This window comes from Actinomadura gamaensis, assembly GCF_042652125.1.
Lineage (GTDB): Bacteria > Actinomycetota > Actinomycetes > Streptosporangiales > Streptosporangiaceae > Spirillospora > Spirillospora gamaensis.
Genome location: NZ_JBHSIT010000004.1, coordinates 114,763 through 226,557 on the forward strand (window position 1 = coordinate 114,763; position 111,795 = coordinate 226,557).

The following is a 111,795-nucleotide window of genomic DNA, read 5'->3' on the forward strand; positions in this document are numbered from 1 at the left end:
TGCTCGCGCGAGCCCAGTTCTAGGGACGGCGGATAAGCGCCCTGTCCGTCCACCGCGCGGCCATCGAGCCGTCCGGACGGCCCATGCTCGTCGGGTCGGCCGTAGGGCGCACCTTCCTCGGGACGTCCGTAGGGCGCGCCTTCCTCGGAGCGGCCGTAAGGCGCGCGCTCGTCGGGACGGCCGTAAGGCGCGCGCTCGTCGGGACGGCCGTAAGGCGCGCGCTCGTCGGCGTGGACGTACGGCGCACGCTCGTCGACGTGGACGTACGGCGCACGTTCGTCGGCGTGGCCGTATGGCGTGCGGTCGTCGGCGTGGCCGTACGGCGCGCGGTCGTCGGGGCGGCCGAGGGGCGGGTGGGCGTTCGGGTGTCCGGCGGGATTGGCCCGCCGCCGCCCGCGCGCGCTGGCGGAGTCCCGCCGACGACCTGCCCTGTCGTCGGTGGGACCGTGCGCGTCGGCGGGCGACGGCGGGGGTTCGGGGGGCTCCATGGGTCACGCCGCCGTCTTCGGACGGCGGGTCTGGCCCGGAGGTGTCACCTTGCCTCGACCGGGATGCGTGCGCGTGGGCGACGTGGTGGGCGTCGCCGTCGTGCTCGGCGTGCTGGACGAGGAGGGCTTCGACGAGGAGGGCGACGAGGTGTTGCTGCCGCTGGGCCTCGGGCTCTGGCCCCCGCCCGTCCGGCCGGACGTTCCGGACGGTCCGGTCACAGGCGTGCGCTCGCCCGGCCGGATCTGGCCACGCGGAACCTGCTTGGGACGCGGAGCCGGGGGCTTCGCCTTCTTGTGATGGTGCTGCGTGCCCGGAACCGCCTTCCACGGCGTCCCCGGGACGCTCGCGCCGGTCGCCACACCGATGCCCATCGCGACCAGGAAGGCCGCGAGAAGAGCCCCGCAAGCGATCCCGATGCGCCGGCCGAGGCGCCGCCGCCGTCCGGAAAGATCAACGAAGACGGGCGCGGACTCGACCGGAGCGTCAGGCGCGCCGCTGCCCGACGTGGCTGGGACGCCCGGGGCGGTCGGCGTGAGAGGCGCGGGGAGCACGTGCGTTGCCGTTCCGGAGGGCGCGTGCATGGTCGCGGTGCCAGGGTCAGTGAACGCGGGCGCCGCCGCGCTCTCCGCGGGGACGTGCAACAGCGTGTCGCCGGGAATCGGGCCGTCACCTGCGAACGTCCCCCGGTCGCCGGGCGCGGATACCGCTGCGCGCGCGGGCAGCGTCGCGGACGCGGGCATCGCCGCCGACGCGGGCAGCGTCGCGGGCGCGGCGGACGAGCCGACCGGCGCGGTCGGCAGGCCCGCCGGGTCTTCGCGGTAGATCGTGTTGCTGTCCATGGGCTCCGTCACGAGGGATGTGGCGGGGTCACCGGCCGGGGAACCGGTGACCCCGCGCGGGACCGCGTCCGGCGTGACGGGGGCGCCGCCGGGGGCGTTCGCGGTCTCAAGGGGTTCAGCGCCGATCGGTTCGCATGTGTCACACCACCGCCCAACTGATTGCAGAATGGCGGGCGTGAACGAAGCGGCGGAGACCGACGACGGCCCGCTCGATCGCGCCGTGGCGGCGGCCAGATCGGGTGACGAGGCCGCGTTTCGCCTGCTCTACCGGGATGTGCAGCCCCGGCTGCTGCGCTACGTCCGGGTCCTCGCGGGCGAGGACGCCGACGACGTCACCTCCGAGGCGTGGCTCCAGATCGCTCGTGATCTGCACGGTTTCGAGGGCGGTATCGACGGGTTCCGCGGGTGGGCCGCCACCGTCGCCCGGCACCGGGCCCTCGACCATCTGCGCGCCCGGTCCCGGCGTCCGGTGGCCGATCTCCCGGTGGACGACCTGGTCACGATGCCGGCCGACGCCGACACCGCCGCCCAGGCGATGGACGGCCTCGCCACCGACCGGGCGCTCGCCATGATCGCCGGCCTTCCGGCCGACCAGGGCGAGGCGGTGATGCTCCGGGTCGTCCTCGGGTTGTCCGCGCCCGCGGCCGCGCGGGTGCTGGGCAAGAAACCCGGCGCCGTCCGTACGGCCGCCTACCGGGGCCTGCGCCGGCTGGCCGACCAGCTCGCGCGCCCGCGCGAGACCGCCGCGTCCGTGCGCGCGGACGGCCGGACCCCTGCCGCTCCGGGTGACGCCACCGCCCCGCGCGGCGCTGAAGAAGATAGTTGACCCCGTCCCGACCAGCACGGACGAGGATCCGCGACCCGCTCACCGGAAGGAGGTGTTCAGGCTGAAGAACCCGACACGCAGGCCCGCCGAACCGCGCCCCTCCGCCTACTGCGCCCCGCTGAACGCTCGGCCGGGCCGCAAACTGATGCGCTGCGCCCATCAGGACGCGCTTTCCGCCCGTCCGTCAGCGCCCGGCACTCGCCCAACCGAATCTCCCGCGCCTCCGAGCGCGTATCCGAGCGCGCTTCGGTTCGACGCGAAACGCGTTTATCAGCCGACACTTCCGGACGTTGATACAACACTTCCGCCAGGCGTGAACGGAAACACGATTTCGGCATCCGATCTCCCCGGAAGTGTTCTGCGCCCTCGCCCCTACGGCATTTCCGGATCTCGGGGAGGATTTGCGGCGCCACCAAGGAATCCAGCTGTACCGCACGTCCGCGGGCGTCGCACGACGGTGATCGTCGGGTACAACAGAAGCATGAGCATGGAGGTCGCGTTCCGTCCCGGACCGGACGCCGATTCCGCCATGCCCGAGGAGAGCCGATGAACGACCGGCACCCCGACGAGGAACTCACACCGGAGGCCGCCGAACGCCTCCTCGACGCCCTCTCCGCCGCAGCCGCGTCCGCCGAACCGGCGTCGAGTCCGTCCGACGCGGGCGGCACTTTCGGCCCGACCGGAACGGATACCAGCGCGGGCACGGGCACGGCCTTCGGTGCAGCTGGGAGCGGCTCAACGCCCGAGCTCACGCAGAACGCGGCGGATCCGCTGACCGCGCTGCTGTTTGCCGCCGCCGCATCCGGGCGCCCGAACGAGCTGTCCGGCGAAGACGCCGCAGTCGCCGCCTTCCGCTCGGCTTCCGCAGCCGCCGCAGCGGACTCCGCCGCGGCGACCGCGCCCGTTCCGGTGACCGAACCCGAACCGCCGATCGCTGCGACGCAGATCCTGCCCCCGGCGCAAGGCCTGCCTCCGACTCAGGACCTGCCTGCGGCGCACGGACGGCATCGCGTCGGCGGCCCCAGCCCCGGTCGCAACCCCGGCCCGGGACGCGGACGTGGGCTGAAGCGGCTGCTCACGGTCAAGGCGGCGGTCGTCGCACTGGCCGCCGCCTCGCTGGGCGGTGTGGCCCTGGCGGCGAGCACCGGACACCTGCCGGGCCAAGGCCCCGACCGTCCGCACCCTTCGCCGAGCCCGTCGCTGAGCCGGAGCCACGGCGGGACGGAAGAGTCGTCCGGAACCACCCCCGTCAACCCGTCCGGCAGTCACGGCCCGAACACCCCCGGTTCCCTTTCGCCGACCACCGGAAAGCCTTCCGGCAAGGACAAGGTGCCCCAAGGAAACGGCAACGGACATGAGGGCAACCCGCATGGCCAGCCGCCCAAGGGCCAGAAGTCCACGCCTCCCGGAAGCGGGAATGGAAACGGCAACGGAAACGGCAAGGGCAACGGCGGCGGCGGCAACGGCAAGGGGAACGGGAAAGGCAGAAGCGGAGGCGGAGGCGGAGACGGCTCCGGAAAGGGCCCGGGCTCCGGAACCGGCGGCGATAACGCGCCCGACAACAAGCACTAACCGCTGACAAAGCCAGAGGGCCCGCCGTCCCGAAAGACGGCAGGCCCCCTGACCCAGCGCTCGCGCCGCGAAACCGGCGGCCCAGCCGAAACGCCTCAACGACGTTCAGCCGGACCCGCAGCCGGACCAGCGCCCGGGCCCGCAGCCGGGCCTGCTCCCAGCGGTCAGTCGAGCAGGCCGGTGACGGTCCCCGCCCCGACCGTGCGGCCGCCCTCGCGGATCGCGAAGCCGAGCCCCTCGGCCATCGCGACCGGACGGCCCAGGTCCACGGTCATCTCGACCGAGTCGCCGGGCAGGGCCATCGCGCCCTCGCCGCCGAGGTCCACGCCGCCGACCACGTCGGTGGTGCGGAAGTGGAACTGCGGCCGGTAGCCGTGGAAGAACGGTCCGCTCCGTCCGCCCTCGGCCGCCGCCAGCACCCGGACCCGCGCCCGGAACCGGCCGTGCGGACGGATCGAGCCGGGCGCCGCGATCACCTGGCCGCGCCGGATCTGGTCCCGGCGGACGCCGCGCAGCAGCACCGCCGCGTTGTCCCCGGCCTCGGCGCGGTCCATGGTGCGGCCGAAGGTCTCCAGGCCGGTCGCGACCGTCCCGAAGGTGTCGCCGAAACCGACGACCTCCACCGCGTCGCCGACCCTCAGCGCGCCCTGCGCGACGACGCCGGTGACGACGGTCCCGCGCCCGGTGATCGTCAGTACGTTCTCCACCGGCAGCAGGAACGGCCGGTCGAGCACTCTCTCCGGCACGGGCACGTAGTCGTCGATCGCGTCGAGCAGGTCGCCGATCCGGGCCGTCCAGTAGGGGTCGCCCTCCAGCGCGCGCAGCCCCGACACCCGGACGACCGGGACCTCCTCGCCGGGGAACCCGTACTCCGTCAGCAGGTCGCGGATCTCCAGCTCGACCAGGTCGAGCAGCTCGGTGTCCTCGACCGCGTCCGCCTTGTTCAGGGCGACCACGACATACCGGACGCCGACCTGCCGGGCCAGCACGATGTGCTCGCGCGTCTGCGGCATCGCGCCGTCCAGCGCCGACACCACCAGCACGGCCCCGTCGATCTGCGCCGCGCCGGTGATCATGTTCTTCACGTAGTCGGCGTGGCCCGGCATGTCCACGTGCGCGTAGTGCCGGGTCGCGGTCTCGTACTGGACGTGCGCGATGTTGATGGTGATCCCGCGGTCGCGCTCCTCCGGGGCCCGGTCGATGCCCTCGAACGGGACGGCGGAGGCGAGCCCGCGCTGGGCGAGCACCCGGGTGATCGCCGCGGTGAGGGTGGTCTTCCCGTGGTCGACGTGCCCCATCGTGCCGATGTTGAGGTGCGGCTTGGCCCGCTCGTACAGCTCCTTGGCCATGGTCTTCTTCCGTTCTCACTCGTCCGTACCGGTGAGAACCGCGCGCGTGCGCGTCATCGCGCACGCACGCCGTGGGGGGCCACCCCTCTCCGCTGGTTCTCCGGGGTGGCACGGAGAGGGGTCAGCTTCGGACGCCGCCGTCGAGGGGGAGGACGGCCGACACCGAGCTCAGCGAACCGCAGTTCGCGAGCTTCGAGGTGCCGGCCGCCAGGATCATGTGCACGAGCGTACGGAGCCGTCCGCCGAATCTCGACTGGTTTTCCGCGGCCACCGGACCAGCCGCACCGGCCGGACCGGCGCGACCAGCCGCACCGGCCGGACCGGCGCGACCAGCCGCACCGGCCGGACCGGCGGGACCAGCCGGACCAGCCACACCGGCCGCCGCCAACCGCCGCGAACCGCCGCCGACCGGGCCGAGCACGGCCCCGCCGGACCGGGGCGGTGAGAACGGATCATGCGCGCATAGACTGCGAAAGGTGACGCAGACGACGAACGGACACCGGGTCACCAGCGAGGTCGGACGGCTGCGGACCGTCCTGCTGCATCGCCCGGGGGCCGAGCTCAAGCGGCTGACGCCGCGCAACAGCGCCAAGCTGCTGTTCGACGCGATCCCCTGGGTGGGCCGGGCGCAGGAGGAGCACGACGCGTTCGCCCAGGCGCTCCGCGACCGCGACGTGGAGGTCCTGTACGTCTCCGAGCTCCTCCAGGACGCCCTGGAGTTCGAGGCCGCGCGGGACGAGGCGATCGCGCAGGTGATCGACGACCATCGCTGGGGCGACCAGCTCCGCCGCGTCGTCGAGGGCCATCTGCGCGACCTGCACCCCGAGGACCTCGCCCACACGCTCGTGGCGGGCCTCGCGCACGAGGAGCTGAAGTCCGCGCACGGGCTGGTCTACCGGCTCATGGACGAGCTGGACTTCATCATCGACCCGCTGCCCGGGCTGCTGTTCACGCGCGACTCCAGCGCGTGGGTCGGCGACCGCGTCGCGCTGACGAGCTTCGCGATGCCCGCCCGCCGCAACGAGTCCGCGCTCACCGGCCTGATCTACCGGCACCATCCGCGCTTCGCGGGCGTCGAGCCGGTGTACGACCCGTCCATGGAACACGTCGAGGGCGGCGACATCATGCTGCTCAGCCCCGGCGTCGTCGCCGTCGGCACCGGCGAGCGGACGACCCCGGCGGGCGTCGAGCGGCTGGCCCGGCAGCTTTTCGCCGCGGGGCTGGCCCACACCGTCCTGGCCGTCCCGATCGCGCAGGAACGCGCGACCATGCACCTCGACACCGTCTGCACGATGGTGGACGTCGACACCGTCGTCATGTACCCGCCGGTCGCCTACTCGCTGGAGGCGTTCACCGTCACGGCGTCGAACGGCGACCTGCGCGTCTCCGGCCCGCGCCTCTTCCTGGACGCCGCCGCCGAGGCCATGGGCCTGGACCGCCTCAAGGTCATCGACACCGGCCTCGACCCGGTGACGGCCGAACGCGAGCAGTGGGACGACGGCAACAACACGCTCGCCGTGGCGCCACGCGTCTGTGTCGCCTACGAGCGGAACGTGGAGACGAACTCCCAGCTCGAGGCCGCCGGGATCGAAGTGATCCGCATCACGGGCAGCGAGCTGGGCACCGGCCGAGGCGGCCCCCGCTGCATGTCCTGTCCCATCCTCCGCGACGCCCCAGCCGCCTGACCTTCCGCGAGGCGCTGGTGCCGCGGACTCGGGAGGAGGCCACCCGAGCCAATCCGCCAACGCCCGCGCTAAGGCCGCAGCGTGAGCTGGGCGGAACAGCACGCCCTTTCGCTCGCCGCTCCACAGACACGCTCCGTCGTCAACGTACCGCTCGCTGAGCTGGCAAAACTCGCCACCTGACGGGCCGTAGAAGCAAAGAAAAACGGCCCCTGGGAGGACCAGGGGCCGGACGTGGATAGCTCGGGCGGTGTCGACGGGGGCACGACAGCGCCCGAGCTTGAAGAGGACCATACAAGGTGAAGCTGCTGTCCGACTAGCCGGGGTATGCCCGACTTGCCGATGTTTCGTGGTGGACGGCTCCGGGGGCGTCCGGATCGGGTCCGCCGAAGGGCTCGGGCAGGTCCGCGAACTCCCTGAAATCGGGCACGGCGCTCGCGGCCATGCGCGACTCGGGACTGAACCGCGGCGCGTAGAGCCGGGCCCACACCGTGGTGGCCCCGTCCTCGCGCCGGACGCCCCAGCCTTCGGCGAGCGTCTCGACGATCCCGAGCCCGCGCCCGCCGAGCGAGGACAGCGTGCCCGGTCCGCGCCGGGGCTCGGTCGTGGCGCCGCCGTCGCTCACCGAGATCTCGATGAGGTCGCCGCGCCGGGTCCAGGTGACCCGGACCTGTCCGGAGGGCAGCGGGCGCGCGTGCCGCAGGGCGTTGCTGATCAGCTCGCTCACGATGACACTGGCGTCGTCGACGACCGACTCGCCGACTCCCGAGGCGGTCAGCTCCGAGCCGAGGCGCCTGCGCGCGACCGCGACGCTGGACGGTGCGTGAGGTAGCAGTACCACGCTCGACGCCCTCACCTCCCCCTGAATCCCCGTGCTCGGATGACCCCCGTCATTCCGTTACGACCGAAATGCCCATTACGACGTCCCCCGAAACCGGGGCGAACCGCCTGTGCGCGTCCCCTGACCGGCTTCACGCACCCTCACCCCCGCTCATGGACGGCCATCATGGATCTATCCAGCCCCCGAAGGCTTTACTCCTCACGCGCACGTTTCGTCCGTCACACCACGCGGACACCACACTTTTCCGCCCCACCCCCGGCTCCCACCAGTCAAGACCATGGCCCGATCCGGCCACAACCCCCAACATCACCACCAACCCGACATCCCCACCCAAGCGGGACGACGAACGTGGACGGCACACCGTTACCCTCCGTGAGTTCCGGACCCGGGCTTCACCTTGAAGCCGTCAGAGCCAGTTCCCCACCGAGCAGACGCGAACGCAGTCGCCGGCTCGGCACCTCGCGGCAGAAGCCAACCCGAGAAGCGAGCCAAGAACCCGACCCCGAAAGCCGCCCCACCAAAGGGGCGGGACGAGGCGGACAGCGGGGCGGGACAAGGCGGACAGCGAGGGCAGGGGCAGGGGGCGGTCAGGGAGTTCGGCGCAGGGTGAGGCGCATGCAGGTGCCGGGGCCTTGGGCGGCGGGGAGGGCCGTGATGGTGCCGGACTGGGCCTCGGTCAGGCGTTTGACGATGTAGAGGCCCAGGCCGATGCCGCCGAAGCGGCGGCGGTCGCCCGCCTCGCCCTGGACGAAGCGTTCGAAGATGCGCTCGTGATCGCCCGGGGCGATGCCGATGCCCTCGTCGGTGACGGTCACGATCAGGTCGGGGCCCTCGCAGTAGGCGCGGACGCGGACGACGCCGCCGTCCGGGGAGTACTTGAAGGCGTTCTCCAGGAGCTGGCCGAGGACGATGTCGGTGGCGAGCGCGTCGCCCTGGCAGGACGGCAGGTCGGGCTCGATCTCCAGTTCCACGCGGTGCAGCGGGGACAGGGAGCGGAACCCGGCGACGACACCGGTGATCACGTGGGCGAGGTCGAACGCGTCGATGGTGACGGCGAGTTCGTCCGCGCCCGCGCGGGAACCGAGCAGCAGGTGCTCGACCAGCCGGGACAGCGACTCCGCCCGGTCGGCGATGGTCGCGACGGCGCTGCGGCGGTCGGCGTCCGGCAGCTCGTCCCAGCGGTTGACGAGCGTGCTGGCGAAGCCGCGGACGACCGTGATCGGCGTGCGCAGCTCGTGGCTGGTGGTGGCGAGGAACAGGTCCTTCGCCTCCTCCAGCGCCTTCGCCTCGGACACGTCGCGGAAGTCGACGACCAGCTCGTCGGTCTCGGCGACCTCGGCGGCCAGCACCTCCAGCCACACCCCGGACGGCAGGCGCAGCGTGCGGATGCTCCCGGGCGCGGGCGCGTCGAACGGCAGCGGGCCGCCGAGCACCTGCTCGGTCGGGACGCCGGTGAGCCGGGTCGCGGCCGGGTTCCACTGGCAGACCAGGCCGTCCCGGTCGAGCACGGCGATCCCGTCGGCGCTCGCGTCGATCACCGCCCGCTCGTGCGCGCGCTGCCGGACGGCCTCGGCGAACGCGACCGCGTTGCCGACCGCGACCCCCGCGTGCCCGGCGAGCAGTTCGAGCAGCTCCAGCTCGGTGTGCCCGGGCCGGCGCTTGGAGAACAGCGCGTACAGGGCACCGTACGGCCGGTTCTGCAGGAACGACAGGCCGAGCGTGATCGTGTGCAGGCCGGGCAGTTCCGACCAGATCAGATCGCCGAGCCGCCGCTCGCCTCCGGCCAGCTTGACCGTCTTGCCCGTCCGGAGCAGGTCGCCGACCAGGCTGGACCGCAGGTCGGCGGTCGCGCCGCGCACCCGTTCGGGCAGCCCGGCCATGCTCACCAGCCGCAGCCGCTCGCCCTCGATCCGGACGAACCCGGCGGCGTCCGCCCCGGTCAGCTCGATCAGCGCCGCGGTGATCCGGTCGAGCACCACGGCGAGGTCGAGCTCGGCGTTCAGGTCGGCGACGATGTCGTTCAGCCGCCGGACGAGCCGGGCCCGCTCGGCCATGTGGTGCTGGACGACCTCGTCCTCCTCGACGGGGTGGTAGACGCCGACCCAGCCGAGCGGCACGCCCTCCGCGTCCCTGAGCAGGCTGGTGTCGATCCGGACGTCGATCAGCTTGCCGCTCCGGCAGAACCGCCGGGTGGCGATCGAGATCCGGCCGCTGTCGCCCTCGCCGGCCCGGCGCGTGAGCAGCCGCTCCTGCACCGCGTTGTGCTCGGCCTTGAGCTCGTCCGGGACGATCGGCGGCACCCGACCCATCATCTCGGCCGCCGTCCAACCGAACATCCGCTCGGCCGCCGGGTTCCACACCGTCACCCGGTGCTCGTGGTCCACGGCCACGATCGCATCGGCGGCGCTCTCGATGACGGCGCGCGCGATCGGGTCGTGAACGTGGAGTCGCACGCCCTCATGCTGCCATCGCATCACCTCCTCCTGCCGGGCAACCGTCCCTGAAAGGTCTCACCGCACCACCCCGTCCCACCGGAAACTCTTCGCCTCTCCGATCCCGGACACCACCCGCGCCACCCGCGCACCACCCAGTCTGCGCCGCGCGTCTTCACCAGCCAACTCGCGAGCCGATCTGTGGATAACTCCAAGAACCCGCAGCTCAACGCACTGATCTTTCAGACCCTCATTTGCGACCGCGCCCGCTCCGGGCCAACATCCACTCACCGAGAGTCCGGCGCGTCCCGCCGCGAACATCGACCGTCAACGCGCTCGCCGCCTCGCATCGCCCGCAGCAAGTGACAACGCCCTGCCCCCGGCGCGAGCATCGGCGGCGGCGCGGGGTCAGTCGGTGGGGCGGGTCAGTCGGTGGGGCGGGGTCAGTCGGTGGGGCGGGGTCAGTCGGTGGGGCGGGGTCAGTCGGTGGGGCGGGGTCAGTCGGTGGGGCGGGGTCAGTCGGTGGCGCGGGAGCGGGAGAGAGGAGTGAGGAGAAGGGTGGCCGCCGCGGCGGCAAGGAAGGAGAAGAGGGACGCGCTCATCCAGGACGCCGGGGTGAAGTGGAGGGTCTTCTGGACGTGCTGCCAGAGGTCGGTCCAGTGGGCGACGGTGCCGGGGTTGATCAGCTGGTAGACGGCGATGCCGAGGAGCCAGGCGACGATCATGTTCCAGCGGGCCGGGGCGGTGCGGGAGGTGTTCCAGCCGCGGCGGCCGCTGCCCAGGAAGAAGTCGGCGGCGAGGACGCCGAGCATGGGCACGAAGACCGACCCGATCAGTGAGAGGAAGTCGGCATAGTCGTTGATGTCCAGGGCGAGGGCCAGGACGGTGATCAGGACGCCCAGGGCGACCGACAGCACGCGGCGGTCGGCGCGCGGGACGAGGTTCTGGATCGACACGGCCGTGGAGTAGACGTTCGCGAACGACTGGTCGGCCTCCCGGACGACGAAGATCGCGAAGATGAGGGCGCCCAGGGTGACGTGCAGGAACGGGTCGTAGATCCGGGACGCGTCGCCCGCCACGAGGGCCAGCGCGAACAGGCCCAGCACGTAGGCGACGATCTGCGTGATCGAGTAGCCGACCGCGGCGGCGCCGAAGGCGGCCCGCCGGGTCCGGGAGTGGCGGGTGTAGTCGGCGGCGACCGGGACCCACGAGATGGACACCGCCAGCGCCGCGTCCGCGCCGAGCCAGAAGCCGTTCCAGGAGCCCTTGTTCAGGTCGGGCAGCGGCTCGCGCAGGAGCTGGACGTAGAAGTAGACCAGCGCGACGCAGACCGCGATCGTCACGTAGCGGCGGAGCAGCCGGACGGAGCCGAGCGGCCAGATCGTCAGGACGGTCGTGATCACTCCGGCGGCGATCACGTAGGCCCACCGCGGGACGCCGTCCCAGAGGGCGCGGGCCGCGCCGGCGATGGTGATCAGTTCGAAGGTGCCCCAGCCGATCAGCTGCGCGATGTTCAGCACGGTCGGCAGGTAGGACGGGCGGGCCCCGAACAGGCCGCGGAGCAGCACCATCGCGGGCTGGCCGGTGCGCGCGCCGGGGACGGCGGCCAGGCCCAGCATCAGGCCGCCGATCACCGTTCCGACGATCATCGCGGTGATGCCCGCCATGATCGAGATCGTCGGCGTGCCGTCCTCGGTGGGGGCGAGGACGGTGTACGCGCCGGAGAACGCGAGGAGGCTGACGCCGAGGTTGGCCCAGAAGGCCGACTGGTCCCAGAAGCCCAGCACCCTGGGCGCGGGCTGGTCGAGGGTGTACGGGGCCTCGTCGCGCGGCGCGCCGACGGACTCCTGCTGCACAGCGGACACTGCACGCTCCCTACGCCGGCATTATCCGGACAGGTTCATGCGGTCGGCGGCGCCGCTGGTATGCCGCCCTCTCAGCCCGGTCGGCCCGAGCTCCCGCGGTGTTCCGTTAAGACGGGCAAATCGTACATCGAACGTTCCAGGGTGCGGAACGCCCACGGGCCCGCGCTCTCAGGCGACGTGCGGCGGCGCGTCGGTGTGCCCGTCCAGCGGACGTCCCGCCTCCGCCCAGCGCTTCATCCCGCCGTCCACGTTCCTGGCGGACCACCCCGCCTGGTTGAGCGCCACCGTGACCTGCGCCGACCGCATCCCGGACCGGCACACGACCAGGATCTCCCTGTCCCGGGGGATCTCGGCGGCGCGGTCGCTCAGCTCGCCCATCGGGATGTGCACCGCTTCCGGCGCGTGCCCGGCGTCCCATTCGTACTGCTCGCGGACGTCCAGCAGGTACGCGCCGTCCGGCACCTCCGCGGCGTCCACGGCAGGGACGTCGTCCCCGAAGTACATCCGAACCTCCTTGGAAGCCCCCGCCGCCCGGACGGGAACCTTCGAAACCACAGATCGGAGCGCGAATCACGCGCGCTCCGGGCCGTCCTCGGCACGCCGATCAGCCCACGACAGCAGTCTCACACACGCGAACTCCCCGTCACCGCCCGGGCGGCGGCTCCCTCCGCGAGAAGACCGAACGCCACAGCTCATCTGGGATGAGTGGAACCGTCCGGACTCCTCCCACGTCGAATCCTCTATGCGGTATCGGATGCTCCTTTTCACCCCGGCCGCCCTGGCCCTGGTGTTCTCGGCCGCCGCCTGCGGCTCCGAGCACGCCGGGTCGGGGTCGTCGGCGCCCCCGCCGAAGGACACGGTCGCGCCCAGCGCGTCCTCCGCGAACCACCTGACCGTCAGCTACCGCGCCTCGGCTCAGGCCCCCGCGAAGACCTGGACGCTGACCTGCGATCCGACCGGCGGCGACCATCCCAAGGCGGCCCAGGCCTGCGCGTCCCTGGCCAAGACCCCGGACGCGTTCAAGCCCGTCCCGCCCGACATGATGTGCACCAAGATCTACGGCGGCCCGGAGATCGCCACGGTCAAGGGCACCTGGCACGGCCGGCCCGTCGACACCGAGTTCACCCGGGTGGACGGCTGCCAGCTGGCCCGCTGGCACAAGGTCGCGCCGCTCTTCGGCGACGTCCCGCCCGTCCGCTGACGCGACGACCGGAAAGCTCCGCACACCCACCGGCCCGGGCGCGCCTCACCCCGCCGCCGCGCCCCGCCCAGCCCTGCGCCCCGCCCAGCCCTGCGACACGTCCGCCCCTGCGACGCGTCCGCCAAGCCCGGCGTTCAAGCGCAACGCACGCCGGCGGCACATACCCCCGGCGGGTTATTTGAGCAGGCGGGAGAGGCGGCGGTCGGCTAGCGGTTTGCCGTTGGTCTGGCAGGTGGGGCAGTACTGGAGGGAGGAGTCGGCGAAGGAGACTTCGCGGACGGTGTCGCCGCAGACCGGGCATTTCTGCCCGGTGCGGCCGTGGACGCGCAGGCCGGTCTTCTTCTCGGCCTTGAGGTCCTGCGCGGCGAGGCCCTCGGAGCGGGCCACGGCGTCGCGCAGGGTGGTGATCATCGCGTCGTAGAGGGTCTGGACCTCCTCGTCGGTCAGGGTGTTCGCGATCTTGAACGGGGACATCTTCGCCGCGTGCAGCACCTCGTCGGAGTAGGCGTTGCCGATGCCCGCGACGATCTTCTGGTCGCGCAGCAGCCCCTTGATCTGGGTGCGCTTGCCGCGCACGATGCCCGCGAGCGTCTCCACCGTGAAGGACGGGTCGAGCGGGTCGGGGCCGAGCGTGGCGACGCCCTCGACGTCCGCCGGGTCGTGGACGACGTAGACGGCCAGGCCCTTCTTGGTGCCGGCCTCGGTGAGGTCGAAGCCGGAGCCGTCGTCGAGGTGGACGCGCATGGCCAGCGGGTTCTTGCCGCCGGGCCGGACGGGCTTGACCGGCAGCTCGTCGCGCCAGCGCAGCCAGCCCGCGCGGGCCAGGTGGACGACCAGGTGCAGGCCGTCCACGTCGATGTCGAGGAACTTGCCGTGCCGCGCGACGCCGGTGACCGTCAGCCCGCCGAGCGACGTGATCGGCGGGTCGTAGGTCTTCAGCGCGGAGATGGCGAGAACATCGACGCGGGCGACGGCGTGGCCGACCGCTCGCTCGCGCAGGAACGCGGCGAGCGACTCCACCTCGGGAAGCTCGGGCATGCTTCACATTATCCGAGGCCCCACCACTTTCCACAGCGCTGTGGAAGCCTGTGGAAAACCCTGTGCACAGCACGACCGGAGGCCGCGCATCGCATCGTCGAGCCGGATATACCTTGGCAAATACCCCCATCCGACCGGCCCGTCCGTCCGGACGCCGGTTCGGCACATGTGGATAACCGTCCCGCCACGGACCGCCCAAGCTTCGGTCATCCGTGCTAGCCGGGCGCCGCGTCCCTCCACCGCATTCCGGGCGATGTGACCTGAATCTCGCAATAACCCCTAGGGGGTAGGGGTTGCAGCGTACGAGACGCTGTGGCAACATGAGGTCCACGAGATACCCCCCAGGGGTACCGAGGGACCGAACGAGACACCGAGGAGCCAGGGACATGAGCACCGCCACCTACACCGTCACCGGAATGACCTGCGGCCACTGCGTCAGCTCGGTCAAGCAGGAGGTCGGCTCGATCGACGGCGTCACCGGCGTCGACGTCGAGCTGGCCAGCGGCAAGGTGACCGTCACCAGCGACTCCCCGCTGGACGACGCCGCCTTCCGCGCCGCGATCGACGAGGCCGGATACGAGGTCGCCTGACCCGGTGCCGCGGTGCCGCGGCGGGACCCGCCCCAGCGCGGGGACGCCGCGGCGCCCGAGCCGCCGGGCCGGACCGGAAGGACGGATGGCGATGAGGACCACGACGAGAGTCGGCGCGTACGTACTGGGACTGGCGGCCGTGTTCGGCGGCGCGCTGGGAATCGGGACGGTGACCGGATCGGTGGGCGCGAAGGCCGACAGCGGGCACCACATGGCCGGTGAGAACGGCTCGGACGGAGGGCACGACATGAACGGCGGACACGGCGGCGGCGCGCACGGCGGCGCGCACGCGGGACACGGCGGCGGCACCGGTACTCCCGGAGGGCTCCAGGTCTCCGCGGACGGCTACACCCTCGCCCCGCAGACCACGACGATCACCCCCGGCGTCAAGACGGACTTCAGGTTCACCGTGACCGGCCCGGACGGCAAGCCCGTCACCCGGTACACGCCGCAGCACGGCAAGGAGGTGCACCTGATCCTGGCGCGCCGCGACCTGTCGGGCTTCCAGCACCTGCACCCGACCGCGGTCGGCGGCGGCGTCTGGTCCGTCCCGATCACGGTGACGGAGGCGGGGACCTACCGTTTCTTCACCGACATCAAGCCCGAGGGCGCGGCGAGCGGGCTCACGCTCGGCACGGACGTGTTCGCCCCCGGGAACTTCCAGCCCAAGGCCGTCCCGCAGCCCGAGCAGACCGCCGAGGTCGACGGCTACGAGGTGACGCTGAAGGGCGAGCTGACGCCCGGCAAGCCGAGCCCGCTGACGCTGACCGTCAGCAAGGGCGGCCTGCCGGTCACCGACCTGGACCCGTACCTCGAGGCCTACGGCCACCTGGTCGCGCTCCGCAGCGGAGACCTCACCTACCTGCACGTCCACCCGGAGGGCGAGCCCGGCGACGGCAAGACCAGGCCAGGCCCCGACATCACCTTCGACGCGGACGTCCCGAGCGCGGGCACCTACCGCCTCTACCTCGACTTCCAGCACGCGGGGACCGTCCACACGGCCGAGTTCACCGCCGTCGCGAAGTAGCGACACCCGAGCGAGCCACAGACCGACCGAGCAGACCTCGAAGACGCGTGACAGCGAGAACGCGGACGCGCCGGAACCGCGAAAGGAGCAGCGATGGCCGCGCAAGCACCTCCCACAGGCCACATCGAGCTGGCGATCGGCGGGATGACCTGCGCTTCCTGCGCCGCCCGCATCGAGAAGAAGCTCAACCGCATGGAGGGCGTCACCGCCACGGTCAACTACGCGACCGAGAAGGCGACGGTCGAGTTCCCCGAGGGGGTGACCCCCGATGACCTGATCGCCACCGTCGTCAAGACCGGTTACACCGCCGAGCTGCCCGCCCCGCCGAAGAGCGCCGGGGACGGCGCGGAGCCGGAGCCGCAGGACGAGCTGAAGCCGCTGCGGCAGCGGCTGGTCACGGCGCTGGTGCTGGCCGTCCCGGTGATCGCGCTGGCGATGGTCCCCGCGTTCCAGTTCCGCAACTGGCAGTGGATGTCGCTGGTGCTGGCCGCGCCCGTGGTCGTCTACGCGGGCTGGCCGTTCCACCGGGCCGCCTGGACGAACCTGCGGCACGGCGCGGCGACCATGGACACGCTGGTCAGCCTGGGCACGCTCGCCGCGTTCGGCTGGTCGCTGTGGGCGCTGTTCCTGGGCGACGCGGGCGAGCCGGGCATGAAGCACGGCTTCGAGTTCTCCATGACCAGGTCGGACGGGTCGTCCAACATCTACCTGGAGGCGGCGGCCGGCGTCATCGCCTTCATCCTCGCCGGACGGTACTTCGAGGCGCGTTCCAAGCGGCGCGCCGGTGCCGCCCTGCGCACCCTGCTCGAACTGGGCGCGAAGGACGTCGCGGTCATCCGGAACGGCGCCGAGCAGCGCGTCCCGATCGACCAGCTGAACGTCGGTGACGTGTTCGTCGTCCGGCCCGGCGAGAAGATCGCCACCGACGGGGTCGTCGAGGAGGGCACGTCCGCCGTGGACGCGTCCCTGCTCACCGGCGAGTCCGTGCCGGTGGAGGTCGCGCCCGGGGACGCCGTGGTCGGCGCGACGGTCAACGCGGGCGGACGGCTGCTCGTCCGCGCCACCAGGGTCGGCTCCGACACGCAGCTCGCGCAGATGGCGAAGCTGGTCGAGGACGCGCAGACCGGCAAGGCCCAGGTGCAGCGCCTCGCGGACCGGATCTCCGGGGTGTTCGTGCCGATCGTGATCGCGCTCGCCGTGGCGACGCTCGGCTTCTGGCTCGGCACCGGGGACGGCGTGGCCGCCGCGTTCACCGCCGCGGTCGCCGTGCTGATCATCGCCTGCCCGTGCGCGCTCGGCCTCGCGACCCCGACCGCGCTGCTTGTCGGGACGGGCCGGGGCGCCCAGCTGGGCATCCTGATCAAGGGTCCGGAGGTGCTGGAGTCCACCCGCCGCGTCGACACGGTCGTGCTGGACAAGACCGGCACCGTGACCAGCGGCCGGATGGCGCTGGTGAAGGTCGTCGCGGACGGCGCGGACGAGGACGAGGTGCTGCGGCTGGCCGGGGCGCTGGAGCACGCCTCCGAGCACCCGATCGCCCAGGCCATCGCGAAGGGCGCGGCCGACCGGGTCGGCGAGCTGCCGCAGGTGAACGACTTCGGCAACATCGAGGGGCTGGGCGTCCAGGGCGTGGTGGACGGGCACGGCGTCCTCGTCGGCCGGCCGAAGCTGCTCGCCGAGTGGGAGCAGCACCTCACGCCGAGGCTGGAGGAGGCGATGGCCGAGGCGGCCGCGCGCGGCGAGACCGCGGTCGCGGTCGGCTGGGACGGCAGGGCGCGCGCCGTGCTGACCGTCGCGGACCAGATCAAGCCGACCTCGGCGGAGGCGATCGGGCAGCTGCGCGCCCTGGGCCTGCGTCCGGTGCTGCTGACCGGAGACAACGAGGCGGTGGCCCGGACGGTCGCGGACCAGGTCGGCATCGACGAGGTGATCGCCGAAGTGCTGCCCGCCGACAAGGTGGACGTGGTGAAGCGGCTCCAGGCCGAGGGCCGAACGGTCGCGATGGTCGGGGACGGCGTGAACGACGCGGCGGCGCTCGCGCAGGCCGACCTGGGCCTCGCGATGGGCACCGGCACGGACGCGGCGATCGAGGCGTCCGACCTGACGCTCGTCCGCGGCGACCTGCGGTCGGCGGCCGACGCGATCCGGCTCTCCCGCCGGACGCTCGCGACGATCAAGGGGAACCTGTTCTGGGCCTTCGCCTACAACGTGGCGGCGCTGCCGCTCGCGGCGACCGGCCTGCTCAACCCGATGATCGCGGGCGGCGCGATGGCCTTCTCGTCGGTCTTCGTGGTGAGCAACAGCCTCCGGCTCCGCCGGTTCCGCCCGCTCACCGCGAACGCCGCCTGACGCGGACCGCCGAGCGCGCAGACGGCGAGCGCCGAGCGCGCGGGCGAGGAGTACGCGGGAGGAGGTCCGGCCCTTCGGGGCCGGACCTTCTTTCTGTCGTTTAGAGCAATTCCGGATAGTCACTCGATCGGCCGCCAGGTCGCCCTTTTTAGGCAGTGGTCACTATCTGTGGCCGCTTGTGGTCATACCCGTGGAGAACGAAAGATCGCTGGTCATGCTGGGGTCGTTCAGCGGGGACGAGACGCCGGTTCCGAGTGGGGAACCGGACGCGCCGGGGGTGGCTTTGAACGATCCGAGCAGCGGTGTGGCCGAGTGCCGGTTGTGCGGCGCGAAGGATCTCCTGAGCGTCGTCGACCTCGGCGCCACGCCGCCGTGCGAGCTCTTCCTGACGGCCGACCGGCTGGACGCGCCGGAGCTGACCTATCCGCTGCACCTGCGGGTCTGCCGGGAGTGCCGGCTGGCGCAGCTCCCGCCGCTGATCACGCCGGAGGAGACGTTCACCGAGTACGCCTACTTCTCGTCCTACTCAGACTCGTGGGTGCGGCACGCGAAGGCGTACGTGGACGCGGCGGTCGGACGGGTCGCGCCCGGATTCGTCGTGGAGGTCGCCAGCAACGACGGCTACCTGCTCCAGCATGTGCGGGAAAAGGGCATCCGTTGCCTGGGAATCGAACCGTCCGCGAATGTCGGGGAAGCGGCGCGCGAGAAGGGCGTCCCGACGCTGACGGAGTTCCTGACCGAGGAGACCGGGAAACGGGTCAGGGCCGAGCACGGACCCGCCGATCTCGTCGCGGCGAACAACGTTTACGCCCACATCCCGGACATAGTCGGCTTCACCCGGGGACTGCGCGCGCTCGTCGCCGACGACGGCTGGGTCTCGATCGAGGTCCAGTACCTCGCGACGCTCATGGAGCTCGGCCAGTACGACACGATCTACCACGAGCACTTCCAGTACTACACGGTCGCGTCCGCGCAGCGCGCGCTGGCGAGCGGCGGCCTCATCCTCGTGGACGTCGAGCTCCTGCCCACGCACGGCGGCTCGATCCGGCTGTGGGCCCGTCCGCAGGGAGAACCCAACGCGCGCGTGCACGAGCTGCTGCGTAAGGAGCGCGAACAGGGGCTGCACAGCGACGAGGGCTACACGGCGTTCGCGCAGCGCGTCGCCAAGGTCCGGCGCGACCTGCTGAAGTTCCTGATAGGCGCGGCCGAAGAAGGCAAGACGGTCGTCGGATACGGAGCGCCCGGCAAGGGCAACACCTTGCTGAACCACTGCGGCATCCGTTCGGACCTGCTCGCCTACACGGTCGACCGGAACCCCTACAAGCACGGCCGTTTCACTCCGGGGACGCGCATCCCGATCCTCCCGCCCGAGCGGATCGCCGAGGACCGTCCCGACTACGTGCTCGTCCTGCCCTGGAACCTGCGGGACGAGCTGTCCGAGCAGCTCGCCTACGTGCACGACTGGGGCGGACGGCTCGTCTTCCCGATCCCCGAACTGGACATCGTGGACGCCGCGCGCCTGGAGGGCCGGTCATGAAGGTGGTGCTTTTCTGCGGCGGGCTCGGGATGCGGATGCGCACCGGCACGCCCGGCGACGTGCCGAAACCGATGCAGCTGGTCGGGCCGCGGCCGCTGCTGTGGCACGTGATGCGCTACTACGCGCATTTCGGCCACACCGAGTTCATCCTGTGCCTCGGCCACGCGCCGCACCACATCACGGACTTCTTCCTCCACTACACCGAGACGCACTCCAACGACTTCCGGCTGCGCGGCGGGCGGGTCGAGCTGCTGTCCAACGACATCTCCGACTGGGAGATCACGTTCGTGGACACCGGCGCCGACTCGCCGATCGGGGAGCGGCTGCGGCGCGTCCGGCCGTACCTGGACGGCGACGAGACGTTCCTCGCGAACTACGCCGACGTGCTCACCGACGCGCCGCTGCCGGACATGATCGACCGGTTCGCCGCGTCGGACGCGTCCGCCTCGATGATGGTGGTGCCGCCGACCGACTCGTTCCACTGCATCGAGCTCGGCCCGGACGGCCGCGCGTCCGGGATCACCCCGGTCACCGACATGCCGGTGTGGATCAACGGCGGCTACTTCGTCCTGCGCCAGGAGATCTTCGACCACCTGCCCGAGGGCGGCGACCTGGTCGCCGACGCCTGCGTGGCGCTCGCGAAGACCGGCGGCCTGCTCACCTACCCGTACCGGGGCTACTGGCGCCCCACCGACACCGTGAAGGAGCGCCTCGCCCTGGACGAGGCGTACCTGCGCGGCGACCGCCCGTGGGCGGTCTGGGAACGGTGACCGATCCCGCCTTTTCCGGAGCGGCGGGGAGACGGCCCCGTGACTCCGGAGAGACGACGAGCGACGGGCGGCTCCGCGATCTCGCCGGGCCGTGGAAGGGCGGGACGGCTCCGCGCCTCGGGCGACGCGCGGGCCGAGGCGGTGCCGGCCGGCCCCGGGGCGGGGCGCTGCCGGAGGGAGGCGGCCGGGCCCGGGGCGGGGCGCGGCCGGAGAGAGGCGGCCGCGGCCGGGGCGCGGCGGTGACCGGGACGAGGAGAAGATGATCAGTCTGACGCCGGGGCACTGCGAGGAGGTCCTGCTGCTCGGGGCGCACTGCGACGACGTGCCCATCGGGGCGGGCGGGACGCTGCTCCAGCTGTGCCGGGCCAACCCGGGGCTGCGCGTGCGGGCGCTGATCCTGTCGGGCGCCGGGACGGTCCGGGAGGCGGAGGAGCGGGAGGCGCTGGACGCGTTCTGCCCGAAGGCGCGGCTGGAGGTGGCCGTCCTCGACATGCCGGACGGCCGGCTGCCCGCCTACTGGGAGCGCACGAAGGAGGCGCTGGAGGAGGTGCGGCGCGGCTGCGAGCCGGACCTCATCCTCGCGCCGACCGCGACGGACGCGCACCAGGACCACCGGGGCCTGGCCAAGCTCGTCCCCACCGTCTTCCGCGACCACATGACGCTCGGCTACGAGATCCTCAAGTGGGAGTCGGACCTCCGGCAGCCGGAGGTCTTCGTGCCCCTGGACGAGGCCGTGGTCGCCGAGAAGATCGACCTGCTGCACCGCTGCTACCCCTCCCAGCTCGACCGTTCCTGGTTCGACGACGAGACGTTCCGCGGCCTCGCGCGCGTGCGCGGGGTGCAGGCGGGCGACCGCTACGCCGAGGGTTTCCACACCAGCAAGCTCACCATCCGATTCTGAGGAGCTGCCGTGCGCGTCCTGCTCACCGGCCATCAGGGATATCTCGGCACGGTCATGGCGCCCGTGCTGACGGCGGCCGGTCACGAGGTCACCGGCCTCGACTCCGGGCTGTTCGCCGACTGCGTGCTCGGGCCGTCCCCGGACGACCCGCCCGCGCTGGGGGCCGACATCCGGGACGTCGAGGCCGGCGCGCTCGCCGGCTTCGACGCGGTGGTGCACCTCGCGGCGCTGTCGAACGACCCGCTGGGGTCGCTGCGCCCCGAGATCACCTACGACATCAACCACCACGCCGCGTCCCGGCTGGCCCGGCTCGCCCGGGACGCCGGCGTGCGGCGCTTCCTCTACGCCTCGACCTGCTCGGTGTACGGCGCGAGCGGCGACTCGCTGGTGGACGAGGACGCCCCGCTCCGTCCCGTCACCCCGTACGCCGAGTCCAAGGTACGGGTCGAGGACGACATTTTCGGGCTGGCGGACGCCGGCTTCTCCCCCGTCTCGCTCCGCAACGCGACGGCCTTCGGGTTCTCGCCCCGGCTCCGCGCGGACATCGTGCTGAACAACCTCGTCGGGCACGCGCTGCTGTCCGGGGTGGTGAAGGTGCTGTCGGACGGCACTCCGTGGCGTCCGCTCGTGCACGCGCGCGACATCGCGTCCGCGTTCGCGGCCGTGCTGGACGCCCCGCGCGAAGCCGTCCACGCCAAGGCGTTCAACGTGGGCACCGAACGCAACAACCTTCAGGTCAAGCAGATCGCGGAGCACGTGCATGAGGCCGTGCCCGAAGCGGAGTTGCTCATCACGGGGGAGACGGGCGGAGACCCCCGTTCCTACCGCGTCGACTTCTCCCGCATCCGGAAGGCGCTTCCGGGCTTCGACTGCGAATGGTCCGTTGCGGACGGCGCGACGGAACTCGCCGACGCCTACCGCAACTACGGCCTGACGCAGGAGGCGTTCGACCGCCGCTTCACGCGCCTGGCCCGCCTCGCCGACCGCCGCGAGGCGGGCACGCTCGACGAGAACTTCCGGCCATGACACCGGACGAGATGCAGGCTCTGGTGGAGCGGCTGTATCCGCTCTGCCGGAGCATCACGGGGGACGGCGTCCGCAAGACGCTCGCCATCGTGGGGGAGTACCTTCCGTCCCTGCGCGCGCACGAGGTCCCGACCGGAACGCACGTGCTCGACTGGGAAGTCCCCCGCGAGTGGAACATTCGCGACGCGCACATCACGGACATCGCGACGGGGGAGCGCATCGTCGATTTCCGGGAGCTGAACCTGCACGTCGTCGGTTACAGCACCCCCGTGCACGCGACGATGATGATGGAGGACCTCGCTCCGCATCTCCATACGCTGCCCGACCAGCCGTCCCTGGTTCCCTACAGGACGAGCTACTACGCCGAGACGTGGGGCTTCTGCCTGAGCGAGGAGACTCGCGCGTCCATGGGGGACGGCCCGTTCGAGGTTGTCATCGACTCCACCTTGGAAGACGGGCATCTCACCTACGGCGAGGCCGTCATTCCGGGGGCCAGCGATAGGGAAGTGCTCGTTTCCTGCCACGTCTGCCATCCGTCCTTGGCGAATGACAATCTGGCGGGCATCGCCGTAGCCGTCGCATTGGCGCAGCGCCTCCGCGAGCCTCACCACACGTTCCGCTTCATCTTCGCTCCCGGAACCATCGGGGCCATTACCTGGCTGGCCCGCAACCGGGAACGCGTGGACTCCATCGCCCACGGGCTGACCATCGCGTGCGCAGGAGACGAAGGCCAGATTCATTACAAGCGGAGCCGCCGAGGCGACGCTCCTATAGACCGGGCCTTCGAGTACGTGCTCCAGGGACGTCCGCACACGATTCTCGACTTCTCCCCCTACGGCTACGACGAACGCCAGTACTGCTCCCCCGGATTCAACCTTCCTGTGGGATCGCTGACGCGGACGCCCTACGCCGGATATCCCGAGTACCACACGTCCGGTGACAATCCGTCGTTCGTCTCCCCTGCGGGCATGAGCGACACGCTCGAAACGCTGTGGGAGACCGTCCAGGTACTGGAGCGCGACCGGACGTACCTGAACCTGAGTCCCTACGGCGAACCCCAACTGGGACGCCGTGGCCTGTACGCGTCCCTGGGCGGACGCAGCGACACCGAACAGGCCCAGATGGCGATGCTGTGGGTGCTGAACCTGTCCGACGGCGAGCACGGCCTCCTCGACATCGCCCGCCGATCCGACCTGCCGTTCGCCACCGTCGCCGCCGCGGCCGACGCCCTGCGCGACGCCGGACTCCTCAAGGAGCTGCAACCATGACCGAGCTGAAAGCGGGCGACGTCGTCGAGGTGAGGGGCGCCGAGGAGATCCTCGCGACCCTGGACGAGCGGGGCGAGCTGGAGGGCCTCCCGTTCATGCCGGAGATGCTCGCCTACTGCGGCCGGCGGATGACCGTCCACAAGGTCGCGCACAAGCTCTGCGACACCATCAGCCGCTCCGGTATGCGGCGGATGGAGAACGCCGTCCACCTGACCGAGGCGCGCTGCGACGGGTCGTCCCACGGCGGCTGCCAGACGGCGTGCTCGCTGTACTGGAAGGACGCCTGGCTCAAGCGCGTCGGCTCAGGACCCGCTAACGCGCAGCCTCCGGCAGGCAGGCAGTCTGCGGCGGAGGGCGCGCAGCCTGCGGCGGGGAGCGCGCAGTTGGCGGCGGAGGACGACGCGGGCGTCCGCAAGCTGCTCCCCTTGCTCGAGGTCAATACGCGCAAGGAACCCGACGCGGACGGCGAGATCCGCTACTCGTGCCAGGCGACCGAGCTGCTGCGCGCCGCGCCGGAGCGTGTCGGTGTGAAGAACATCAGCCAGTTCGTGGAAGACGTCCGCACGGGGAACAACACGATCGGCGAGTCCGTGAAGGCGTTCCTGATCGGCGGCTACAACCGCTATCAGGACCTCACTCGCGAGCGCCTGCCCAAGCAGTTCCTCATCAACAAGGGGCTGCGGTGGGCTCTGTTCGAGGGAGCCCTCGACGGTCGCACGCCCGTAGAGAACCTGGACCTCAAGCCAGGCGAGCTCGTCCGGATCAAGTCTCGTGCCGAAATCATCAAGACGCTGAACAAGGACCTGCTCAACCGTGGCATGGGCTTCGAGAACGAGATGGCCCGCCACTGCGGGAAGACGGCTCGCGTGCGCGCGCGGGTGGAGAAGGTCCTCGACGAGCGCACCGGACGCCTCCTCACCATGAAGACGCCCTGCATCATCTTGGAGGGCCTCGTCTGTGAGGGCGCCTACAACTTCAACTGCCCGCGCGAGTTCGTCCCGTTCTGGCGGGAGATCTGGCTAGAGCGCGTACAGGACGCCCCTTGACCGACGACACCGGCCACGTGGCCGACAGCACGGGCCATGCGGCCGGCGACACTGGCCGTGGGGCCGACAGCAACGGCCAGGCCGCCGTAAGCGCAGAGGCAGGCGGGGGCGAAGCGGAACGGTCACTAGGGGCGAAGGCCAAGCGAGGGCTCAGCTGGAGCCTGCTGGGAACGGTCGGTACCAAGGCCGGGTCGTTCGCGCTCAACCTCGTGCTCGCGCGCTTGCTCGCGCCGAGGGACTTCGGTGTTTTCGCCATCGCGCTAGCGGCGTGGGCGTTCCTCATCCACATCAACGACGCGGGCATCATCGCGGCCGTCGTGCAGTGGCGCGGGAAGCTCGAGGAGATGGCCCCTACGGCGGCCGTCCTCGCGTTCGTCTCCAGTGCGCTCGTCTACGCCGCGTGCTGGTTCGCGGCTCCGTACTACGCGCATCTGGCCAACAGCGACGCTGCTACAGGACCGATCCGGTTGCTGTGCCTCGTCGTCGTCGTGGACGGCATCACGGCCGTCCGCAGCGGTTCCCTCATGCGCACGTTCAGGCAGGACACCATCGTCAAGGCGAACCTCGTCGGCCTCGTGTGCCAGGCGCCGGTCGCCGTGGCCTTGGCGCTCGCGCGTTTCGGCCCGTACAGCTTCGTGTGGGGACAGGTCGTCGCGTCCGTCGTGGCGGGCGCGCTCATCATGAAGTGGGCGGACGTCCCGGCCCGATTCGGGTTCGACCGGACCGTCGCGCGCCGGCTGCTGCGCTTCGGGCTGCCGCTCGCCGCGTCCCTTGGCATCGAGTCGGTGCTGCTCAACGCGGACTACGTGATCGTCGGGCACGTCCTCGGGACGGTCGCGATCGGCTACTACATGATCGCGTTCAACGTGTCGAGCTGGGTGCCGACGCTGGTCGGGCAGGCGATCCGGTACGTGTCCACGGCCGCGTTCTCGCGCCTGGCCGAACGGGACGACCCGGACTCGCTCTCCGACGGCGTCCGCCGCAGCCTGCCGCTGCTGCTCGCGTTCGTGTTCCCGGCGGCGGTGCTGCTCGCGACGCTCGCCGAGCCGCTGCTGACCCTGCTCTACGGCGCGCGGTGGACGCCCGGCGCGGTCGTGCTCGGGTTCCTCGCGGTCCTGATGGCCGTCCGGATGATCACCTCGCTGACGTTCGACGTGCTCACCGCCGCCGGACGCACCCGCGCGACGATGTGGCTGAACCTCGCGTGGGTCGTCGTGCTCGTCCCGGCGCTGCTCGCGGGCGTGCGGCTGGACGGCATCCGCGGCGTCGGCATGGCGCACGCGCTGGTCGGCGTGGCCGTCGCGCTGCCGCTCGCGCTGCTCGCGCTGCACCGCGCGGGCGTCCGGCTGGCCCCGGCGCTGCCCGCGCTCGTCCGTCCCGCGGTCGCCGCGGCGCTCACGGCCGCCGTCGTGCTCGGCGCCGACCGCGCCGTCACCGCGGCGGCCGGGCCGGTCGCGGCGGCGCGGCTGGTCGTCGCGGGCGGCCTCGGCGTCCTGGTCTACCTGCTGCTCGTCGTCCCGAGGGACGCGTTCGCGCGCGTCGCGCACCGCCTCCCGATCCCCGCCACGTCCAAGGAGGGCTGATCCGCCATGCCGCTGGTGACCATCGCGCTGCCCGTGCGCAACGCCGGGGAGCGCGTCGACCGGGTCGCCCGGTCGGTGCTCGGCCAGGACCATCCGGACCTGGAGTTCCTGATCTGCGACAACGCGTCCGACGACGACACCGCCGACCGGTGCCGCGCCCTCGCCGACCGCGACTACCGCGTCACCTACCACCGGCACCCGGAGAACATCGGCATCCTGCCGAACTTCATGAGCGCGAGCCGCCTGGCGTCGGGAGAGTACTTCCGGTGGGTCAGCGACGACGACGTGCTCGAACCGACGCTGGTGTCCCGGTCGCTGGAGGTCTTCGGGAAGGACGAGCGGCTCGTCCTCGTCACGTCCCAGACGTCCTACACGAGCGATGAGGGCGTCGTGAGCACGTCCCCCTACACCGACGAGGGTCTCGGCTCGGACGACCCGCTCACGCGCTTCAAGGCGATGCTGCGGCTGCTGAACTCCAGCCATCTCCTCATCGACCCGCTTTATGGCCTTATCCGGCGGGACGTACTGGTCTCCCTGCCGCGCCGGAACATGCTGCGCGAGGACGAGGTGATGGCCACGAAACTCGCTCTCGCCGGCCCCTGGGGACACGTCGGCGAAGTGCTCGCGCACCGGCACTGGAAAACCGAGAAACCGGGCGTTCTCGCGCGCCGCCTGGGCGTCCCCTCATGGACGGCGCACTTCGCCACGACGCTCGAATGCCTGGAGATATACCGATGGGTATCCGACCCCCGGAACACTCCGGAACTCTCCGACGAGCAGCGCCGCCGCGCCTGCGCCGCCGTCCGCGCCACCTGGGCCCGCCGGGAACGGCGGGTGGCCGAGCACCGGGCCCGGAAACTCGCCCGCCTCGCGACCGGCCGCGACACCCGATGATCTGCAGTTTTCCACCGGCCGATAGTGGCCATGGCGGCACCTGGACCGATGAAAAAGGCACTACCGGGATGCACGATGACAGCGGCATGAATTGACCGGACGCGGCGGCGCGACGACGCCGGTCCGCGGAGTCGAACCGCCCTCGTCCGCGCGAGGGCCCACCGGGGGCACACATGGGTTTCTGGAAGACGATCCTGGGCATCGCCCGGAACCGGCTCATCGGGCCGCCCGTCGTCGTGCTCGCGCTCGGCGTCGCGGCGCTCGTGTTCGTGCTGACGCCGGTGACGTACGTCTCGTCCAGCCTGCTCGTGCTCACCACGCCGTCCGCCGGCGGCCTGGAGGACCCGAACCGCCCCGGCTGGACGACCAACCCGCTGCTCCAGTTCAACGACGGCCTGAAGACGACCGCCGCGATCCTCATCCAGGCCGCCGGCACCCGGGACGCGCTGACCAAGATGGGCGCGGGCCCCGGCAGCCCGGCCAAGGTCGTGATCAACGACGGGACCAGCAACGGCAAGGTCATGACCGCGAGCCAGACCGGGCCGTTCATCTTCGTGCAGGTCACGAGCACGCGCGAGGACTCGGTCACCGGGATCGTCCGCAACGCCGAGCAGTACCTGCGGACCGACCTCATCAACCGGCAACGCACCCTCGGCGCGCCGAAGCAGACCTACCTGATGCTCACCGACGTCGTCCCGGCGTCCCCGCCGCAGGCGAAGATGACGCAGAAGTGGGAGTTCGCCGGCGCGGCCTTCGGCGCGATCGTCTGCATGGGCTTCGGCATCGCCTACCTCGTCATCCGCCGCCGCTCCCTGCGCGCGGCCGCCGCCGAAACCCCGTACGACTTCTACTACGGCTCGGTGAAGGACGCTGCTCCGCTCCGTCCCGCCGCGCTCCTCTCGGCGGGATCCTCCGATTCCTCTCGGCGCGTCCGTCGGTACGACCCGTCCGCGTGGGAGGACGAGGATGACGACTCCCCGTCCAAGCACATCCCTCCGCTGCCGCTTTCCCGGAACGGCACGCGTCCGGCCGAACAGAACGGGCACCCGCCGTCCGACATCACCGACTACGGCCTTCCCCTGGACGCCGACCCCGCCGAAACCGTCCACGACCACCCCCGCAAGCGTCCGCACCCGAACACCTCCGGCCACGACGTCACCCGCGACCGCGAATCCGGACACGCAGGCGGACATGACCGAAATGGTGGGGACGACCAGGAGCACGAGCGGGAGAGGGAAAGCGGCGCACGGCAGGGGACCTCGGCGTTCGGGATCCTCGATGACGAGGCGGCGGCGCGCGAGCGGGAGGCGGGCGACGAGCCCCGGGACGCCCCGGCTCCCAGGGTGAGGTGAGCGCGGCACGATGGACTTCTGGAGCACGCTGCTGGTGCTGTTCCGGCGCTGGTACCTCACCGTCCCCGCGTTCCTGCTGTCGCTGGTGATGGCGGGCGCGGTGTTCGCGATGACGCCGTCGCACTGGGTCTCGACGTCGGTGCTCGTGCTGTCCAGCCCCAAGAACGGCGGCGACGTCACCGTCGACCAGCGCAAGCAGCCCGACCGGAACCCGCTGCTCATCTACGACCGGGGGCTGAGCGAGACCGCCGCGATCCTGATCCAGATCATGGGCTCACCCGAGATCGCGCAGCGCATCGGCGCACCCCCGGGCGGGGCCACGCAGGTGCAGGTCGGCAACGGGAGCACCAACCCCGAACTGCTCGACAACGGCCGTCCGTTCATCTACATCCAGGTGGACAGCACGTCCCCCGACATCGCCTTCAACACCAACACCAAGCTCGTCGAGGAGGCCAAGCGCGTCCTGGACGAGCGCCAGCACCGCCTCGGCGCTCCCCCGGCGACGTTCATCACGCTCAGCAGCGCCGTCCCGCCGACCACCCCGGTCGTCCAGCGCAAGGGCAAGAAACGCGCGGCCGTGGCCTTCATGGCCTTCTCCGTCATCGTCAGCCTCACCCTGGCCTACGGCGGCGAGAGCTACGCCCAGCACCGGCGCCGCCGCCGCGAATCCGCCGAGGCGGACAACCCGCCGCCCCGCCCACGCGCTCCCGAACCCGAGCCCGCTGGAGGGCACTGACCGTGCCCACCAACCCGTCCCCCGCCCCGGACCCCAACGCGCAAAACCAGCACCACGACGACGTCCAGCGCCGACGCGAGGCCGCCGAGAAGCGACACGACGACACTCAAGCCCAACGCAAGGACGCAGACGGCCCGAGAAAAGACGCAGAAGGCCGGCCCAAGGACGCCGAAGAGCCGAGCAACAACGCTGAAGACCAGCGCCACAACGCCACAAAGCGCCGCAAGGACAACGGAAGAGGGCAGCGCAGGAGCACAGGCGCGGCGAAGGAGCACGCGGCAGCGCAGCACGCGAGCGCGGGCACGGCGAGGAAGGACGCGGCAGCGCAGCACGGGAGCGCGGGAACGGCGAAGGAGCACGCGGCAGCGCAGCGCGCGAGCACGGGAACGGCAAAAGAGGACGCGGCAGCGCCGCGCGCGAGCGCGGGCGCGACGAGGGAGGACGCGGCAGCGCAGCACGGGAACGCGGGCACGGCGAAGGAGGACGCGGCAGCGCCGCGCGCGAGCGCGGGCGCGGCGAAGGAGGACGCGGCAGCGCCGCGCGCGAGCGCGGGCGTGACGGGGAAGGACGCGGCGGCACCGCGTCGGGGCGCCGGCACGGCGAAGGAGGACGGGGCAGGGCAGCGCGGGAGCGCCGGCACGGCGAAGGAGGACGCGGCAGGGCGGCGCGCGGACGTTGTGAGGCGGCTTGAGGGGGCTGGGGGGCGGCTGGGGAGCGTGAGAGGGCGGGGGGAGTTCGCGGGACTCGCGCGGAAACGCGGAGGGTTCCGTGGACGCGTCGGGAAGGGCGGGGCGGCGGTTCGGGCGGGGACGTGGCAGCGCGGGCCGCAGGACGCCGTTTCCGGTGGCTCCGGAGGGCGCTCAGCGCCCGTGGCCGGCCCGGACGGCGCCGGGCGCTCAGGGCACGTGGCGGGGGCGGACGGGGCGACGCTCGGGGTGATATTCGCCCTGGCGACGCTGATCGTTCCCGCGCGGCTCGTGGTCAAGGGGACGGGGATCTCGCTCACGCCCGCCGACCTGGTGGCGCTGGCCATGGGGCTGACGTGGCTGGCGGCGCAGTTCGTCCGGGACTCGGGCGCGGCGAAGGGGCGGACGGCCGCCCGGACGGTGGTCTCGTTCTACGTCGCGGCGATGTTCGCCTGCTACGGCGCGGCGAACAGCGGGTACCTGCCCGCGGACGAGCGGAACCTGCTCGACCACTCGCTGGTGCTGTCGATCGCCTACGCCGGGGCCGCGCTCGCGGTCTGCGACGGCGTGCGGACGCTCGACCGCCTGGACGTCCTGCTCAAGTGGGTCGTGGCCGCCGGGACGGGGGCCGCGTTCGTCGGCGCGTTGCAGTATCTGTTCATGTTCGACCTGACCAAGTACATGGTCATCCCGCTGCTCCGGTACACCAGCGGCGACAACCCGACGATCGTCCCGCGCGGCGGGCAGTTGCGGGTGGCGGCGACCACGGGGCACCCGATCGAGTTCGGGATCGTCTGCACGATGGTGCTGCCGCTCGCGATCCACTACGCGTTGCGCGCGCGACGCGCGGGCGGACGCGCCTGGCCCTGGTGGGCGTCGGCCGTGCTGCTCCTCTCCGGGATGCTGTTCTCGGTGTCGCGGTCGGGCGTGCTGACGCTGCTCGCGATCGGCTTCGTCCTGCTCGCGGGATGGCCGCCGAGGATGCGGACGCGCGCGCTCGTCGTGGTCGCGGCCTGCTCGCTCGGCGTCCTGATGATCGCGGGCGGGCTGGTCCGCGCGATCTACAACCTCTTCGCGAACGCGCAGGCCGACACGAGCATCACCGCGCGGCAGCACCGGTACGGCCAGGCCGCGATGGAGATCTCCAAGCACCCGATCTTCGGCCGCGGCGACGGGACCTGGCACTTCCCCGTCTACAACGCGTTCGACAACCAGTACATCATGTCGATGGTCGAGACCGGCGTGCTCGGCACGACCGCGCTCGTGCTGCTGTTCCTGGGCGGCATCTACTCCTCGCTGCGCGCCCGCGGCAAGGCGTTCACCGACCCGGACACCCGCGACCTGGCCCTCTCGGTGACCGCCTCCCTGGCGGCTCCCCTGGTCGGCGCGGTCACCTTCGACCTGCTGGCGTTCGCCACCATCACCGGCCTCACCTTCCTCATGGTCGGCGCCTCGGGCGCGCTGCTCCGCATCACCCGCGAGCAAGCACTTCAGGCCACGGGCCCCGGGCGGGTCCGGGCCACCGGTCCACGTTCCGACCGAGCCACCCGCCCCCGCTCCGTCGGGGCCACCGCCCCACGCTCCGTCGGGGCCACCGATCCCCGCTCCGCGGTCCCCCTCCGCCCGAGACCCGCTTCCCGCCCCGGATCCACCCCGCCCCGCGCTCGCTGATCCCGCTGAGCCCCACGCGTCCAACAGGCGCGAGGTCGGGTCTCGGGGGACGCACCCCACGCGCTCAACATCCGCGGAGGCACCTCTGTCTGGACGCGACGCACACACACAACGCGCGCGGAGGCGGTTTTCCCGTGAGTCTGAAGCGGTCTCGGATGGGTCTTTGGAGGCGGGATCTCGTAGGTCTGAAGTGGGGCTTCGGCTCGGGCTGCGGGTTCCGGGCTTCGGGCTTCGGGCTTCGGGCACGGCTTCTTCGGCTCGTGCGCCGTCATTCGGTGCAGGGCAGAGGTCGGACGGTGGAGGTGATCTTGTAGTTGGGGTCGATGGTGACGACGGTGTTGCCGGTCCACGACTGGATGGCGTGGCACCAGGACTCGACGGGGGCGTACGACCAGGTCCGGTCGACCATGCGGTTGTCGCGGACGACGACGTGGCCGGCGACGTGTTTCAGCTGGATGCTGTAGGTGCCGCCCGCGACGAGGTTGCTGTCGACCGTGACGTCGCTGATCGTGCCGCCGGCGCTGTCGGCGAGGAAGAGCGGGGCGGTGAAGTCGGAGACGCCGCGCTGGTCGAAGGTGCTGTGCCGGACGAGCAGGTGGCGCGCGTCGCGGACACCCCAGACCTGGATGCCGTCGGCGTGGTCGGCGCCGTTGGAGCAGTTCTTGACGTAGCTGTCGGTGATCTCGACGTCGCCGCCCCTCGCCGCGTCGCCGGAGACCTTGAAGCCATGGCTGAAGCCGCGGACCAGGACGCCGGACGCGCGGTACCGGGCGGTGCCGATGCCGTCCTCGCTGACGCAGCGGTCGGGCCTGCCGACGGTCGAGTCGGTGATGGTGAACGGGTGGTTCTGGTCCTTGTAGTCGTTGGTCACGCGGCCGTCGATCACGCTGTTGCGGATCGTCACGCGGTCGGCGGCGATCACGAGGTTGCCCGGGACGTGCACGCCGTCCAGGACCGTGCCGGGCTTGTCGACCAGCAGGGCGTCGTTGTCCACGTTCAGCCTGACCGCGCGCATCGCGGTGAGGGTGTGCGGCGCTCCGGTGCAGGCCGGGGTCGGGTAGGCGGGGCAGCGGTGGTTCCCGGCGGGCGCGGCCGTGGCGGTCGAGTCCGCGGTCGGGACGTTCGAGGGCAGCGGTGTCGCGCCGGGAGGCGTGGTTGCGGTGGGCGAGCCGGGCCCGGGGCTGGACGGCGCGCCGGTGTGCTGGGGCGCTGCGCGGTCCTTGCCCTGGCAGGCGGCGAGGCCGAGGGCGAGGAGCCCCGCCGTCGCGACCGTCAGGGCCCGGCTCCTGCCGAACGACTCGGTCATAGGTCGCATTGTGAGCACAGCCGGACGCCGGGCGGGGAGCTTCGCCGGGGGACGGCTGATTGTGGCCAGGGCGTGGTTCCGGGTCTCCGGCGCGCCTGGTTACGTTGGTGGGCATGGCGTCTCGGGGGTTGGACGGCCGGGCCGGTGTGGTGCCCGTGGCCGTCGCGGTCGCGTGCGGCGCGCTGCTCGTCGCGGTGTACACGCTCGCGGTCTGGACGGTGCCGGGGCAGCGGTTCGAGGACGCGGTGCTGCGGGCGGCCTGGCCGGACCGCGCGTCCCCGGTGGTGACGGCACTGGACACGATCTCGGTCTGGACGCTGGCGCTGGCGGCGGGCCTGGTCGGCTGGATCGGCCACCGCGCGGGCGGGCGTGCGATCGCCGTCGCGACCGTCCTGATGATCCTCACGACGGTGACGGCGACCGAACTGCTCCAGGCCGTGCTGCCCCGGCCGATCCTGCTCGCCCACGGCTTCCGCCGCGAGGACCGGTCGTTCCCGAGCGGGCACACGGCGGTGGCGACGGCCGTGCTGTGCGGGCTGCTGCTGGCCGTGCCGGTGCGCCGGCGGTCGTGGACGGCGCTGCCCGTGCTGGCCGGGTCGGCGGGCATCGGCGCGGCGACCGTGACGGCGAGCTGGCACCGGCCGAGCGACACCGTCGGCAGTGCTCTCATCGTCATGATCGGCGTCTGTCTCACCATCGCCGTCCTCCGTCGTCGTGGCTTCCTCGTCCCACTAACCCAAACGAACGACGGGGGGCGGATCGTTGGGGGCATTCTCGCAATTGTTGTGACGACTTCGATCGGCGTGGCCATCGTCGCAGGTCACAGGGCTACGACGGCCCTCGGTCTGACCGATGATCCCGATCTTGCGCCGCACGGCGCCGTCGTCGCCGGCCGTGCCCTCGCCATTGCGGCCGCGGGCGCGGCCACGCTCACGACGTTCCTGCTCCTACGCGGCCTCGCCCCCGCGAGAGACGCGCGCGCACGAGAGCACGCCACAACAGCCGACCCTGACCTGACACACGCAGCACGCAGCTGACGCGTGCCCGTTCCCGGTCAGTTGGAGAGGCGGGCTCGTAGGGCGGCCCAGGAGCCTGCGGCGAGGTCGCGGTCGCTGATGGCGGCGACCGGGAGGGGCCAGGCGATTTTCAAGTCCGGATCGTCGTAGCGGACGGACAGGTCCTCGGACGGGTCGTGCTCGCGGTCGATGCGGTAGCAGACGTCCGACAGGGCCGTGAGCGACTGGAAGCCGTGCAGCATCCCGGGCGGGACGTACAGGGTCGTGAAGGTCTCGTCGTCCAGGCGGACGGTCACGTGCTGGCCGAAGGTGGACGAGCCGGGACGCGCGTCCACGACGACGTCGAGCACCGCTCCCCGCGCGCAGCGCACGAGCTTGGCCTCTCCGCGGCCCGACCGTCCGTGCATTCCCCGGACGGTCCCGTAGCGTGACCTGGACTGACTGTCCTGGATGAAGGCGGCGGGGTCCAGCCCGTGCGCGGCCGCGACGGCGGCGTCGAACGTCCGGGTGAACAGGCCGCGGTCGTCGTGGTGCGGCTCGGGGACGAACAGCAGCATCCCGTCGAGCCTGGTTCGCTCTACTCTCATCTGTCGTGGACCTCACCGAAGGGCCGGTCGTCAGCGTCGTCATCCCCGCGCACGACGAGGAGGCGGGACTCGCCGCCCTGCTCGTCCGGCTCCTGGACGGGGCCGCTCCCGGGGAGTTCGACGTCGTGGTGGTCGCGAACGCGTGCACCGACCGCACCGCCGGGGTGGCGCGGGACGCGGGCGTCCGGGTCGTGGAGACGGCGACGCCGGGCAAGGCCAACGCGCTGCGGCTCGGCGACGCGGCCGCGCGGGTCTTCCCCCGGGTCTATGCCGACGCCGACGTCCTGCTCTCGGCCGCCGGCGTCCGCGCGCTCGCCGAGGCCGCGCGGCGGCCCGGAGTGCTCGCCTGCGCGCCCCGGCCGGTGCTGGACCTGTCCGGCACGGGGCCGGTCGCGCGGCGCGTCCACCGCGTCCACGAGGCCCTCGTCGCCCCCTCGCGGGGACTGGCCGGGACGGGCGTCTACGTGCTGACCGAGGACGGGCACGCGCGCGTGTTCCCGATGCCGGACGGGCTGGTCGCCGACGACGGCTGGGTGCACGCCTGCTTCGCCCCGGACGAGCGCGTGGTCGTCGCCGAGGCGACCTCGGTGGTGCGCCCGGCCCGGACGGTCCGGGCGCACCTGCGGCGGCGGGTCCGGGTCCGGCTCGGCAACCGGCAGCTCGCCGAGCTGGGACGTCCGGTGACCGCGACCCCGCTGCGGCTCTCGGACCTGCGGGTCCTCGTGCGCGCGCGGAGGGTCGGGGCCGTCGAGGCCGCCTGCTACCTTGCGGTGCTGGCGCTGGACAAAGCCCTGGCCAGGGTGCGGCGAGGCCGTCCCGTCAGCTGGGGTACCGACGCCAGCAGTCGCCATGCCTAGCCTCGTTTCACCGCGATCAGGGACTTGACGAGGCCCGCGAACCGCTCGCCGAGGATGGCCGACTCGGGGAACAGGTAGCTCATCTCCGTCCGTCCGAGCAGCTCGACGCCGAGCGCGTCCGCGATCGCGGCCTCGCGTCCCTCCGGCTTCACCTTCACGAGCGGCCAGCGTTCGGCGAGGCGCGCCCGCGCGTTCAGCGGAAGGAACTGGAAGCCAGGACACACCCAATGCGGCTCGATCGGGAAGTACCTGTACGGCGTCTGCACCCAGTGCCTGGGCGCGAGGTCCCGTACCGCGCGCGCGAAACGTTCGCGCCGAGCGATTCCGCCGACGTGTTCGATGACCGAGTTCGACACGACCAAATCGAAGTCGCAGCCGACCAGGTCCGGACGCGGGTCGCAGGCGTCGCCGGTCTCCGCGGTCACGTTGTCGGGCAGATCGTCCGGCTGCTTCTCCAGCAGGTTCACGATGTGGAGCCGCGCCGGACGGACCGGTGCGCGTTGCCAGAACTCGTAGGTGCCGCCCAGGTCGATGACCGACAGAGCGTCCAGATCCGGGAACGCCTGGCGGAACATGTCCCACCGGCGCCGCCGCGCCTTCGCGCCTAGCGAGTCGGGCCCTTCGACAAAGCGGCTCCGTAGGGTCTGCTTCACGACCCCTCCTTGTCCGTGCGGCGTCCTAGGCGCCGGATCAGGGAGGCGCGGCGCATCCTTTCCGGGGCGCACGCCGCATCGTAGGCCGCTAGCAGCGCCGTGCGGGAGTGATCCCACGAGAGTTGTCCGGCGACGCGTTCGCGCCCTATCTCTCCCATGCGCGCGCGTTCTTCGGGATCGTCCAGAAGCTGGGCGATGAGCTTGGCGAACGCGGATTCGTCGTCGCAGGGGGCGAACAGTGCGGCGTCCCCAGCGGACACGCGGGATTCATGCAGATCGAAGGAGACCGTAGGACGCGACATGGCCATGTACTCCATGACCTTGTTCATCGTGGAGCGGTCGTTGAGGGGGCTATAGGGATCGGGCGCGAGACACACGTCGGCCGTGGAGAGGTAGGGCAGCAGCCTGTCGTCCAGCACGCGTCCCGGGAACTCGACCCGGTCCTCCAGGCCAAGCTCCGCGACCATCCTGACGAGCGAGTCGAACATGTCGCCGTCGCCCAGGAACGCGGCGTGCCAGTCGTGCCTGCCCATCTCGTCGCGCAGCTTGGCCAGGGAGCGCAGCGCGTAGTCCACGCCGTCCTGCGGACCCATGACGCCGAGGTACACGAGCAGGTGCTGCTTGCCGCGCTTCAGCTCGGGCTGCTCCGGGACGGGCCGGAACCGGTCGGTCGCCGGAGCGCTGCGCACCACGAACACGTCCTCCGGGTTCTTCGCACCGCGGCTGAGGGCGATGTCCCGGTAGCTCTCGTTAGTGACGATGACGACGTCCGCGGTGTCGTAGGTCGCGCGCTCTACCCGGCGGACGCAGCGGTAGAGGAGGTCCTCGCCGCGCCCGAACCGGGACAGGTACAGCTCCGGGACCAGGTCGTGCTGGTCGAAGACGAACCGCGTGCCGTGCCTCCGCAGCATCCGCGCCACGAGGAACAGCAGGTCGGGCGGGTTGCAGGCGTGCACGACGTGGAACGGCCCGTGCTCCCGGACGAGCCGCCGCGCGATCCGGGCGGTGTGCCACAGCGCCGACCCGTACTCGGCGAGGTAGCCGCGCGGCCCGCCGCTCGCCGCGTTCAGCGGATAGCGGTGGATAGCGACACCGTCGATGAACGCCTCCGCTTCGGTGTCGTTCTTCTCGCCCTGCGGGCAGATGACGTGCACCTCCCAGCCCGCGTCGCGCAGGACGGTGCTCTCCTGCCAGACCCGCCGGTCGAACGGGACGGACAGGTTCTCAACGAGGATGAGGGCGCGTCGCCGGACGGGGGTCCGCCGGGCCGCGCGCCCGCCGCTCTTGTCGCCGTGAACAGCCAAAGCTCACGCATCCAGGGGTGAGCCGGCGCCCCCTGGCGCCGGGCGGGGAAGGGACGGAGAGTGCGGGGTGATCAGCAGGCGGGGTCATCGGAGGCCGTCCTCGGACTGACGGGCGGTCTCCAGCGCGCGGCGGGCCCGGCGGAGCGCAGGAGCGAACCGGGTGTCGCGCAACGTGTTCCGGGCCGTTCCCACGGCGCTGTTCCGGACGCGCCGGACGGCCCGCGCGACCGGGCCGCGCAGCACCGCCCCCTGGGCCACGAACGTCTCGCCGGTCTTGGCGCGGCGCTTGTACTCGTCCTCGCCGCGTCCCAGGTCGATGCGCGTGACGCCGAGCTCCGGCGCGGCGGCGACGAGCTCGCGCAGCAGGATCCAGCCGGGCGCGAGGGCCGAGTGCGCCGGGTCGTACACCGGAAACCACCAGTGCAGAACGCCCCCGGCGCGCAGGCCGAAATGCGCGGCGAGCAGATGCGGTCCGGCCCGCACCACCGACAGCACGCCGCCGAAATCGGCCGAGCGCGTGTTCAAGAGAAGATGCAGCAGGTCGCGGCGGGTCGGCTCGGCGAAGTAGTCGCGCGCGTTCGTGGCCGCGTACTGGCCCCGCTTCAACGCGATCAGCTCGTCCAGCGCGGCGGAGTCGAGGGCGTCCGCCTCGAAGGTGACGGGGCCGAGCGTCCGTTCGGCCTTGCGGACACGGCGGCGGGCCTGCGACATGTTCTCCCGGCCGCTGCGCGAGGCGCGGCCGAGGTAGCCGTCCAGACCGCCGGTGACGTCGAGGAACGGCGACGGCCGCCGCGACTCGGTCCACGCCTCGAAGCCGGGCGTGCCGTCCAGCAGGTGGTCGAACTCCAGCGCGCGGACGCTCGCCCCGGCGACCAGCGCCCGGACCGGAAAGGGGATTCCGGCGGCCGTGATCGGCCCCTGGAAGTCGGCGCCGGGCCAGCCGACCGGACGCGCGACCGCACCGTCACGATGCAGGGCGAAAATGCCCGTGACCTGCTTGCCCTCACTCGCCACGGCGACCGTGACGGGCCGCCCGGACGCCTGCACGGCCGCCGCGAAACCGGGATGGAAGTACGGACTGTCGTAGCGCGCGTCCGCCGCTCGCAACCGGTGCCACGCGTCCAGTTCGTCCGCGCGGAGGGCGTCGAAACCGACGAGCCGCAACCTCGCACCGACCGAGCGCAGCGACTTCTCCGAGGAGCCCGGGACGTCCGGGGAGGTCATGCCTTCAGCTCCCGGATCCGGTGGGACGGCAGCAGCAGCGCGGCCAGCGCGGCGCGCGAGGTGCGGCGTCCGGCCAGGGTGCGCAGGACCTCGCCGAGCGTGATGCCCAGGAAGAACGGAACCGTGGCGACCGTCCCGCGCCGCCTGCGGAACAGGCGGACCCGGTTGACGGTGAGCAGCGAGTACAGCATCGGGCTGGTGTCGGACTCGCCGCCCAGATGCACCACCCCAGCGGAGGGCTCGTACCAGGTGCTCAGCCCAGCGTCAGCGGCGCGCAGCGCGTATTCGGTCTCTTCGCTATAGAGCAGGAACGATTCGTCCCACGGCCCTACGCGGCGGATCGTCTCCACCGAGAGAAGCTGTGCGGCACCCGTCGCCCAGGCCACCTCGTGCGCGCGCGCGTACGCGTCCGGATCGGTGATCTTCTCGCTCAGCCGGGTCAGGCTGCCGGACAGGCGTCCGCCCAGCAGCGCGTCCACCCACACGTGCGCCACGCTCGGCCTGCGGAACAGCGACGCCTGGAGCGTCCCGTCCGGGTGCGAGAGGCGCGGAACCGCGATGCCCCGGCGAGGGTCCGCGGCAAGCGCCCCGGCCAGCGCGGCGAGCGCGCCGTCGAGGAACCGGCAGTCCGGGTTCATGACGAACACCGCGTCCAGTTCGTCGAGGTCGAGCGCCGCCGTCCCGGCGTTGATCGCCGCCGAGTAGCCGCCGTTCCGGCCCGTCTCGATCACCCGGAGCGGCAGCCGCGCCGCGGCCTCCTCGGCGATGCGCACCGAATCGTCCCGCGAGGCGTTGTCGACGACGACCACGGACGTCAACCGCGTCCCGGCCGCGCCGGTCGCGATCGAGTCCAGGCATCCGCGCAGCACGGCCGCGCTGTTGTACGTCACCACCACGACCGCGACCCGCGCGCCCGCCCGCTGGGAGGACGGGGACGAGGACAAGGACGAGGCGGCGACGAGGCCGGCCGTCGGCTCTACCGGTGGCCCGGCCGTGGATTCAGCCACAGGCCTGGCCACGGGCCCGGCCACGGGCTCGGCCACGGGCCCGGCCACAGGACCGGCCGCGGGCCTGGCCGCGTGCTCGGCCAGGGGCTCTGCTGTGGGCTCGGCCGTGGGCTCGGCCGCAGGCTTTGCCGTGGACCCGGCCGCGGGGTCGGAGATGGGCATCGGTCACCTTCCGCGAGTGCGCTTGACGAGGCGTGCTGCGGTGCGGCGCAGGCGTAGGGCGGGAGCGGACGGGGCGAGGACGCGGGCGATCCACGCGTCGTCGAGGTCGTGGCGCAGGCTGGTGCGCGGTTGGAGCCAGGCGTCCGGACGGGCCGGGCCGCCGTCGCTCGTGTAGACGCGGGCGACCGCGGCGCGCCGGAGGCGGCGCAGGACGTGCCGGTCATAGGAGCCGAAAGGGACGGCGACGCGCGTGACCGGTTCGCCGGTGATGTCCTCCAGGACGCGGTGCGCGTGCACGTGTTCCTCGGTGACCTGCGCGGCGGTGAGCCGGCGCCAGTCGCGGTGCGCCCAGCCGTGGGAACCGATGGTCATACCGCTTTTCGCCAGTTCCCGGACGCCGTCGGCGGTGAGCCGGCCGGGTTCGCCGAGGCGTCCGGCGAGCACGTGGAACTCGGCGGTCAGGCCGCGTTCGAGCAGCCGCGGCAGGGCGGTGTCGAGGTCGGAGGCGTTGCCGTCGTCGAAGGTGAGCCGGACGTCCGGGCGGCCCGCGACCGCGTCCAGGACCTGCTCGAACCGCTCGACGTCGACCCAGGTCGCGCCCTCGTCCGGCTCCAGCGTCCGGCCGGTTCGCGAGCCGATGCCGTGCACCGTGAGATTGATGACCGCGCGCACCCCGATACCCCTCCTGCCACCCCGACGCGACAGACAATAGCGACGTCGTTCACAATTTCCTGCAATTTCGCACTGACCACATACGGCCACTGGATCCCGCTTTGCCGCGCGCCGACGGCGGGTTATCAATGGCCCAGTCAGCTCTGCCACGACACTCGGAAACCGTGCAACGCGCACACATCCGACGGAATGGCTTTTCAGGGCAAAAGACGTTGTTTTCGGGGGCACCACAAGTGACCGTTATTGACGGCGTTAACTCGGGTACTGGCAACCGGCTGGCGACTCGTGCGTCCTGGTTCGCCCGGTACGTACAGGTCCTCGTCGTGCTGGACCTGGCCTGTGCGGCCACCGCCGGCGTCGCCGGTTTCGCGCTCCGGTTCACCGGCTGGGACGAGAGCGGACGCTGGCCCGACATCCTGCTCGCGATCGGCCTGCCGCTGCTCTGGGTGCCCTGGCTGTCGTTCGCGGGCGGATACGATCATCGATTTCTGGGCAGCGGAGCGGCCGAATATCGGAAGGTACTGAATGCGGGTATCTCGCTGACGGCAGCGGTGGCGATCCTCTCCTACGCGACCAAGGCGGAAGTCGCGCGCGGTTATGTGATCCTCGCATTGCCGCTGCTCGTGGCCCTCGACGTGCTGGCGCGCTACACCGCGCGAGGCCGCCTGCACCGGGCCCGCGACCGCGGCGACTGCATGCGCCGCGTGGTCGCGGTCGGGCACAGCGACGGCGTCGCCGACCTGGTCCGCGAGCTGTCCCTGAGACCCCATCACGGCATGCAGGTGGTCGGCGTCTGCGCGCCCGAGCCGCCCGGCGAGTCGGTCGAGGGGATCATGGTCCTCGGCGGGTTCGAGGACGTGCCCGAGGTGGTCGAGCGCTGCCACGCGGACGCGGTCGCGGTGCTGCCCTGCGTCGAGCTGGGCGGGGTCCGGCTCCGCCGGCTCGCCTGGCGGCTGGAGAAGTTTCGGACCGACCTTTTCGTCTCTCCGGCCCTCCTGGACGTGGCCGGCCCGCGGCTGACGATCCGTCCGGTGGCCGGGTTCTCCCTGCTGCACATCGACCACCCCGAGCTGACCGGTCCGGCCCGCGCCGCGAAGGCCGTCTTCGACCGGGTGACGGCCGCGCTGCTGCTGATCGCGCTGTCGCCGCTGCTGATCGTGGTCGCGCTGACCGTCCGGACCACCGACCCCGGCCCGGCGTTCTTCCTCCAGACCAGGATCGGACGCGCCGGACGCCGCTTCCGGATGGTCAAGTTCCGGACGATGGTCACCGACGCCGAGCACCGCCGCATCGAGCTGACCACGCGGGTGGAGAACGGCTCGGTGCTGTTCAAGCTCAAACGCGATCCCCGGGTGACGCGCATCGGCCGCGTCCTGCGCCGCTACTCGATCGACGAGCTGCCGCAGCTGTTCAACGTGCTGCGCGGCGAGATGTCCCTGGTCGGGCCGCGTCCGCCGCTGCCCGAGGAGGTCGAGCAGTACGGCCAGGACGTGTACCGGCGGCTGGCCGTCAAGCCCGGCCTGACCGGTCTGTGGCAGGTCAGCGGCCGTTCCGATCTGACCTGGGACGAGGCCGTCCGGCTCGACCTCCAGTACGTCGAGAACTGGTCGCTGCTGCTCGACCTGCAGATTTTGTGGCGGACGGCCCGAGCCGTCGTCAGCGGCAACGGCGCCTACTGACCCACCCGCGCCAGCACCGCACCCCGCCCAGCCTTACCATCTCGCCCCACCCGTCGCCTCGGCCTGCCCGATCGTTGACGGCGCGGCTCGTCCGATTCCGGCCTCCACCAGGGGCGCTGTCCGATGACGGTCACGATGGGCGCGGCGCGTTCGCCCGGTCGGCGCGAACGTCGAGGACCAGGTCGTCCACCGAACTGAACCCCATCAGTTTCCGCAGGTAGGGCGTGCGTTCCGTGCGGTCCCAACGGAATCCGAAACGTTCGTAAAGGGCGCGCGCCCTCGGGTTGGTGTCGACGACCTCCAGCCGGACGCGCCGCAGCCCGCGCCGCCGCGCCTCGTCCACCGTGGCCTGGAGCAGCTTCGTGCCGACTCCCTTGCCGCGCGCGGCGGACGACACGGCGAGCGAGTCCAGGAGCAGCTCGCCCGGCCGCGCCTTCGCGTCGAGCATCGTGCTCAGGACCGTCCGCCACAGCCCGCGCAGCGGACCGAAATCGCGGCGCAGCCTCCGCGCGTCCCATTCCAGGACGGGCCCGGACCGGTCTCGAACGGCCGCGATGCCCAGCAGCTCCCCGCCGTCCCACGCCCCGATGACGCGGTCGAGGTGCAGGCCGTCCGCGATCGTGTCGACGGCGTGCGGACCACCGACGACCGGCGTGAGCTCGCGCTCGAACGCCTCCCAGTACAGCTCGGCGGCGGCCCGGCGCGCCTCCTCCGGCAGCCCCAGCGCGATCTCCATGGCGATCACGCTACGTGCTCGATCGACGCGGATCCGCGACCACCCCCTACAGAGGGACGTCCCAGAAGGCCAGTTCGTGCCGCATGCCTTCGAGGAAGAGGGTCTCGGCGCGTCCGGGGTCGGGGGCGGCCTCGTCGATCATCTGGGCGATGCGGCGCGTCAGCTCGGCGAATCCGGGATCGGCGTAGGTGTCCACCCAGCGCCGGTACCGGGGCTCGGACGGCGGGTCCACGGCAAGCCGCGCACCGAGGGTCGAATACCCCCACATACACGGATAGAGGGCGGCGAGCCCCTCGCCATAACCAGCCGCGGAGTCCAACAGGAATTCGGTGTAGGCGGCGCACGGCGCGCCCTTCCGCGCCCCGTCCAGGTCGGCGCCGAACTCCGAGGAGAGACCCCGGTGCAGGCTCAGCTCCTCGTGGAACGTCGCGTGCGCGAGGTCGACGAGATCACCGAGGTGCGCGGACGGCGCCTGCCACGCGAGCCGCGAGAAGACGCGCACGTAGTCGAGCAGGAAGAGGTAGTCCTGCTCCAGCCATGACCGGAACACCGCATCGTCGAGATCACCGCGGGCGATCCCCGCCACGGTCGGATGCCGGAGCTGCCGCTCGACCCACGGCAGACCGAGCTCTTCCAGCTGCGAAGCGAGACCCATGGCGCCGAGTCTCCCAGGCCCGGACGAACGAAACCCCGCCGGGACCGTGATCCCGGCGGGGTTCCGCCAATTCTGACCGATGCGCGGGTCGCCTCTCGGCGAGATGCTCAACACGGCTCCAGCCGAACGGTATTCCGTGAAGGCGATAGATGAGGCCCGGGGACACCAGGCACATCGGCCACGTCAGATGTAACGGCCACCCCCCACCGGACATTCCCCACCGCCGAAATTTCTCCGGCCGGCGGCCGGATCACCGGCAGGGCGGCCGGACGGCCCGGACCAGCGTGTCCACGGCGTCCCGCTCCTCGCCGTCCACCTCCACGGCCCGCCGCACCCGCTCGGCCCGCTGGACGGTCAGCCCCGGCAGCGCCGCCGCGACCCCGCTCGGCGTGTGCAGCACCGCCGGGTCCTGCGGCCCGCCCACGCCCTCGCTCAGGTTCGTCCGATCATGCCCGACGAACACCAGCACCCCGCCGGGCGCCAGCGCCTCCGCCGCCCGCCGCAGCACGTCCCCCATCTCCGGCAGATGCAGGTACGCGATCACGACGAGATCGAAAGCGCCCTTCGGCGGCGTCCACGCGGTCACGTCCTCGACCAGCAGCTCCGCCGTCACCCCCCGCCGCTCCGCCAGCTCCCGGGCCCGCCCGACCGCCACCTCCGAGAAGTCCACCGCCGTGACCGTCCACCCGAGCCCGGCCAGCCAGAGCGCGTTCCGTCCCTCCCCGCAGGCCAGATCGAGCGCCCGTCCGGGCACCAGGTCCGCGCACTCCTCGGCCACGAACCGATTGGGCCCGGCCGACCACAGCAGCTCCCGCCCCGCGTACCGCTCATCCCAACCCCGCGCATCCACCCGGCCAGCGTAGGACCGCGCCTCCGCCCCCACCAGCCCCGCCCGCCCGCGCCCGCGCCCCCGCCGATCAGATGTCGGACTTCATAGACTTACAACCCCTCATCCAACATCGCGGGGGTTGGTCATGATCAGCACCGACTTCTTCCGAGTGGATCCGACTCCCCTCGCCTCCTGGCGGATGGCCGTCCTGATGGGCGCGAACTCGCGCACCTACAAGTTCGCGCTCGGGGATGCCCTGCTCCGCGCGGCGGGAGAAGACCGCACCGAGATCCCGCTGGCGGAGCTCGCCCTCGCTTACTCGTCCGGCCTGCTCGACCACATCGCCCAGGCCCCACAGGCATCCCCGAAGGCGCCGCAGGGCGAGAACGACTTCCTCGCACTGGCCGCGGCCGAGGCCGAGGAGAGCCGCGGGATCGGCCGTCCCACCGAGAAGCTCGTGGACGCGGCGATGGTCAACATGCCCCGCATGGTCATGCAGAAGTTCCACAACGTCGCGGGCGGCGAGATCCCGCACCGCTTCTACGAGCTGAGGGGATCGCGGCGGGACCGCGTCGTCCTGCTGACGCCGGAGCTGCGGGCCGTCGCGCGGTCGGAGCAGGCCGCCCTGCTGGGCGACGAGCTGTCCGCCCGGTGGAGCATCGTCGAGACCTCGTTCTCCACGGGGATCGGGGCCTCGCTCATGGCCGACGGACTGGTGGTCGACCATGCCGAGCAGCGGCTCTACGACAAGCGCCGCCGCCGTCCGGTCGCCGGCGTCAGGGCTGCCCTGAGCGGCTTCCGCCACGGCCGGTGCCTGCTCTGCGACCAGGTCCTCACGCCGGGGGACGAGGACGACGTCGAGCACCTGTTCCCGTTCTTCCTGATGAACCGCTACGGGAAGGCCGGACGGTGGACGGGCCCCGACCTGGACTCGGTCTGGAACCTCGCCCCGTCGCACCGCGCCTGCAACCTCGGCAAAGGAACCCGGCTGCCGACCGGGGACCAGATGGCGCGGCTGGCGATGCGGAACGAGGAGATCATGAAATCCCCGCATCCGCTGAAGCGGACCCTGGCGCTGACCCTCGCCAGGAACAACCACGATCCGGGCGTTCCGGGCGTCTGGACGACGTTCATCAAGCGGGTCTACGCGGACATCGTGAGCTGACGGCGCGGCGCCTTCGTAGGATCGCGGCATGGCCACCGACCAGGCGGGCGAGAAGCTCGTGCGCGACCGCATTCCCGAGATCATCCGGAGCGGCGGCCGGGTCCCGGACGTCCGCACCGCGTCCGCCGAGGAGTACGCGGGCCTGCTCCGGGCGAAGCTGCGCGAGGAGGTGGACGAGTACCTCGCGGACGGTGATCCGGCCGAGCTCGCCGACGTCCTGGAGGTCCTGCACGCGCTGGCCGCCTGGCACGGCATGGCGCCCGCCGAGCTCGAGGCCGCCCGCGCAGCGAAGGCCGGGGAGCGCGGCGGGTTCGGGGGGCGGGTCGTCCTGCGGGGCCAGGGCGGCGGTCTGTCGGGGAGTTTCGCGGCGGGACCCGGCGGGGCGGGGAGTGGGGGATGATCTTTGGGTTGGTCGAGATTCTCCCCGGAGGCGGGCATGGATTCGTTGTTGCCGGAGAACGAGCGGACGCGGCATCGGAGGTTGCGGGCGCAGGGGAGGCGGGAGCGGGGGGAGCTCGACGCGATCCTGGCGGCGGGGTTCGTCTGCCATGTGGGGGTCGTGGTGGACGGGGCGCCGATGGTGGTGCCGACCGTGTACGGGTGTGACGGGGAGACGCTGTACTTCCACGGGTCGGTGGCCAGCCGGAGCCTGCTCGCGGGGCCGCTCGGGGAGGTGTGCGTGACGGTGACGCACGTGGACGGGCTGGTGCTCGCGCGGTCGCTGTTCGAGCACGGGGTCAACTACCGGAGCGCGATGATCTACGGGACGCCGCGGGTGCTGCTCGATCCGGCGGAGAAGCTGGAGGGGCTGCGGGTCCTCAGCGAGCACTCGGCGCCGGGGCAGTGGGACTACGCGCGGCGGCCGAACAAGAAGGAGATGGCGGCGACGGCGCTGCTGGCGCTGTCGCTGGAGGAGGCGTCGGTCAAGATCCGGGTCGGGCCGCCGGACGACGGGGACGGGCCGGACGCGGCGCTCGGGCTGTGGGCCGGGGTGCTGCCGCTGCGGACGTCGTGGGGCGAGCTGGAGGCCGATCCGGCGCTGCCAGCCGGGATCGAGCCGCCGGAGCACCTGCGGAAGCTCGAAGGGCGCTGACGGTCAGTTCTTGCGGCGGCCGAGCAGGCCCCGGCGGCCCTGGAGGGAGCGGATCTTGGCTTCGATCGCCTCCAGGGTCCTGCGGGCGCGGTCGGTGAGGTCGAGGTCCTCCTGGTCCGCCGTCAGGGACGTCGCCTCGGCGAGGTTCAGGTGGAGGCCGAGCTCGCTGAGCAGGCGGGCGTCCACGGCGTCGCGGAGCTCGTAGCCGAGGCTCGGGGACGCGTCGTGCGCGGTCTTGATGAGGCGGCGCGCCGCCTCGTCCGCCTGGCCGAGGGTGTCGTCGAAGCGGTGGACGGCGAACATGCGCGCTTCGAGGACGGCGGCCAGGAGGGCGGGGCCGGTGAGCGGCCAGGCCGAGCCGTCCAGGTGGCGCAGCAGGGTCATCGGGGCGATGCCGCGCGCGGTGGCCTCGGCGATGAGGCGGCCCACGCCGTGCAGGGACGAGTCGTACGGGACGGCGCACAGGACCGTCCGGTACTCGTCGGCCGCGACGCCCGGGAAGCGGGCGGCGGCGTCCGGCCACCAGCGGCGGTAGACGGGCCAGTCGACCATGTCGGGATTGGCCGCCCGGCCGCGCAGGACGGCCTCGACCATGGCCGCGCGGTTCTGGCCCTCGACCTCGCAGAGCGCCTCGGTGAGCGCGATGACCATGCCGACCTGGTCGGGGTCGCGGGCCCATTTCTGGTCTTTCAGGTGTTCGACCAGCGCGTACTGGACGTGGCCGCCGAAGCGGTGCAGCGACTCGTCGGTGACGAGCTGCCGGAAGGTGGCCGTGTAGGCGTGGCGGTCGGGGGTCTCCAGGTGGACGGGCGCCCGGCCCGCGCTCATCCGCAGGACGTCGAGGACGGCGGCGTCCGCGCCCTGGACGGGCCGGACGTCGTGCAGCCGGTCGAGCCAGTCGGCGCGCTCGGACGCGGGGAGCCCGGTCACCCAGCGGATCAGGACAGCGGCGAGACGGTCGAGGCGTCCGCGCCGGGCCGCCGAGGCGACCAGCAGCGCCACGCAGTCCGCGCCGTGCCGCGCGAACGCGGCGATCTCGCCGAGCGTGACGGTCATGTCGGGAACGCGCAGCGCGTGGAAGGGGTGCAGGAGGCTGTCGGGGGCGACGCCCGCCAGCAGGTCGAGCCAGGCGTCCTCGCGCTGGACGCCGCCCCTGTCGAGGTCGCCTACGAGCGCGCATATGAGGGCGGACTGGCCGCGGAGGGCGCGGAGGGTCGCCGGACGATCGGCCGAGAAGGGGTCCGTCCAGCGTTCGATGAGGTTTGCCGTGGCTTGAATCGGTGCCAAGCCGAGCCTCGGGTCGCGGGAGGTTCCGACCAGTTCCGCTAGGAGTTGGTCGGTGTGGCCAAGGGCTTCCGCTAGGCGCAGGTAGGGAGTGGCGTCTTCCGGAGGAGCGTTCCGGACGCGTCGCAGAACCTGGTCAACGATCGCGCGCCACGGTTCGCTGGGAACGCCCACGCCGAGCTCGCGCCAGACGTTTTCGACGGAGTGCAGTCCCCCGCCTAGGCGAATCAGTGCCGCGAGAAGCAATTCGTGGTCGCTCTTACGCGGAAGCTCCTTGTAGCGTCCGCTTTCCAGCAGCGCCGCGACTTCGGAGGCGTCGGCCTCGTTGCGCCGTACGCGGTCCAGGACGAGAGCCGGACGGTCCAGATCCACCAGCATTTCGTAGGCGCGGCTCGGATCCACGTTCACCATGGAGTCGCCACGGGTGGACAGGTACGCGACCACCTCCAGCAGGCTGCGATGGGCGACCGAGCGGCGCAGCTCGTGCGCGTACGCGACGGCCAGACGCGCGTCGGCGGGCGGCTGCGGCTCCGCGACGCGCCAGTCGAGTTCGAAATCCCCCGGACGCGGCTGGTAGGCGAACGTGAGGCGGATCGTGGAATTCCCTCCGCGCAGCCAGGTCGCGGCGGTGAAGCCGGGACGCCAGCCGAAGGGGAGCAGCGCGGCGACGGCGTCCAGGAAACGGAGCCGGACGGTGTGGTCCAGGTCGTCCGCGCCGGTGATCGTGACGGGGCCTTCCAGGAGCAGCGCCGCGACGGTCGCGGCCCGTCCGAGCCAGTTGCCGTCCTCGATGTCGCGCACGATGTCCTCGGGCGCGTAGGCCGGGACGTCGAGAGCGTTGGGCGCGAAACCGTCCGAGCCGAGGCCGGATACCGCGCGCACGAGGCTCGCATAAGAAACCGGGGTCCGGACGAACTGGTCGTACGGAAAACAGCCGTACCGGGTCCGGACGATAGGACGGCCCGCCGCGTCGGTGTCGTCCGTCCAGTCGTGTATGGCGACGCCAAGGTAACTGCCGCGGTCGTCCACAACCTCGGTGAGGCTGATCCAGGGGAGCGCCTCGGGGCCGCTCCGCTCCGGCGGCGGGTTGCCGAGCGTGTAGCGGTCGAGGATCGCGGTGTAGTCGTCCGGGCCGAAACCGCCACCGCTGCCGAGGATCCCGTAGTCGTCGTAGCTGCCGGGGGTCTTGCCGCGCACGGCCCATCCGGCGGAGAGACCGATCATCCCCCGCTCCCGCTGCCGCGTCCGAAGCCCGGTCCGCCGAGCCCGGGCGCGCCGGACGCGCCGAGCCCGGACGCGCCGGACGACGGCTCGCGGGTGAGGCGGTCCACCAGCCACATGATCGGCTCCATCACGTTGATCGGGCGGACCTTGCCGCGCAGGTGCATCGAGGTCGAGCCGTCCGGATGGGTGCGGCGCACGAGGTTGCTGTAGTTCTCGTCGTCGAACTTGCCGGTTCGCGGATCGATGTAGAAGCCCACGGCGGACGTCACGAAGTAGCGGGTGCGGTCGGGGGAGAAGTGCTGCCTGATCTCGCGGCGGATCGCGTCGATGTTACCGATGCCGTCCGCGCGGCACAGCTCCTCGAAGAACCGTTCGGCGAGTTCGGCGTGCACCGACGGGTACAGGAACTCCGGGTCGGTCACCGACTCGAAGCCGCCGTCGCGGGCGATGTCGCGCACCCACAGGTGGTCGTACTTGGTGATGCAGACGGCCAGGTGGTGCGGCAGGAAGTGGTCGTTCCGGCTCTGCGGCGCGCGCTGGCTGATCTCCAGGATCGTCCGGTTGAAGAACTGGTAGGAGTCGCGCGCCTCGCGCTCGCGGGTCGGGTCGAGCAGCAGGATCAGGCCGCCGCACGCGGCGAGGTGCTCGACCAGCTCGCGCCGGTCCCGGCCGCCGCCCTCCCCGCGCCGGGACGGCTCGGGCGAGCCCGTCGCGAACCGCGGGCCGCCGCCGGACCCCGGCGCCGCCCCGCCGCCGGACGCCGACGACGCGGGCTCGGCCGCCGCGCGGCTGTCGAACAGGCGGCCGGGCGGGTCCACGAAGTCGAGGTTCACCCGGACGGGCACGCTGCGCCTGCGGCCGGGGCGGTACCACTTCGTCCGCTCCCTCACCTCGCGCGTGCCGTGCAGCCGCCAGGACAGCTTCTCCGAGGACGTCGTCGCGGACGGGAACACGCGCTGCTCGCTGAGCTGGTCGGTGCTGGACGCGAGGAACGCGGTCGAGCCGTCGTTCGCGCCGTCCAGCCGCCAGCCCGGCTCCCCCAGGCTCATCGCGATGCGCAGCGCGGCGAGGAACGTCGTCTTGCCGCTCTGCGGCGCGCCCCAGATGCCGATGCTGGTCTGTCCGGGACGCTCGTCCTCCGCCCGCTCGCCCTGCTCCGGCGGCGCGGGCGCGGGGACGGGAGGTCGCGGAGGCGGAGGGGTCGCGGCCTCGGCGGTCTCCGGCCCGGGCGGCGGCGGTGCGGTCGGGTCGGTCATGCGGGATCGCCTTTCACGGGGACGGGTGCCATCAGCGGGAACGGCAGGCTCGCGCCGCCGGGCGGGACGAGCCCCATCGCCTCGGCCAGCGCGCGCGGCGTCAGGCTCTCCAGGGTGGTCCCGCGCAGCGCGCCGAGCGCCGTCCAGTAGTCGCGGTCGGGGTCGGTCGCGCCGTCGAGGACGGTGACGAGCCGCACGCCGGAGCGGCGCAGCGCGTCGGCCGCCGCGCGCCAGTCGTCCTTGCGGGGGCAGGGTTGCGCGAGCTCGCGCAGGCGGTCCTGCCCCTGGCCGCGCGGATGCGGCGGACGCCCCGCGAGGACGGCCAGCACGCGGAACGGCGGATGGCGCAGCTCGTGCAGCCAGCCGCGCGCGTTCCGCTCCCGCTCCAGGAAGTCGGCGATCTCGGCCAGCGCGTCCTCCAGCGGCGCCGCGTCGGACTGGTACGGCTGCGGCCGGTGCGGCAGCGCGGCGAAGGCGTCGAGGGCCTGGTCGGGGTCGGCCCGCCACACGCCCTCGACGACGCCGTCGAGCTCCTCGCCCAGCTCGAACGAGTGCTCGCGGTAGCCGCGCACCGACACCGTCGCGCGCTCCCCCAGGTCGGCCGCGATCAGCTCCAGCGTGCCGGCGAGCAGCGCGCGGCGCGTGGCGGCCGGTCCGGTCGGGCCGCCCAGCTCGACCGCGAAGAGCACCTCGACCGCGGCGGGCGGGGCGGGACACGTGCGCGTCCGCGCGTACAGCTGGTCGAGCGGTCGCGCGTCGGGCCGCAGGTCGGTGAGGTCCGGCCAGCGGACGCGTCCGGGGCCGTCGAACGCGGCGCGCAGCGACAGCGTCCCGCGCGGCAGCCTCGTCGCGAGGACGGAGACGGGCCGCGGCTCGTACATCAGCGCCGGATGCTCGGGCGCCGCGACCACCGCGAGGACGACGTCGTTGTCCGCGCCGCCGGGGCCGCGCGCCACCCGCACCACGGCCTCCTGCCCGGCCATCGTCCCGGCCGGGAACAGCGGGACGAGCACCGGCTGCGCGGCGGGACCCTCGAACTGCCCGACGACCAGCCAGTACGGGGTGCGCAGCGGCATCCGGGCGACCGCGTCCGCCAGCTCGCCGGCGGCGGGCCGTCCGGCGCGGACGACCCGCGCGTCCGGACGCAGCGCGCGCAGCCGGGCGAGCGCCGTCCCCGGCACGGCCCAGCCCGGCGCCGAGTCGACCAGCATCGTGGTGACGTCGGCGGGCAGCCGCTCGACGAGCCGGGCGAGCCCGAGGTCGAGCGCCCCGGCGAGCCGCGCCCGGTCCACGCCGTGCAGACCGCCCGCGAGCTGGAACGCCCGCTCCCCGGGATCGGACGCGAGCGGGCCGCCGCCGGGCGGCGTGGAGGTGAGGCGCTCCCACGGATGGTCCTCGCGCGACCACGGATCTCCCGGACCGTCCACGGCGTCGGGCCGGACGACCAGCACCGACACGCCGTCCGATCCGACGTCGATCAGCACCGGAGACGAGCCGTCATACCGGACGACCTCGTCGAACGCCCACTGCGTCGCCCACGTGGACGGGTCGCGGCTGAGATCGGGACGGCCGAACTGGAGCGTCCAGCGGCCGACCTGCGGCGAGACCGCCGCCGTCGACTGGTCGAGCAGCCGCGCGCGTTCCCGCTCGGCCTCCTCGCGCGCCCGCGCCCACTGCCCGTCGTCCGGGACGCCGCGCACGAACGGCCGCGCCGCATCGCCCGCGCGCGCCGCGGCCCGCAGGTCGTACCGGAGCCGCGCCTCGCTCAGCTCGGCTTCGAGGCGCGCGGCGTCCGAGGTCTGCGGGGGAGTCCAGGAGCATTCCGCGCAGGTGGCGGCGGCTGGGACGGTCCCGCACACCGGGCAGGGAGGCGGCGCGTCAGGTTCCATCGGAGTCCCCCGCCTGACGGATCCGGGTCACCGCCCGTCCCGTCCACCGAACCATCGGGTCAGGTTCCCCAGCAGGCGTCCCCGCCGAGGCCGGGCGGCAGGCGCCGGGTAGGCCCGCTCCCCTGCGGGACGGATCCGGTTGCCGGTCGGACCACCGCTCGGCCCACCGCTCAGACCACTGCTCGGACCGCCGCCCGGACCACCGCTCGGTCCGTCCGGCACGGTCGGCTCCCACGTCAGGCCCGAACCGCCGGCGCGGTTTCCCGCTTCCGCGGCAGGCGGCATGTGGCCGAAGTGCGCGTTCCCGTTCAACCCGAGGCCGCCGGGCCCGTGCCCCACATGCGCAGGGCCGCTCGGCACGTGCCCCACCGGCCCGGGAGCGCCGGGCGCGCGGCCCGCAGGCGTGGGGCCGCCGGGCATGTGGCCCGCAGGTCCGGCCGGGCCGCCCGGCGCGGACTCGAACGGGGCCGGACCGTGGCCGAAGGCGGTGGGAGGGGCGGAACGGGCGAGGCCGCCCGAAGACGCCGCGGGGAAGTGGCCGTTGGTCTCGGCGGCGTACCGGCGGAGCTGCTCGCTCTCCCAGCGTTCCAGTTCGAGCCGCTGGAGCCGCCGCTCCACCTCGATGATCTCGCCGACGGACGTCTCGACCAGCTCGGCGCGGCGCTCCTGGAGGCGGCGCGCGAAGTCGGTGTGGCCGGAGTTCTCCCGCAGCCCGACGCCCTCCTGCTTGCGGACGTGGTCGTCCAGCAGCAGCCGGTCCCGCGCGCGGATCTTCTCCACGGCCTCGTCGTACGCGCCGGGCGGCCCGAACAGCGACAGCACCTTCACGATGATCGGCAGGCACTCCAGGACGGTGATGAACAGGAACAGCAGGAACCGCGCCCACTGGAGCTGGCTCTCGCCCTCCGACGCCCGGTCCAGGCCCTTCAGCCGGATGAGCAGGCCGGTGTTGTTCTTGTTGTTCTTCTCGAACGCGGCGCGGTCGGACTGCTGCCGGTCGCGGAGCGTCTTCAGCTCGCTCTGCACGCCGGGGAGTTTCTGCTGCGCCTGCGCGACCAGCACGTCCTTGTTCTTCGCGGCGGCCTGGTTCAGCGCGGACGACTTCGCCGCGATCCGCTTGTTGATCTGGTCGATCTGCGCTTTCGCCGCGTCCCGCCGCCGGACGAACTTCTGGTAGCGCGGGCCGTCTCCGCTCCGTCCGCTGGTGCCGTTGCAGCGGTCGCCGGTGAGTTCGCACGCGGCCTTGTCGTCGTAGTCGTTGAATTCCTTCTGCAGCGGCGGGAGCTGGGCCCTGAGCTGCTTGATCTCCGGGTCGTCCTCGGGATTGGCGAGGCCGTCGCCGGTGCGCTGCTTCAGCAGCAGCGCCTCCTGCTGCTCCAGCACGCGGATGCGCTGGGCGTCCGGGCCGTTGTCGAGGTTCTGCTGGAACCTCCGGGAGTCCTCGTCGTGGATCTTGTCGACCGCGACCGCGACCTCGTCGTTGAAGATCTGCAGCACCAGCGGCGTCGAGATGATCACGCCGAAGAGCAGGGCCATCGCGACGCGCGGCAGCGCCAGCAGGATCGTCAGGACCTTGCCCTGGCTGCGGGTGAGGGACACGACGAGCCAGCGGTCGAGGTTCAGGATGACCAGGAACCACATCATCGCGAGCAGCACGGCCGCCCACACCGCCGCGCCGACCGCCATGCGCAGCGCGAAGAACATCGACACCGACGCGAGCGTCGCCGTGGTGAGCACCGCGCCGCCGATTCCGACGTATTTGGCGCGGTCGGTCGTCGCGCGCCGCAGGATCTCGGGATCGGCTCCGGACAACCACACCAGGACGTTCTTCATGGGCCCCGTCCGTCTCGCAGAGTCGTCCGTCATGAGACGCCAGTTCCCGGCCTTGGGTTCCGGCGAGTCGCGAAGCAGCCACCGCCGGGCGAGCCATCGGGACGAGCGCTCGCGCTCACCCGCCTCGCGTTCTCGAAACGGAAAGGAAGTCGGCCGGTCGACCGGTGCGTGACGTGGTTCTGGCGGATCGTTCGGACGCGTCACCGCACCCCCGGAATTCCTCGACGGACCGATCGAGAAGCGGCCTACACCCTAACCCGAGCAATTCCGCCGCACACCGGGGAACTTCGACACAGGCGGTGAAGCGTAACCCGAACGTGATACCCGTATCGATTTCCGGTCGTTCGCATCCCCGTCCGATCTCGGCGCGCGCGCCGCCTCCTCTGCGCGGACGGCGCCTCCTCGGCGTGCGCGCCGCCTCCTCTGCGCGGACGGCGCCTCCTCTGCGCGGACGGCGGCGTCCTCCGAACGATGCACGCCAGGTCCGGACGAGCGGAGGAGGCCATGCGGGGAAAGCGCGCAGCAGCATGTGACCATGCTCGATGTCCGTTCGAAACCCGCGACGCGTCCGAGGTCGGCGGGCCGTCTCGTCACGGTCGCGGGGGCGGCCGTGTTCGTCGCCGCGTACGCCTGGCTGATCGCGACCGGGCACACGCGGATCGCCTCGTCCGCCGATGCCGACGCGGATCGGATCTCGCTGTGGGCGGCGGCTCTTCCCGCGCTCGCGGCGATGGCGGTCGCCCGCCTCGTCCCGTCGAGGTCCCAGCCGTTGCCCTCCCCACCGCGCGGTGGCGTAGGCGAAACGGTTGCGCTCGTCGGGTGCGCGGTCGCGATGGCGGTCGCCGCTCTCTTCACCGGGCACGGGCTGGCGCACATCGGGCTCAAGCTGGTCTTCCTGCTGGCCGTGCCCCTGCTCGTCCTCCGCCTGTCGCGCGCTGACCGGGTGGCGCTGCCCGAGGCGAGCCGCCTCGCCGCCGCGCCCGCCGTTCTCGTGTGGTTCGTCCTCGCGCAGCTCAGCCCGCTGCGGATGCCGCTCCCGGACGACCTGCCCGACCCGGTCGCGCTCGTCGTCGGGTCGCTCGTCACGCTGCTGACCGCGAGCGTGCTGGAGGAGTTCTTCTACCGCAGGTGGCTCCAGACGCGCCTGGAGGCCCTGGCCGGACGCTGGGCCGGGATCACGATGGCCGCGCTGCTCTTCGCCGCGATGCATTCGGCGCGCATCGACGCGTCCGCGCCGTTGCTGGGCGTCGCGACCATCGTGGCCGTGCAGGGGATGTTCGGGTTGATGCTCGGTTACGTCTGGTCGCGCTTCCGCGCCATGTGGGCCGTCGTCACCATCCATGTCGCCGCGAATCTGGTGTTCGTCCCGATGCTCGTCGAGCGGCTTCCGCTTCCGGGAACCGTCTAGGCGGCCAGGCGGTAGTACGGCCTCCACGCGCGGACGACCGTTTCGGCCTGGGCGGGGTTGAGGCGCGGGTCGCAGAGCGAGCCGTAGCGGGTTTCGAGGGCGGACGCGTCGGTCGCGTCGTCGATGCATTCGGTGACGTCGTCCGGCGTGACCTCCAGGTGGAGGCCGCCCGCCACCCCGCCCGCGCTGCGGACGGCGTCGCGGAACGCGGTGGTCTCCGCGACGACGGCCTCGACCCGGCGGGTCTTGTGTCCGCTCGGCAGCTTGAAGGTGTTGCCGTGCATCGGGTCGCAGAGCCAGATCGCCGGGTGCCCGGCCTCGCGGACGCGGGCGACGAGCTCGGGCAGGACGCCGGCGACGGTGTCGGCGCCCATGCGGGAGATGAGGGTGAGCCGTCCGGGGACCCGGCCGGGGTCCAGCAGCGAGCACAGTTCGAGCAGGTCGGACGGGGTGCAGCGGGGGCCGATCTTGCACGCGACGGGGTTGGCGGCGCGGGCGAGCAGGGCGACGTGCGCGCCGTCCGGCCGGCGGGTGCGCTCGCCGATCCACGGCCAGTGCGTGGAGGTGAGGACGGTCCCGTGCCGCGAGTCCCGGAGCATCGGCAGCTCGTAGTCGAGCAGGAGCGCCTCGTGGCTGCTCCACAGGACGGCGCCGGAGAGGCCGTTGTCGCGGCAGCCGGGTTCGTCGATCCAGCCGAGGCAGCGCAGCACGCGCCGCGCCGCCTGGTAGCCGATCAGCATGCGCTCCGGATCGGGCACGCGGGCGGCCGCGACCGGCGCCGGGGCGTTCACGAGATGCCCCCGGTAGCTGGGGATTTTTGTGCCGGCCACGGTTTCGAACGATTCCGACCTGGGTTTGGCGAACTGTCCGGCGATGCGTCCGACGCGAACAATCGGGAGGCCACTCCGGTCCGCCATGACCTCGGCGAGCCGGCGGACGAGTTCGGCCTTGCGGGCGACCGGGCCGGCGTGGCATTCGGCGAAGTCCTCGGCGCAGTCGCCGGCCTGGAGGACCAGCGCCCTACCAGCGGCGACCTGCGCGAGACGGGACGACAGGGCGTGGACCTGCCGGGCCGTGACCAGGCCCGGAAGGGCGGAGAGCTTGGCCGAGACGCGGCGCGCCTCGTCCGGATCGGGCCAATCCGGCTGCTGCTCGGCGGCTATTGTCCGTATAGTATTTGCAATAGCAGACATTCCGAATACCGATTTACCTTCCCGTAACGCGCACGTTTTCATCGAGGGGTGACAATTTCACACTGCGTGCCTGCGTGAAGGCGATCTGTGCGTTTTCTCCGACTGTTTCAACGATGACCGATGCGGTTGTCGCCCCCTTGTCCGCGTGTTGTGCGTGCGCCGTCCCGCCGGAACAGCCCGCGCGGACGGCGACGCGGCGGACACCGGCCGCGGTGGCGACCCGCGGTGCGACGGGAGCGAGCAGTGGAACCAGCGGTGCGGTTTGGGATACTCGGGCCGGTCGTGGCCTGGCGGGGGGACGAGGCGGTGCGGATCCCGGGCGTCCGCGCCCGGACGGTGCTGGCGATGCTGCTGCTGCGGCCCCGCACCGTCGTCACGCTCGACCAGCTCGTCGACGCCCTCTACCCGGACGTCGATCCCCCGAAGACGGCGCGCAACCAGGCGCAGACCGGCGTCGCGCGGCTGCGCGCGCTGCTCGGCGACAGCGACCGGTCCGGCGCCGGCCCGCTGATCGTGACGCATCCGCACGGCTACCTCCTGGACGTCGCCGACGAGCGGATCGACGCGTTCGCGTTCAGCGCGAAGGTCGAGCAGGCGCGGCAGACGTTCTACGACGGCCGTCCCGACGCGGCGGCCGACCTGCTGTCCCGGGCGCTCGGGCTGTGGCGGGGCGACGCGCTGGAGGACGTGCCGAGCCAGGTCGTCCGGTCGCAGGCGGTGCTGTGGGACGGCATGCGGGTCGCGGCGCTGGAACGCCGCATCACCGCCGACCTGGAGTGCGGGCGGCACGGCGAGGTCGCCGCCGAGCTGGAGGGCCTGGCCGCGGAGAACCCGCACAACGAGCGGTTCCACGCGCAGCTGATGCTGGCCCTGTACCGGACCGGGCGCTCGTCCGACGCGCTCGACGTGTACGCCCGCCTGCACCGGAACCTGGACGAGCTGGGCGCGGAGCCGGGCAACGAGGTCCGGCACCTCCAGACGCAGATCCTGCGGCACGACTCGACGCTGCTGCCCGCGCCCGCGAGCCGGACCCGCGTCCCCCGGCAGCTTCCGGTGCGTCCGGCGGCGCTGGTCGGGCGCGGGACGGAGGTGGAGGCGCTGGTGCGCGCGCTCACCGACGATCTCGGCGAGCGGATCGTCGCGATCAGCGCGGGCGGCGGGCACGGCAAGACGGCGCTCGCGGTGGAGGTCGCGCACCGGGTGGCCGAGTCCTTCGAGGACGGCCAGCTGTTCGCCGACCTCGGCGGCGCGCGGCGCTGCCCGGTCGATCCGGAACGGGTCCTGGGAACGTTCCTGACCAGTCTCGGGATGCCGCCGGACGAGATCCCCGAGGGCCTCGCCGAGCGCGCGTCGGCGTACCGGACGCTGACCGCCGACCGCCGCCTGCTCGTCCTGCTGGACGACGCGGCGGGCACCGAGCAGGTGCGCCCGCTGCTGCCGGGCGGGCCGGGCTGCCGGGTACTGATCACCAGCCAGTCGAAGCTGACCGTCCTGCCCGCGGTGATGCGGCTCGACCTGCCGCTGCTCACCCCCGCCGACGCGCGGGCGCTGCTCGCCCGGCACGCCGGTCCGGAGCGGGTGGACGCCGAGCCGGACGCGGTGCGCGAGCTCGCGACGCTGTGCGGCGGGGTGCCGCTCGCGCTGGACATCGCGGGCGCGCGCCTCGCGGCCCGCCCGCACTGGCCGATCAGCCGGCTCGCGGCGCGGCTCGCCGACATCCAGCAGCGGCTGTCGGAGCTGTCCATCCAGGGCTGCGAGATCCGGTCCAGCCTGGAGCTCGGCTACGACCCGCTGTCCGAGGACGCCAAGCGGCTGCTGCGCCGGGTGAGCCTGCTCGGCTCGGCGTGCTTCTCGGCGTGGGAGGGCGCGGCGCTGGTCGGCGGAACGGTCCGGCGCGCGGCCGAGGCGCTGGAGGACCTGGTCGAGGCGCACCTCGCGACCGTCGAGGGCATGGACGGCTCGGGCCACTACACCTACACCGTGCACGAGCTGGTCCGGGCGTTCTCCTGGGAGCGGCTGGAGCAGGAGGAGTCGGAGGTGGAACGGGCCAAGGCGCTGGAGCGCGCGGTCGGCGCGGTGCTCGCCGCGACCGACGCCGCGCACGCCATGCTGCACGGCCGCCGCCACGCCAGCCTGCGCGGCGAGGCCCCGCGCTGGCAGCCGCCGGACTCGACCCCGGCGCTGCACGTGACCCGTCCGGCGCAGGGCTGGCTCGCGTCCCGGCTGCCGCTGCTCACCGCGCTCGCCCGGCGCGCCGCCGAGTACCGGCTGAGCGAGGCGTGCTGGGAGCTGGCGGTCGCGCCGCTGCCGCTGTTCGAGACCGGCGACTACTTCCCCGAGTGGGCGGCGCTGCTGGACACGGCGATGGAGTGCGTCCGGCGGGACGGCAACGTCCGCGGCGAGGCGGCGCTGACGCTGTCGCTGGCCATCCGCGCCCAGCTCGCCGGCGACGGCGGCGACGAGGAGCGGCTCCTGCGCGACGCCGCGGACCTGTTCCACCGGCTCGGCGACACCGAGGGCGAGGGGCTGGTCGCGTGGCTGCGCGGCGACGAGGGCACCTTCACCCGCAGCCTCCCGGACGTCTCGGCCGCCTACTCCAGCGCGTCGGAGCTGCTGAAGGCCGAGGAGATCGCGGCCGAGGTCGTCCGGCACGACCTGGCCCGCATCCTGCGCCTCCAGACGGCCGAGGACGCGGGCCAGGTCGCCCGCGAGCGCCTGGAACGAGTCCTGCGCGAGGCGCAGCAAGCAGGCGAGACCACCTAGAGATCCGGCCCGGGCCGGCCCGAGCGGAGGGTCAGCCGAGGCGGGCTCGGCCGGCGGCGCCGCCGGCGAGGAGGGCTTCGACGGCGTCGGCGTCCCCCACGCGCAGGTCGTCGGCCAGGCGGGTGAGCCGGTCGGCGACCTGCCGGACGGCGTCGGCGACCGGGGCGCGGTTGCGGTGGACGATGTGCCGCCAGAGGGTGACGTCCCCGGCGGCGATGCGGGTGGTGTCGGCGAGGCCCCGCCCGGCCAGGTCCAGCGCGAGCGGCGGGGCGTCGAGGAGGGTCGCGGCCAGCGCGGACGCGACCATGTGCGGGGCGTGCGAGACGAGGCCGACGGCGGCGTCGTGCTCGGCCGGGGCGCAGAGGACGGGCCGCGCGCCGGTCGCGGAGACCGCGCACAGCACGGCGTCCATGGCGTCGTCCTCGACCTCGGACGTGGGGCACAGCGCCCAGGGGCGTCCGGCGAACAGGTCGGCGCGGGCCGCGCCCGGACCGGACGTCTCGCCGCCCGCCATCGGGTGCCCGCCGACGAATCGGCGCAGGTCGCAGCCCAGTTCCTCCGCCTCGTCCAGGACGGCCTGCTTCACGCTCGCGACGTCGGTGTAGGCGTCGGCGGCGCCGGTCTGCTGGAGCTTCGCCAGGCATTCGGCGACGACGTGCGGCGGGGTGGCGAGGACGGCGAGGTCCACCGGCGTCCCGTCCCAGGCGCGCCCGGCGCCCCGCCGCTCGGCGACCGCGACCGCGTCCAGGTCGGTGTCGAGGAGCTGGACGTCGTTCCCGCACCCGCTCAGCGCGAGGCCGACCGACGCCCCCAACAGGCCCGTCCCGACGACGAGCACGCGCCGCCCCCGCGCCTCCCCCACGTCCCGCCGCCGCCCACTCGCACACTCCGCAGCGGCGCGACTCGCGTCGGCGCGGTCCGCAGTCACGGGATTCACGTCCGCGGCCCGTGGTGCAGGTCGGGGCGTAGGGCTTTGGTCGCGCCCAGGTACACGTGCTGGATCTCGTCGCGCGCGCACGAGGTCTCGACGTGGACGAGGACCCGGATCACGCGCGGCATCGCGCCGGGCACCTCCATCTCGCGGACGCACATGAGCGGCACGTCCGTCAGACCGGCCTTGCGCGCGCCCAGCGCCGGGAACTCGGCGTCCAGGTCGCCGGTCGCGGAGAGGATCACGCTGATCATCTCCTCGCCGGTCAGGCCGTTGCGCACCATCAGCTCGGTCACCAGCTCGGCGGCGGCCGCCGTGATCTCCTCGGGCAGGTCGGCCGCCGCCTGGACGGCCCCGCGTATCGCTCGCACCGGCATCACGATCACCTCCAGCGTTCTCAGCGCAGCCGTACGGCGTTGGTCTCGGGCATCCGCGCGTACGCGGCGAAGCTGATCGCGGCGGCGAGCGCGACGTACGCGCCGAACCAGGCGCCCTGCCCGTGGTGGGCGAGGACGGCGTCCAGCAGCGGCGCGGTGCCGCCGAACACCGCGACGACCAGCGCGTACGGGACCGCGATCCCGGCCGACCGGACGAGCGCGGTCGGGTACTGCTCGGCCATGACCGTCGCGGCGATCGCGCCGTACCCGGCGAACGCCCACAGTCCGAGCATCTCGATGACCAGCAGCGCGCCGAAGCCGCGCGGCGGGACGGCCAGCGCCGGGACGGCGATGACGACCGTCGCGGCGGCGAACGCCAGCAGCAGCGGCCTGCGCCCGAACCGGTCGGACAGCCGTCCCGCGATCGGGACGGCGACGAACATGGTGGCCTGCGCGATCGAGTTCGCGGCGAGGGCCCGTCCGGCGCTCAGGCCGCCCTCGGTCATGGCGAGGCCGGGCAGTTGCAGGACCCAGGTGGAGAAGACGATGGTCGGCGCGAGCGTCATCGCGGCGATCCGGAGCGCGGGCCGCCGGTGCTCGCGCAGGAGCGTGCGCAGCGGACGGTCCACGCCGTCCTGCGCGGTGAACAGGAAGCTCTCGGCGAGCTTGCGGCGCAGCACGATCGCGGCGATCCCGGCGAGCCCGCCGGCGGCGAACAGGATCCGCCAGCCGAACGCGTGCATCTCCGCGCGCGTCAGCGTGGCGGACAGGCCGGTCGCGGCGAGCGCGGCGGCGAGTGTCCCGAGCACGGTGGACTGCTGGAACACCGCCGAGTACCGGCCGCGCCGCGCCGCCGGGGCGGTCTCGGCGAGGTAGGCCGCCGCCGCGCCGACCTCCCCGCCGGACGACGCGCCCTGCGCGCAGCGCAGGACGAGCAGCGCGAGCGGCGCGGCGATCCCGATCGTCCCGTACGTCGGGATCACCGCGATCAGCACGGACGCCACGCCCATGATCGAGACGGACACGGTCATGCCGGCGCGGCGTCCGCAGCGGTCGGTGAGCCGCCCGAGCACCGCCGCGCCGACCGGACGCGCCAGGAACGCGACGGCGAATGTCGCGAGCGCCGCCATCAGCGCCGTCGCGGGCTGCCCCTTCGGGAAGAACGCGTGCGCGAACATCGGCGCGGCGAACGCGTAGACCGACCAGTCGTACCACTCCAGCGCGTTCCCGGCCGCGACCGCCGCGAGCGCGCCGGTCGTGACCCGGCCCGGCTTCGCGGCGGGCGTCAGGCCCTCGACGCGCGGCGTGAACTGCGGGTACGGGGGCCGTTCAGGTACTGCGGCCACGGTCCACCTCCTCCCGGACGGCCGGGACGACCTCCCGCGCGAACAGCTCGATGTCGCCCGGACGCCCGGACGCCAGCACGAACCCGGACACGCCGAGGTCGAGCGCCAGCTCCGCGAGCTGCTCGGCCCAGACCTTCGGCGGCCCGTGCAGGAAGCCGCCGGACGCGCCGGACGTGAACACCCCGTCGATGTTGTAGAGGCGGCGGACGGCGGCCGGGTCGCGTCCGGCGGCGGTCGCGGCCTCGTCCACCAGCGGCGTCGCGGCGGCCATCTCGCCCGGTCCCATGTACGCCGACGACGGGATCCAGCCGTCGGCGAGGCAGCCGATCAGGTTCAGCGTCCGCGGCCGGTACCCGCCCAGCCAGAGCGGGACCTCGACGCGCCGGCCGAGGATCGGCGGGGCGTCGCGGAGCCGGTAGAACTCGCCCTCGACGGTGTGTCCGGGGCGTCCGTCCAGCAGGCCCCGGACGACCCGGACGGCCTCGTCCAGCGCCTGGACCTGCTGGCCGGGCGTCCAGGACGGTCCGCCGAGCGCGGCGATCCCGCCCTGGTGCGCGCCGGAACCGAGGCCGAGCGCGACCCGTCCGCCGCTGATCTCGGCGAGCGTCGCGGCCCAGGACGCGAGCGTGACCGGGCCGCGCAGCGGCAGCGACGCCACGTCCGGGAACACGGTGAGCGTGCGGGTGGCGAGGGCGATCTGGGTGAGCAGGGTCGGGGTGTCGGCGAAGCCGGGATGGTACGGATGGTCCTGCATGCCGACGAGGTCGAGCCCGGCGCTCTCGGCGAGGCGGACGTTCTCCAGGGTGCGCTGCATGTCGGCGACGGCCGGGGACAGGAACACGCCGAACAGCAGGTCGTGCCGGTAGTCGGGCATCGAGGGTCTCCAGATGTGGGGTCGGCGGGGAGGGAACAGCCGATGTCGGCGGGGAGGGATCAGGTGACGTCGGCGGGGAGGGATCAGGTGACGTCGGCTGCGGGGTCGGCGAGGAGGGGTCAGGCGATGTCGGCGTAGGTGAGCCGCACGAGCGTCGGCGTCAGGTGCGTCTCCTCGTACTCCAGGTGGGCCGAGAGCAGCTCGGCGACCTCCCCGACCTTCGCGAGCATCTTCGGGCCGAGCGACGGGTCGCCCGGCAGCAGCCGGATCATCTGCTGGAGCTGGTCGAGGTGCTCGACGAGCCGTCCGTGCTCCTCGACGAGCTGCTTGATGCGCGGCGCCAGGTCCGGGTTGCGCTTCTGGAGCACGGGGAACATCGAGGCGTCCTCGACGGTGTGGTGGCCGTGCACGAAGGAGCAGAACTGGGCGCAGTAGCGGGGCAGGATGCGCTGCCAGTCGCGCTGGCGGAAGGCGTCCATCGCGCCCTGGAGCCTGCCGCGGGCGGCGGCGTCGCCGCCGATGCCGTCCACGACGGCGGTCACCAGGCGGCGGAACTCGTCCATGTCGCGGCGCATCTGGTCGTGGATGACGAACAGCCGCTGGGCGAGTTCGACGCCCTGGGGGTTGGCTCCGGGAAAGTCCAGCTGGGGCATGGCGGGTTCTCCTCCTCGTCGGGGGCGGCGGCGCGGGGCAGTCGCGGCGCCGCCCGCTCGCACGCACGCACGCGGTGCTTGCACGCACGCGGTGCTCGCGCGGTCCGGGCGGACCGCGCGGGGCTCGGTCGGTGCGGGACCGGGCGCGGTGCAGGGCCCGGTCCCGCCGGTCACTCCTTGACGCCGACGGCGAGCCACTCGGGGCCGGACAGCGGCCGGACGGACACCCGCCCGAACCCGGCCTCGCGCAGCCAGACCGCCGCGTCGGCGGGCCGGTAGCCGTGCCCGCCGGGGCTCTCCAGCATCATGTGGAGGTTGATCAGGTGGCCGAAGAGGTCGTCGCCCCCGCCGGTCCGCCCGGGGTCGGTCATCAGGTCGTAGACGACGACCTCGCCGCCGTCGGGCAGCGCCTTGAACGCCTTGGCGAGCAGGTCGCGCTTGGTCTCGGCGTCCCAGTCGCACAGCACGTGCCCGAGGACGATCCGGTCGGCGCCCGGCAGGTCGTCGGTGAAGAAGCTGCCGCCCTCGAACCGCATCCGCCCGGCGAGGCCCGCCTCCCGCGCGGCCTGCTCGAAGTGCGGCCGGACCTGCGGCAGGTCGAACCCGACGCCGGTGAGGTGCGGGTGCGCGGTGAGCAGCGCGCGCAGCACCGCGCCGCCCGCCGCGCCGATGTCCGCGACGGTCCGGACGCCGTCCCAGTCGAGGTCGCGGGCGAGCGCCAGTGCCGCGCCGGTCGCGCCGCCCGCCATCGCGGCGTGGAACGCGCGGACGCGCTCGGGGTCGGCGTACAGCGCCTCGAACGGGTCGTCGCCGGCGTTGGCCTCGTTCTGCGGACGGCCCGTCCGCAGCATCTCGGTCAGTCCCTTCCAGGACTCCCACCACAGCTTGGACGCCGCGCGCGGGAGCCCGGCGACGTTCGTGCCCTGCGCGTCGGTGAGGAACCGCGCCGAGACCGGCGTCAGCCCGTAGGCGCCGCCGTCCTCGCGGGCGAGCATGCCGAGGCCGGTCAGCGCGTCCAGGAACGGCCGGACGCCGCGCTCGTGCAGGCCCAGCTCCGCGACGATCCGGTCGACCGACCGCGGGCCGTCGGCGAGCGCCTCGAACAGGCCGAGCTCGATCGCCGACATCAGCACGCGCGACTCCCAGAACCGGAACCCGGTGCGGATCACCGGCCACGGCTCCACGCGCTCCTCGCCACGGGACACGGCCTCGGCCTCGGCGCCGCCGGACACGGCCTTCTCGCCGGCAGGCGCGGCCTCCTCGTCGCCGGACGCGGTTTCGGGCGGCGTCTCGTCGACGGGTTCGAGGAGGGCGCGGATCGCGGCGGTGTCGTGCAGATCCTCGAACCGGACGGCCTTGCCGTCGCGGATCCGCCAGTGGTGGACGACCGTGATGTCGGCCTCGCGGCCGGTCGCGGCGGCCCGCATGTGGTTCACACCGGTGACGACGACCTGGTCGCCCTCGGCGAAGAAGGTGTCGGGACGCATCCCGACCTCTGCGAACAGGCTCCGCGCGCGGGCCATGAACGCCTTCACGGCCGGGAGGCCGCGCTCGACGCCGCCGAGGTCGTGGTCGCTCATCCCGTCCGGGTGGACCCACTCGATGTCGGGGTGGAAGAACGCGAGCGCGGCGTCGAGGTCACCGCGCCGGAACGCGTCGTAGGAGGCGGAGATCAGGGCGATGTTGTCGTGGCCGGTCATCGGTGCTCCTGGACGAGGTCGGAGGCGTGGAGGTCGGGGCCAGGGTCCTGAGCGGCGGGGTCGGGGGCCTGACGGACGAGGTCGGGGGCGTGGTGGGCGAGGGTGCGGGCGACGCCGGCGCGCCAGCCGACCTCGCAGCGGCCGATCAGCTCCAGCCGCCTGGTGTGGTCGAACACGGCCGTCTCGCGGGACAGGTCGCCCGGGTCGAGCTTCGGCTCGATCCCGGTCAGGGCGCCCATGTGGCGCAGCAGGTCGGTGATGCCGACCTCCTCGTCGCCGCCCCAGTTCACGACGGTCGCGGGCACGGACGCGACGTCCCACAGCAGCGGCGTCTGCCGGACGACGTCGTCGGTGTGCAGCAGGTTGCAGAGATTCTGGCCCTCGCGCGGCACCGCGCAGGGCAGCCCGCCGGCCATCCGGCGGAACAGGATCATCGGCAGCCCGCCGTGCCCGTGCGGGCCGTAGGCGACGTTCAGCCGCGCGATCGTGGTGGGCAGGCCGAGCGCGGCGGCGAGCCCGCGCACCAGGCCCTCGGTCGAGATCTTCGCGATCGGGTAGGTCGGCAGCCAGGGCGCCTGCCCGCCGAGCGGGTCGGTCTCCCGGTACCGGTGGGTCCGGTCGGCGCGGTTGTAGACGACGCCGCTGGAGACGTAGAGGAACGCCTCCGCGCCCGCGCAGTGCCGCATGAGCCGCGCGGTCCCGGTCGTGTTGATCCGGACGGTGTCGTCGAAGTCGGTCCCGTCGCCGCGGTGCACGGCCGAGTGCAGGACGTGGGTGAAGTCGCGGGGCAGGTCGTCCAGCGGGGCGTCGTCGCCCATGTCCCAGACGTGGGTGCGGATGCCGAGTTCGGCCAGGGCCTTGCGGGCGTCCCGGTCGGCGAACCGGCCGAGGCACCAGACCTCGTTGCCCGCCGCGAGGGCCTCGGCGACCGGGCGGGCCACCTGGCCCGTCCCGCCGGTGATCAGGATCTTCTTGCCGTGGATCACGTGTCGTCCCGTCTGTGGGTGGGTCGGGCGGTTCAGGCGCCGAGCGCGTCGCGCAGCTCGGCGCGCAGGGTGGCCTGGAACGTCCGGACGTGCTCGGGGCTCATCAGCGTGTAGTGCTCGCCGTCCACCTCGATGAAGCGGTTCTCCGATCGGGTGAAGTCGTCCCACGCGCGGAGCTGGTCGTTGAGCCAGTCGGCCTTGGTGCCCTTCAGCGGCGTGCAGTAGAAGACGCGGACGTTCTCGACCGTCCCGGACGGCTCGTAGTCGCGGCCGAGGTGGACCATGTTCTGCGCGAGCGCGACCCACGCGGCGAACCGCTCGACGTTCAGGTCCAGCTCGCGCAGCCGCTGCTTGGGCGCGTTGTCCACCAGGTAGGCGAGCTGCTCGTCCTCGGGCAGGCCGCGCAGCCGGTCGGCCAGCGCGGGGACGTCGGCCGCGTCGACCAGCTCCAGGAACAGCGCGAGGTTGAGCGCGCCGTCGGTGAAGGTGATCTCGTGCATCCGCCCGGCGATGTGCGGCGGCAGGTTGAATACGCCGACGAACGCGACCTTCTGCCCCATCGCCTCCAGCCGCTTGGCGATCTCGAACGCGACCGCGCCGCCGTAGGAGTACCCGGCGACCGCGTACGGCCCGAGCGGCTGGACGCGGCGGATGGCGTCCACGTACGTGTCGACCATCTCGGCGAACGTGCCGAAGTGCGCCTCGCCCTCGCCGAACCCGCGCGCCCGCAGCGCGTAGAACGGCCGCTCGTTGGTGAAGTACTTGGCCAGGTTGATGAACACGAGCACCTCGCCGAGCCCCGGGTGCACGCAGAACAGCGGCGTGCCGTCGCCGGTGAGCTGGAGTGGCACGAGGGGGTCGTACTCGGCCCGCGTCCCGCCCGCGATCCGCCTGGTCAGCGCCCGGACGGTCGGCGCCTGGAGGATCGTGGACATCGGCAGGTCGTCCACGCCGAAGGCCCGCTGCACCTCGACCTTGAGGCGCAGGACGTCGAGCGAGGTGCCGCCGAGGTCGAAGAAGCTCGTCGTCACCGACACCGCATCGACGTCGAGGACGCGCGCGTAGATCCCGGCGAGCCGCCGCTCGTCCTCGGTCTCTGGCTCGGCGAACTCGCCCAGGTAGCGGGCCGCCAGCTCGTCGGTCCGCCGGACGGCCGCGGCGAGCCGGCCGCGCTCGACGTCCTCGCGCAGCCGTGTCCGCTGGATCTTGTTGAGGTTGGAGCGCGGGATGGCCTCCTCGTCCACCGGCAGGATCACCGCGGGACGGAATCCCCAGTGCATGACGGTGGAGTTCCGGATCGCGACGATCGTCCGGTACAGCTCGGCGTCGTCGAACGCGGCGGCGCCGTCCGGGGCGAACGCGACCGCGAGCTGCTCGGTGTCCGCACCGCCCGGACGCGTCGGGAACGCCGCGACGCTCCCCGCGCGGACGCCGTCGAGGTCGGCGAGCACGGTCTCCAGGTCGTGGCTGTAGTAGTTGACGCCGTTGACGATGACGCTGTCCTTGCTGCGTCCGACCAGCACGAGCGCGCCGTCCGCGTCGATCGTGCCGAGGTCGCCCGTCCGGAACCAGCCGTCGGCGGTGAAGGCGTCCGCGGTGGCCTGCGGGTTGCCGAAGTAGCCGCCGGTGACCATCGGGCCGCGCAGCTGCACCTCGCCCGCCGCCTCGGACCGGCGGGCCGGGTCGGTGGTCGCGGCGAGCACCTGGCCGTCCGGCCCGGCGATGCGGATCTCCAGCCCGCGGACCGGCCGCCCGAGCGCGGGGAACTCCGCGTCGTCGGCGCGCGCGTCGAAGGCGGTGTTGAAGACGCTGCCCGCGCAGGTCTCGGTCATCCCGAACGCCGGGACGACGACGTCCCCGCGCAGCCCGTACGGCGCGGCCAGCTCCAGGAACCGCCGGACGGTCGCGGTCACCGTCGCCTCGCCGCCCGAGATGACGTGCCGGACGCGCGCCAGGTCGAACCGCTCGGCGCCGGGCGGCAGGTCCGCGAGGGCCCGCGCGAGCTGCCCGAACAGGAAGTTCGGCGTGAACGTCACGGTCACGCCGTGGGCGGAGACCAGGCGCAGGAACTCCAGCGGGTCCGCCAGCACGGTCTGCGGCGTCGCGATGACCTGGTCCGCCCCGGCGGTCATCGGCAGCAGGTGCGCCTCGATCGCCGCGATGTGGTCGGCGGAGATCCAGTTCAGGAAGACGTCGTGCCGGTCCACGCCGAGCGCCCCGGCCTTGCCCGCCTGTGCGGCCAGCAGGTTCGCGTGCGTGAGCCGCACCGCCTTCGGCAGCCCGGTCGAGCCGGACGTCAGCATCAGCAGGGCCAGGTCGTCCGGCTGCGGCAGGTGGATCTCGCCGCGCCGACCGAGGTCGGACTCGGCCAGCTCCTCGATCGCGGCGGCCCGCAGCCCGGGCACGTCGGGCAGGTCGGCGAGGGCCGCCTTCGGCGCGATCACCAGCGGCTCGCCGAGCAGGACGGCCAGGTGCTCCAGTTGCGCCCGCCACCGGGACGCGTCGGCGGGCGGCACGATCGGGGCGGGCACGAAACCGCCGAGGACGCAGCCCCAGAACGCGGGCAGGAACGTTCCGGGGTCGTCGGCGACGATCAGCACGCGGTCGCCGGGCAGCCGGCCGTAGCCGCGCAGCCCGCACAGGACGCGTTTGGCGCATTCGGAGAGTTCGGCATACGGCAGGTGCGGTCCGTCGACGAACGTGATGCCGCGCCGGTCGTGCGCGGCCACCGCGAGCAGTTGCGGAAGGGTCGTGAAGTTCGGTGTCGGTTCCACTGGGACTTGCCTCCAGGCATAGGGCGCGCATTGCCGCGGACGGCCGCGGGACGACCGCGGGAGGCCGCGGGACGACCGAGGGACGGCCGCGGGACCGGGGCGCGCGTTGTCTCGGAAAGAGGAGGGAAACCGGGATCCGGAGGATGGCGGCGCCGGGGCCTGAAATCCCCGGAAGTGCCTGGTCAGACGACCTGGAACTGCGCCATCATCCCCATCGAGGCGTGGTCGATCAGGTGGCAGTGGTAGACGAACGTGCCGCGGTGGTCGGCGAAGGTGGCCTGCACCCGGACGGTCTCGCCGGGATGCACGGTCACGGTGTCCCGCCAGCCCTGCTCGGCCGCGGGAGGCGGGGTCCCATTGCGGTCGAGGACCTTGAAGTGCACCAAGTGCATGTGGAAGTTGTGCGGCAGCCCGTACTGGGTGTCGGCGTTGTAGATCTCCCAGATCTCGGTCGCGCCGAGCGGGACGGTCTGGTCGATCCGGTCGCCGTCGTAGGTCTTGCCGTCGATCACCATCGTGCCGCTCGGCGGATCGAACGGGCCGAGCTGGATGCGGCGGGTGTTGGTCGCCGCGGGCAGCGACGGCGCGTCCGCGAGCTCGTCCGGGACGTCGCTGCTATCCGACGCGGTGCCGACGACGTCGAAGCGCAGGATCTGCTTCTGCGCGTCGCCCTCGTTCGGGAACGGCATCGAGTTGGTCAGCATGATCTGGTCGCCGACCCGGTAGCGCGAGAAGTCGATGACGACGTCGTAGCGCTCGCCCGGCCACAGCTCGAAGGACGTCACGTCGTCCGGGGCGGGCAGCAGGCTCTGGTCCGCGCCGATCATCGTGAGGGTCGAGCCGTCCGCGAGGCCGAGCCCGAACGGCCGCAGGTTGGACGCGTTGAGGAACCGGAACCGGTACTTGCGCGCCTGCACCGGGAAGCGCGGCTGGTTGCGTCCGTTGGCGAGGATCGTGAGCCGGTTCGCGAAGTCGTCCATGACCCAGTTGAGGGTGCCGTCGTCGGCCATCCGCACGTCCCGCAGCATGATCGGGACGTCGTACGCGCCGCGCGGGAGGTTGAGCGCCTGCTCGTCCGGGCTGGAGATCAGGTAGAACCCGGCGAGGCCCTTGAACAGGTTCTCCGCCTCCACGTGGTGCGCGTGGTCGTGGTACCAGAGCGTCGCCGCGAACTGGTCGTTCGGGTAGTGGTAGGTCTTGCTGCCGCCGGGGGCGATGACGTCCATGGGGTGGCCGTCGTCCGCGGCGGCGACGTGCCCGCCGTGCAGGTGCGTGGAGATGGGACGGTCCAGCCGGTTCGTCTGGCGGACGACGACCTGGCGTCCCTGCCAGGCCCGGATGGTCGGGCCGGTGAACGTGCCGTTGTAGCCGAAGATCCCGCTGCTCACGCCGGGGACGAGCTCCTCGACGCCGGGCTTGACGGTGATGTCGTAGTAGTCGGTGGTCGAGGTGGACGTGGTGGGCCGCAGCACGCCCGGCACGGGCATCTGCACGGTGAACGGCGCGGTGGTGAGCCGGCTGCCCGCCCGCAGGAGGCCCCCGGTGTGGCCGGCGTGCCCGGCCATGGACCCGGTCGCCTGCGCCGTGTGCGCGTTGTAGAGGACGACGGTGGCGGCCGTGGCCGCTCCGCCGAGGACGAACTGCCGTCGCGTGACCATGCGTTGAGCTCTCGCTTTCCGTCGAGGGCCGTCAGAGGGAACGCAGCGGGGAAGGGGCCGCCGCGGCCGGGAGGGGCGCGGCGGACAAGGGCGCCGCGGGCCGGGTTCGCGGCGGGGAGGATGCCGCGGCCGGGAGGGGACGCGGGGGCGGTGGCCCCCTCCCGGCCGGGCGGGTCGGGTGGCCGGGAGGGGGAGCGCGGGGCGGGGCTCCCCCTCCGGGCCACGGTGGGGTCGGTGGTCTCGGTCAGGTGGACGGGGCGCCAGCCTCGGGGGCGGCCTCGGCCGGGGCGGGGGCACCGTCCGGGCCGGGCGCGCCCTGCGGCGGACGGCCCGGGATGACCGTCGCCGACAGCAGCAGCACCAGGACGGCGATGCACGCGCCCGCGACGAGCGCGCCGGAGTAGCCGCTGGTCAGCGCCTCCGGCAGGGGGTGGCCGTCCTTCGCCGAGCTCTTGATCAGCTCGGTCACGACCGGCGTGAGGATCGCGATGCCGAGCGTCGCGCCCACCTGCTGCGAGGTGTTCAGGACGCCGGACGCGACGCCCGCCAGGTGCGGCGGGGCCATGGACGTCGCGGCGATCGTGGCGGCCACGAACACCATGCCCATGCCGATCCCGGCCAGCAGCGACGGGCCGAGGATCTGCGCCCAGAAGCCGCCGTCCGCGGAGATGCCGCCGAACCAGGCCATGCCGGCCGCGGCGATCACCGAGCCGATGCCGACCGCCGCGCGGGGGCCGCCGCGGCCCACGACCGGCGGCGCGAGCTGGGTGCCGATGATGATCGCGATGCAGATCGGGAGCTGCGCGACCGCGGAGCGGATCGGCGACCAGTGGTGGACCTGCTGCATGTACAGCGTCAGGAACACCATGCCGGGGACGAGCGCCATCGTCATCAGCCCCATGCCGACGTTCCCGCCGGTGAGCGGGCGCAGCCGGAACAGGCTCGGCGGCACCAGCGGCGCGGACACCCGGTTCTCCACGACGACGAACGCGATCAGCAGCAGCACGCCGGCCACCAGGGTCGCCACCGTGGACGTCGAGCCCCAGCCCTTGTCGGGCGCGGTGACGAGGCCGTACACGACCAGGCCGAGGCCGAGCGTGGAGGCGATCGCGCCCACGACGTCGAAGTTCGCGTTCCGGTCGCCGACGCGTCCGCCGGGGAGCAGGCCGGGGGTGAGCGCGAGGCAGACGGCGCCGATCGGCACGTTGATCCAGAAGATCGCGCGCCAGCTGATCCAGTCGGTGAGCGCGCCGCCGAGGACGGTCCCGGAGACGCTGCCGAGCCCGGCGAGCGCGCCCCAGATGCCGAGCGCCTTGAACCGCTCCTGCGGCTCGGTGTACAGGCGCATGACCAGGGCGAGCGCGGCGGGCGCGACCACGGCGGCGCCGAAGCCCTGGACGCCGCGCGAGACGATCAGCCAGGCCGAGTTCTGCGCCAGCCCGCAGGACGCGGACCCGAGCACGAAGATCAGCAGGCCCCACGCGAACATCGCGCGGTGCCCGACGTGGTCGGCGACCCGCCCGCCCAGCAGCAGGAACCCACCGAAGATGAGGGTGTAGGCCGAGACCACCCAGGACAGGTTCTCGGGCGAGAAGTGCAGGCCCCGCTGGATCGACGGCATCGCGATGGTCACGATGGCCGCGTCCAGGATGAGGATGAACTGCGTCACCGCGAGCACGGCGAAACCGGGCCCGCGCCTCGCCGCGACGGGTTGTGCGGACACGAGGGATACCTCCGGGTAGTTCGGGGTGAGGCCCGTTCCACCGCGTTCTGTGGACGAGCTGTCCCCGAAGCTACGAAGGTCGCTTGTTCACGCCTTGTCCCCGCGTTGTCCCCGTCGAGACCAAGACCCCGAGACAGCGTCCCGGGGTCTTGGTCTCAAGAGCGTGACCAGGTCATTCGCGCTGCGCGGCGAGCCTGGCGATCACGTCCACGCCGCCCTCGCCGAGCGGCCAGTAGACGTGGTCGGCGCCGAGCTGCGCCAGCCGCTCGACGTCCGAGGCGACCTGCTCGACCGATCCGGTGAGCGGCATCCGGTCCGGTCCTCCGTCGGCCTCGGTCACCGGCCCGTTCGCCTGGACGACCAGCGGCGTGTCCGCCGGGTCGACCCCGGCCTCCTTCGCCGCGCGGCCGTACAGCGCGACGATCTCGCGGAGGTCGTCCCACGCGTACAGGGACAGCGTGAGCCCCGCGCGCAGCCGCGCGGCCCGCGCGACCGCCCGCGCGCTGACCGCCCCGATGACGACCGGCACGTCCCGGACGGGCTTGGGCCCGATCTGCGACTCGGGGATGCGGTAGTGCCGTCCCTCGAACCGGACGGGGTCGGGGCCCCACACCGCGCGCATCGCGTTGACGTGCTCCTCGAAGCCCGCTCCGCGCCGTCCGAGCGGGACGCCGGCGGCCTCGAACTCCTCGGCCATCCAGCCCTGCCCGAGCCCGACCAGCATCCGCCCGCCGGACAGCCGGTCGATCGTCGCGACCCGCCGCGCGAGCACGATCGGCGGCTGGAACAGCGCCGCGATCACGCTGGTGCCGAGCAGCACCCGTTCCGTCCGCGCCGCGACGAACGACAGCACCTCCAGGGGGTCGTACACGGTCGCCCACTCGCCGGGCGGGTCGGCGGGCGGCATGACCCCGCCGTACGACACCGGGCCCGGCGGACGCAGCAGCCGGTCCTGCACCCACACCGAGCCGAGCCCGGCCCGCTCGGCCCCGGCCGCGACCCGGACGATCTCCTCGGGCGACGCGGCCGCGCCGCTCGCCGGAAGGAGCACACCGAACCTCACCATCGCGGAGGTCTCCTCTCAAGGGGGGACCCTGGGAGTGCCCTCACGCACCGTTCCGCAAACCGTGCAGCGAGCGATCACGACAAAGGTTGAAAAATTTCGTCAACTCCTGCGGAGAACCGCGCCGGGGACCGCTACGCGCGGTGGCGGGGAACCGTCCGGAACCCCCGTGGTCACGGGGATTTCTGAAGTTCGGGGGTGTTGCCGGAGAGTGATTGTTGCTATGTGTGGGGGGTCGTTGCTTTCTGACGCTGCTCTAGGGGTGCGCGGTGGTGGCTGGCGGGTCGGCTGGGGTGCGGGGGCTGCGGGCTCGCGAGCAGGCACTGGAGCTGGCCCGGCGGTCCCGGGAGGCGTGGGAGCGGGCCCGGCGGTGGCAGGCCGCGGCGGAGGCCGAGCGGAAGGTCGCGGCGACGCTGCTGACGCTCACCGCGGACGGGTGGCGCTTGCTGGTTGACCGGCGCTGGCCGGGGACGGCGTCCGCGAACGTGGACATGATCCTGGTCGGACGCGGCGGCGTGTTCGTCGTGGACGTCAAGAACTGGCGGGACGCGCCGTCCGTGCAGGACGGGCGGCTCAGCGCGGGCGGTCGCTCGCGGGACGACGAGGTCGCCAAGATGCTGGCGATGGCCCGCGCGGTCGAGGAGCGGACGGCGGCGCTCGGCATGTCGCCCGTCGCCGTCCAGCCGGTGATGGTGTTCGCCGGGCGGCGGCTCGACGTGACGCTCGGACGCGTCCGGCTACTGGGGCAGGAGGACGTCCTCAACGTGCTGCTCGCCGCGCCGAAGCGGCTGAACGCGCCGATGGTGAAGGCCGTCGCGGCGTACCTGGAGGAGGGCTTTCCCGCCTACGAGACCAACGTGCTGCCCGAACGTCCGAGCGGCGACGAGGGCGAGGCGTCGTCGCTGTTCGACGTCGAGGAGGTCGAGAAGGCGGCGCTCGAATCCGTCCTGCACGGGCCGATCGAGCAGTGGATGACGTTCCTGCATCCCGACCAGGTAGCGGTCGCGCGCCGCGACTGGAGCGGCCCGGCGCGCATCAGCGGACCGGCCGGGACGGGCAAGACGGTCGTCGGCCTGCACCGCGCCGCGCACATCGCGACGCGCACGACCGGGCCGATCATGTACGTCACGTACGTGAACAACCTGCCGCGCGTGCAGGGGCACCTGTTCCAGCGGATGGCCTCCCACCTGGCGGACCGGGTCGAGTTCACCAGCCTGCACGGCTGGGCGCAGCGCTTCCTCGCCGACCGCGGCATCCCCGTCAACCTGGACGGACGCGCCGCCGAGGACTCGTTCTCGCGCGCCTGGCTCCAGGTCGGCCGCGGCAGCGCGCTCGCCGAGATCGACCCGCTGCCGCACTACTGGGAGCAGGAGATCGCGCACGTCATCAAGGGCCGCGGCATCGCCTCCCTCGACGAGTACCGGACGGTCAACCGCTACGGCCGCCGCACCGCGCTCCAGGCCGCGCACCGCGAGGCGGTCTGGCTCCTCTACGAGGAGTACGAGATGCTCCGGAAGAAGCGCGGCGTCCACGATTTCAACGACGTCCTGCTGGCGGCGCTGGACGAGGTCCGCGAGCGTCCGGCCGACCCGCCGTACGCCGCCGTGATCGTGGACGAGGTGCAGGACCTCACGCTGACCGGCGTCAGGCTGCTGCACGCGCTCGCCGGCGACGGTCCCAACGGGCTGCTGCTGATCGGCGACGGCCAGCAGGCCGTCTACCCCGGCGGCTTCCGGCTCGGCGAGGCCGGTGTCGGCATCAAGGGACGCGGCGCCGTGCTGCGCATCAACTACCGCAACGCCGCGCCGATCCTGGACGAGGCGCTCCGGCTCGTCTCGGACGACCCGTTCGACGACCTCGACGGCCCCACCCCGAACGGCCGCCGCACCGTCGAGACGACCTACCACGAGGGGCACGTCGTCCACGCTGCGGCGAGGTCCGAGTCCGACCACGACGCCCAACTGGTCGCGGCCCTCACCGCCCTGGCCGCCGAGGACGAGTCCGCCCTCGCGAGCACCGCCGTCCTCTGCCGCTCGCGCAACGACGTCGAGCACTACCACCGGCTGCTCACCCGCGCGGGGCTGCCCGTCCTGCGCCTGGACAACTACGACGGCCGCCCGACCGGCGCGCTGAAGATCGGCACCTACCTGCGCGCTAAGGGGCTGGAGTTCAAGAACGTCTACCTGCCCGCCTTCACCACGCGCGCGACCATCCCCGGCGGCGACTCCACCGCCGCCGAGCGCGCCGCGCTGACCCGCCGCCAGTCCTTCGTGGCCATGACGCGCGCCCGCGACCTGCTCTGGCTGGGCACCATCACGCCGCCTGCCTGACCTGGCAGGACGGATTACTCAGGGTTTGCGGGCGACGGCCGCGTACATGCCGGCTTCGGCCGGGGTGGCGGACTCGGTGTCGGCGTCCGGACGCCACTCGGCGGTGTAGACGAGGCCGGGTTCGAGCATCTCGGTGCCGTCGAAGAAGCGGGCGATGCCGGCCGCGGTGCGGGTGTGCAGGGACGCCGAGGAGTGCCGGTCGTAGACCTGCTCGGCCTCCTCCGCGACGGCCGGGTCGGGGTCGGACGTGCCGTGCGAGATGACCAGGTGGCTGCCCGGAGCGGCCGGGGCCATGAGCCGGGAGACGATGCCGTGCGGGTCGTCGGCGTCCGGGAAGAAGTGCAGGACGGCGAGGAGCAGCACGGCGACGGGACGGTCGAAGTCGATCAGCTTCGCGACGTCCGGATGGTTCAGGATCGCCTCGGGCTCGTGCAGGTCGCCCTGGACGAGCGCGACGTTGCCGGTGCCGGTGAGCAGCGCGCGGCCGTGGACGGCCACGATCGGGTCGTTGTCCACGTAGACGACGCGGGCGTCGGGGTTGTGGCGCTGCGCGACCTCGTGCACGTTCTGCTGGGTCGGCAGGCCGGTGCCGATGTCGATGAACTGGTCGATCCCGGCGTCCCGGACGAGGTGGGTCACCGCGCGGATCAGGAAGGCGCGGTTGTGGCGGCACGCGGAGAGCGTCTCGGGCGCGGTCGCCAGGAAGGCCTCCGCCGCGGCGCGGTCGGCGGCGTAGTTGTCCTTGCCGCCGAGGAAGTAGTCGTAGATGCGCGCGGGGCTCGGCACCGAGGTGTCGATCCCGGTCGGCGCCCACTCTGCGGTCATCGCGTCTCCCACCTGACGGCTACGGGATGATCATAAGCCTCTGCGTCATCCATGGCGCTTGTTCGCGCTTGTTCGCTATGAGCGGTTCATTGCGCTTGTTCGCTATGAGCTGTGCCGTGCCCCTTGAACGGACGCGCCGTCCGGGTGATAGCACGGTGGTATGAGGCTTCTGGTTCTTGGTGGGACGGAATTCGTCGGACGGGCGGTCGTCGAGGAAGGCGTCGCCCGGGGATGGAAGGTCACGGTCTTCAACCGCGGGACGCACGAGGCGCCGGACGGCGTGACGGCGCTTCGCGGCGACCGCGGCGCGCCGGACGGTCTGGAGGCGCTGCGGCACGGCGAGTGGGACGTCGTCGTGGACACCTGGTCGTGGGCCCCGACGGCCGTGCGGGACGCGGCCGAGCTGCTCGCGCCGCGCGCCGCGTCGTACGTGTACGTGTCGAGCCGGTCGGTCTACGAGTACCCGGTGCCGGTCGGGGCGGACGAGTCCGCGCCGCTGGTCGAGGGCTCGCCGGACGACGCCGAGTACCGCGACCGCATCGCCGACTACGCGCGGGTGAAGGCCGGCGGCGAGCTGGCGGCGGTCCGGGCGTTCGGCGACCGCGCGCTGCTCGCGCGCGCCGGGCTGATCCTCGGCCCGTACGAGAACATCGGGCGGCTGCCCTGGTGGCTGAACCGGATCGCGCGCGGCGGCGACGTGCTCGCGCCCGGCCCGGCGGAGCTGAAGTTGCAGTTCATCGACGCCCGGGACCTGGCGATCTGGATGCTGGACGCGGCGGCCCGGCAGGTCGGCGGGGCGTTCAACGTGACCAGCCCGGTCGGCCACACGACGATGCGCGGGCTGCTGGAGGCGTGCGTCCGGGTGACCGGCTCGTCGGCGCGGCTCCGCTGGGCCGAGCCGGACCCGATCCTCGCGGCGGGCGTCCAGCCCTGGCAGGATCTGCCGGTCTGGGTGCCGCCGGGCGAGCTGTACGAGTTCCTGCACCGGACGAACGTGGACAAGGCGCTCGGCGAGGGGCTGCGGTGCCGTCCGGTCGAGGAGACCGTCGCCGACACGTGGGCGTGGCTGCGCTCGATCCCCGGGGACGCGCCGCAGCGGGCGGACCGTCCGGCGGTCGGCCTGGACCCGAAGGTCGAGGAGTCCCTGCTCAGCGGGGGCGCTTGAAGAGGTACGCGCCGTCCCGGAGCGCCGTCAGGACGGCGTCGGCGGTCCGGACCGCGCTGAGCCCGGACGAGTCGAGGACGTACTCGTCGTAGCCGCCGTCCAGCGCGGCGAACTGGGCGTGCAGGTCCGCCACGGGGCCCGGATCGGTGAGGTGCCGGTCCGGGTCCCGCGCGGTGGCACGGGCGAGGGTCGTCCCGGCGTCCGGACGCAGGATCACGTAGTGGAACGGGCGTCCGCGCTCCTCGAACGGATGCAGGAACCACGGCCCCACCACGCCGTCGCAGATCACCGTGTAGCCGCCCGCCGCGTAGCCGAAGGCCGCGCCGGCGATGACGTCCATGACGGTCTCGTTCTGGGCCTGCGACTCGGGCAGGTACGGCGGGATCGCGCCGCGTCTGATGTAGGCCCAGAAATCGTCGGTGTGCAGGTGGACGCTGCGCTCGAAACGCTCGGCGAGCAGCCCGGCGACGGTCGACTTCCCCGCGCCCGGCGGCCCGCCGATGATGATCACGTTCTCCACCCGGCTCATGGTCGCAGACCGGCGAGCTTGTCCGGGTTCACCTGGAAGCGAAGGTTCTGGATGCGGCCGTCGAGCAGGTCGTAGGTGACGACGCCGATCGGCTGCCCGCCGAGGACCGCCATCACCGCGAGCTCGCCGTTCACCGTCACGGCCTCCAGCGCGACGCCCGCCGTGACGGGCTTGGCGAGCGTGCCGAGCAGCCAGCGCGCGACGTGGTCCGGCCCGTGCAGCGGACGGCGCGCCGCGGTGACCTTGCCGCCGCCGTCCGACCAGGCGGTCACGTCCGGGGCGAGCAGCTCCATGACGGCGTTGATGTCGCCGCCGGACGCCGCCGCCATGAACCGCTCGGTCAGCTCGCGGCGGCGCTCCGGATCGTCGTCGAACCGGGGCCGCCGCGCCTGGACGTGCTGCCGGGCGCGATGCGCGACCTGCCGCACGGACGCCTCGGGCCGGTCGACGAACCCGGCGATCTCCCCGTAGGAGAAGCCGAACACCTCGCGCAGGACGAACACCGCGCGCTCGATCGGCGCCAGCGTCTCCAGGACGACCAGCATCGCGGTCGAGACGGTGTCGGCCATCTCGGTCTCCTCGGCGGCGCGGTCCGGCTCGGTCAGCAGCGGTTCGGGAAGCCACGGCCCCACGTAGGACTCGCGGGTCGCGCGGGCGGACGTCAGCCGGTTGAGCGCGAGGTTGGTGACCGTCCGCACGAGGTAGGCGCGCGGGTGGGCGACGTCCGAACGGTCCGCCTTGTTCCAGGCGAGCCAGGCGTCCTGGAGGACGTCTTCGGCGTCGGCGACGCTGCCGAGCAGCTGGTAGGCGGTCCCGAACAGCAGCCGCCGGTGCGCCGTGAACGGATCGTCCGACTTCTTCGTGCTCGTCATCGGGTTCGCCACCTTCGCTCAGCGGGTGGTGCGGCCACCCTTGGAAAGGTACGGGTACACATTGAAGCGCTTGCTCATGCGGAAGAGCGGGATCGGGCTGCTGCTCACGGCGTCCTTGTAGCGGACGGCCGCGCGCCCGGTGAGGACGAACCGGCGCGGCGTGTCGTCGCTGCGCACGAACTGGATGACCGCGTCGCGGCGTCCGAGGCTGACGGGCTGGTGGAAGTACCCGAAGCGGAACGGCTTGAGGGGCCGTCCGCGCAGCAGCCGGACGATGTTGTCCGCCGCGTGCGCGCCGGTCGGGATGCCGCTCTGGCACGTGCCGTGCACCTCGCCCCACGCCTGCCGGACGGCGGCGGCGTCACCGATCGCGAACACGTCCGGGTGCGTCGTGGAGCGGAGGTTCTCGTCCACCACGACGCGTCCGGCCCGGTCGGTGCCGATGCCCGCGGCGGTGGCGAGATCGGGGACGCGCACTCCCGCCGTCCACAGAGTCGCGTTCGACTGGACGAAGGTGCCGTCCGCGAGTTCCACGCCGTCCGGCAGGACCTTCGCGACGCCCTCCCCGGCCCGGACGGTCACGCCGAGCCGCTCGAACGCCTTCGCCAGGTACGCGCGTCCGCGCTCGCCCATCATCGCGCCCGGCTCACCCCTGCTGACCAGCGTGACCGCGAGGTCGGGACGGCTCTCCGCGATCTCGGCCGCGGCCTCGATCCCGGTCAGCCCGCCCCCGCAGACCGTCACGGTCCGGACGCCGGGCTCGGCGAGCCGCGCGGCGAACCGCTGCGGCTCGTCCAGGGTGAACGCGTGGTCGTCCGCGCCGGGGACGAGCGTCGTGTCGGCGCGGCTGCCCAGCGCGAAGACGAGCACGTCGTAGTGCAGCTCGTCCGCGCCGTCGATGGTGACGCAGCGGCGCGCGGCGTCGATCCCGGTGACGCGCCCCTGCCGGAAGGCGACGCCCGAGCCGTCCAGGATGTCGGGGATACGGTGGACGGTCAGCTCCTGCCCGGCCGCGGTCTGGTGCGTGCGGAGACGCTCCACGAACCGGTCGGACGGGTTGACCAGCGTGACGGCGACGTCCCGGTCGCGGCGAGTGCGGTGGGCGATCCGGACGGCGCACATCATCCCGGTGTAGCCAGCGCCCACGACGACGATGTTCCCGCGCATCTTCCTCATCTCCCTGAGGACGTTCCTGTTGGACGCCCATGGGACAAGCGACCCGCCCAGCCCGTGACAGACCCCAATGTGATGCGCGTCACTTTCACGGATCGCCCCCAGCCCTGTCACACTCTGGACGTCGCTCGCCCTGGCCAAGTCCCTCGGCGCCCTCGGCCTGCTCGCCGGCCTGGCCGTCCCCGCCCTCGGCCGAGCCGCCGCGGTAGCCCTGATCCTGTACTTCCTCGGCGCGGTAGCCACCGTCCTCCGAGCCCGCTCCTACAAAACCGTCCCCTTCCCCCTCCTCTACCTGACCCCAGTAGTTGCCACCCTCCTCACCAGCACCACCCCCTGACCGGCATTTCACTCCCTTTCGGGCACACCGTCAGGGGACGGCCAGCACGTCAAGGCTTGTTGATCAGCGCCTCGTGATGGTTGACCCGCGCGCTCGACTCGGCCGCCTGCTCGATCATGACGCGCTGCCACTTGAGGTCCATCCGGACGGCCTCCCTCTCACGCGGGCCGGTGGACAGTTGGACATACGCCTCGTCCACCACCTCAACGATCACCGTCTCGCGGGACCGGACCAGCTCCATGACCGCGTCGTGGACGCGGCGGTTGGTGTGAGTTTGGCTGGCCTGCGGATTTCGATACTGGCTGAATCTGCGGCGCAGATTCGCGGTCTGACCGATGTAGGAGCGGTTTCCGCCGAGCGTGCGGATCCGATACACCCCGCCCGCTTCCGGCAGCTCAGGGAACCTGGGCTTCGGGTCGTCCTCCCGATGCTCGACCGGGCCGACGGTCCTCCAGATCCACGTCAGTAAGACCTCTTCGACGTCCATGGAGGGCGATGCTAGGAGGGCCGTGACGGAGTCGTCCGGACACGTTGGGACGAGTGACCTAGATCACGGAACCGTTGTTTAACCTTTTGCTTAAGTGTCGCGTCTTACGCTTCGTCCACCAAGGAACAGGAGATGTTGATGCGTCACAAGCTCATCCTCGCCACCGGTGTCGTCGCGGCCGCCGGGGCGGTCACGCTGGCGTCGGCCGGGACGGCGTCCGCCAAGGCCAGCTTCGACCTGACGGCCAACCACAAGACGGTGCACCGGCACGGCGCGGTCGACTTCCGGCTCGCGGCGGCCACCGACTCGGCCCACGAGCGCCTCACCGGCGGGCGGTTCTGCCTGCAGCAGCAGGTCAAGAAGACGGCCAAGTTCAAGACCGTCAAGTGCACGACGCTAAGCCACTGGGACCGCAAGGCCAAGGCGGAGGTCTACACCGTCGCCTACCACTTCGGCACCCAGCCGAAGGGCGCCTACGCCTTCCGTGGCACGGTCCAGTTCCAGCACCACCACAAGTGGGGCAAGGCGTACGCGACCAACTCGGTCGTGGTTCGCGTCAAGTAGCCGGCTGAACGGTCGCTGACGCGCCGGCAGGGGAGCGCCCCTCCACCGGGCGTCGGCAAAGCTGATCGGGAACGGCCCCGGCGGGATGATTCCGCCGGGGCCGTTTCCGTTTTCCGGTGCGAAGGACGAGTGGGTCGGGAGAATGGGATGCACCTCCTTGACGAGGCCGTGCGCCTCGCTTCGTGGGGTGATCAGAGGCTGCGGGCGGTGATGTCGCCGTTGTTGGTGTTGGCCTGGATCTCGAGGCCGGCCGTGCCGTCGTTCTTCAGGGCGTTGCCGATGCGGCCGCGGCCGGTGTGCGCGTCCAGCGAGGCCGAGACCCCGGCCGCCGCGGCGATCGAGATGTCACCGGACTGCGTGCGGAGCGCGACCGCACCGGCGTGCGCCTCCGCGACGCGGATGTCGCCGCGGTCGGTGCTGATGTCGGCGGGACCGTTGAGCCGTCCGACCTCGACGTCCCCGTCGGTCGCGGTGAGGCGGAGCCCGTCGGCCTGCTCCACGTCGATCTTGCGGTAGGCGCCCTCGAAGGCGACCTCGCCGAGGGGTCCGGTCGTCTGGAACTCGGCGCTCGCCGACTTGCCCTCGACCCGCGACCCGGCGGGCAGCTGGACGGTGACCTGGAGCGCGCCGGACGACCCGAAGTACTGGTTCCTGACTTCGGCCTCGACGCGCAGGACGCCGTCCCGGTACTCGACGGTGGTCTGCTCGGCGGCCTTGACGTCGCGGCTCTTGCCCGGGTCGGCCGGCGCCACCTCGACGACGGTGTCGGACCGGTCGGAGGCGACGATCCGGATGCGCCCGGCCGGGACGTTCAGGACGGCGGTGATCGGGGCGGTGGTGTCGAACTTGTTCATCGTGTGCTCCTGCTGTCGCGGCGTTCGCCTCGTTCTTTCTGACATCGCAAACGCTACGTTGCCTTCACGAACCTAGCAAGAGTGTTGTTGCGTCTAGATTGCTTAAGCGCAGGTCACTGCACTTATTTCGTTGCAACGTTCTGCGCGGTAACGCAATGTCAAGCAACAGTCCGTTGCGTTGTGGTGGCGCTGAACGCTATGCTGGGACGCGTCGTGCGAGCGTGAAGAGCAGCGAGGAGATTGCGATGCCGGGAGGCAGGCTCACCCAGCAGGACCGTCAGCAGATCGCGGCGGGGCTGGCCGACGGCCTGGCGTACGCCGAGATCGCGCGGCGGCTCGACCGGCCCACCTCCACGATCACCCGTGAGGTGATGCGCAACGGCGGACCGACCGGCTACCGCGCGGACCTCGCCCAGCACGCCACCCAGCGGCGCACCCACCGCCGCAAGCCCTCGTCCTCGCGGGGGTCGCAGGCGGCCCCGCAGCCGCACGGCCGCGACCCCGAGGCCGTGCGCGAGTTCCAGGAGAACCTCACCACCGTCTTCATCACCTCGGGCCTGCCGAAGATGATGGCGCGGGTGCTCAGCTGCCTCTACACGACCGACTCCGGCAGCCTCTCCGCGGCCGAGCTCGCCACGCGCCTGGAGGTCAGTCCCGCCTCCATCTCCAAGGCGATCACGTTCCTGGAGTCCCTGGACCTCATCCGCCGGGAGCGCGACGAGCGCCGCCGCGAGCGCTACTTCGTGGACGACGGCCTGTGGTACCAGTCGATGATCCGCAGCGCCCGGTCGAACGACGCGGTCATCGAGGCGGCGCGGCAGGGCGTCGGCGTCCTCGGCCCCGGCACCCCCGCCGCCATCCGCCTGGAGAACGTCGCCCGCTTCCTCGCCTTCGTCAGCGAGAGCCTGCTCCGCGCCGCCGAACAGGGCCGCGAGGTCCTCTACAGCAAGTCCGCCCCCACCGCTTCCGCTTCCGCTTCCGCTTCCGCTTCCGCTTCCGCTTCCGCTTCCGACGAAGGGTGACGAGGAGCCCCGTTCACTGCCGCCGACTTGGTCGGATGCTTGCTGCGGACGTGCAGCTTGCCAGACCGCCCCGGCCTCTCAGTGGCGGACGCGTCGAACTCGCACGCCGCGTTCACATGCAGCCCGACGTCGTCCGCCGATCTGCGCCGTCCAGTGCCGGGCGGCCGGGCGGATGCGGCCCCGACGGTGATCGCGGCTGCATCCGCGGAACGGCGGTTCGCGCCTATGCCTGGTCGTGCTCCCACACCGTGCGCACCTCGACGGTGCCGTACCGCGAGCCGGGGCAGCGCGCCGCCCAGTCGATCGCGGTGTCCAGGTCCGGGACGTCGATCAGGTAGTAGCCGCCGGCGATCTCGCGGTCCTTCTCGGTCGGCCCGTCCGTCACGACGCGCTCGCCGTTGACGCGCACCTTCACGGTGACCGCGTTCGAGTTGTCCAGCGCGCGGCCGTCGAGCTTCACGCCCGACTCGGAGATGGTCTTCTCGAACGCCATGAACTCCTCGACGGTCGGACCGTCCGCCGGAAGCTCCTCGGTGGAGTCGGGCGACGCCGTGTTGATCAGCAGCAGGTACTTCATCCGCGCTCCCTCATGGTTCGGATCGGTTGCGCAGCTACCACGAAGACCCAGCCCGAATATGGACACCCCACCGAAAAACGTCCGCCAGAAGGTCCCGGTCGAGACGGCTCGGAGCGCGATCCTCAACTGCGACGAAGCTTGATGGACGCGAGCAACGCCCCCCACTCGGACGCACCGACCCGCAATCGCGGCCCCTCGGGCTCCTTGGAATCCCGGACGGCCACGTGAACTGACGAGGCGGCGACCTCCACACAGTCGCTCTCAGGATCGGTACCGCTGTGGCTACTCTTTCGCCAGGCCGTCATCCTCACCTCTGGCCAGTGCTTCGAACTCCGTCACCGCATGCTCGATCATGCTCCGAGTCTCGTCAAGGGAGAGCGTGACCAGCAGCAATTCGTCGAACAGCGCCTCGTACTTCGCGATCTCCTGATCTTCTTCCAGGTAAGTGACGCGCGTGAAGGAGTCGAGGACCGCCACGGTGAAGTCGCCCAGCTCGACGTCCAACAGGTCGAAGCCACCGTCCAGAGCCGGGTTCCGAAGTGCGGTGAACGGAACGATGCGGATCTGCACGTTCGGCCACTGCATCGCCTCCGCCAAGTGACGCAACTGCTGGGCCATCACCGCAGGACCACCGAAATGCTGACGGATCGCGGCCTCACCGACGATCATCTCCAGCTCCACGGGTTTGCCTCGATGAAGCGGCTCCTTGCGCGCCATCCGGTAGGCCACCCCGCGTTCGAGGGCTGCCGCGTCCTTGTTCCGTGGCGAGGCCAGGATCGCGCGCGCGTAATCGGGCGTTTGCAAGAGGCCATGGAACCGATCTGGGTGATACGTCCGTACCCGCGAGGAGTCGAGCAGGAGCATGGCGGCTTCCCGGGGCCGCCCCTCAGGGACGAGGTTGCGGTTGCGCCTGATCCATGCGCTTGAGCGGCCTCCCGAGGCGAGGCCGTCCATGGCGCGGATGAAGTCCGCGTCCGTGACCCCGTACTTGCCGAGCATGTACTCGACCATGGGACGACGCACGATGACGTGCGCGCTCTCCATGCGTTGCAGCGCTGACTTCGAGACTTTGAGCAGTACGCACGCCTCCTCCAAGGTCAGCCCGCGCTCCGTACGGACGCGGCGAAGTTGCGCACCGAGGCGGCGCATACGCAAGGTGGACGGCTGTCGCGCCATATACGCATGGTGACCGATCCACCACCGATGTAGAGCCGCTTCGCGCGAAAGCGGGAAATCCCGCTCCTGGAAAGTCCCTCGTCTCGGGTGACTCGTGGCCTGTGGTTCCCCTCCTTTCCAAACGTCTTGTGGCGGGCTGAGCTGGCGTTTCATGCTTGCGGCGGTCCTTACGGGAAGGAGTGTTCCGATGACGCCGCGTGAGAAGCGCTACGTCCTGCTGGTCGGACTTGCCTGGGAGTTGCGGAAGCTGTGCGTGGCGACCTCCGTTCTGCTGCCGGTCGCGGGAGAGGCCGTGCTCGCCGTCCACATCCCCGGACGCGCCGGGTTCACCGTGCTCGCCGCGCAGTCGGGGCCCCAGTGGCTGATCATGTGGGGCGTGAACGGGACGGCGTCCGCCGAGATGCTCGACCTCGCCGCCCGGGACATCGCGGCGGCGGTCCGGGGGCGCGCGGCATGATGCTCGTCGGCGTCCTCGACGTACCGGGCGTCGCGCGCTCAGCGCGGGCGGCCCGCGAATTCCTCACGCGGCTGGCCCGGCGGCTCGCCCTGATCAACGTCACCGACGACACGCTCGCCGACCTCGTCCTCTGCGTGGACGAGCTGGTCGCGAACGCGTGCGAGCACACCGCCTCCGGACGCGGCGGACGAGTCGTCATCTACGTCGAGACGGACGGCCGCACGGTACGCCTCACCGTGCGGGACGACGGCGGCGCTCTGACCGAGCCCCGCGTCCAGCCCGAGGCGTGCGGCGAAGGCGGTCGCGGCCTGTGGCTGGTCGAAGCGCTGTCCACAGCCTGGGGATCGCACGACACGTCCGTCTGGGCGGAGTTCCCCTGTTGTTCGAGAGTTGTCATGCCTCAAGCACAACACGTGAGCTCCTGACCCGCACCGAAGTCACCAACCTGTGGATAACTTCGGCGGCGGGCCAGGAAGCCCCAAGCCATCAGGCGAAGATGTCCTCCGCACGCTCAGCGACGACCGCGCGCTCCACCCACTCCAGCAACTGCTCGGGGTCCGCGCACGCAGCGATCCGCGTCTTCACATCACTGTCCACCGAAAGCCCGCGGTTCTGCAGGACGGCCAAGACCACTTTGGCAATGCCGTGAGCGTAACCCGCGTCCCAGTGGCGGCGTCCCCATTCGCTCCGCGGATACCACGTGCGCTTTCCCGTTCCAGTGGGCTCCTGTGACGCCAGTTCCGGTTCCACGGGATCAGGCGAAGATGTCTTCGGCACGGTCGACGATCGCGGCGCGCTCCACCCACTCCAGCAACTGCTTGGGGTCGGTGCACTTCCTGATCCGTGCTTCCACATGGGAGCCGACCGTGATGCGGCGCGCCTTGAAGACGGCGAAGACGGCTTCGGCCTCGCCCTCAAGCTTGCCTTCGAGCCTGCCTTCGCGCCTGCCTTCGGCCTTCCCCTCGCGCTTGCCTTTGACTTCGCCGTGGGCTTCGCCCTCGGTCCAGAGGCGGCGGCCCCAGTCGCTCTTGGGGCGGAAGGTGGGGCTTGCCATGAGCTCCTCCAGTATCTGCCGAGCCGACTTCGTGAGCTGCGACAATACGTAGTCATAGTACGCGACGGCCTTGCTGTCGTCTGTGACCTGGAGCGCTGCGGCGACGGCCTCCAGGGTCTTCGGGCCGTCGGGTCCGTCGGCGTGGGCGGCGGCGGACAGGAAGACCCATTCGGGCATCTCGCGGGCCTTGGCCAGGTCGGTGATCGGCTTCAGGTCGGCCGGGGTGTAGACCAGCGGCCCCAGGACGAAGCCGGGATGGCCGCAGTCGATCTTCTTGGCCACCTTCCGGGCGATCGTCTCGGTGGGGCAGAAGGCCAGCAGGGTGGCCGGGCAGTCGAAACGCGCCCGGAGGTTGGTGACGTAGCACGGCCAGGACTTGTCGATCCGGGCCAGATCCTTCCGCGAGGCGGTGAGTTGGACTTCGTGGATGAGGCAGCGCCGGGGGTTCTCCGCGTCCTCGCCGATCAGGGAGACGTCGAGCCTGGACTCGCGGGGGGCGAGGTTGGTGATGGTCTCCGGGCCGAGCCGCCAGGTCAGGTCGTCGGGGAAGTCGAGGCCGAACACCTCGACGGCGACCATGCGGGCGAAGTCGGGACGGTTGCGGATGAGCTCCAGCGGGATCTCATGTTCTTCCGAGAGGGACACACGCCGACACTATTGGTACACGAGTGATTACTTAGAGTGTTTCGAGATTTGCCTGAGAAAGCTCGAGGTCACCGACGACCTGGCGCACGGCTCATGGCCGTGAGGCGGCTCAGGTGTGTTCGGAGATCAGGGTGGCTCGGGTGGCGGGTACGAGGGCCTGGAAGGTGTGGGGGAGGTCGCCCGGGTAGGCGATGTAGTCGCCGGGGAACAGTTCGACCGGGTCGTCCAGGAGGCCGACGAGGGCGCGGCCGGTGCTGATGACGACGTGTTCGACCACGCCGGGCATGTGCGGGTCGGACGTGCGGGGCGGGCCGGGTTCGGCCGTGATCTGGTAGATGTCGCGGCGCGCGCCGGGCGGGCAGGCCGCGAGGACGGTCGCGCGGTAGTCGGCGCGGTCGGCGACCAGCGACGGGCCCTCGCCCGACCTGATCACCTGGACGCGCGGCACCGGCTGCGCGACGAGCTGGGCGAACGGGACGTCCAGCGCGACGGCGAGCGCCCACAGCGTCTCCACGCTGGGGTTCCCCGAGCCGGACTCCAGCTGGGACAGCGTGGACTTGGCGACCCCGGCGCGGCGCGCCACCTCGGTCAGCGACAGGCCGCCGCGGGCGCGCTCGCGGCGCAGCGCTGCGGCGATGAACTCCATGGGCGGACGGGCGGCCTGCTCGCTCATGGTGTTCATTCTAGAGAACACAGTTCGATTTGACGAACGCGGGGCGGATCGTTCATTTTGGACTACGTGCGTTCGATATGGAGAACAGTCGATCGGGACATCATGCTCGTGTGCGTGGCCGTGGGTGTGACCTCGGTGTCCTACGGCGCGATCTCGGTGGCGTCCGGGCTGCCGTTCTGGTTCCCCGTCCTGATGGGGACGCTCGTCCTGGCCGGGTCCTCGGAGTTCCTGTTCGTCGGGATCGTCGGGGCGGGCGGCTCGCCGATCGCGGCCGCGCTCGCCGGGCTGCTGGTCAACGCGCGGCACCTGCCGTACGGGCTCGCCTTGCCGGACGTCCTCGGCCACGGATGGCGGCGTTGGTTCGGCGTCCACCTCATGAACGACGAATCGGTCGTGTTCGCGCTCACCCGCAAGGACCCGACGCGCTCCTACTGGACGTGCGGCATCGGCGTCCTGCTGTGCTGGCCCGTGGGGGCGCTGCTCGGCGCGGGACTCGGGTCGGCCGTCAGCGATCCGAACGTGTTCGGGCTGGACGCGATGTTCCCGGCCGTGATCCTCGCCCTGATCCTGCCGTCGCTGAAGGACGCGCAGGTCCGCCGTCCGGCGCTGCTCGGAGCGGTCATCGCGCTCGCGTGCGTGCCGGTGCTGCCCTCCGGGCTCCCGCTGCTGGCGAGCCTCGCCGCGCTGGCCGCGCTACCGCTGCTCCGCGGTCGTCCGGCCGCCGGTCGCGACGCCGTGGCCGAGCCCGAGGCCCCTGTCGAGCGGGAGCGAGCATGATCCTCGGTGCGATGCTCGCGCTCGCTGTCGGGACCTACCTGCTCCGCCTGTCCGGGCCGATGCTGCGGACGCGGATCTCCTTCCCGGCGAGTGTCGAGAAGCTGCTCGACACGTCCGCGGTCGTCCTGCTGACCGCGCTGGTGGCGGTCACCGCGCTGACCGAGGGCAGCGGGCCGGCGGACGCGGCGCGTCCGCTGGGCGTGCTGGTCGGAGGCGTCCTGGCCTGGCGGAAGGCGCCGTTCATGGTCACCGTCCTCGCCGCCGCGGCCACGACGGCGCTGCTGCGCCTCCTTTGACGCGACGTGCCTCGGGACAAGCGTGAGGGGCACGGGTTTGTCGGGTGCCGCATTGCCGCAGGTGGCGCGGACGCTCAAGGATCGTCGCATGAGGCGTTTCGCGAATGTGGAGGAGTTCGCCGCGGCCAAGGGCGAGCATCTGGGATACAGCCCCTGGCGGACGGTCGAGCAGAAGCAGATCGACCTGTTCGCCGAGGCGACGGACGACCACCAGTGGATCCACGTCGATCCCGAGCGCGCCAAGGACGGCCCGTTCGGCACCACCATCGCGCACGGTTACCTCACGCTGTCGCTGGTCAGCGCGTTCATGCCGGAGATCTTCCACATCGACGGGCTGACGTCGGTCGTGAACGTCGGGCTGAACAAGGTGCGGTTCCCCGCGCCGGTGAGGGTCGGTTCGCGCATCCGCGGCGGCGCCGAGCTGGTCGACATCAAGAACTCCCCCGCTGGGAAGCTCTCCACCGTCCGGGTCAAGGTGGAGGTCGAGGGCGAGCGCCGCGCCGCCTGCGTCGCCGACACGCTCTCGCTCTACGTCTCGTGACCGCTCTCCGTCCGGGCGGGGCGGGCCGCTGCTAGCGTCGCCGGTGTGAGTGAACTGGACGGACTGCCGCGGCTGGAGTTCGCGTTCCCCGGGCCGCTGCGCGACGAGCTGGTAGCGGCGATCATGGACGGCGCGAAGACGAGCACTACCGGGCTGGTCGCCGCCTACGAGGCGCAGGACGAGCCGCTCCCCGAGCCGGGACGGCAAGGCGTGCTGGTCGACTCCGCCGAGCGGTCCGTCGCGGTGCTGGAGACGGTGTCCGTCGAGACCGTCCGGCTAGCGGACGTCAGTTGGGAACACGCCCGGGACGAGGGCGAGGGTCACCGATCGCTCGCCGAATGGCGCGCCGCGCACGAGGAGTTCTGGCACGGCGAGCAGATGCGCGCCCTGCTCGGCGACCCGGACTTCACCGTCGGCGACGACACCCTCGTGGTGGCCGAGCGGTTCCGGGTCGTCCGGAACCTCGCGGAGAACGGCCGGCTCGAACCCGCGCGGACGGCCGGCGAGCGCGCCACGCTCGCCGGTTTCCTCGACTGGCAGCGCGCGACGCTGGAGATGAAGTGCGCGGGGCTGGACGCCGAGCAGCTCCGGCGCAGGGAACTCGAGCCGTCCGACCTGTCGCTGCTCGGCCTCGTCCGGCATCTGGCCGAGGTCGAACGCAGCTGGTTCCGCGTCGTCTTCTCAGGTGAGGAGGCCGAAAGCATCTGGCCGCGCGTGGACGGCGAGATGGCCGACTTCCTCGTGGACGACGCCGACCCCGCCGAGGCGTTCGAGGCGTGGCGCGCCGAATGCCGCAAGGCTCGCGCGATCGTCGCGTCCCATGACCTGGGGGAGACCGTCCGCTGGCGGGACGAGACCTTCTCCCTCCGCTGGATCGTCACGCACATGATCGAGGAGTACGCGCGCCACAACGGCCACGCCGACCTGCTCCGCGAGCGCATCGACGGCGTCACCGGCGAATGACCGAACGACGAACCGGCCGAACGACCAACCGGCCGAACGACCGAACCGGTCGGACCGCCGAACCGGCCGGACGGCCGAAGGACCGAATCGGCGGTCCTCGACTCGTCCGGTCAGATGGGCTCTCTTCCCAGGGCGAAGTCGACCTCGACGATCGTCAGGCGCATGTCGCGGACGAGCGGCACCAGGTGGCTCCACGGCGCGAACCGGAACAGGCCGCGCCCGGCCGGGTAGGGCAGGCTGCGCACGGCGGCGATCCGCGGCGAGGCGGTGGCGATCTTCGGGTACTCGCCGGCGTTCATGGCCCAGTGCCACGCGGGAGCCGTGTAGTCCCCGCTCCGGACGCGTCCCTCCCGGCTGCGGCGGGCGAGGGCGCGCGGCATCGTGTCGAAGAGCATCCGGCCGCCGGGGAAGCGGTCCGCGCACGCGGCGATCAGGTCGCGGACCTCCGGCGGACGCAGGTACATCAGCAGGCCCTGCGCGGTGACCAGCACGGGGTCGCCGTCCGGCACCTCGTCCATCCAGGACAGGTCGAGCGCTGAACGGGCGACGCTGCGGCGGCGCGGCGGGTCGTCCGGTAGCAGCGCGCGCCGCACTTCGAGGGTTTCGGGCAGGTCGACGGTCAGCCAGCGGACGCGTCCGTCGTCCACCCGCCAGAACTGCGTCTCCAGGCCCTCGCCGAGCGCGACGACCGTCCCGCCGGGATGCTCGTCCACGAAGCGCCGCACCGCGTAGTCGAACGCGAGCACGCGCAGCGCCTGCCACTGCGCCAGCGACCCGTCACCGAACTTGGCGAACGGATAGTCGATGACATCGACCAGCTCGACCGCCTTGGGGTCGTGCAGTATCGCGTCCTCGCGGCGGGCCTCGGCCGCACGGTGGTACAGCGTCCACAGCAGAGTCTCGGGAACGCCTGTGAGCTGGACTTTCACCGGTCCACGGTAACGGCCCGTCCGTCGATCGCCGCGCGCAACACTTCGGCGTGCCCGTTGTGGCGCGCGTATTCCTCGATCATGTGGCAGAGGATCCAGCGCAGCGAGACCGCGCCGCGCCGGGGATGCCGTCCGGTCGCGTCGAGCGACGGGGCGGACGCGACGATCTCCCGGGCCAGCGCGCACTCGTCGTACCAGGCGTCGTAGGCGTCCTCGGGCGTCCCGGCGAAGCCGAAGTCGTCGCCGGGGAAGCGGGACCACCGCAGCGGGACGTCCTCACCTGCGAAGACGCGCCGGAACCAGGCCCGCTCGACCTCCGCCATGTGCCCGACGAGCCCGCCGAGGGTGAGCGCCGACGGCGGCACCGGCCGCGCTCCCATCTCCGCGTCGCTCAACCCCGCGCAGACCATCGCCAGCGCGTCCCGCTGAGCCTCCAGGACGGACACGAGCGTGCTCCGCTCGTCCCCGGCCCGCGCGCCCGTCTCGTCCACCTGACCACCCTATTCACAAGGTCTTGCCGGGCGTCCGGGGGAGCGCGACTCTGACATCGACGCGTGACTCGGCCGATCGAAACGGATCGACGCCGATCGAGGCGGATCGAAACGGATCGGCGCGCGTCGCGGCGGGGGGCGTGATGGACGTCTACGAGACGGCGTATCTGTGCGGCGGCGGGGAGCGCGTCGCGCTCGTCGCGCTGGTCAGGCTGGTGAAGGACGGCCGGGTCACGATCGCACCGGCACGGCATCGGGTCGCCGCCGTCCGCCCGGATCCCGGTCCGTCCGACGCGGCGGACGATCCCGTGGCGACGGCGGCCCTGGAGGCGCTTCCCTCGACGGGCGCCGCACTCGGCCGGGTCAGAAGCCGACTGGCCCGATCGGACGCGGTTTCGGACGTCCGGAAATCACTGGTGGAACAGCGTCTCTGGCGCGGGCGGTTCGCCACCCGGCGCGGACGGCGCGTGCGAGCGGACCTCGATCCCGACTCGGCACCCGGCTGGGTCGCGCTCCTCGGCACTCCCGGCATCGCCGACGAACGGCTCCGGAGGATCTTCGAAACGCCCGACCCGGATCTGAGCGGCGCGCGGTGGTTCCGGCGCCATCCCCTCGTGCGCGGGCGTCCCGACTATGACGGCCCGTCAGGAGTGCCGTTCGATCCCAGTTACGGCAGCGGATCCGATGCCGGCACGTGGGGCGGAGGCGCCGGGGGGCACGGCGGGGGCGGGAGCTGGTGACGGCTGTCGCCCGTCAGGGGAGGATGCCCGCCAGGAAGTCGGCGGTGGCCTGGCGCAGCTCGTCGAGGGACGGAATGTCGCCCGCGCCGGCGAGGGCGTCGAACAGGACGCCTTCGTGGAACGCGACGAGCTGGCGGGCGTGCCGGACGGGTTCGGGCGAACCCGCGGCGGCGACGAGCGCGACGAGCGGTTCGCGGAAGCGGCGGCCCGCGCGGTCGTAGATCTCGCGGAGTTCCGGGCGGCGGTTCGCCTCCAGGGCGAGTTCGTAGCGGGCGAGCGCGCGGCGGCGGGCGCTGGTGAGCTGGACGTGCAGCGCGTGCGCGACGATCCCGGCGAGCTGGTCGCGGGTCAGCTCCGGCGGGATCGGCAGGTCGGCGAGCAGTGCCGAGTCGTCCAGTTCGGTGAGCCGGGTGAGGGCGAGTTCGAGCAGCGCGAGGCGGGTCCGGGCGATGTTGGAGGTCGAGCCGGGGGCGAGGCCCGCCGCCTCGTCCACGGCGCGGTGGGTGAGGCCGCGCAGGCCCCGGTCGACCAGCAGGGCGATGGCGGCGTCGCCCACCAGCTCGGCGCGTGAGGTCATGCGCATCACACTACCGCTGTAGTGAAGTGCGAGCTACAGTGCTGGTGCAGCGAACTACAGGCGTAGTGAACGGAGCGCGGGCATGACGGACCGTACGGCGATCGTGGTGGGCGGCGGCATCGGCGGGCTGACCGCGGCGGCGGCGCTCAAGGGCAAGGGATGGCGGGTCACCCTCCTGGAGCGCGCGCGGTCGCTGGACCCGGTCGGCGCGGGCCTCGCGCTCGGCCCGAACGCGCTGCGCGCCCTGGACACGCTCGGGCTCGGCGATCCCGTGCGCGAGCTGGCGGCGTTCCAGGGGGACGGCGGCATCCGGCGGGCGAGCGGCACCTGGCTCAGCCGGACGAGCGCGGAGGCCGCGACCGCGCGGTACGGCGATCCGACCGTCCTGCTGATGCGCGCCGCGCTGGTCGATCTGCTCGTGGAACGGCTGGACGATGACGAGAAGCTGCTTGGCACGACGGTGACCGGTGTCGATCCGGACCACGGGATCGTCCGGACGGACGACGGGGAGGAGCACGAAGCCGACCTGATCGTCGCGGCGGACGGCATCCACTCGCCCCTCCGCAGGACCCTGTTTCCGGACCATCCGGAACCCCGCTACGCAGGCGTGACGGCCTGGCGTTTCGTCGTGGATGCCGAGGTCGCTCCCGCGCCGTCCGAAACGTGGGGACGCGGGCTGGTCTTCGGTGTCATGCCGCTCGCCGGGAACCGCGTCTACTGCTACGCGACGGCCGTCGCACCGGCGGGCGCGTCCGCGCCGGACGGCGAGAAGGCCGAGCTCACCAGGCTCTTCGGCTCCTGGCACGCGCCGATCCCGGAGCTGGTCGGGAAGGCCGGGCCGATCCTGCGCAACGACGTCCGCTACCTGGACGAGCCGCTCCCGGCGATGCACCGCGGCAAGGTCGCGCTGCTCGGCGACGCCGCGCATCCGATGACGCCGAACCTCGGGCAGGGGGCGTGCCAGGCCGTCGAGGACGGGATCGTGCTTGCGCACGAGATGACGGGCGGCGGCGGGCTGCCCGCCTACACGCGGGCGCGGCTGCCGAGGACGTCCGCGATCGTGAAGCGGTCGGCGGGCATCGCGCGGCTGACGAGGCTGAGCAACCCGGTCGCCGTCGCCGGACGGGACGCCGCGATCCGCGCGATGGGGCTGCTCGGCCCGACCGCGCTGCTGCGGCAGGCCGACTCGGTCTTCACCTGGACGCCGCCCGCCGCCCCCGGCCCCGCCGGCCCGACCGGTCCCGCCGGCACGACCGGTCCCGCCGACCCGGCCGGTCCCGCCGGCACCGCCGCCACCGGGTGAGACGACCGTCACGCCGGGCTCCTCCTTGACCTCAACAATCCTTGAGGTTCCAGAGTGGGACGCGTCGCCCCGACCGGCGGGGCGCGCGACCCCCTGGAGCACGCAGAGATGGACGAGACCCCGAGCCCCCCGCAGCGGTCGCCGCAGCCACCGCTGCGGCTCGCAGTGATCATCGGCAGCACCCGGAAGGGCCGGTTCGGCCCCACGATCGCGGACTGGTTCACCGCCGTCGCCCGCTCCCGTCCCGACCTGGAGACCGAGGTCATCGACCTCGCCGAGACCCGCCCGTCCGCCACCGAGGTGCTCGACCGGGCGGACGCCTTCGTGGTCGTGACGCCGGAGTACAACCACAGCTTCCCCGGCGGGCTGAAGGACTTCATCGACGCGCACCTCGCGCAGTGGGCGGCCAAGCCCGTCGCGTTCGTCTCCTACGGCGGGATGTCGGGCGGGCTGCGCGCGGTCGAGCACCTGCGCCAGGTGTTCGCCGAACTGCACGCGACGACCGTCCGGAACGTGGTCAGCGTCCACAACCCGTGGACGACGTTCGACGCCGGATGCCCGGACCGGCGCGCCGCCGCGCACCAGATGCTCGACCAGCTCGGCTGGTGGGCGCGCGCGCTGCGCGACGCCCGCGCCGCCCGTCCCTACGCGGAGGTCTGACGATGGCCGCCACACTCGCCCACGACGGCGCGGCGGCGCCCGCGCGCACGCTGAGGCCGATGACGATCGCGCTGGTCCTGGTGCTCGGCGGGATCATGGTCTCGCTCGACACGACGGTCGTGAACGTCGCGATCAACCACCTGTCGGAGACGTTCGACGCGTCGCTCGCCACGATCCAGTGGATCGCCACCGGGTACTCGCTCGCGCTCGGCGCGATGGTGCCGACGGCGGCCTGGGCGGTCGGCCGGTTCGGCGCGAAGCGGCTGTACCTGGCGGCCGTCGCGGCGTTCGCGCTCGGCTCGGTGCTCGCCGGGCTGGCCTGGGACGTTCCGTCGATGATCGCGTTCCGGGTGGTGCAGGGCCTGGCCGGCGGGCTGGTGATGCCCGCCGGGATGACGATCCTGATCCGCGCCGCGAAGCCGGAGGAGCTCGGCAAGCTCATGGGCACCAACGGGCTGGCGATCCTGGTGGGGCCGCTCGCCGGTCCCGCGCTCGGTGGATGGCTGATCGACCAGGTGTCCTGGCGCTGGATGTTCTTCATCAACCTGCCGGTCGGCCTGGCGATCCTGCTGCTCGCCGGACGGCTCTTCCCCGCCGACGCGCCCGCCGCCCGCCGCGCGCTGGACGTGCCCGGACTGCTGCTGCTCTCCCCCGGCCTCGCCGCGCTGATCTACGGCGTGACCCGGTTCGGGGACGGCGCGGGCGGCGCGACGCCGCTCGCCTGGATCGCGGCCGGGCTCGCGCTGGCCGCCGCGTTCACCGTCCGGGCCCGGTTCGCCGCGCATCCGCTGATCGACCTGCGGCTTTTCCGGACCCGTTCGTTCTCCGCCGCGACCGCCACGCTGACGGTGTTCAGCGCCGGGTACTTCGGCACGATGATCCTCGCTCCGCTGTACTTCCAGCTCGTGCGCGGCGAGTCCGCGACCGTCGCCGGGCTGCTGGCGATGCCGGGGGCGTTCGCGTCCGGGGTGGCGATGCAGATCGTCGGGCGGCTCGTGGACCGGATCGGCGCGGGACGGATCGTGCCGGTGTCGATCGCGGTCGCCGCGTCCGGGTTCGTGCTGCTGGCCGTCCAGCTCACCGCGGACGCCTCGTACTGGGGCCTCGCGGCGGCGACGATGCTGATCGGCGCGGGCGGCGGCGCGACGATCATGCCGTCGATGACGGCCGCGACCAAGGGCGTCTCGCACGACCAGGCGCCGGCCGCGAGCACCACCGTCAACCTCATCACGACCACGATGTCAGCGGTCGGGACGGCATCGGCGTCCGCGCTGCTGTCCGCCCGCTTGCCGGACGGCGGCATCCAGGCCGTCCACCGGCTGGCCGGGACCGCGCGCGAGGCCGCCGCGCCGACCCTCGCGCACGCCTTCCAGCTCACCTACCTGCTGCCGCTGTCGCTGGTCGCGGCCGCCGTGGTCCCCGCCCTGCTGATCCACTCGAAGAGCCCGAAGACCTCGAAGAACTCGAAGGAGTCGTCATGAAGGTCCGCGTCGAGATGACCCTCGATGTCGCGTGCGCCTGGTCCGCGCTGGCGCACGCCCGGCTGGAGAACGCGCTGGAGCGCTTCCGCGCCGAGGGCGGCGAGGCCGAGGTCGCCTACCGGCCGTTCCAGGTCGTCCCGGACGCGCCGGTCGAGGGCGAGCCGCTCAGCGAGGTGCACCGCCGCGCGTTCGGCCCGGACGCCGAGCGGAACACCGCCCGGATGGCCGCGCTCGCCGCCCGCGACGGGTTCACGATGCGCTTCGACCGCGCGGTGTTCGCCAACACCCTCGGCGCGCACCGGCTGATCGCGGCGGCGGCCGGGCAGGGCAAGGGCGAGGAGGCGGCCGGACGGCTCTTCCGCGCCTACTTCTCCGACGGCCTCAACGTCGCCGACCGCGACGTGCTGAGCCGGTCGGCCGCCGAGCTCGGCGTCCGCTGGGATCCGGACGGGGACGCGGACGAGGTGCGGGCCGCGATCGCCCGGGTGCGCGCGGAGGGGGTGACCAGCGTGCCGCGCTTCGTGATCGGTGAGCGGACGCTACCGCCGGGCGCGCCGTCCACCGACGACCTGCTGACCGCGCTGCGCGCCGCCGCCGACCGCGCCGCGATGGTCTGACCGGAGCGCGCCGCTCGACGGGACGCGCCGCGCCGCCCCCGCCCGTCCGGCAGGGGGCGGCGGTGCGCCGGTCAGGCGGGCGGGATGTTGTGGTTCAGGCGGAACAGGTTGGACGGGTCGTACTCGCGCTTCAGCGCGACGAGCCGCTGGTAGGCGTCCGGTTCGTACGCGGCCCGGACGTTCTCGACCGTCGCGTTCGTCCCGTACAGGAAGGTGAGCGCGTGCCCCAGCTTCCAGGGGGCGACGACGGCGTCGAGGCGGTCGTGGAACTCCCGCACGCCGTCCGCCGTCGCGCCGCCGGCGAGCGGGGACAGGAACGCGACGAAGTAGGCGGCGTCGCGGTGCCCCACGGCGCTCGGGACCGCGGGCGCCTTGGCCATCGCGCCGCCGAGGTGCCGGATCTCCATGATGCGCGGCGCGTCCGAGCCGCCCGGCCCGGTCAGGCGGAGCAGGGCGTCCACGGCGTGCTGCGGCAGCTCGCCGACCAGGGCGTGCGTGGTGTGGTAGCCCATCGGGACGTCCGGTTCGTTGTGGATCGAGCCGATCTCCGAGTAGGGCATCTCCCGGACGTTGTCGACCAGCCTCGGCGCAACCCCGCGCAGCGGCGCGACGAGCCGCTCGCCCGCGTCCGCGTCACCCAGGTAGGCGATCCGGACATGGGCGACATGGCGTCCGCGCAGCGGCGCCGGCACCGTCGGAAGGTCGGGTAGCGGGACGAGAGCGACCGACGAGTTCATCTCGTCGGGGACGCTCGCCGACCACTCGCGGTAGGTCGCGAGGACGGCCGGGACGTGCTCGGCGTCGAAGTACAGGCCGCCGCCGTACAGCCGCTTTAGGGGGAAGAGGTCGAACTCGACGGCGGTCACGACGCCGAAGTTGGCGCGTCCGCCGCGCAGCGCCCAGAACAGGTCGGGATCCGAGCCGGCGGTGACGCGCCGCTCCGCGCCGTCCGCGGTGACGACCTCGATCGCGCGGACGTGGTCGGAGGCGTGCCCAGCGGTCCGGCCGAGGATCGAGATCCCCCCGCCGAGCAGGTAGGACACCACGCCGACGGACGGCGCGGATCCGTTCGCCCCGGCGAGCCCGTGCGGCGCGGCCTCCCGGACGACGTCCCGCCACCGCGCGCCCGCCTCGGCCCGGGCCGTCCGGGAGCCCGGATCCACGGTGACGCCGGTCAGGCCGCTCACGTCGATCAGCAGGCCGCCGTCCGCCGGGACCGGCGTTCCGTGGCCGGTGTTCTGCACCGCGACCGGAAGCCCGCGCCCGGCCGCGTCCCGGGTGGCCGCGTATCGGACGGCCGCAGCCACATCGGACGCCGAGGACGCCACCGCGACCAGCTCCGGACGGTGCCACCCCGCGAGCTGGAATCCGCCGCGCGCGTCGTCGTAACCCTCGTCCGCGCTGGTCAGCACGGTGCCGTGAAAGTTCGGAATGGTCATCGAAGTCCCCTCTCGCTCCCTCACCTCCACCCTGCTCGCCGCAGCTCCAGAAGTCCAAGACATAGATTTTCTATGAGCCAGAAGGATCGATTATGGACAGCGGCGTGAGCACCCGGTTGCGCACGTGCTCGAAGATCACCGAGGTCCGGAACCCGGCGATCTCCGGCCGCTTGCTCAGCCGGTCGAGCAGCATCGCGTGCAGGTCCTCCAGGTCCCGGACGGCGACGTGCAGCACGATGTCGTCGCCGCCCGCGACCGTGAACACGCCGATCACCTCGGGCAGCGTGCTGACGTAGCCGATCGCCGCGTCGATCACCGCGCGGCTCAGCGGCCGGATCTGCAACGCCACCAGGGCCTGCACGCCGCGGTCGAGCGCCTTGAGGTCGATGTCGGCGTGGTAGCCGCGGATCACGCCGCGCCGGGTCAGGGCGCGCACCCGCTCCAGGCAGGTGGACGGCGCGACGCCGATCATCCGGGCGAGCTCCCGGTTCGAGATCCGAGCGTTCGCCTGGAGAATCCGCACGATCTCCGAATCAAGTTCATCCATGGCCGCGATTCTGGCCGATTTCCGGACGAACGTTCGGCGGTCTCCCCGTTCCGGCGTGCGACTGCCTACCTTCGGGGGCGACATCCCGGACATCTGAAGGAGTGTTCGTTGACCGCTGTCCAGGAGACGCCGGCCGTCCCCGCGCCCGAACCCGCGCGCGGACGGCTCGGGGTCGGCACCGGCACCGCGCTGCTGACCGGCGCCGTGCTCGGTCCCGGCGTCCTCGCCCTGCCGCACCTCGCCGCCGCCGCGGCCGGGCCCAGCGCGATCATCGCGTGGGCCGCGCTGCTCGCGCTGAGCGCGCCCGTCGCGCTGACCTTCGCGTCGCTCGGCGTGCGGCATCCCGACGCGGGCGGCGTCGCGTCGTTCGCGCGGCGCGCGTTCGGCCCGCGCACGGCGGTCGCGGTCGGCTGGTGGTTCTTCGGCGTGGTCCCGGTCGGGACGCTGGCCGGGGCGATGATCGGCGGGGACTACGTCGCGTCGGCCGCCGGGCTGGGCCGTCCGGGCGCGGCGGCGGTCGCGCTCGCGCTGCTCGCCGCCGCGTTCGCGAGCAACCACGGCGGGCTGCGGCTCTCCGGCCGCGTGCAGCTCGCGCTGGTCGCGGGCCTCGCCGTGCTGCTGGTCGTCGCGATCGCCACCGCGATCCCGCATCTGCGCGCGGACGCGTTCACGCCGTTCGCCCCGCACGGCGCGCTCGGCGTCGCGCAGGCGGCGGGCGTGCTGTTCTTCGCCTTCGCGGGCTGGGAGGCCGCGAGCCACCTCTCCGCCGACTTCGCCTCCGGCGCGAGCACGGACAGCGGAAGCGGGACGTTGTTGCGGCGAGCCACTGTCGCGACGCTCGCGCTGGTCGGCGTCCTCTACCTCGGGCTCGCGATCACCGTGACGGGCGCGCTGGGGACACGGGCGGAGACGTCACCGGTGCCGCTGACGCTGCTCCTCCGGGACGGCATCGGGCCGGCGGCCGGGCCGCTGACGGCGGTCGCGGCCATCGCGCTCAGCTTCGTCGCGATGAACACCTACATCGCGGGCGGGGCGCGGCTCGGCGCGGCGCTCGCACGGGACGGCGCGCTGCCCCGCGTCCTCGCGCGCGGAGCGGACGCCGGCCAGGTCCCGCACCGGAGCCTCGTGGTCCTCGAAGTGATCTCCGGGGCGGTCGCCGCCGCCGTCCTGCCGCTCGGCCTCGGGCTGGATCCGCTGATGCGGGTGACCTCGGCGTGCCTGGCGGCGGTGACCCTGGTCGGCGTCGCCGCCGCCGTCCGGCTGCTGCCGCGCGGACGGTCCCGCGCGCTGGCGCTGACGGCGACCGTGTTCGTGGCCGCCGTCGCGCTGTCCTGCGGCTTCTACCTGGCGGTCCCGGCGGCCGTGGCGCTCGCCGTGGCCGCCTCGGTCAGACCGTCAGGACCGTCCTGAACCGGGCCTTGCCCATGGTCTGGAAGGCGTCCTCGGCGTCGGCGAGCGGACGGGTCTCGACCATCGGCCGGACGCCGGTCAGCACGGCGAACTCCATCGCGTCCTCGGCGTCGGCGGCGTGGCCGCTGTACCAGCCGGTGACCTCGCGCCGCCCGAACATCAGCAGGTCGCCGGGGACGGGGATCGGGTCGTGGTCGTTGGCGATCACGACCATCCGGCCGTTGGGCGTGAGCCCGGTGGCGATGTCGGCCTGCAGCGGAGCGGAGCCGACCGTGGCGAGGACGACCCGCGCGCCGCCGAGCTTCTGGAGTTCGGCGCCCGCGCTGGACGCCGAGCTGTCGATGTACTCGTCCGCGCCGAGCTCCCGCGCGATCTCCTCCTTGGCGCGCCCGCGGTTCACGGCGACGACCCGGAACCCCATCCTGTCCGCGTACTGGACGGCCAGGTGACCGAGCCCGCCGATGCCCTGGACGGCGACGGTGTCGCCGGGCCGCGCGCCGCTGTGCCGCAGCGCGTTGAAGGTGGTGAGGCCCGCGCACATCAGCGGCGCGGCCTCCTCGAACGCCAGCGCGTCCGGGACGGCGGCGAGCGCGGCCTGCGGCGCGACCAGGTACTCGGCGTACCCGCCGTCGTAGGTCGCGCCGACGATCTGCCGCTCGGCGCAGTTCACGAAGTCGCCCCGGCGGCAGGCGCGGCAGGTGAAGCAGTGCCCGCCGTGCCAGCCGACGCCGACCCGGTCGCCGGGACGCCAGGCGGTGACGCCGTCGCCGACCGCGTCCACGACGCCCGCGACCTCGTGGCCGGGCGTGCGGGGGAGGCCGAGGCCGAGCGCGTCGAAGCGGGCGACCGCGTCGCCGCCGCACACGCCGCACGCGTGCACCCTCACCCGGACCTGCCCGCGTCCCGGCTCGGGGACGGGCAGGACCGCGGCCTCGAACGGCTTGCCGGCGGCGACGGCCCGGACGGCCCGCATGGTGCTGCTCATGAGTCCTCCTTCGAGGGGTTTTCCTGCCGGGTATCAGCGATACCTGTTTGCTGCTTCCGACGTTACCATACATCGATAACAGTGATTTGTTAACATCGATACATGCCGGAACGATCGCCCGCCCGGGAACGCATCCTCGCCGCCGCCGCCGAGCTGCTGGCCGAGCGCGGCCGCGACGCGGTCACCACGCGCGCCGTCAGCGCCGCCGCCGGGGTCCAGCCGCCCGCCATCTACCGCCTCTTCGGGGACATGCGCGGCCTGCTGGAGGCCGTCGCCGCGGACGGTTTCGCCCGCTACCTGGCGATCAAGAACTCCCAACCCCACGCCGACGACCCGGTGGACGACCTGCGCACCGGCTGGGACCTGCACATCGGCTTCGGCCTGGAGAACCCGGCGCAGTACCGGCTGATGAGCGAGTACCTCGGCGCGGGCTCGGACCATCCGGCGGCCAAGGAGACGCGGGACATCCTGCGCGGCCTGGTGGAGCGGGTCGCGGCGGCCGGACGGCTCTCCGTCGGCGTGGAGCAGGCGTCCGAGATGATCCTCGCGACCGGGCTCGGCGTGACGCTGACGCTGCTCGACCAGGCGCCCGAGCGGCGCGACCTCGGCCTGTCCGAGCGCACCCGCGAGGCGATCATCGCGTCGGTCACCACGGACCCGGCGGGGGCCGACGACGACCGCGAACCGGCGCGGCGGGCCGTCGCGCTGCGCGCCGTGCTGGACGAGTCGTCCGCCCGGTTCACGCCGGGCGAGCGGCTGCTGCTGGACGAGCTGCTCGACCGCCTGTCCCGCCCGTGACCGCCGGCGCGGACGCCCCCGTTCGTCCGGATGGGCTCCGTCACACCGGCCGCAAAGGGACATGAACGTCTGCTAGAACAGCCACGTGGAACCCCTGCGGCCCGGCGACCCCCGGCAGATCGGCCCCCACCGGCTGGAGGCGCGCCTCGGCTCGGGCGGGATGGGCCGGGTCTTCCTCGGCGCCTCGCCCGGCGGACGCCGGGTCGCGGTGAAGGTCATCGAGGCCGCGCACGCCGAGGACCCGCGCTACCGCCGCCGCTTCGCGCGCGAGATCGACGCCGCCCGCCGGGTCGGCGGCTTCCACACCGCGCCGGTCGTGGACGCCGACCCCGACGCGCCCGAACCGTGGCTCGCCACCGCCTTCATCCCCGGACCGTCGCTGCGCGAGGTGGTGGCCGCGCGCGGCCCCCTGGGCCGGGACGACCTGCGCGCGCTCGCGGCCGGGCTCGCCGAGGGCCTGACCGCGATCCACGGCCACGGCCTGGTGCACCGCGACCTGAAGCCGGAGAACGTGATCATGGCGGCGGACGGTCCCCGGATCATCGACTTCGGCGTCGCGCGGGCCGCCGACGCGACGTCCCTGACCTCGGCGGGCGTGGTCGTCGGCACCTACGCGTTCATGGCGCCCGAGCAGGTGCTCGGCGGGGCCGCCGGGCCGCCCGCCGACGTGTTCTCCTTCGGCTGCCTGCTCGCGTTCGCGGCGACCGGCAAGGGGCCGTTCGACGCCGGCACGATCCCGGCGATCGTGCACCGCGTGCTCAACGACGCGCCCGAGTTGGAGGCCGTCCCGGACGTCCTGCGGACGCTCGTCTCGGTCTGCCTCGCCAAGGACCCGGCGGCGCGTCCGACCGTCCGGCAGGTGCTCGACCACCTCACCGACCCGGACGCCGGCGCGCTCCCGAAGCCGAGCCTGGCCGCGCTGCTCAGCGCGCCGTCCGTCGAACCCGAGACGCTCGACGACCACGCCGCCGCGAACGAGCCCACGCATCCGGCGGCCACCATGGTCGCCACACGCCAGTACGCCCCGCCGCCCGTCCCGCTCACGCCGCCTGTGGACGTCCGGAGGCGCGCGCTGCTGATCGGAGGCGGCGCGGCCGTCGCGGCGGCGGCGATCGGCGTCCCGGCGGCGCTCCTGCTCACCGGCTCGGACGGCGAGAAGGCGCCCGCGAAGAAGAGTTCGCGGCTCGTCTCGTTCGTCTCGCCCGTCAAGACGCTCTCCGGCCACACGCAGGGCGTGCGGAACATCGCGTTCAGCCCGGACGGCCGGTACCTCGCCAGCGGAAGCGACGACTCGACCGTCATCATCTGGGACGTCGCCGCCGGGAACGCCGCCCGTACGCTGCGCGGACACACGTCCAGCGTGCTCGGCGTCGCGTTCAGCCCGGACGGACGCACCGTCGCCAGCGCGGCGCTCGACCGGACGGTCCGGCTGTGGGACGCCGGCACCGGCACGCTCAGGCGGACCCTCCCGACCGAGCAGTTCGGCCCGCTCTCGCTCGCGTTCAGCCCGGACGGCAGGTTCCTCGCGGGCTGCAATCCCGACATCTGGATCTGGGACGCCGCGAGCGGCCGCAAGCTCCGCACCCTGACCGGAAGCGGGAACGCGGGCATGGACGACGTGGCGTTCAGCCCCGACGGGCGCACCGTCGCCGCCGTCACCGACGGATTCTACAAGAGGGCGCCCGGCAGCAGCGTCCTGATGTACGACCCGGCGACCGGACGCCGCACGCGCACGCTCGTCGGGCACAAGGACAGCGTCCGCGCGCTCGCGTTCCTGCCCGACGACCGGACGTGCGCGAGCGGCGGGAACGAGGGGATCGTCCGGATCTGGGACTTCCCGGCCGGACGGACGACCGCGACGATCACCGTGGGCGGCGGCGTGATCCGGAGCCTCGCGGTCACCCCGGACGGCCGCACGCTCGCCACCGGGAACAGCGACCGGACCGTCCGGCTCTTCGACCTCGCCACCCGCGCCCCGGCAGGGACGCTGACCGGCCCCGCCTCCGGGATCGAGTCGGTGAAGGTCAGCCCGGACGGCTCGCTCATCGCGGCGGGCTCGGGCGAGGGCTCGACCGCCGACCCCGCCGTCTACCTGTGGAAGGCCCGCTGATGCAGCCGCTGCGCCCCGACGACCCGCGCCAGGTCGGCGCGTACGCGCTGGAAGGGCGGCTCGGCGCGGGCGGCATGGGCGAGGTGTTCCTCGGCGTCTCACCGGGCGGACGGCGCGTCGCGGTGAAGCTGATCCGCGCCGAGTTCGCCGCCGACGCGCGGTTCCGGTCGCGGTTCGCGCGGGAGATCGAGGCGGCCCGGAAGGTCGGCGGCTTCCACACCGCGCAGGTCGTGGACGCCGATCCCGAGGCCGCGTCGCCGTGGATGGTCACCGCGTTCGTGCCGGGGCCGTCCCTGCGGCAGGTGATCCTGCACCAGGGGCCGCTGCCGCCGGACGAGGTGCGCCGCCTCGGCGCGGGCCTCGCCGAGGGCCTGAAGGCGATCCACGACAGCGGCCTGGTGCACCGCGACCTCAAGCCCGGCAACGTGATCATGTCGCCGGACGGGCCGCGCATCATCGACTTCGGCATCGCGCGCGCCGCGGACGCGACGTCCCTGACCTCGGCGGGCGTCGTCGTCGGAACGTTCTCGTTCATGTCGCCCGAGCAGGTCTGCGCGGAGGAGACCGGCCCGCCCGGCGACGTCTTCTCGCTCGGCTGCGTCCTCACCTACGCCGCGACCGGCCGCGGCCCGTTCGACGCCCCGACGATCCCGGCGATCGTCCACCGGATCACCAGCGGCCCGCCCACTTTGGACGGCCTGACCGGCGACCTGCGCGACCTGGTGGCCGCCTGCCTCGCCAAGGATCCGGCGCACCGTCCGACCGTCCCGCAGGTGATCGAGCGCCTGACCGCGCCGCTGCCGCAAGGCGTGCCGTCCGTCGCGCCTGTCCCGCCTCTCGCGCCTGTCCCGCCTCTCGCGCCGCCGGGCGGAGCGAAGCGGGCTCCTGGCGGCGTGTCCCGGCGGGCGGTGCTGATCGGCGGCGCGACGGCGGCGGCCGTCGCGGCAGTTGGCGTCCCGGCAGCCGTCCTGCTGTGGCCGGAGAGCGGATCGGCGGGCCAGGACGGCGTCCCCGCGACGCCGCTCGGCACGCCCGTTGCGACATCGCTGCCGAACACGGCGGTCGACATGCTGCAACTCGCGTTCAGTCCGGACGGCCGGCGGCTGACCGGCGTCGCGTTCGACCAGATCTGGACCTGGGACCTCGCCACCGGCAAGGGCAGGTCGACCGACTTCGGCCTCGACGACTGGCAGCGGCCCTACGCGCTCAGCTCGGACGGCCGGGTCGCGGCGGCGGCGGCGAGGAACGCGCCGGTCACGGTCCGCGACGCGGTGACCGGGAAGCCGCTCGGCGCCCTGCCGGCCGACGCGAAACCGCTGACCACCGCGCTCAGCCCGGACGGCCGCCTGCTCGCCTACCTCGGCCAGGACACCTCCCTCGCGATCTGGGACGTCGCCGCGAAGAAGGTCGTCAAGACCGTCCCGAACGCCGTCCGCAGCACCATGAGCCGCCTCCTGTTCAGCCCGGACGGGCGGGACGTCCTCGTCTGCGAGGGCGGAATCAGGCACGTCCGGGTCGCCGACCGGCCGGTCAGGGGCGCCACGCGCGGCGTGCCGAGCCCGGCCAGGGAGATCGGCGCGTCGGTCACGGCGGTCAGCCCGGACGGCTCGACCCTCGCGTCCGCCGCGTCCTCCGGCGACTACACGATCTCCCTCGGCCCGCCGGACGACCCGGACCACCGCAAGCTGTCGGGCGGCCACCGCGGCCAGATCACCTCGCTCGCGTTCAGCCCGGACGGCGGGATGCTCGTCAGCGGCGGCGAGGACGGCGCGATCTGCCTCTGGCACGTCCAGTACGCGCGCCAGATCGCCGCCGTGAGCGGCGACCCGAAGAAGGTCGAGTGCGTGACCTTCGCCCCGGACGGCCAGTCCTTCGCCAGCGGCGGCGGCAGCGGCGTCACCAGGATCTGGACCTTCCCCGCCCACTGACCCCGCCAAAAAGATCGAATACCCGCGAACCCTTCTCGCCCGTTCGTAGATCCAGACGCCCGCACCGGTCCCCGGGTTCGGGCCGGGCCGGGTCGTATTGATCACCTTCCGGGACGCCAACTCCGCCCGGCCGCCTCGCATCACACCCGGCACGGCGCGGTCACCGAGGACCGCGCACCGAGGACGGGACGGAACCCATGCGGAAGATCGTGATCACCGGGATGACGGCGGCGGCTCTGGCGCTCGGCCTGACCGCGTGCGGCGGCAACGGCGGAGGCGACGGCGGAGGGAAGCCCGCGGCGGCGCCGCCCGCCGCGTCCGCTCCCACGTCCGCCCCCACCTCCGGCGACACGACTCCCAGCAGCGCTCCCAGCAGCACTCCCGGCCACGGCTCCAACGGCCCGGACGGCGCCAAGACCCCGTCCGCACACCGTCCTCCGACGGCCCCCGAGAGCGGCCGGCGGACCAGGACGGTGTGGGGCAGGCTCACCTACGTCGCGCCGGGCAAGTTCAGCGTCGGCGGCGCCGTCTTCTTCACCGCCAACGGCACCGTCGTGTACGTCGCCGGAGGTAACTGCCCCGACGGGAGCGCCCCGCCCGCCGGTACCAGCAAGTGCTCGGCCATCGGCCTCGACGAGTGGGCCCAGGCCGCCCCGCACAACGTCTCCGTCCGCCTCATCGGGGATGCCGCCACCCGCATCACCGAGACCCAGTGACGGCCTCCCGCGACCCGCGCGCCGAGACGTGCGAAAGCCCCTCGACCGGCCGGTGACCGGGAGGGGCCTCCTTGCCGCCGCGGACGCTCAGACGGCGTCGGACAGGGCCTCGAACTCGGCGACGGTGAGGGTGATGCCGGCGGCTGCCACGTTCTCCTCCAGGTGGGCCACCCGCGACGTGCCGGGAATCGGGAGCATCACCGGGGAGCGGCGGAGCAGCCAGGCCAGGGCCAGCTGGCCGGGGGACGCGTCGTGGTCCTTGGCGGCCTTGTCGAGCGGACCGCCCGGACGGGCCAGCTCGCCGGTGGCGATCGGGAACCACGGGATGAAGGCGATCCCCTCGGCCTCCGCGTAGTCCAGGACGTCCTCGGACTTGCGGTTGGCCACGTTGTACAGGTTCTGCACGGACGCGATCTCGGTGACCGCGCGGGCCTGCTTCAGCTCGTCCACCGAGACCTCGGACAGGCCGATGTGCCGGATCTTGCCCTCCTCGCGGAGCTTGGCGAGCTCGCCCAGGGACTCCTCGACCGGCACCTTCGGGTCGATGCGGTGCAGCTGGTACAGGTCGATGGTCTCCACGCCCAGGTGGCGCAGGCTCAGCTCGGTCTGCTGGCGGAGGTACTCGGGACGCCCGACGGGGCGCCAGTCGTCCGGGCCGGAGCGGGTGAGGCCGCCCTTGGTCGCGATGACCAGGTCGTCGGCGTAGGGGTGCAGGGCCTTGCGGATGAGCTGCTCGCTCACGAACGGCCCGTACGAGTCGGCCGTGTCGATGAAGTTCACGCCCAGCTCGACGGCGCGGCGCAGCACCCGCACGGCCTCGTCCGGGTCGGCCGGGTCGCCCCAGACGCCGCGTCCGGTGATGCGCATCGCGCCGTAGCCGAGGCGGTTCACGGTGAGGTCGCCGCCGATCGCGAAGGCGCCGGACAGGTCGGCGGGCCGCTCGGTCGTGCTCTCGGTCATCTCAGTTCCCCATCCTTCGCAGAGGTGCTCCCGACAATGATGCAGCGTGCGGGCACGACGGGATCTTCCCGACGCCCGGTCATCAATAAATTGATTAATCACTGAGATACCCTCGGGGCATGTCGCTGCGCCACGCGGTCCTGGCCGCGCTCCTGGACGGCGAGGCGTCCGGCTACGACCTCGCCAAGAACTTCGACGCGGGGGTCGCCAACTTCTGGATGGCCACGCCGCAGCAGCTCTACCGCGAACTGCGGCGGATGTCGGGCGAGGGGCTGATCGAGGCGCGGATCGTCCAGCAGGAGCGGCGGCCCAACAAGCGGCTGTTCTCGCTCACCGAGGCGGGCCGCCGCGCGCTGCGCGGGTTCACCGCCGCGCCGCAGCGGCCGGGCGCGATCCGCGACGAGCTGATGGTCAAGGTCCAGGCCGTGGACGGCGGCGACGCCGAGGCGGTGATGGACGCGATCCGGGAGCGGATGTCCTGGGCCGAGGCCAAGATCGCGCGGTTCGAGCGACTCCGCGCGCGGCTCCTCGACGGGCGCACCGAAGCCGAGCACTTCGCCGAGGCCGATCGCGTCGGCCCCTACCTGACGCTCATGCGCGGCCTGGAGTTCGAGCGCGAGAACCTCCGCTGGGGCGAACGCGCCCTGGCCGTCCTCGAAGCGCGCCGCAGCCGCGTGACGTGACCGCGCGATCGGGCCCGACCCGGCCCGCTGCCGGTCACTCTTTCGTGGGGACGCCCGCGAACAGGTCGTCCTCGGGGAGCGTGACCGGGACGTCGGCCTTCGCCAGGTAGTAGTCCTCGGTCGGCCACACCTCGCGCTCGACGTCCCGGTCGTGCAGCATGAATCCGCTGTTCGGATCGACCTGTGTCGCGTGCGCGAGCAGCGCCTTGTCGCGCACGGAGAAGTACTCGGCGCACTCGATACGCGTCGTGAACTCCGGCGCGGGCACGTCCGCTGGGAACTCCTTCAGGACGTCCGTCATCGGCGACGGCAAACCGCGCGCGGTCATGCCGTCGTGCAGCGCCTGGAACCACGCTTTCGACAGAGCGCCGTGGTAGTACAGCTTGAGCGGCTGCCAGGGCTCGCCCGGGAAGCGGTCGGCGTCGCCTGCCGCGTCGAACGCAGCGACGGTCACCTCGTGCGTGCGCACGTGGTCGGGATGCGGATAGCCGCCGGTCTCGTCGTAGGTGACGACCACGTGCGGACGGAACTCACGAATCACCTCGACGAGGCGTTCCACGGACTCGTCCAGGGGTGCGAGCGCGAAACAGCCGTCCGGGAGAGCTTCGCCAGGCGCGGGCAGGCCCGAGTCGACGAACCCGAGGAAATGCTGCTGCACGCCGAGAATCGCACGTGCCGCGTCCATCTCCGCGCGCCGGATCTCGGCCAGCCTCTCCTGGACGCCCGGACGGTCCATCGCCGGGTTGAGGACGTCGCCGCGCTCGCCGCCCGTGCAGGTCACCACCAGCACCTCGACATCCTGCGCCGCGTACTTGGCCAGCGTCGCCGCGCCCTTGCTGGACTCGTCGTCGGGGTGGGCGTGCACGGTCATCAGTCGCAAGGTCATGCCTCGATTATTAGGTCAGACCTATCTACTTTGCAAGACCAAATTTAGGTTCGACATAAGCTCCTGCCCGGGCCGCGCAGCAGGCCGCGTGCGCGGCACGGTCGGCGACCGCCTCGTCCAGGGGATCGCCGCTGGCCAGGAAGCGGTAGTAGAGGGGCGCGGACACGGCGCGCACGACCTCCGACGCGTCCGTGCCCTCGGGGACCTCGCCGCGCTCGACGGCCTGCGTCACGCACGGCGCCCACTCGGCGATGCGCGCGGCGTAGAAGCGGTGCAGCGCCTCGGCGGTCCGCTCGTCGCCGGTCGCGGCGGCGATCACGGCCTTGAACAGCGCGCCCTGCCGCTCGTCGGTGAGCGTGGCGACGACGAGCCGGGCGTTCGCGCGCAGGTCGCCGTCCAGGGAGCCGGTCTCGGTCCGCGCGACGGACTGCTCGGCCATGTCCTCCAGCAGGTCGGCGACCAGGACGCGCGGGCTGCCCCAGCGGCGGTACACGGTCGTCTTGCCGACCTCGGCGCGGCGCGCGATCTCGGCGAGGTCGATGCCGTCGAAGCCGCACTCGATCAGCGCGTCCTCGGCGGCGCGCAGCACGGCGGCGCGCACCCGGGCGGTCCGCCCGCCGGGCCGCAGGGTGCCGGGCGCGGTCTCCGCATCAGCCATAACGGGACTCCAGTTTCATTTATGCGCGAGAGGTGGTACGGTCGAGCCCATCCTAACGGAACCACAGAACCGTTAACTGCTGGAGGCTCTCCATGGCAGTGTCCGCGTCCACCTCTACCGCGCTCCCCACCGCGCCGCCGCTGCGCATGACCGGACGGCAGCGGCTGCTGCTGACCCTGCTGCTCGGCGCGCAGTTCATGGTCGCCGTCGACTTCTCCATCCTCAACGTCGCGCTGCCCGAGGTCGGCGCCGGCCTCGGCTTCTCGCTGGCGAACCTCCAGTGGATCGCCACCGCGTTCGCGCTCGCCGCCGCCGGGTTCACCCTGCTGTTCGGCCGCCTCGCCGACCTCGCCGGACGCAAGCGGACGTTCATCGGCGGGATGGCCGTGCTCGGCGCGTCGTCCCTGCTCGGCGGCCTGGCGACCAGCCCCGAGATCCTGCTGACGGCGCGCGTCCTGCAGGGGCTCGCGACCGCCGCCGTCACGCCGACCGGACTCGCGCTGCTCACCACCGCGTTCCGCGAGGGGCCGCTGCGCGAGCGCGCGCTCGGCCTCAACGGCGCGCTCATGTCGGCCGGTTTCACCGCCGGGGCGATCCTGGGCGGGCTGCTGACGAGCCTGCTGTCCTGGCGCTGGGCGTTCCTGATCAACGTCCCGGTCGCCGCGCTGGTGGTGGCGCTCGCGCCGCGGACGATCGCCGACGCCCGGCCGGCGGTCCGGCCCCGGCTGGACGTCCCGGGCGCGGTCTCGGTCACCGGCGGCCTGCTGCTGCTCGTGTTCGGCCTGACCCGCGCGGGCGAGCACGGCTGGACCGCCCCGGCCACGCTCGCCTCGCTCGCCGCCGGCGCCGTCCTGGTCGCCGCGTTCTGGTCCGTCGAGAAGCGCGCCGCCGAGCCGCTCGTCCCGACCGCGCTGCTGCGCCGGCGGACGGTCGTGTGGGGCAACACCGCCGGGCTCGTCGCGTTCGTGACCGAGACCTCGCTGGTCTTCCTGCTCACGCTCTACCTGCAGAAGGTGCTCGGCTACTCGCCGCTCGCGACCGGGCTGGCGTTCGGCGTCCTCGGGCTCGGCACCGTCCTCGGCGGCACCCTCGGCGGACGCGTCGTCGGCC

General features: G+C 72.5%; 106 protein-coding genes and 1 riboswitch (2 of these 107 cut by a window edge). Of the genes, 52 read left to right on the forward strand and 54 right to left on the reverse strand.

Annotated elements, in window-relative coordinates:
* Positions 1 to 488: the start of a glycosyltransferase gene (locus ACFPCY_RS14640; RefSeq protein WP_378255337.1), read on the reverse strand. The gene continues 2,404 nt to the left of window position 1, outside the view; the window shows 488 of its 2,892 coding nt (coding positions 1–488); its start codon is at positions 486 to 488; its stop codon lies off the left edge, out of view.
* Positions 489 to 561: 73 nt separating this feature from the next.
* Between ACFPCY_RS14640 and ACFPCY_RS14645 the strand changes: the two genes are divergently transcribed.
* From ACFPCY_RS14645 to ACFPCY_RS14660, 4 genes are all read left to right on the forward strand, one after another.
* On the forward strand, positions 562 to 786 hold the full coding sequence (locus ACFPCY_RS14645) for a hypothetical protein (protein WP_378255339.1): 225 nt from the start codon (positions 562 to 564) through the stop codon (positions 784 to 786).
* 291 nt (positions 787 to 1,077) lie between these two features.
* A complete protein-coding gene (locus ACFPCY_RS14650; protein WP_378255341.1) occupies positions 1,078 to 1,311 on the forward strand; it encodes a hypothetical protein in 234 nt (77 codons plus the stop codon).
* A 183-nt stretch (positions 1,312 to 1,494) separates the two neighbouring features.
* Positions 1,495 to 2,154, forward strand: a complete 660-nt coding sequence (locus ACFPCY_RS14655) for an RNA polymerase sigma factor (RefSeq protein WP_378255342.1) — start codon at positions 1,495 to 1,497, stop codon at positions 2,152 to 2,154.
* A 546-nt stretch (positions 2,155 to 2,700) separates the two neighbouring features.
* Positions 2,701 to 3,726 (forward strand): hypothetical protein, encoded by a 1,026-nt coding sequence (locus ACFPCY_RS14660; protein WP_378255343.1) that lies wholly within the window; start codon positions 2,701 to 2,703, stop codon positions 3,724 to 3,726.
* 164 nt (positions 3,727 to 3,890) lie between these two features.
* On the opposite strand, the gene tuf is transcribed toward ACFPCY_RS14660, so the two are convergent.
* Entirely contained in the window at positions 3,891 to 5,075 is a 1,185-nt protein-coding gene (gene tuf / locus ACFPCY_RS14665) for an elongation factor Tu (RefSeq protein WP_378255345.1), read from the reverse strand.
* A gap of 217 nt (positions 5,076 to 5,292) precedes the next feature.
* On the opposite strand from tuf, the gene ACFPCY_RS14670 reads away from it, so the two are divergent.
* Entirely contained in the window at positions 5,293 to 5,520 is a 228-nt protein-coding gene (locus ACFPCY_RS14670) for a hypothetical protein (RefSeq protein WP_378255347.1), read from the forward strand.
* A gap of 31 nt (positions 5,521 to 5,551) precedes the next feature.
* On the forward strand, positions 5,552 to 6,760 hold the full coding sequence (locus tag ACFPCY_RS14675; protein ID WP_378255349.1) for an arginine deiminase: 1,209 nt from the start codon (positions 5,552 to 5,554) through the stop codon (positions 6,758 to 6,760).
* Positions 6,761 to 7,073: 313 nt separating this feature from the next.
* Here ACFPCY_RS14675 and ACFPCY_RS14680 read toward each other — a convergent pair whose 3' ends face one another.
* From ACFPCY_RS14680 to ACFPCY_RS14695, 4 genes are all read right to left on the reverse strand, one after another.
* On the reverse strand, positions 7,074 to 7,598 hold the full coding sequence (locus tag ACFPCY_RS14680; RefSeq protein WP_378255351.1) for an ATP-binding protein: 525 nt from the start codon (positions 7,596 to 7,598) through the stop codon (positions 7,074 to 7,076).
* A gap of 587 nt (positions 7,599 to 8,185) precedes the next feature.
* On the reverse strand, positions 8,186 to 10,051 hold the full coding sequence (locus ACFPCY_RS14685; protein WP_378255353.1) for a sensor histidine kinase: 1,866 nt from the start codon (positions 10,049 to 10,051) through the stop codon (positions 8,186 to 8,188).
* A 494-nt stretch (positions 10,052 to 10,545) separates the two neighbouring features.
* On the reverse strand, positions 10,546 to 11,895 hold the full coding sequence (locus tag ACFPCY_RS14690; RefSeq protein ID WP_378255355.1) for a purine-cytosine permease family protein: 1,350 nt from the start codon (positions 11,893 to 11,895) through the stop codon (positions 10,546 to 10,548).
* Positions 11,885 to 12,002, reverse strand: a riboswitch (TPP riboswitch). (Overlaps the previous gene by 11 nt.)
* Before the next feature lie 61 nt (positions 12,003 to 12,063).
* Complete coding sequence (locus ACFPCY_RS14695; RefSeq protein ID WP_378255356.1) at positions 12,064 to 12,399, reverse strand: rhodanese-like domain-containing protein; 336 nt, start codon at positions 12,397 to 12,399, stop codon at positions 12,064 to 12,066.
* 250 nt (positions 12,400 to 12,649) lie between these two features.
* Here ACFPCY_RS14695 and ACFPCY_RS14700 point away from each other — a divergent pair, with 250 nt between their 5' ends.
* A complete protein-coding gene (locus tag ACFPCY_RS14700) occupies positions 12,650 to 13,096 on the forward strand; it encodes an SSI family serine proteinase inhibitor (protein WP_378255359.1) in 447 nt (148 codons plus the stop codon).
* Between the two features lie 174 nt (positions 13,097 to 13,270).
* On the opposite strand, the gene ACFPCY_RS14705 is transcribed toward ACFPCY_RS14700, so the two are convergent.
* Positions 13,271 to 14,134, reverse strand: coding sequence for an Fpg/Nei family DNA glycosylase (locus tag ACFPCY_RS14705; protein WP_378255360.1), 864 nt, complete (start codon positions 14,132 to 14,134; stop codon positions 13,271 to 13,273).
* 386 nt (positions 14,135 to 14,520) lie between these two features.
* Between ACFPCY_RS14705 and ACFPCY_RS14710 the strand changes: the two genes are divergently transcribed.
* From ACFPCY_RS14710 to ACFPCY_RS14775, 14 genes are all read left to right on the forward strand, one after another.
* Complete coding sequence (locus ACFPCY_RS14710; protein WP_378255362.1) at positions 14,521 to 14,724, forward strand: heavy-metal-associated domain-containing protein; 204 nt, start codon at positions 14,521 to 14,523, stop codon at positions 14,722 to 14,724.
* Between the two features lie 91 nt (positions 14,725 to 14,815).
* Positions 14,816 to 15,751 carry a hypothetical protein gene (locus ACFPCY_RS14715; protein WP_378255364.1) on the forward strand — a complete coding sequence of 312 codons (936 nt, stop codon included), beginning with the start codon at positions 14,816 to 14,818 and terminating at the stop codon, positions 15,749 to 15,751.
* A 93-nt stretch (positions 15,752 to 15,844) separates the two neighbouring features.
* Positions 15,845 to 18,100: a heavy metal translocating P-type ATPase gene (locus tag ACFPCY_RS14720; RefSeq protein ID WP_378255366.1), complete on the forward strand. Its 2,256-nt coding sequence runs from the start codon at positions 15,845 to 15,847 to the stop codon at positions 18,098 to 18,100.
* A gap of 190 nt (positions 18,101 to 18,290) precedes the next feature.
* Positions 18,291 to 19,637, forward strand: coding sequence for a methyltransferase domain-containing protein (locus ACFPCY_RS14725; RefSeq protein WP_378255368.1), 1,347 nt, complete (start codon positions 18,291 to 18,293; stop codon positions 19,635 to 19,637).
* A complete protein-coding gene (locus tag ACFPCY_RS14730; protein WP_378255370.1) occupies positions 19,634 to 20,407 on the forward strand; it encodes a glycosyltransferase family protein in 774 nt (257 codons plus the stop codon). The genes ACFPCY_RS14725 and ACFPCY_RS14730 overlap by 4 nt, the downstream gene beginning before the upstream one ends.
* A 259-nt stretch (positions 20,408 to 20,666) precedes the next feature.
* Complete coding sequence (locus ACFPCY_RS14735; RefSeq protein ID WP_378255371.1) at positions 20,667 to 21,308, forward strand: PIG-L deacetylase family protein; 642 nt, start codon at positions 20,667 to 20,669, stop codon at positions 21,306 to 21,308.
* Between the two features lie 9 nt (positions 21,309 to 21,317).
* Entirely contained in the window at positions 21,318 to 22,334 is a 1,017-nt protein-coding gene (locus ACFPCY_RS14740) for an NAD-dependent epimerase/dehydratase family protein (protein WP_378255372.1), read from the forward strand.
* Complete coding sequence (locus ACFPCY_RS14745) at positions 22,331 to 23,602, forward strand: DUF4910 domain-containing protein (RefSeq protein WP_378255373.1); 1,272 nt, start codon at positions 22,331 to 22,333, stop codon at positions 23,600 to 23,602. Before ACFPCY_RS14740 ends, ACFPCY_RS14745 begins: the two co-directional genes overlap by 4 nt.
* Positions 23,599 to 24,648: a hypothetical protein gene (locus ACFPCY_RS14750; RefSeq protein ID WP_378255375.1), complete on the forward strand. Its 1,050-nt coding sequence runs from the start codon at positions 23,599 to 23,601 to the stop codon at positions 24,646 to 24,648. Before ACFPCY_RS14745 ends, ACFPCY_RS14750 begins: the two co-directional genes overlap by 4 nt.
* Entirely contained in the window at positions 24,645 to 26,231 is a 1,587-nt protein-coding gene (locus tag ACFPCY_RS14755; RefSeq protein WP_378255377.1) for a lipopolysaccharide biosynthesis protein, read from the forward strand. The genes ACFPCY_RS14750 and ACFPCY_RS14755 overlap by 4 nt, the downstream gene beginning before the upstream one ends.
* A 6-nt stretch (positions 26,232 to 26,237) precedes the next feature.
* A complete protein-coding gene (locus ACFPCY_RS14760; RefSeq protein ID WP_378255379.1) occupies positions 26,238 to 27,125 on the forward strand; it encodes a glycosyltransferase family 2 protein in 888 nt (295 codons plus the stop codon).
* 173 nt (positions 27,126 to 27,298) lie between these two features.
* On the forward strand, positions 27,299 to 28,477 hold the full coding sequence (locus ACFPCY_RS14765; protein ID WP_378255381.1) for a hypothetical protein: 1,179 nt from the start codon (positions 27,299 to 27,301) through the stop codon (positions 28,475 to 28,477).
* Between the two features lie 10 nt (positions 28,478 to 28,487).
* Complete coding sequence (locus tag ACFPCY_RS14770; protein WP_378255383.1) at positions 28,488 to 29,213, forward strand: YveK family protein; 726 nt, start codon at positions 28,488 to 28,490, stop codon at positions 29,211 to 29,213.
* A 935-nt stretch (positions 29,214 to 30,148) separates the two neighbouring features.
* Positions 30,149 to 31,570, forward strand: a complete 1,422-nt coding sequence (locus ACFPCY_RS14775) for an O-antigen ligase family protein (RefSeq protein ID WP_378255385.1) — start codon at positions 30,149 to 30,151, stop codon at positions 31,568 to 31,570.
* A gap of 268 nt (positions 31,571 to 31,838) precedes the next feature.
* On the opposite strand, the gene ACFPCY_RS14780 is transcribed toward ACFPCY_RS14775, so the two are convergent.
* Entirely contained in the window at positions 31,839 to 32,876 is a 1,038-nt protein-coding gene (locus ACFPCY_RS14780) for a right-handed parallel beta-helix repeat-containing protein (RefSeq protein WP_378255387.1), read from the reverse strand.
* Positions 32,877 to 32,989: 113 nt separating this feature from the next.
* On the opposite strand from ACFPCY_RS14780, the gene ACFPCY_RS14785 reads away from it, so the two are divergent.
* Positions 32,990 to 33,913 carry a phosphatase PAP2 family protein gene (locus ACFPCY_RS14785; RefSeq protein WP_378255389.1) on the forward strand — a complete coding sequence of 308 codons (924 nt, stop codon included), beginning with the start codon at positions 32,990 to 32,992 and terminating at the stop codon, positions 33,911 to 33,913.
* 17 nt (positions 33,914 to 33,930) lie between these two features.
* Here ACFPCY_RS14785 and ACFPCY_RS14790 read toward each other — a convergent pair whose 3' ends face one another.
* Entirely contained in the window at positions 33,931 to 34,479 is a 549-nt protein-coding gene (locus tag ACFPCY_RS14790; RefSeq protein ID WP_378255391.1) for a dTDP-4-dehydrorhamnose 3,5-epimerase family protein, read from the reverse strand.
* A 5-nt stretch (positions 34,480 to 34,484) separates the two neighbouring features.
* Between ACFPCY_RS14790 and ACFPCY_RS14795 the strand changes: the two genes are divergently transcribed.
* Positions 34,485 to 35,336: a glycosyltransferase gene (locus ACFPCY_RS14795; RefSeq protein ID WP_378255393.1), complete on the forward strand. Its 852-nt coding sequence runs from the start codon at positions 34,485 to 34,487 to the stop codon at positions 35,334 to 35,336.
* Here the strand turns inward: ACFPCY_RS14795 and ACFPCY_RS14800 are convergent.
* From ACFPCY_RS14800 to ACFPCY_RS14820, 5 genes are all read right to left on the reverse strand, one after another.
* Complete coding sequence (locus ACFPCY_RS14800; RefSeq protein WP_378255395.1) at positions 35,333 to 35,989, reverse strand: class I SAM-dependent methyltransferase; 657 nt, start codon at positions 35,987 to 35,989, stop codon at positions 35,333 to 35,335. The genes ACFPCY_RS14795 and ACFPCY_RS14800 overlap by 4 nt on opposite strands.
* Positions 35,986 to 37,293 (reverse strand): glycosyltransferase family 4 protein, encoded by a 1,308-nt coding sequence (locus tag ACFPCY_RS14805; RefSeq protein ID WP_378255396.1) that lies wholly within the window; start codon positions 37,291 to 37,293, stop codon positions 35,986 to 35,988. The genes ACFPCY_RS14800 and ACFPCY_RS14805 overlap by 4 nt, the downstream gene beginning before the upstream one ends.
* Before the next feature lie 84 nt (positions 37,294 to 37,377).
* Complete coding sequence (locus ACFPCY_RS14810) at positions 37,378 to 38,517, reverse strand: GNAT family N-acetyltransferase (protein WP_378255398.1); 1,140 nt, start codon at positions 38,515 to 38,517, stop codon at positions 37,378 to 37,380.
* Positions 38,514 to 39,524, reverse strand: a complete 1,011-nt coding sequence (locus ACFPCY_RS14815; RefSeq protein ID WP_378255399.1) for a glycosyltransferase family 2 protein — start codon at positions 39,522 to 39,524, stop codon at positions 38,514 to 38,516. The genes ACFPCY_RS14810 and ACFPCY_RS14815 overlap by 4 nt, the downstream gene beginning before the upstream one ends.
* A 165-nt stretch (positions 39,525 to 39,689) precedes the next feature.
* Positions 39,690 to 40,358 (reverse strand): polysaccharide deacetylase family protein, encoded by a 669-nt coding sequence (locus ACFPCY_RS14820; protein ID WP_378255401.1) that lies wholly within the window; start codon positions 40,356 to 40,358, stop codon positions 39,690 to 39,692.
* A 233-nt stretch (positions 40,359 to 40,591) separates the two neighbouring features.
* Between ACFPCY_RS14820 and ACFPCY_RS14825 the strand changes: the two genes are divergently transcribed.
* Entirely contained in the window at positions 40,592 to 42,037 is a 1,446-nt protein-coding gene (locus ACFPCY_RS14825; protein ID WP_417281565.1) for a sugar transferase, read from the forward strand.
* A 130-nt stretch (positions 42,038 to 42,167) separates the two neighbouring features.
* Here ACFPCY_RS14825 and ACFPCY_RS14830 read toward each other — a convergent pair whose 3' ends face one another.
* From ACFPCY_RS14830 to ACFPCY_RS14840, 3 genes are all read right to left on the reverse strand, one after another.
* Positions 42,168 to 42,773: a GNAT family N-acetyltransferase gene (locus ACFPCY_RS14830; RefSeq protein WP_378255405.1), complete on the reverse strand. Its 606-nt coding sequence runs from the start codon at positions 42,771 to 42,773 to the stop codon at positions 42,168 to 42,170.
* A gap of 46 nt (positions 42,774 to 42,819) precedes the next feature.
* Positions 42,820 to 43,428 (reverse strand): TenA family protein, encoded by a 609-nt coding sequence (locus ACFPCY_RS14835; RefSeq protein ID WP_378255408.1) that lies wholly within the window; start codon positions 43,426 to 43,428, stop codon positions 42,820 to 42,822.
* 250 nt (positions 43,429 to 43,678) lie between these two features.
* Entirely contained in the window at positions 43,679 to 44,278 is a 600-nt protein-coding gene (locus tag ACFPCY_RS14840) for a class I SAM-dependent methyltransferase (protein ID WP_378255410.1), read from the reverse strand.
* A 124-nt stretch (positions 44,279 to 44,402) separates the two neighbouring features.
* Here ACFPCY_RS14840 and ACFPCY_RS14845 point away from each other — a divergent pair, with 124 nt between their 5' ends.
* From ACFPCY_RS14845 to ACFPCY_RS14855, 3 genes are read left to right on the forward strand one after another with little or no spacing between them, the layout of a single operon-like run.
* Positions 44,403 to 45,422 (forward strand): HNH endonuclease, encoded by a 1,020-nt coding sequence (locus tag ACFPCY_RS14845; RefSeq protein ID WP_378255412.1) that lies wholly within the window; start codon positions 44,403 to 44,405, stop codon positions 45,420 to 45,422.
* Between the two features lie 28 nt (positions 45,423 to 45,450).
* Complete coding sequence (locus tag ACFPCY_RS14850; protein WP_378255414.1) at positions 45,451 to 45,822, forward strand: nucleoside triphosphate pyrophosphohydrolase; 372 nt, start codon at positions 45,451 to 45,453, stop codon at positions 45,820 to 45,822.
* A gap of 45 nt (positions 45,823 to 45,867) precedes the next feature.
* The gene (locus tag ACFPCY_RS14855) at positions 45,868 to 46,515 is read left to right on the forward strand and encodes a pyridoxamine 5'-phosphate oxidase family protein (protein WP_378256429.1); all 648 of its coding nucleotides are present in this window, start codon (positions 45,868 to 45,870) and stop codon (positions 46,513 to 46,515) included.
* 3 nt (positions 46,516 to 46,518) lie between these two features.
* On the opposite strand, the gene ACFPCY_RS14860 is transcribed toward ACFPCY_RS14855, so the two are convergent.
* Genes ACFPCY_RS14860 through ACFPCY_RS14875 form a run of 4 tightly spaced genes read right to left on the reverse strand, consistent with a single transcriptional unit; the run spans position 46,519 to position 54,001 of the window.
* A complete protein-coding gene (locus ACFPCY_RS14860; RefSeq protein WP_378255416.1) occupies positions 46,519 to 49,023 on the reverse strand; it encodes a hypothetical protein in 2,505 nt (834 codons plus the stop codon).
* A complete protein-coding gene (locus ACFPCY_RS14865; protein WP_378255418.1) occupies positions 49,020 to 50,279 on the reverse strand; it encodes a hypothetical protein in 1,260 nt (419 codons plus the stop codon). The genes ACFPCY_RS14860 and ACFPCY_RS14865 overlap by 4 nt, the downstream gene beginning before the upstream one ends.
* A complete protein-coding gene (locus ACFPCY_RS14870; RefSeq protein ID WP_378255419.1) occupies positions 50,276 to 52,168 on the reverse strand; it encodes a hypothetical protein in 1,893 nt (630 codons plus the stop codon). Before ACFPCY_RS14870 ends, ACFPCY_RS14865 begins: the two co-directional genes overlap by 4 nt.
* A gap of 27 nt (positions 52,169 to 52,195) precedes the next feature.
* The gene (locus tag ACFPCY_RS14875; protein WP_378255421.1) at positions 52,196 to 54,001 is read right to left on the reverse strand and encodes a DUF4407 domain-containing protein; all 1,806 of its coding nucleotides are present in this window, start codon (positions 53,999 to 54,001) and stop codon (positions 52,196 to 52,198) included.
* A 535-nt stretch (positions 54,002 to 54,536) separates the two neighbouring features.
* Between ACFPCY_RS14875 and ACFPCY_RS14880 the strand changes: the two genes are divergently transcribed.
* Positions 54,537 to 55,409, forward strand: a complete 873-nt coding sequence (locus tag ACFPCY_RS14880) for a CPBP family intramembrane glutamic endopeptidase (RefSeq protein ID WP_378255423.1) — start codon at positions 54,537 to 54,539, stop codon at positions 55,407 to 55,409.
* Here ACFPCY_RS14880 and ACFPCY_RS14885 read toward each other — a convergent pair.
* Complete coding sequence (locus ACFPCY_RS14885) at positions 55,406 to 56,602, reverse strand: 3-deoxy-7-phosphoheptulonate synthase (RefSeq protein WP_378255424.1); 1,197 nt, start codon at positions 56,600 to 56,602, stop codon at positions 55,406 to 55,408. The genes ACFPCY_RS14880 and ACFPCY_RS14885 overlap by 4 nt on opposite strands.
* A gap of 255 nt (positions 56,603 to 56,857) precedes the next feature.
* Here ACFPCY_RS14885 and ACFPCY_RS14890 point away from each other — a divergent pair, with 255 nt between their 5' ends.
* Entirely contained in the window at positions 56,858 to 59,365 is a 2,508-nt protein-coding gene (locus ACFPCY_RS14890) for an AfsR/SARP family transcriptional regulator (RefSeq protein WP_378255426.1), read from the forward strand.
* A 31-nt stretch (positions 59,366 to 59,396) separates the two neighbouring features.
* Here the strand turns inward: ACFPCY_RS14890 and ACFPCY_RS14895 are convergent, their stop codons facing one another.
* The 11 genes from ACFPCY_RS14895 to ACFPCY_RS14945 all read right to left on the reverse strand — a co-directional run bounded on the left by ACFPCY_RS14895 (position 59,397) and on the right by ACFPCY_RS14945 (position 73,453).
* Positions 59,397 to 60,227, reverse strand: coding sequence for a prephenate dehydrogenase (locus ACFPCY_RS14895; protein ID WP_378255428.1), 831 nt, complete (start codon positions 60,225 to 60,227; stop codon positions 59,397 to 59,399).
* Positions 60,228 to 60,298: 71 nt separating this feature from the next.
* Positions 60,299 to 60,673 carry a chorismate mutase gene (aroH, locus tag ACFPCY_RS14900; protein ID WP_378255430.1) on the reverse strand — a complete coding sequence of 125 codons (375 nt, stop codon included), beginning with the start codon at positions 60,671 to 60,673 and terminating at the stop codon, positions 60,299 to 60,301.
* Between the two features lie 20 nt (positions 60,674 to 60,693).
* Complete coding sequence (locus ACFPCY_RS14905) at positions 60,694 to 62,019, reverse strand: MFS transporter (RefSeq protein WP_378255432.1); 1,326 nt, start codon at positions 62,017 to 62,019, stop codon at positions 60,694 to 60,696.
* Positions 62,003 to 62,893 carry an LLM class flavin-dependent oxidoreductase gene (locus ACFPCY_RS14910; RefSeq protein WP_378255434.1) on the reverse strand — a complete coding sequence of 297 codons (891 nt, stop codon included), beginning with the start codon at positions 62,891 to 62,893 and terminating at the stop codon, positions 62,003 to 62,005. Before ACFPCY_RS14910 ends, ACFPCY_RS14905 begins: the two co-directional genes overlap by 17 nt.
* A gap of 119 nt (positions 62,894 to 63,012) precedes the next feature.
* Positions 63,013 to 63,546: a hemerythrin domain-containing protein gene (locus tag ACFPCY_RS14915; protein ID WP_378255436.1), complete on the reverse strand. Its 534-nt coding sequence runs from the start codon at positions 63,544 to 63,546 to the stop codon at positions 63,013 to 63,015.
* A gap of 170 nt (positions 63,547 to 63,716) precedes the next feature.
* On the reverse strand, positions 63,717 to 65,246 hold the full coding sequence (locus ACFPCY_RS14920; RefSeq protein WP_378255438.1) for a methyltransferase: 1,530 nt from the start codon (positions 65,244 to 65,246) through the stop codon (positions 63,717 to 63,719).
* Entirely contained in the window at positions 65,243 to 66,232 is a 990-nt protein-coding gene (locus tag ACFPCY_RS14925) for an NAD-dependent epimerase/dehydratase family protein (protein WP_378255440.1), read from the reverse strand. Before ACFPCY_RS14925 ends, ACFPCY_RS14920 begins: the two co-directional genes overlap by 4 nt.
* 32 nt (positions 66,233 to 66,264) lie before the next feature.
* Positions 66,265 to 69,006 (reverse strand): alpha/beta fold hydrolase, encoded by a 2,742-nt coding sequence (locus tag ACFPCY_RS14930; RefSeq protein ID WP_378255442.1) that lies wholly within the window; start codon positions 69,004 to 69,006, stop codon positions 66,265 to 66,267.
* Positions 69,007 to 69,188: 182 nt separating this feature from the next.
* Positions 69,189 to 70,664, reverse strand: a complete 1,476-nt coding sequence (locus ACFPCY_RS14935; protein WP_378255444.1) for a multicopper oxidase family protein — start codon at positions 70,662 to 70,664, stop codon at positions 69,189 to 69,191.
* A gap of 244 nt (positions 70,665 to 70,908) precedes the next feature.
* Positions 70,909 to 72,387, reverse strand: coding sequence for an MFS transporter (locus ACFPCY_RS14940; RefSeq protein ID WP_378255446.1), 1,479 nt, complete (start codon positions 72,385 to 72,387; stop codon positions 70,909 to 70,911).
* 172 nt (positions 72,388 to 72,559) lie between these two features.
* On the reverse strand, positions 72,560 to 73,453 hold the full coding sequence (locus ACFPCY_RS14945) for a TIGR03619 family F420-dependent LLM class oxidoreductase (protein WP_378255448.1): 894 nt from the start codon (positions 73,451 to 73,453) through the stop codon (positions 72,560 to 72,562).
* 266 nt (positions 73,454 to 73,719) lie between these two features.
* On the opposite strand from ACFPCY_RS14945, the gene ACFPCY_RS14950 reads away from it, so the two are divergent.
* The gene (locus tag ACFPCY_RS14950; protein ID WP_378255450.1) at positions 73,720 to 75,780 is read left to right on the forward strand and encodes a nuclease-related domain-containing DEAD/DEAH box helicase; all 2,061 of its coding nucleotides are present in this window, start codon (positions 73,720 to 73,722) and stop codon (positions 75,778 to 75,780) included.
* 18 nt (positions 75,781 to 75,798) lie between these two features.
* Here the strand turns inward: ACFPCY_RS14950 and ACFPCY_RS14955 are convergent, their stop codons facing one another.
* Complete coding sequence (locus ACFPCY_RS14955; protein WP_378255452.1) at positions 75,799 to 76,605, reverse strand: SAM-dependent methyltransferase; 807 nt, start codon at positions 76,603 to 76,605, stop codon at positions 75,799 to 75,801.
* Positions 76,606 to 76,765: 160 nt separating this feature from the next.
* On the opposite strand from ACFPCY_RS14955, the gene ACFPCY_RS14960 reads away from it, so the two are divergent.
* Positions 76,766 to 77,770: an NAD-dependent epimerase/dehydratase family protein gene (locus ACFPCY_RS14960; RefSeq protein WP_378255454.1), complete on the forward strand. Its 1,005-nt coding sequence runs from the start codon at positions 76,766 to 76,768 to the stop codon at positions 77,768 to 77,770.
* On the opposite strand, the gene ACFPCY_RS14965 is transcribed toward ACFPCY_RS14960, so the two are convergent.
* The 3 genes from ACFPCY_RS14965 to ACFPCY_RS14975 are packed head-to-tail and all read right to left on the reverse strand — an operon-like array spanning position 77,754 to position 80,338.
* Entirely contained in the window at positions 77,754 to 78,290 is a 537-nt protein-coding gene (locus tag ACFPCY_RS14965; protein WP_378255457.1) for an AAA family ATPase, read from the reverse strand. The two genes, ACFPCY_RS14960 and ACFPCY_RS14965, sit on opposite strands and share 17 nt — an antisense overlap.
* Before the next feature lie 5 nt (positions 78,291 to 78,295).
* Positions 78,296 to 79,171, reverse strand: coding sequence for an RNA polymerase sigma-70 factor (locus ACFPCY_RS14970; RefSeq protein ID WP_378255459.1), 876 nt, complete (start codon positions 79,169 to 79,171; stop codon positions 78,296 to 78,298).
* Between the two features lie 18 nt (positions 79,172 to 79,189).
* Entirely contained in the window at positions 79,190 to 80,338 is a 1,149-nt protein-coding gene (locus tag ACFPCY_RS14975) for an NAD(P)/FAD-dependent oxidoreductase (protein WP_378255461.1), read from the reverse strand.
* Positions 80,339 to 80,438: 100 nt separating this feature from the next.
* On the opposite strand from ACFPCY_RS14975, the gene ACFPCY_RS14980 reads away from it, so the two are divergent.
* Positions 80,439 to 80,681 carry a DoxX family protein gene (locus tag ACFPCY_RS14980; protein ID WP_378256430.1) on the forward strand — a complete coding sequence of 81 codons (243 nt, stop codon included), beginning with the start codon at positions 80,439 to 80,441 and terminating at the stop codon, positions 80,679 to 80,681.
* A 49-nt stretch (positions 80,682 to 80,730) separates the two neighbouring features.
* On the opposite strand, the gene ACFPCY_RS14985 is transcribed toward ACFPCY_RS14980, so the two are convergent.
* Complete coding sequence (locus tag ACFPCY_RS14985) at positions 80,731 to 81,168, reverse strand: GIY-YIG nuclease family protein (protein WP_378255462.1); 438 nt, start codon at positions 81,166 to 81,168, stop codon at positions 80,731 to 80,733.
* A 138-nt stretch (positions 81,169 to 81,306) separates the two neighbouring features.
* Between ACFPCY_RS14985 and ACFPCY_RS14990 the strand changes: the two genes are divergently transcribed.
* Positions 81,307 to 81,732, forward strand: coding sequence for a hypothetical protein (locus ACFPCY_RS14990; RefSeq protein ID WP_378255464.1), 426 nt, complete (start codon positions 81,307 to 81,309; stop codon positions 81,730 to 81,732).
* A 191-nt stretch (positions 81,733 to 81,923) separates the two neighbouring features.
* Here ACFPCY_RS14990 and ACFPCY_RS14995 read toward each other — a convergent pair whose 3' ends face one another.
* A complete protein-coding gene (locus ACFPCY_RS14995; RefSeq protein ID WP_378255466.1) occupies positions 81,924 to 82,586 on the reverse strand; it encodes a DUF4097 family beta strand repeat-containing protein in 663 nt (220 codons plus the stop codon).
* 245 nt (positions 82,587 to 82,831) lie between these two features.
* Between ACFPCY_RS14995 and ACFPCY_RS15000 the strand changes: the two genes are divergently transcribed.
* Positions 82,832 to 83,608 carry a helix-turn-helix domain-containing protein gene (locus ACFPCY_RS15000; RefSeq protein ID WP_378255468.1) on the forward strand — a complete coding sequence of 259 codons (777 nt, stop codon included), beginning with the start codon at positions 82,832 to 82,834 and terminating at the stop codon, positions 83,606 to 83,608.
* 223 nt (positions 83,609 to 83,831) lie between these two features.
* Here ACFPCY_RS15000 and ACFPCY_RS15005 read toward each other — a convergent pair whose 3' ends face one another.
* From ACFPCY_RS15005 to ACFPCY_RS15015, 3 genes are all read right to left on the reverse strand, one after another.
* A complete protein-coding gene (locus tag ACFPCY_RS15005; protein ID WP_378255470.1) occupies positions 83,832 to 84,185 on the reverse strand; it encodes a YciI family protein in 354 nt (117 codons plus the stop codon).
* A 122-nt stretch (positions 84,186 to 84,307) separates the two neighbouring features.
* Positions 84,308 to 84,490: a DUF397 domain-containing protein gene (locus ACFPCY_RS15010; protein WP_378255472.1), complete on the reverse strand. Its 183-nt coding sequence runs from the start codon at positions 84,488 to 84,490 to the stop codon at positions 84,308 to 84,310.
* Positions 84,468 to 85,361, reverse strand: a complete 894-nt coding sequence (locus ACFPCY_RS15015; RefSeq protein ID WP_378255474.1) for a helix-turn-helix domain-containing protein — start codon at positions 85,359 to 85,361, stop codon at positions 84,468 to 84,470. The genes ACFPCY_RS15010 and ACFPCY_RS15015 overlap by 23 nt, the downstream gene beginning before the upstream one ends.
* Before the next feature lie 187 nt (positions 85,362 to 85,548).
* On the opposite strand from ACFPCY_RS15015, the gene ACFPCY_RS15020 reads away from it, so the two are divergent.
* Both ACFPCY_RS15020 and ACFPCY_RS15025 read left to right on the forward strand, forming a co-directional pair.
* Positions 85,549 to 85,818 (forward strand): hypothetical protein, encoded by a 270-nt coding sequence (locus ACFPCY_RS15020; RefSeq protein WP_378255475.1) that lies wholly within the window; start codon positions 85,549 to 85,551, stop codon positions 85,816 to 85,818.
* Positions 85,815 to 86,243 carry an ATP-binding protein gene (locus ACFPCY_RS15025; RefSeq protein ID WP_378255477.1) on the forward strand — a complete coding sequence of 143 codons (429 nt, stop codon included), beginning with the start codon at positions 85,815 to 85,817 and terminating at the stop codon, positions 86,241 to 86,243. Before ACFPCY_RS15020 ends, ACFPCY_RS15025 begins: the two co-directional genes overlap by 4 nt.
* Before the next feature lie 61 nt (positions 86,244 to 86,304).
* On the opposite strand, the gene ACFPCY_RS15030 is transcribed toward ACFPCY_RS15025, so the two are convergent.
* The 3 genes from ACFPCY_RS15030 to ACFPCY_RS15040 form a co-directional block, all read right to left on the reverse strand.
* On the reverse strand, positions 86,305 to 86,568 hold the full coding sequence (locus ACFPCY_RS15030) for a hypothetical protein (RefSeq protein WP_378255479.1): 264 nt from the start codon (positions 86,566 to 86,568) through the stop codon (positions 86,305 to 86,307).
* 4 nt (positions 86,569 to 86,572) lie between these two features.
* Positions 86,573 to 87,517: a hypothetical protein gene (locus ACFPCY_RS15035; RefSeq protein WP_378255480.1), complete on the reverse strand. Its 945-nt coding sequence runs from the start codon at positions 87,515 to 87,517 to the stop codon at positions 86,573 to 86,575.
* A 109-nt stretch (positions 87,518 to 87,626) separates the two neighbouring features.
* Positions 87,627 to 88,190 (reverse strand): helix-turn-helix domain-containing protein, encoded by a 564-nt coding sequence (locus tag ACFPCY_RS15040; RefSeq protein ID WP_378255482.1) that lies wholly within the window; start codon positions 88,188 to 88,190, stop codon positions 87,627 to 87,629.
* 114 nt (positions 88,191 to 88,304) lie between these two features.
* Between ACFPCY_RS15040 and ACFPCY_RS15045 the strand changes: the two genes are divergently transcribed.
* The 4 genes from ACFPCY_RS15045 to ACFPCY_RS15060 all read left to right on the forward strand — a co-directional run bounded on the left by ACFPCY_RS15045 (position 88,305) and on the right by ACFPCY_RS15060 (position 90,767).
* Positions 88,305 to 88,967 (forward strand): AzlC family ABC transporter permease, encoded by a 663-nt coding sequence (locus ACFPCY_RS15045; RefSeq protein ID WP_378255484.1) that lies wholly within the window; start codon positions 88,305 to 88,307, stop codon positions 88,965 to 88,967.
* Positions 88,964 to 89,263, forward strand: a complete 300-nt coding sequence (locus ACFPCY_RS15050) for an AzlD domain-containing protein (protein WP_378255486.1) — start codon at positions 88,964 to 88,966, stop codon at positions 89,261 to 89,263. The genes ACFPCY_RS15045 and ACFPCY_RS15050 overlap by 4 nt, the downstream gene beginning before the upstream one ends.
* Before the next feature lie 88 nt (positions 89,264 to 89,351).
* The gene (locus ACFPCY_RS15055; protein ID WP_378255488.1) at positions 89,352 to 89,804 is read left to right on the forward strand and encodes a MaoC family dehydratase; all 453 of its coding nucleotides are present in this window, start codon (positions 89,352 to 89,354) and stop codon (positions 89,802 to 89,804) included.
* Between the two features lie 45 nt (positions 89,805 to 89,849).
* Positions 89,850 to 90,767, forward strand: a complete 918-nt coding sequence (locus ACFPCY_RS15060; protein WP_378255490.1) for a mycothiol transferase — start codon at positions 89,850 to 89,852, stop codon at positions 90,765 to 90,767.
* 110 nt (positions 90,768 to 90,877) lie between these two features.
* On the opposite strand, the gene ACFPCY_RS15065 is transcribed toward ACFPCY_RS15060, so the two are convergent.
* Together ACFPCY_RS15065 and ACFPCY_RS15070 are read right to left on the reverse strand one after the other, a co-directional pair.
* A complete protein-coding gene (locus ACFPCY_RS15065; protein WP_378255491.1) occupies positions 90,878 to 91,696 on the reverse strand; it encodes a class I SAM-dependent methyltransferase in 819 nt (272 codons plus the stop codon).
* A complete protein-coding gene (locus tag ACFPCY_RS15070; protein WP_378255493.1) occupies positions 91,693 to 92,187 on the reverse strand; it encodes a DinB family protein in 495 nt (164 codons plus the stop codon). Before ACFPCY_RS15070 ends, ACFPCY_RS15065 begins: the two co-directional genes overlap by 4 nt.
* Before the next feature lie 23 nt (positions 92,188 to 92,210).
* On the opposite strand from ACFPCY_RS15070, the gene ACFPCY_RS15075 reads away from it, so the two are divergent.
* On the forward strand, positions 92,211 to 92,927 hold the full coding sequence (locus ACFPCY_RS15075) for a TIGR04222 domain-containing membrane protein (RefSeq protein ID WP_378255495.1): 717 nt from the start codon (positions 92,211 to 92,213) through the stop codon (positions 92,925 to 92,927).
* 13 nt (positions 92,928 to 92,940) lie between these two features.
* On the opposite strand, the gene ACFPCY_RS15080 is transcribed toward ACFPCY_RS15075, so the two are convergent.
* Positions 92,941 to 93,504 (reverse strand): TetR/AcrR family transcriptional regulator, encoded by a 564-nt coding sequence (locus ACFPCY_RS15080; protein ID WP_378255497.1) that lies wholly within the window; start codon positions 93,502 to 93,504, stop codon positions 92,941 to 92,943.
* Positions 93,505 to 93,586: 82 nt separating this feature from the next.
* Here ACFPCY_RS15080 and ACFPCY_RS15085 point away from each other — a divergent pair, with 82 nt between their 5' ends.
* The 4 genes from ACFPCY_RS15085 to ACFPCY_RS15100 are packed head-to-tail and all read left to right on the forward strand — an operon-like array spanning position 93,587 to position 97,565.
* Positions 93,587 to 94,807 carry an FAD-dependent monooxygenase gene (locus ACFPCY_RS15085; protein ID WP_378255499.1) on the forward strand — a complete coding sequence of 407 codons (1,221 nt, stop codon included), beginning with the start codon at positions 93,587 to 93,589 and terminating at the stop codon, positions 94,805 to 94,807.
* Between the two features lie 54 nt (positions 94,808 to 94,861).
* Positions 94,862 to 95,467 carry an NADPH-dependent FMN reductase gene (locus ACFPCY_RS15090; RefSeq protein ID WP_378255501.1) on the forward strand — a complete coding sequence of 202 codons (606 nt, stop codon included), beginning with the start codon at positions 94,862 to 94,864 and terminating at the stop codon, positions 95,465 to 95,467.
* 2 nt (positions 95,468 to 95,469) lie between these two features.
* Positions 95,470 to 96,948, forward strand: coding sequence for an MDR family MFS transporter (locus tag ACFPCY_RS15095; RefSeq protein WP_378255502.1), 1,479 nt, complete (start codon positions 95,470 to 95,472; stop codon positions 96,946 to 96,948).
* Positions 96,945 to 97,565 carry a DsbA family oxidoreductase gene (locus tag ACFPCY_RS15100; RefSeq protein WP_378255504.1) on the forward strand — a complete coding sequence of 207 codons (621 nt, stop codon included), beginning with the start codon at positions 96,945 to 96,947 and terminating at the stop codon, positions 97,563 to 97,565. The genes ACFPCY_RS15095 and ACFPCY_RS15100 overlap by 4 nt, the downstream gene beginning before the upstream one ends.
* A 71-nt stretch (positions 97,566 to 97,636) precedes the next feature.
* On the opposite strand, the gene ACFPCY_RS15105 is transcribed toward ACFPCY_RS15100, so the two are convergent.
* Both ACFPCY_RS15105 and ACFPCY_RS15110 read right to left on the reverse strand, forming a co-directional pair.
* Positions 97,637 to 99,004, reverse strand: coding sequence for an FAD-binding oxidoreductase (locus tag ACFPCY_RS15105; protein ID WP_378255506.1), 1,368 nt, complete (start codon positions 99,002 to 99,004; stop codon positions 97,637 to 97,639).
* A 70-nt stretch (positions 99,005 to 99,074) separates the two neighbouring features.
* Positions 99,075 to 99,551: an Lrp/AsnC family transcriptional regulator gene (locus ACFPCY_RS15110; RefSeq protein ID WP_378255508.1), complete on the reverse strand. Its 477-nt coding sequence runs from the start codon at positions 99,549 to 99,551 to the stop codon at positions 99,075 to 99,077.
* 108 nt (positions 99,552 to 99,659) lie between these two features.
* Between ACFPCY_RS15110 and ACFPCY_RS15115 the strand changes: the two genes are divergently transcribed.
* A complete protein-coding gene (locus ACFPCY_RS15115; protein ID WP_378255510.1) occupies positions 99,660 to 100,961 on the forward strand; it encodes an APC family permease in 1,302 nt (433 codons plus the stop codon).
* On the opposite strand, the gene ACFPCY_RS15120 is transcribed toward ACFPCY_RS15115, so the two are convergent.
* Entirely contained in the window at positions 100,939 to 101,946 is a 1,008-nt protein-coding gene (locus ACFPCY_RS15120; RefSeq protein WP_378255512.1) for an alcohol dehydrogenase catalytic domain-containing protein, read from the reverse strand. The genes ACFPCY_RS15115 and ACFPCY_RS15120 overlap by 23 nt on opposite strands.
* Positions 101,947 to 102,048: 102 nt before the next feature.
* Between ACFPCY_RS15120 and ACFPCY_RS15125 the strand changes: the two genes are divergently transcribed.
* From ACFPCY_RS15125 to ACFPCY_RS15140, 4 genes are all read left to right on the forward strand, one after another.
* Entirely contained in the window at positions 102,049 to 102,744 is a 696-nt protein-coding gene (locus tag ACFPCY_RS15125) for a TetR/AcrR family transcriptional regulator (protein WP_378255513.1), read from the forward strand.
* Positions 102,745 to 102,829: 85 nt separating this feature from the next.
* Positions 102,830 to 104,854: a WD40 repeat domain-containing serine/threonine protein kinase gene (locus tag ACFPCY_RS15130; protein ID WP_378255515.1), complete on the forward strand. Its 2,025-nt coding sequence runs from the start codon at positions 102,830 to 102,832 to the stop codon at positions 104,852 to 104,854.
* Positions 104,854 to 106,782, forward strand: a complete 1,929-nt coding sequence (locus tag ACFPCY_RS15135; protein ID WP_378255517.1) for a WD40 repeat domain-containing serine/threonine protein kinase — start codon at positions 104,854 to 104,856, stop codon at positions 106,780 to 106,782. The genes ACFPCY_RS15130 and ACFPCY_RS15135 overlap by 1 nt, the downstream gene beginning before the upstream one ends.
* A gap of 197 nt (positions 106,783 to 106,979) precedes the next feature.
* A complete protein-coding gene (locus ACFPCY_RS15140) occupies positions 106,980 to 107,498 on the forward strand; it encodes a hypothetical protein (RefSeq protein WP_378255518.1) in 519 nt (172 codons plus the stop codon).
* A gap of 87 nt (positions 107,499 to 107,585) precedes the next feature.
* Here ACFPCY_RS15140 and ACFPCY_RS15145 read toward each other — a convergent pair whose 3' ends face one another.
* Complete coding sequence (locus ACFPCY_RS15145) at positions 107,586 to 108,458, reverse strand: aldo/keto reductase (protein WP_378255520.1); 873 nt, start codon at positions 108,456 to 108,458, stop codon at positions 107,586 to 107,588.
* 119 nt (positions 108,459 to 108,577) lie between these two features.
* Here ACFPCY_RS15145 and ACFPCY_RS15150 point away from each other — a divergent pair, with 119 nt between their 5' ends.
* Complete coding sequence (locus ACFPCY_RS15150; protein WP_378255522.1) at positions 108,578 to 109,141, forward strand: PadR family transcriptional regulator; 564 nt, start codon at positions 108,578 to 108,580, stop codon at positions 109,139 to 109,141.
* A 34-nt stretch (positions 109,142 to 109,175) separates the two neighbouring features.
* Here the strand turns inward: ACFPCY_RS15150 and mca are convergent, their stop codons facing one another.
* Both mca and ACFPCY_RS15160 read right to left on the reverse strand, forming a co-directional pair.
* Positions 109,176 to 110,027: a mycothiol conjugate amidase Mca gene (mca, locus tag ACFPCY_RS15155; RefSeq protein ID WP_378255524.1), complete on the reverse strand. Its 852-nt coding sequence runs from the start codon at positions 110,025 to 110,027 to the stop codon at positions 109,176 to 109,178.
* Between the two features lie 25 nt (positions 110,028 to 110,052).
* Entirely contained in the window at positions 110,053 to 110,685 is a 633-nt protein-coding gene (locus tag ACFPCY_RS15160; protein WP_378255526.1) for a TetR/AcrR family transcriptional regulator, read from the reverse strand.
* 92 nt (positions 110,686 to 110,777) lie between these two features.
* Here ACFPCY_RS15160 and ACFPCY_RS15165 point away from each other — a divergent pair, with 92 nt between their 5' ends.
* Positions 110,778 to 111,795, forward strand: the 5' portion of a protein-coding gene (locus ACFPCY_RS15165; protein WP_378255527.1) for an MFS transporter. Its footprint extends 395 nt past the window's final position; only the first 1,018 of its 1,413 coding nucleotides appear in the window; the start codon lies at positions 110,778 to 110,780; its stop codon lies off the right edge, out of view.

What these genes read in the sequence shown, in the direction of transcription:
- ACFPCY_RS14655 (WP_378255342.1), top strand. Translation starts at nt 1,495, where the DNA reads ATGGCGGGCGTGAACGAAGCGGCGGAGACCGACGACGGCCCGCTCGAT.
- ACFPCY_RS14660 (WP_378255343.1), top strand. Translation starts at nt 2,701, where the DNA reads ATGAACGACCGGCACCCCGACGAGGAACTCACACCGGAGGCCGCCGAA.
- tuf (WP_378255345.1), bottom strand. Translation starts at nt 5,075, where the DNA reads ATGGCCAAGGAGCTGTACGAGCGGGCCAAGCCGCACCTCAACATCGGC.
- ACFPCY_RS14695 (WP_378255356.1), bottom strand. Translation starts at nt 12,399, where the DNA reads ATGTACTTCGGGGACGACGTCCCTGCCGTGGACGCCGCGGAGGTGCCG.
- ACFPCY_RS14700 (WP_378255359.1), top strand. Translation starts at nt 12,650, where the DNA reads ATGCTCCTTTTCACCCCGGCCGCCCTGGCCCTGGTGTTCTCGGCCGCC.
- ACFPCY_RS14705 (WP_378255360.1), bottom strand. Translation starts at nt 14,134, where the DNA reads ATGCCCGAGCTTCCCGAGGTGGAGTCGCTCGCCGCGTTCCTGCGCGAG.
- ACFPCY_RS14710 (WP_378255362.1), top strand. Translation starts at nt 14,521, where the DNA reads ATGAGCACCGCCACCTACACCGTCACCGGAATGACCTGCGGCCACTGC.
- ACFPCY_RS14715 (WP_378255364.1), top strand. Translation starts at nt 14,816, where the DNA reads ATGAGGACCACGACGAGAGTCGGCGCGTACGTACTGGGACTGGCGGCC.
- ACFPCY_RS14720 (WP_378255366.1), top strand. Translation starts at nt 15,845, where the DNA reads ATGGCCGCGCAAGCACCTCCCACAGGCCACATCGAGCTGGCGATCGGC.
- ACFPCY_RS14730 (WP_378255370.1), top strand. Translation starts at nt 19,634, where the DNA reads ATGAAGGTGGTGCTTTTCTGCGGCGGGCTCGGGATGCGGATGCGCACC.
- ACFPCY_RS14735 (WP_378255371.1), top strand. Translation starts at nt 20,667, where the DNA reads ATGATCAGTCTGACGCCGGGGCACTGCGAGGAGGTCCTGCTGCTCGGG.
- ACFPCY_RS14745 (WP_378255373.1), top strand. Translation starts at nt 22,331, where the DNA reads ATGACACCGGACGAGATGCAGGCTCTGGTGGAGCGGCTGTATCCGCTC.
- ACFPCY_RS14750 (WP_378255375.1), top strand. Translation starts at nt 23,599, where the DNA reads ATGACCGAGCTGAAAGCGGGCGACGTCGTCGAGGTGAGGGGCGCCGAG.
- ACFPCY_RS14760 (WP_378255379.1), top strand. Translation starts at nt 26,238, where the DNA reads ATGCCGCTGGTGACCATCGCGCTGCCCGTGCGCAACGCCGGGGAGCGC.
- ACFPCY_RS14765 (WP_378255381.1), top strand. Translation starts at nt 27,299, where the DNA reads ATGGGTTTCTGGAAGACGATCCTGGGCATCGCCCGGAACCGGCTCATC.
- ACFPCY_RS14770 (WP_378255383.1), top strand. Translation starts at nt 28,488, where the DNA reads ATGGACTTCTGGAGCACGCTGCTGGTGCTGTTCCGGCGCTGGTACCTC.
- ACFPCY_RS14780 (WP_378255387.1), bottom strand. Translation starts at nt 32,876, where the DNA reads ATGACCGAGTCGTTCGGCAGGAGCCGGGCCCTGACGGTCGCGACGGCG.
- ACFPCY_RS14785 (WP_378255389.1), top strand. Translation starts at nt 32,990, where the DNA reads ATGGCGTCTCGGGGGTTGGACGGCCGGGCCGGTGTGGTGCCCGTGGCC.
- ACFPCY_RS14790 (WP_378255391.1), bottom strand. Translation starts at nt 34,479, where the DNA reads ATGAGAGTAGAGCGAACCAGGCTCGACGGGATGCTGCTGTTCGTCCCC.
- ACFPCY_RS14810 (WP_378255398.1), bottom strand. Translation starts at nt 38,517, where the DNA reads ATGACCTCCCCGGACGTCCCGGGCTCCTCGGAGAAGTCGCTGCGCTCG.
- ACFPCY_RS14830 (WP_378255405.1), bottom strand. Translation starts at nt 42,773, where the DNA reads ATGGAGATCGCGCTGGGGCTGCCGGAGGAGGCGCGCCGGGCCGCCGCC.
- ACFPCY_RS14835 (WP_378255408.1), bottom strand. Translation starts at nt 43,428, where the DNA reads ATGGGTCTCGCTTCGCAGCTGGAAGAGCTCGGTCTGCCGTGGGTCGAG.
- ACFPCY_RS14845 (WP_378255412.1), top strand. Translation starts at nt 44,403, where the DNA reads ATGATCAGCACCGACTTCTTCCGAGTGGATCCGACTCCCCTCGCCTCC.
- ACFPCY_RS14850 (WP_378255414.1), top strand. Translation starts at nt 45,451, where the DNA reads ATGGCCACCGACCAGGCGGGCGAGAAGCTCGTGCGCGACCGCATTCCC.
- ACFPCY_RS14860 (WP_378255416.1), bottom strand. Translation starts at nt 49,023, where the DNA reads ATGATCGGTCTCTCCGCCGGATGGGCCGTGCGCGGCAAGACCCCCGGC.
- ACFPCY_RS14865 (WP_378255418.1), bottom strand. Translation starts at nt 50,279, where the DNA reads ATGACCGACCCGACCGCACCGCCGCCGCCCGGGCCGGAGACCGCCGAG.
- ACFPCY_RS14870 (WP_378255419.1), bottom strand. Translation starts at nt 52,168, where the DNA reads ATGGAACCTGACGCGCCGCCTCCCTGCCCGGTGTGCGGGACCGTCCCA.
- ACFPCY_RS14875 (WP_378255421.1), bottom strand. Translation starts at nt 54,001, where the DNA reads ATGAAGAACGTCCTGGTGTGGTTGTCCGGAGCCGATCCCGAGATCCTG.
- ACFPCY_RS14880 (WP_378255423.1), top strand. Translation starts at nt 54,537, where the DNA reads ATGCTCGATGTCCGTTCGAAACCCGCGACGCGTCCGAGGTCGGCGGGC.
- ACFPCY_RS14885 (WP_378255424.1), bottom strand. Translation starts at nt 56,602, where the DNA reads ATGTCTGCTATTGCAAATACTATACGGACAATAGCCGCCGAGCAGCAG.
- aroH (WP_378255430.1), bottom strand. Translation starts at nt 60,673, where the DNA reads ATGCCGGTGCGAGCGATACGCGGGGCCGTCCAGGCGGCGGCCGACCTG.
- ACFPCY_RS14910 (WP_378255434.1), bottom strand. Translation starts at nt 62,893, where the DNA reads ATGCCCGACTACCGGCACGACCTGCTGTTCGGCGTGTTCCTGTCCCCG.
- ACFPCY_RS14915 (WP_378255436.1), bottom strand. Translation starts at nt 63,546, where the DNA reads ATGCCCCAGCTGGACTTTCCCGGAGCCAACCCCCAGGGCGTCGAACTC.
- ACFPCY_RS14920 (WP_378255438.1), bottom strand. Translation starts at nt 65,246, where the DNA reads ATGACCGGCCACGACAACATCGCCCTGATCTCCGCCTCCTACGACGCG.
- ACFPCY_RS14935 (WP_378255444.1), bottom strand. Translation starts at nt 70,664, where the DNA reads ATGGTCACGCGACGGCAGTTCGTCCTCGGCGGAGCGGCCACGGCCGCC.
- ACFPCY_RS14945 (WP_378255448.1), bottom strand. Translation starts at nt 73,453, where the DNA reads ATGGTGAGGTTCGGTGTGCTCCTTCCGGCGAGCGGCGCGGCCGCGTCG.
- ACFPCY_RS14955 (WP_378255452.1), bottom strand. Translation starts at nt 76,605, where the DNA reads ATGACCGCAGAGTGGGCGCCGACCGGGATCGACACCTCGGTGCCGAGC.
- ACFPCY_RS14960 (WP_378255454.1), top strand. Translation starts at nt 76,766, where the DNA reads ATGAGGCTTCTGGTTCTTGGTGGGACGGAATTCGTCGGACGGGCGGTC.
- ACFPCY_RS14970 (WP_378255459.1), bottom strand. Translation starts at nt 79,171, where the DNA reads ATGACGAGCACGAAGAAGTCGGACGATCCGTTCACGGCGCACCGGCGG.
- ACFPCY_RS14975 (WP_378255461.1), bottom strand. Translation starts at nt 80,338, where the DNA reads ATGCGCGGGAACATCGTCGTCGTGGGCGCTGGCTACACCGGGATGATG.
- ACFPCY_RS14985 (WP_378255462.1), bottom strand. Translation starts at nt 81,168, where the DNA reads ATGGACGTCGAAGAGGTCTTACTGACGTGGATCTGGAGGACCGTCGGC.
- ACFPCY_RS14990 (WP_378255464.1), top strand. Translation starts at nt 81,307, where the DNA reads ATGCGTCACAAGCTCATCCTCGCCACCGGTGTCGTCGCGGCCGCCGGG.
- ACFPCY_RS14995 (WP_378255466.1), bottom strand. Translation starts at nt 82,586, where the DNA reads ATGAACAAGTTCGACACCACCGCCCCGATCACCGCCGTCCTGAACGTC.
- ACFPCY_RS15000 (WP_378255468.1), top strand. Translation starts at nt 82,832, where the DNA reads ATGCCGGGAGGCAGGCTCACCCAGCAGGACCGTCAGCAGATCGCGGCG.
- ACFPCY_RS15005 (WP_378255470.1), bottom strand. Translation starts at nt 84,185, where the DNA reads ATGAAGTACCTGCTGCTGATCAACACGGCGTCGCCCGACTCCACCGAG.
- ACFPCY_RS15010 (WP_378255472.1), bottom strand. Translation starts at nt 84,490, where the DNA reads ATGACGGCCTGGCGAAAGAGTAGCCACAGCGGTACCGATCCTGAGAGC.
- ACFPCY_RS15015 (WP_378255474.1), bottom strand. Translation starts at nt 85,361, where the DNA reads ATGGCGCGACAGCCGTCCACCTTGCGTATGCGCCGCCTCGGTGCGCAA.
- ACFPCY_RS15020 (WP_378255475.1), top strand. Translation starts at nt 85,549, where the DNA reads ATGACGCCGCGTGAGAAGCGCTACGTCCTGCTGGTCGGACTTGCCTGG.
- ACFPCY_RS15025 (WP_378255477.1), top strand. Translation starts at nt 85,815, where the DNA reads ATGATGCTCGTCGGCGTCCTCGACGTACCGGGCGTCGCGCGCTCAGCG.
- ACFPCY_RS15040 (WP_378255482.1), bottom strand. Translation starts at nt 88,190, where the DNA reads ATGAGCGAGCAGGCCGCCCGTCCGCCCATGGAGTTCATCGCCGCAGCG.
- ACFPCY_RS15050 (WP_378255486.1), top strand. Translation starts at nt 88,964, where the DNA reads ATGATCCTCGGTGCGATGCTCGCGCTCGCTGTCGGGACCTACCTGCTC.
- ACFPCY_RS15055 (WP_378255488.1), top strand. Translation starts at nt 89,352, where the DNA reads ATGAGGCGTTTCGCGAATGTGGAGGAGTTCGCCGCGGCCAAGGGCGAG.
- ACFPCY_RS15080 (WP_378255497.1), bottom strand. Translation starts at nt 93,504, where the DNA reads ATGACCTCACGCGCCGAGCTGGTGGGCGACGCCGCCATCGCCCTGCTG.
- ACFPCY_RS15085 (WP_378255499.1), top strand. Translation starts at nt 93,587, where the DNA reads ATGACGGACCGTACGGCGATCGTGGTGGGCGGCGGCATCGGCGGGCTG.
- ACFPCY_RS15095 (WP_378255502.1), top strand. Translation starts at nt 95,470, where the DNA reads ATGGCCGCCACACTCGCCCACGACGGCGCGGCGGCGCCCGCGCGCACG.
- ACFPCY_RS15100 (WP_378255504.1), top strand. Translation starts at nt 96,945, where the DNA reads ATGAAGGTCCGCGTCGAGATGACCCTCGATGTCGCGTGCGCCTGGTCC.
- ACFPCY_RS15105 (WP_378255506.1), bottom strand. Translation starts at nt 99,004, where the DNA reads ATGACCATTCCGAACTTTCACGGCACCGTGCTGACCAGCGCGGACGAG.
- ACFPCY_RS15110 (WP_378255508.1), bottom strand. Translation starts at nt 99,551, where the DNA reads ATGGATGAACTTGATTCGGAGATCGTGCGGATTCTCCAGGCGAACGCT.
- ACFPCY_RS15120 (WP_378255512.1), bottom strand. Translation starts at nt 101,946, where the DNA reads ATGAGCAGCACCATGCGGGCCGTCCGGGCCGTCGCCGCCGGCAAGCCG.
- ACFPCY_RS15125 (WP_378255513.1), top strand. Translation starts at nt 102,049, where the DNA reads ATGCCGGAACGATCGCCCGCCCGGGAACGCATCCTCGCCGCCGCCGCC.
- ACFPCY_RS15135 (WP_378255517.1), top strand. Translation starts at nt 104,854, where the DNA reads ATGCAGCCGCTGCGCCCCGACGACCCGCGCCAGGTCGGCGCGTACGCG.
- ACFPCY_RS15140 (WP_378255518.1), top strand. Translation starts at nt 106,980, where the DNA reads ATGCGGAAGATCGTGATCACCGGGATGACGGCGGCGGCTCTGGCGCTC.
- ACFPCY_RS15145 (WP_378255520.1), bottom strand. Translation starts at nt 108,458, where the DNA reads ATGACCGAGAGCACGACCGAGCGGCCCGCCGACCTGTCCGGCGCCTTC.
- ACFPCY_RS15150 (WP_378255522.1), top strand. Translation starts at nt 108,578, where the DNA reads ATGTCGCTGCGCCACGCGGTCCTGGCCGCGCTCCTGGACGGCGAGGCG.
- mca (WP_378255524.1), bottom strand. Translation starts at nt 110,027, where the DNA reads ATGACCTTGCGACTGATGACCGTGCACGCCCACCCCGACGACGAGTCC.
- ACFPCY_RS15160 (WP_378255526.1), bottom strand. Translation starts at nt 110,685, where the DNA reads ATGGCTGATGCGGAGACCGCGCCCGGCACCCTGCGGCCCGGCGGGCGG.